The 114,392-nt window shown below is 53.5% G+C and carries 106 protein-coding genes and 1 pseudogene (1 of these 107 running past the window's edge); 59 read left to right on the forward strand and 48 right to left on the reverse strand.

The features are described 5' to 3' along the window. The 17 genes from AC1MDE_RS17120 to AC1MDE_RS17200 form a co-directional block, all read left to right on the forward strand. On the forward strand, positions 1 to 1,272 hold a 1,272-nt coding region (locus AC1MDE_RS17120; protein ID WP_480344886.1), incomplete at its 5' end, for a DUF2345 domain-containing protein. Between the two features lie 14 nt (positions 1,273 to 1,286). Further along, entirely contained in the window at positions 1,287 to 3,662 is a 2,376-nt protein-coding gene (locus tag AC1MDE_RS17125) for a hypothetical protein (protein WP_479415043.1), read from the forward strand. Then, positions 3,659 to 4,621: a formylglycine-generating enzyme family protein gene (locus tag AC1MDE_RS17130; RefSeq protein ID WP_479415044.1), complete on the forward strand. Its 963-nt coding sequence runs from the start codon at positions 3,659 to 3,661 to the stop codon at positions 4,619 to 4,621. The genes AC1MDE_RS17125 and AC1MDE_RS17130 overlap by 4 nt, the downstream gene beginning before the upstream one ends. A gap of 451 nt (positions 4,622 to 5,072) precedes the next feature. Continuing rightward, positions 5,073 to 5,906, forward strand: coding sequence for a formylglycine-generating enzyme family protein (locus AC1MDE_RS17135; protein ID WP_479415045.1), 834 nt, complete (start codon positions 5,073 to 5,075; stop codon positions 5,904 to 5,906). A 538-nt stretch (positions 5,907 to 6,444) separates the two neighbouring features. Further along, positions 6,445 to 6,822: a hypothetical protein gene (locus AC1MDE_RS17140; protein ID WP_479415046.1), complete on the forward strand. Its 378-nt coding sequence runs from the start codon at positions 6,445 to 6,447 to the stop codon at positions 6,820 to 6,822. A gap of 12 nt (positions 6,823 to 6,834) precedes the next feature. Continuing rightward, the gene (locus AC1MDE_RS17145; protein WP_479415047.1) at positions 6,835 to 7,095 is read left to right on the forward strand and encodes a PAAR domain-containing protein; all 261 of its coding nucleotides are present in this window, start codon (positions 6,835 to 6,837) and stop codon (positions 7,093 to 7,095) included. Then, positions 7,095 to 8,285, forward strand: coding sequence for a hypothetical protein (locus AC1MDE_RS17150; RefSeq protein ID WP_479415048.1), 1,191 nt, complete (start codon positions 7,095 to 7,097; stop codon positions 8,283 to 8,285). Before AC1MDE_RS17145 ends, AC1MDE_RS17150 begins: the two co-directional genes overlap by 1 nt. A gap of 512 nt (positions 8,286 to 8,797) precedes the next feature. Then, positions 8,798 to 11,686, forward strand: coding sequence for an ImcF-related family protein (locus tag AC1MDE_RS17155; RefSeq protein ID WP_480344887.1), 2,889 nt, complete (start codon positions 8,798 to 8,800; stop codon positions 11,684 to 11,686). After that, complete coding sequence (gene tssA, locus AC1MDE_RS17160) at positions 11,683 to 13,266, forward strand: type VI secretion system protein TssA (RefSeq protein WP_479415050.1); 1,584 nt, start codon at positions 11,683 to 11,685, stop codon at positions 13,264 to 13,266. The genes AC1MDE_RS17155 and tssA overlap by 4 nt, the downstream gene beginning before the upstream one ends. A gap of 19 nt (positions 13,267 to 13,285) precedes the next feature. Beyond that, entirely contained in the window at positions 13,286 to 15,049 is a 1,764-nt protein-coding gene (tssF, locus tag AC1MDE_RS17165) for a type VI secretion system baseplate subunit TssF (protein WP_058961980.1), read from the forward strand. Beyond that, entirely contained in the window at positions 15,004 to 16,101 is a 1,098-nt protein-coding gene (gene tssG / locus AC1MDE_RS17170) for a type VI secretion system baseplate subunit TssG (protein ID WP_058961981.1), read from the forward strand. The genes tssF and tssG overlap by 46 nt, the downstream gene beginning before the upstream one ends. Then, positions 16,076 to 16,615 (forward strand): type VI secretion system lipoprotein TssJ, encoded by a 540-nt coding sequence (tssJ, locus tag AC1MDE_RS17175; RefSeq protein ID WP_058961982.1) that lies wholly within the window; start codon positions 16,076 to 16,078, stop codon positions 16,613 to 16,615. Before tssG ends, tssJ begins: the two co-directional genes overlap by 26 nt. Further along, positions 16,615 to 17,055: a type VI secretion system baseplate subunit TssE gene (gene tssE, locus AC1MDE_RS17180; RefSeq protein WP_058961983.1), complete on the forward strand. Its 441-nt coding sequence runs from the start codon at positions 16,615 to 16,617 to the stop codon at positions 17,053 to 17,055. The genes tssJ and tssE overlap by 1 nt, the downstream gene beginning before the upstream one ends. 19 nt (positions 17,056 to 17,074) lie before the next feature. After that, positions 17,075 to 18,202: a VasL domain-containing protein gene (locus AC1MDE_RS17185; protein ID WP_479399901.1), complete on the forward strand. Its 1,128-nt coding sequence runs from the start codon at positions 17,075 to 17,077 to the stop codon at positions 18,200 to 18,202. A gap of 150 nt (positions 18,203 to 18,352) precedes the next feature. After that, positions 18,353 to 19,684, forward strand: coding sequence for a sensor histidine kinase (locus AC1MDE_RS17190; RefSeq protein WP_479403256.1), 1,332 nt, complete (start codon positions 18,353 to 18,355; stop codon positions 19,682 to 19,684). A gap of 4 nt (positions 19,685 to 19,688) precedes the next feature. After that, positions 19,689 to 20,300 carry a response regulator transcription factor gene (locus AC1MDE_RS17195; protein ID WP_045834320.1) on the forward strand — a complete coding sequence of 204 codons (612 nt, stop codon included), beginning with the start codon at positions 19,689 to 19,691 and terminating at the stop codon, positions 20,298 to 20,300. Between the two features lie 86 nt (positions 20,301 to 20,386). After that, positions 20,387 to 20,860, forward strand: coding sequence for a GlcG/HbpS family heme-binding protein (locus AC1MDE_RS17200; RefSeq protein WP_034830213.1), 474 nt, complete (start codon positions 20,387 to 20,389; stop codon positions 20,858 to 20,860). Positions 20,861 to 20,990: 130 nt separating this feature from the next. On the opposite strand, the gene AC1MDE_RS17205 is transcribed toward AC1MDE_RS17200, so the two are convergent. The 3 genes from AC1MDE_RS17205 to AC1MDE_RS17215 form a co-directional block, all read right to left on the reverse strand. Beyond that, complete coding sequence (locus AC1MDE_RS17205; RefSeq protein WP_160866986.1) at positions 20,991 to 21,773, reverse strand: molybdate ABC transporter permease subunit; 783 nt, start codon at positions 21,771 to 21,773, stop codon at positions 20,991 to 20,993. Further along, positions 21,773 to 22,696 (reverse strand): extracellular solute-binding protein, encoded by a 924-nt coding sequence (locus AC1MDE_RS17210; protein WP_479403254.1) that lies wholly within the window; start codon positions 22,694 to 22,696, stop codon positions 21,773 to 21,775. Before AC1MDE_RS17210 ends, AC1MDE_RS17205 begins: the two co-directional genes overlap by 1 nt. A 114-nt stretch (positions 22,697 to 22,810) precedes the next feature. After that, the gene (locus tag AC1MDE_RS17215; RefSeq protein WP_479415053.1) at positions 22,811 to 23,371 is read right to left on the reverse strand and encodes a thioredoxin; all 561 of its coding nucleotides are present in this window, start codon (positions 23,369 to 23,371) and stop codon (positions 22,811 to 22,813) included. A gap of 288 nt (positions 23,372 to 23,659) precedes the next feature. Here AC1MDE_RS17215 and AC1MDE_RS17220 point away from each other — a divergent pair, with 288 nt between their 5' ends. The 3 genes from AC1MDE_RS17220 (at position 23,660) to ahr (AC1MDE_RS17230) (ending at position 26,328) form a co-directional block, all read left to right on the forward strand. Further along, positions 23,660 to 23,929 (forward strand): hypothetical protein, encoded by a 270-nt coding sequence (locus AC1MDE_RS17220; RefSeq protein ID WP_045813827.1) that lies wholly within the window; start codon positions 23,660 to 23,662, stop codon positions 23,927 to 23,929. 109 nt (positions 23,930 to 24,038) lie between these two features. Continuing rightward, positions 24,039 to 25,055 carry an NADPH-dependent aldehyde reductase Ahr gene (ahr, locus tag AC1MDE_RS17225; RefSeq protein WP_034830227.1) on the forward strand — a complete coding sequence of 339 codons (1,017 nt, stop codon included), beginning with the start codon at positions 24,039 to 24,041 and terminating at the stop codon, positions 25,053 to 25,055. Between the two features lie 256 nt (positions 25,056 to 25,311). Next, the gene (ahr, locus tag AC1MDE_RS17230; protein ID WP_479403252.1) at positions 25,312 to 26,328 is read left to right on the forward strand and encodes an NADPH-dependent aldehyde reductase Ahr; all 1,017 of its coding nucleotides are present in this window, start codon (positions 25,312 to 25,314) and stop codon (positions 26,326 to 26,328) included. A gap of 43 nt (positions 26,329 to 26,371) precedes the next feature. Here ahr (AC1MDE_RS17230) and AC1MDE_RS17235 read toward each other — a convergent pair whose 3' ends face one another. Together AC1MDE_RS17235 and AC1MDE_RS17240 are read right to left on the reverse strand one after the other, a co-directional pair. Further along, the gene (locus tag AC1MDE_RS17235) at positions 26,372 to 28,129 is read right to left on the reverse strand and encodes a DUF2534 family protein (RefSeq protein WP_480344888.1); all 1,758 of its coding nucleotides are present in this window, start codon (positions 28,127 to 28,129) and stop codon (positions 26,372 to 26,374) included. A gap of 62 nt (positions 28,130 to 28,191) precedes the next feature. Next, a complete protein-coding gene (locus tag AC1MDE_RS17240; RefSeq protein ID WP_479403312.1) occupies positions 28,192 to 28,608 on the reverse strand; it encodes a DUF2946 domain-containing protein in 417 nt (138 codons plus the stop codon). 186 nt (positions 28,609 to 28,794) lie between these two features. On the opposite strand from AC1MDE_RS17240, the gene AC1MDE_RS17245 reads away from it, so the two are divergent. Then, a complete protein-coding gene (locus tag AC1MDE_RS17245; RefSeq protein WP_479403250.1) occupies positions 28,795 to 29,736 on the forward strand; it encodes a D-2-hydroxyacid dehydrogenase in 942 nt (313 codons plus the stop codon). Between the two features lie 4 nt (positions 29,737 to 29,740). Here AC1MDE_RS17245 and glsB read toward each other — a convergent pair whose 3' ends face one another. Continuing rightward, the gene (gene glsB, locus AC1MDE_RS17250) at positions 29,741 to 30,667 is read right to left on the reverse strand and encodes a glutaminase B (protein WP_058962017.1); all 927 of its coding nucleotides are present in this window, start codon (positions 30,665 to 30,667) and stop codon (positions 29,741 to 29,743) included. Between the two features lie 264 nt (positions 30,668 to 30,931). Between glsB and AC1MDE_RS17255 the strand changes: the two genes are divergently transcribed. Then, positions 30,932 to 31,279 carry a cupin domain-containing protein gene (locus AC1MDE_RS17255; RefSeq protein WP_058961994.1) on the forward strand — a complete coding sequence of 116 codons (348 nt, stop codon included), beginning with the start codon at positions 30,932 to 30,934 and terminating at the stop codon, positions 31,277 to 31,279. 100 nt (positions 31,280 to 31,379) lie between these two features. After that, positions 31,380 to 32,783, forward strand: a complete 1,404-nt coding sequence (gene clcA, locus AC1MDE_RS17260) for a H(+)/Cl(-) exchange transporter ClcA (RefSeq protein WP_480344889.1) — start codon at positions 31,380 to 31,382, stop codon at positions 32,781 to 32,783. Here the strand turns inward: clcA and AC1MDE_RS17265 are convergent. Continuing rightward, positions 32,780 to 33,976: an L-talarate/galactarate dehydratase gene (locus AC1MDE_RS17265; RefSeq protein WP_153012340.1), complete on the reverse strand. Its 1,197-nt coding sequence runs from the start codon at positions 33,974 to 33,976 to the stop codon at positions 32,780 to 32,782. The two genes, clcA and AC1MDE_RS17265, sit on opposite strands and share 4 nt — an antisense overlap. 199 nt (positions 33,977 to 34,175) lie before the next feature. Here AC1MDE_RS17265 and AC1MDE_RS17270 point away from each other — a divergent pair, with 199 nt between their 5' ends. Together AC1MDE_RS17270 and AC1MDE_RS17275 are read left to right on the forward strand one after the other, a co-directional pair. Then, positions 34,176 to 35,189, forward strand: coding sequence for a LacI family DNA-binding transcriptional regulator (locus tag AC1MDE_RS17270; protein WP_480344890.1), 1,014 nt, complete (start codon positions 34,176 to 34,178; stop codon positions 35,187 to 35,189). A gap of 93 nt (positions 35,190 to 35,282) precedes the next feature. Next, positions 35,283 to 35,747: a heme-degrading domain-containing protein gene (locus AC1MDE_RS17275; RefSeq protein WP_479401821.1), complete on the forward strand. Its 465-nt coding sequence runs from the start codon at positions 35,283 to 35,285 to the stop codon at positions 35,745 to 35,747. Between the two features lie 252 nt (positions 35,748 to 35,999). Here the strand turns inward: AC1MDE_RS17275 and AC1MDE_RS17280 are convergent, their stop codons facing one another. The 5 genes from AC1MDE_RS17280 to AC1MDE_RS17300 all read right to left on the reverse strand — a co-directional run bounded on the left by AC1MDE_RS17280 (position 36,000) and on the right by AC1MDE_RS17300 (position 41,961). After that, on the reverse strand, positions 36,000 to 37,313 hold the full coding sequence (locus AC1MDE_RS17280; protein WP_479400361.1) for a c-type cytochrome: 1,314 nt from the start codon (positions 37,311 to 37,313) through the stop codon (positions 36,000 to 36,002). Between the two features lie 2 nt (positions 37,314 to 37,315). Then, the gene (locus AC1MDE_RS17285; RefSeq protein WP_480344891.1) at positions 37,316 to 39,085 is read right to left on the reverse strand and encodes a GMC family oxidoreductase; all 1,770 of its coding nucleotides are present in this window, start codon (positions 39,083 to 39,085) and stop codon (positions 37,316 to 37,318) included. Positions 39,086 to 39,103: 18 nt separating this feature from the next. Continuing rightward, positions 39,104 to 39,742, reverse strand: coding sequence for a gluconate 2-dehydrogenase subunit 3 family protein (locus AC1MDE_RS17290; protein ID WP_479400358.1), 639 nt, complete (start codon positions 39,740 to 39,742; stop codon positions 39,104 to 39,106). A gap of 363 nt (positions 39,743 to 40,105) precedes the next feature. Beyond that, entirely contained in the window at positions 40,106 to 40,930 is an 825-nt protein-coding gene (locus tag AC1MDE_RS17295) for a sugar phosphate isomerase/epimerase family protein (RefSeq protein WP_058962001.1), read from the reverse strand. Between the two features lie 17 nt (positions 40,931 to 40,947). After that, the gene (locus AC1MDE_RS17300; RefSeq protein ID WP_058962002.1) at positions 40,948 to 41,961 is read right to left on the reverse strand and encodes a LacI family DNA-binding transcriptional regulator; all 1,014 of its coding nucleotides are present in this window, start codon (positions 41,959 to 41,961) and stop codon (positions 40,948 to 40,950) included. 454 nt (positions 41,962 to 42,415) lie between these two features. Between AC1MDE_RS17300 and AC1MDE_RS17305 the strand changes: the two genes are divergently transcribed. The 3 genes from AC1MDE_RS17305 to AC1MDE_RS17315 all read left to right on the forward strand — a co-directional run bounded on the left by AC1MDE_RS17305 (position 42,416) and on the right by AC1MDE_RS17315 (position 44,982). Next, positions 42,416 to 43,594, forward strand: coding sequence for a Gfo/Idh/MocA family protein (locus tag AC1MDE_RS17305; RefSeq protein ID WP_480344892.1), 1,179 nt, complete (start codon positions 42,416 to 42,418; stop codon positions 43,592 to 43,594). An 8-nt stretch (positions 43,595 to 43,602) separates the two neighbouring features. Further along, the gene (locus AC1MDE_RS17310; RefSeq protein WP_479400353.1) at positions 43,603 to 44,544 is read left to right on the forward strand and encodes a sugar phosphate isomerase/epimerase family protein; all 942 of its coding nucleotides are present in this window, start codon (positions 43,603 to 43,605) and stop codon (positions 44,542 to 44,544) included. Positions 44,545 to 44,631: 87 nt separating this feature from the next. Next, positions 44,632 to 44,982, forward strand: coding sequence for an ArsR/SmtB family transcription factor (locus AC1MDE_RS17315; RefSeq protein WP_479400352.1), 351 nt, complete (start codon positions 44,632 to 44,634; stop codon positions 44,980 to 44,982). Here AC1MDE_RS17315 and AC1MDE_RS17320 read toward each other — a convergent pair. After that, positions 44,979 to 45,824 carry an MBL fold metallo-hydrolase gene (locus AC1MDE_RS17320; RefSeq protein ID WP_479415057.1) on the reverse strand — a complete coding sequence of 282 codons (846 nt, stop codon included), beginning with the start codon at positions 45,822 to 45,824 and terminating at the stop codon, positions 44,979 to 44,981. The two genes, AC1MDE_RS17315 and AC1MDE_RS17320, sit on opposite strands and share 4 nt — an antisense overlap. A 129-nt stretch (positions 45,825 to 45,953) precedes the next feature. Here AC1MDE_RS17320 and AC1MDE_RS17325 point away from each other — a divergent pair, with 129 nt between their 5' ends. After that, complete coding sequence (locus tag AC1MDE_RS17325) at positions 45,954 to 46,835, forward strand: LysR family transcriptional regulator (RefSeq protein ID WP_479400350.1); 882 nt, start codon at positions 45,954 to 45,956, stop codon at positions 46,833 to 46,835. Here the strand turns inward: AC1MDE_RS17325 and AC1MDE_RS17330 are convergent. Next, on the reverse strand, positions 46,828 to 47,280 hold the full coding sequence (locus tag AC1MDE_RS17330) for a GNAT family N-acetyltransferase (RefSeq protein ID WP_479400349.1): 453 nt from the start codon (positions 47,278 to 47,280) through the stop codon (positions 46,828 to 46,830). The genes AC1MDE_RS17325 and AC1MDE_RS17330 overlap by 8 nt on opposite strands. A gap of 217 nt (positions 47,281 to 47,497) precedes the next feature. Between AC1MDE_RS17330 and sfnG the strand changes: the two genes are divergently transcribed. Further along, a complete protein-coding gene (gene sfnG / locus AC1MDE_RS17335; RefSeq protein ID WP_480344893.1) occupies positions 47,498 to 48,586 on the forward strand; it encodes a dimethylsulfone monooxygenase SfnG in 1,089 nt (362 codons plus the stop codon). A gap of 2 nt (positions 48,587 to 48,588) precedes the next feature. Here the strand turns inward: sfnG and AC1MDE_RS17340 are convergent, their stop codons facing one another. The 3 genes from AC1MDE_RS17340 to AC1MDE_RS17350 form a co-directional block, all read right to left on the reverse strand. Further along, positions 48,589 to 49,779: a CynX/NimT family MFS transporter gene (locus AC1MDE_RS17340; protein ID WP_479400347.1), complete on the reverse strand. Its 1,191-nt coding sequence runs from the start codon at positions 49,777 to 49,779 to the stop codon at positions 48,589 to 48,591. Between the two features lie 129 nt (positions 49,780 to 49,908). Further along, complete coding sequence (locus tag AC1MDE_RS17345; protein ID WP_268152618.1) at positions 49,909 to 50,217, reverse strand: CcdB family protein; 309 nt, start codon at positions 50,215 to 50,217, stop codon at positions 49,909 to 49,911. A gap of 2 nt (positions 50,218 to 50,219) precedes the next feature. Beyond that, positions 50,220 to 50,459: a type II toxin-antitoxin system CcdA family antitoxin gene (locus tag AC1MDE_RS17350; protein WP_058962011.1), complete on the reverse strand. Its 240-nt coding sequence runs from the start codon at positions 50,457 to 50,459 to the stop codon at positions 50,220 to 50,222. Positions 50,460 to 50,613: 154 nt separating this feature from the next. Between AC1MDE_RS17350 and AC1MDE_RS17355 the strand changes: the two genes are divergently transcribed. Then, entirely contained in the window at positions 50,614 to 51,144 is a 531-nt protein-coding gene (locus AC1MDE_RS17355) for a sterol desaturase family protein (protein ID WP_479400346.1), read from the forward strand. Here AC1MDE_RS17355 and crtB read toward each other — a convergent pair. Genes crtB through AC1MDE_RS17380 form a run of 5 tightly spaced genes read right to left on the reverse strand, consistent with a single transcriptional unit; the run spans position 51,083 to position 56,847 of the window. Further along, on the reverse strand, positions 51,083 to 52,012 hold the full coding sequence (crtB, locus tag AC1MDE_RS17360; RefSeq protein WP_479401830.1) for a 15-cis-phytoene synthase CrtB: 930 nt from the start codon (positions 52,010 to 52,012) through the stop codon (positions 51,083 to 51,085). The genes AC1MDE_RS17355 and crtB overlap by 62 nt on opposite strands. Then, a complete protein-coding gene (locus AC1MDE_RS17365; protein WP_479401832.1) occupies positions 52,009 to 53,490 on the reverse strand; it encodes a phytoene desaturase in 1,482 nt (493 codons plus the stop codon). The genes crtB and AC1MDE_RS17365 overlap by 4 nt, the downstream gene beginning before the upstream one ends. Beyond that, positions 53,490 to 54,656: a lycopene beta-cyclase CrtY gene (gene crtY, locus AC1MDE_RS17370; RefSeq protein WP_479400344.1), complete on the reverse strand. Its 1,167-nt coding sequence runs from the start codon at positions 54,654 to 54,656 to the stop codon at positions 53,490 to 53,492. Before crtY ends, AC1MDE_RS17365 begins: the two co-directional genes overlap by 1 nt. Further along, positions 54,656 to 55,927 (reverse strand): glycosyltransferase, encoded by a 1,272-nt coding sequence (locus AC1MDE_RS17375; RefSeq protein WP_479403243.1) that lies wholly within the window; start codon positions 55,925 to 55,927, stop codon positions 54,656 to 54,658. Before AC1MDE_RS17375 ends, crtY begins: the two co-directional genes overlap by 1 nt. 14 nt (positions 55,928 to 55,941) lie before the next feature. Continuing rightward, complete coding sequence (locus tag AC1MDE_RS17380; RefSeq protein WP_268152616.1) at positions 55,942 to 56,847, reverse strand: polyprenyl synthetase family protein; 906 nt, start codon at positions 56,845 to 56,847, stop codon at positions 55,942 to 55,944. 241 nt (positions 56,848 to 57,088) lie between these two features. Between AC1MDE_RS17380 and AC1MDE_RS17385 the strand changes: the two genes are divergently transcribed. The 3 genes from AC1MDE_RS17385 (at position 57,089) to AC1MDE_RS17395 (ending at position 60,474) form a co-directional block, all read left to right on the forward strand. Then, on the forward strand, positions 57,089 to 58,030 hold the full coding sequence (locus AC1MDE_RS17385) for a 2-hydroxyacid dehydrogenase (RefSeq protein ID WP_058961626.1): 942 nt from the start codon (positions 57,089 to 57,091) through the stop codon (positions 58,028 to 58,030). A gap of 117 nt (positions 58,031 to 58,147) precedes the next feature. Continuing rightward, entirely contained in the window at positions 58,148 to 59,329 is a 1,182-nt protein-coding gene (locus AC1MDE_RS17390) for an NAD(P)/FAD-dependent oxidoreductase (protein WP_058961627.1), read from the forward strand. Between the two features lie 119 nt (positions 59,330 to 59,448). Then, a complete protein-coding gene (locus tag AC1MDE_RS17395; RefSeq protein ID WP_058961628.1) occupies positions 59,449 to 60,474 on the forward strand; it encodes a Gfo/Idh/MocA family protein in 1,026 nt (341 codons plus the stop codon). 1 nt (position 60,475) lies between these two features. Here the strand turns inward: AC1MDE_RS17395 and AC1MDE_RS17400 are convergent, their stop codons facing one another. After that, complete coding sequence (locus tag AC1MDE_RS17400; protein ID WP_058961629.1) at positions 60,476 to 61,396, reverse strand: LysR family transcriptional regulator; 921 nt, start codon at positions 61,394 to 61,396, stop codon at positions 60,476 to 60,478. Between the two features lie 84 nt (positions 61,397 to 61,480). Here AC1MDE_RS17400 and AC1MDE_RS17405 point away from each other — a divergent pair, with 84 nt between their 5' ends. Together AC1MDE_RS17405 and AC1MDE_RS17410 are read left to right on the forward strand one after the other, a co-directional pair. Beyond that, positions 61,481 to 61,972 (forward strand): GNAT family N-acetyltransferase, encoded by a 492-nt coding sequence (locus AC1MDE_RS17405; RefSeq protein WP_058961630.1) that lies wholly within the window; start codon positions 61,481 to 61,483, stop codon positions 61,970 to 61,972. A 101-nt stretch (positions 61,973 to 62,073) separates the two neighbouring features. Continuing rightward, entirely contained in the window at positions 62,074 to 62,292 is a 219-nt protein-coding gene (locus AC1MDE_RS17410) for a hypothetical protein (protein ID WP_480344894.1), read from the forward strand. Between the two features lie 37 nt (positions 62,293 to 62,329). Here the strand turns inward: AC1MDE_RS17410 and mazF are convergent, their stop codons facing one another. The 6 genes from mazF to AC1MDE_RS17440 form a co-directional block, all read right to left on the reverse strand. Then, positions 62,330 to 62,662: an endoribonuclease MazF gene (gene mazF, locus AC1MDE_RS17415; protein ID WP_058961632.1), complete on the reverse strand. Its 333-nt coding sequence runs from the start codon at positions 62,660 to 62,662 to the stop codon at positions 62,330 to 62,332. Further along, positions 62,662 to 62,907: an AbrB/MazE/SpoVT family DNA-binding domain-containing protein gene (locus AC1MDE_RS17420; RefSeq protein WP_058961633.1), complete on the reverse strand. Its 246-nt coding sequence runs from the start codon at positions 62,905 to 62,907 to the stop codon at positions 62,662 to 62,664. The genes mazF and AC1MDE_RS17420 overlap by 1 nt, the downstream gene beginning before the upstream one ends. 113 nt (positions 62,908 to 63,020) lie before the next feature. Beyond that, complete coding sequence (locus AC1MDE_RS17425; protein WP_058961634.1) at positions 63,021 to 64,109, reverse strand: mechanosensitive ion channel family protein; 1,089 nt, start codon at positions 64,107 to 64,109, stop codon at positions 63,021 to 63,023. A gap of 277 nt (positions 64,110 to 64,386) precedes the next feature. Then, positions 64,387 to 65,895 (reverse strand): glycine betaine/L-proline transporter ProP, encoded by a 1,509-nt coding sequence (gene proP / locus AC1MDE_RS17430; protein ID WP_479401837.1) that lies wholly within the window; start codon positions 65,893 to 65,895, stop codon positions 64,387 to 64,389. Positions 65,896 to 66,355: 460 nt separating this feature from the next. After that, complete coding sequence (locus tag AC1MDE_RS17435; protein WP_058961636.1) at positions 66,356 to 67,000, reverse strand: Qnr family pentapeptide repeat protein; 645 nt, start codon at positions 66,998 to 67,000, stop codon at positions 66,356 to 66,358. 174 nt (positions 67,001 to 67,174) lie between these two features. Continuing rightward, positions 67,175 to 67,657 (reverse strand): glutathione peroxidase, encoded by a 483-nt coding sequence (locus AC1MDE_RS17440; RefSeq protein ID WP_058961637.1) that lies wholly within the window; start codon positions 67,655 to 67,657, stop codon positions 67,175 to 67,177. 209 nt (positions 67,658 to 67,866) lie between these two features. Between AC1MDE_RS17440 and AC1MDE_RS17445 the strand changes: the two genes are divergently transcribed. Then, a complete protein-coding gene (locus AC1MDE_RS17445; protein ID WP_058961638.1) occupies positions 67,867 to 68,319 on the forward strand; it encodes a GNAT family N-acetyltransferase in 453 nt (150 codons plus the stop codon). A 68-nt stretch (positions 68,320 to 68,387) separates the two neighbouring features. Here AC1MDE_RS17445 and AC1MDE_RS17450 read toward each other — a convergent pair whose 3' ends face one another. Beyond that, on the reverse strand, positions 68,388 to 68,846 hold the full coding sequence (locus AC1MDE_RS17450) for an NUDIX hydrolase (protein ID WP_166932523.1): 459 nt from the start codon (positions 68,844 to 68,846) through the stop codon (positions 68,388 to 68,390). Between the two features lie 178 nt (positions 68,847 to 69,024). On the opposite strand from AC1MDE_RS17450, the gene ptsJ reads away from it, so the two are divergent. Then, positions 69,025 to 70,353, forward strand: coding sequence for a MocR-like B6 salvage transcription factor PtsJ (gene ptsJ, locus AC1MDE_RS17455; protein WP_479401839.1), 1,329 nt, complete (start codon positions 69,025 to 69,027; stop codon positions 70,351 to 70,353). Positions 70,354 to 70,387: 34 nt separating this feature from the next. Then, entirely contained in the window at positions 70,388 to 71,107 is a 720-nt protein-coding gene (locus AC1MDE_RS17460; RefSeq protein WP_058961640.1) for a type 1 glutamine amidotransferase, read from the forward strand. Positions 71,108 to 71,273: 166 nt separating this feature from the next. Here the strand turns inward: AC1MDE_RS17460 and pckA are convergent, their stop codons facing one another. Next, the gene (gene pckA / locus AC1MDE_RS17465) at positions 71,274 to 72,893 is read right to left on the reverse strand and encodes a phosphoenolpyruvate carboxykinase (ATP) (protein ID WP_058961641.1); all 1,620 of its coding nucleotides are present in this window, start codon (positions 72,891 to 72,893) and stop codon (positions 71,274 to 71,276) included. Between the two features lie 156 nt (positions 72,894 to 73,049). On the opposite strand from pckA, the gene AC1MDE_RS17470 reads away from it, so the two are divergent. Further along, positions 73,050 to 73,940 (forward strand): LysR family transcriptional regulator, encoded by an 891-nt coding sequence (locus tag AC1MDE_RS17470; protein ID WP_058961642.1) that lies wholly within the window; start codon positions 73,050 to 73,052, stop codon positions 73,938 to 73,940. A gap of 52 nt (positions 73,941 to 73,992) precedes the next feature. On the opposite strand, the pseudogene AC1MDE_RS17475 reads toward AC1MDE_RS17470, so the two are convergent. Both AC1MDE_RS17475 and AC1MDE_RS17480 read right to left on the reverse strand, forming a co-directional pair. Then, a pseudogene (locus AC1MDE_RS17475) lies at positions 73,993 to 74,538 on the reverse strand (NADPH-dependent FMN reductase). A 339-nt stretch (positions 74,539 to 74,877) separates the two neighbouring features. Beyond that, a complete protein-coding gene (locus tag AC1MDE_RS17480) occupies positions 74,878 to 75,885 on the reverse strand; it encodes a zinc-dependent alcohol dehydrogenase family protein (RefSeq protein ID WP_479400332.1) in 1,008 nt (335 codons plus the stop codon). Between the two features lie 95 nt (positions 75,886 to 75,980). Here AC1MDE_RS17480 and AC1MDE_RS17485 point away from each other — a divergent pair, with 95 nt between their 5' ends. Next, positions 75,981 to 76,883, forward strand: coding sequence for a LysR family transcriptional regulator (locus AC1MDE_RS17485; protein ID WP_479400331.1), 903 nt, complete (start codon positions 75,981 to 75,983; stop codon positions 76,881 to 76,883). A gap of 108 nt (positions 76,884 to 76,991) precedes the next feature. Here the strand turns inward: AC1MDE_RS17485 and AC1MDE_RS17490 are convergent, their stop codons facing one another. Beyond that, the gene (locus tag AC1MDE_RS17490) at positions 76,992 to 77,846 is read right to left on the reverse strand and encodes a helix-turn-helix transcriptional regulator (protein ID WP_480344895.1); all 855 of its coding nucleotides are present in this window, start codon (positions 77,844 to 77,846) and stop codon (positions 76,992 to 76,994) included. 116 nt (positions 77,847 to 77,962) lie between these two features. On the opposite strand from AC1MDE_RS17490, the gene AC1MDE_RS17495 reads away from it, so the two are divergent. Both AC1MDE_RS17495 and bamA read left to right on the forward strand, forming a co-directional pair. Then, positions 77,963 to 79,372: an MFS transporter gene (locus tag AC1MDE_RS17495; RefSeq protein WP_479401844.1), complete on the forward strand. Its 1,410-nt coding sequence runs from the start codon at positions 77,963 to 77,965 to the stop codon at positions 79,370 to 79,372. Between the two features lie 205 nt (positions 79,373 to 79,577). Beyond that, a complete protein-coding gene (gene bamA, locus AC1MDE_RS17500) occupies positions 79,578 to 82,016 on the forward strand; it encodes an outer membrane protein assembly factor BamA (RefSeq protein ID WP_480344896.1) in 2,439 nt (812 codons plus the stop codon). Positions 82,017 to 82,205: 189 nt separating this feature from the next. Here the strand turns inward: bamA and AC1MDE_RS17505 are convergent, their stop codons facing one another. Genes AC1MDE_RS17505 through AC1MDE_RS17525 form a run of 5 tightly spaced genes read right to left on the reverse strand, consistent with a single transcriptional unit; the run spans position 82,206 to position 87,236 of the window. Next, a complete protein-coding gene (locus tag AC1MDE_RS17505) occupies positions 82,206 to 83,288 on the reverse strand; it encodes an ABC transporter ATP-binding protein (protein WP_097118769.1) in 1,083 nt (360 codons plus the stop codon). A 3-nt stretch (positions 83,289 to 83,291) separates the two neighbouring features. After that, positions 83,292 to 84,239 (reverse strand): carbohydrate kinase family protein, encoded by a 948-nt coding sequence (locus AC1MDE_RS17510; protein ID WP_479403311.1) that lies wholly within the window; start codon positions 84,237 to 84,239, stop codon positions 83,292 to 83,294. A 2-nt stretch (positions 84,240 to 84,241) separates the two neighbouring features. Continuing rightward, positions 84,242 to 85,081, reverse strand: coding sequence for a carbohydrate ABC transporter permease (locus AC1MDE_RS17515; protein ID WP_034828950.1), 840 nt, complete (start codon positions 85,079 to 85,081; stop codon positions 84,242 to 84,244). After that, entirely contained in the window at positions 85,071 to 85,979 is a 909-nt protein-coding gene (locus AC1MDE_RS17520) for a carbohydrate ABC transporter permease (protein WP_479403240.1), read from the reverse strand. Before AC1MDE_RS17520 ends, AC1MDE_RS17515 begins: the two co-directional genes overlap by 11 nt. Before the next feature lie 9 nt (positions 85,980 to 85,988). Further along, complete coding sequence (locus AC1MDE_RS17525) at positions 85,989 to 87,236, reverse strand: extracellular solute-binding protein (RefSeq protein WP_480344897.1); 1,248 nt, start codon at positions 87,234 to 87,236, stop codon at positions 85,989 to 85,991. A gap of 261 nt (positions 87,237 to 87,497) precedes the next feature. Here AC1MDE_RS17525 and AC1MDE_RS17530 point away from each other — a divergent pair, with 261 nt between their 5' ends. Next, positions 87,498 to 88,667: an ROK family transcriptional regulator gene (locus AC1MDE_RS17530; protein WP_058961651.1), complete on the forward strand. Its 1,170-nt coding sequence runs from the start codon at positions 87,498 to 87,500 to the stop codon at positions 88,665 to 88,667. A 127-nt stretch (positions 88,668 to 88,794) separates the two neighbouring features. On the opposite strand, the gene AC1MDE_RS17535 is transcribed toward AC1MDE_RS17530, so the two are convergent. Beyond that, entirely contained in the window at positions 88,795 to 89,496 is a 702-nt protein-coding gene (locus AC1MDE_RS17535; protein ID WP_479403239.1) for a GNAT family N-acetyltransferase, read from the reverse strand. Between the two features lie 393 nt (positions 89,497 to 89,889). Further along, the gene (locus AC1MDE_RS17540) at positions 89,890 to 90,138 is read right to left on the reverse strand and encodes a hypothetical protein (RefSeq protein ID WP_479403238.1); all 249 of its coding nucleotides are present in this window, start codon (positions 90,136 to 90,138) and stop codon (positions 89,890 to 89,892) included. 365 nt (positions 90,139 to 90,503) lie between these two features. Between AC1MDE_RS17540 and AC1MDE_RS17545 the strand changes: the two genes are divergently transcribed. Beyond that, positions 90,504 to 90,962, forward strand: a complete 459-nt coding sequence (locus tag AC1MDE_RS17545; protein WP_479400323.1) for an acyltransferase — start codon at positions 90,504 to 90,506, stop codon at positions 90,960 to 90,962. Here AC1MDE_RS17545 and AC1MDE_RS17550 read toward each other — a convergent pair. From AC1MDE_RS17550 to AC1MDE_RS17560, 3 genes are read right to left on the reverse strand one after another with little or no spacing between them, the layout of a single operon-like run. Next, positions 90,959 to 92,749: an ABC transporter ATP-binding protein gene (locus AC1MDE_RS17550; RefSeq protein ID WP_480344898.1), complete on the reverse strand. Its 1,791-nt coding sequence runs from the start codon at positions 92,747 to 92,749 to the stop codon at positions 90,959 to 90,961. The genes AC1MDE_RS17545 and AC1MDE_RS17550 overlap by 4 nt on opposite strands. Further along, positions 92,746 to 94,188 carry a M81 family metallopeptidase gene (locus AC1MDE_RS17555; RefSeq protein ID WP_480344899.1) on the reverse strand — a complete coding sequence of 481 codons (1,443 nt, stop codon included), beginning with the start codon at positions 94,186 to 94,188 and terminating at the stop codon, positions 92,746 to 92,748. The genes AC1MDE_RS17550 and AC1MDE_RS17555 overlap by 4 nt, the downstream gene beginning before the upstream one ends. A gap of 10 nt (positions 94,189 to 94,198) precedes the next feature. Further along, a complete protein-coding gene (locus AC1MDE_RS17560) occupies positions 94,199 to 95,332 on the reverse strand; it encodes an ROK family protein (protein ID WP_479400318.1) in 1,134 nt (377 codons plus the stop codon). Positions 95,333 to 95,533: 201 nt separating this feature from the next. Between AC1MDE_RS17560 and AC1MDE_RS17565 the strand changes: the two genes are divergently transcribed. From AC1MDE_RS17565 to AC1MDE_RS17585, 5 genes are all read left to right on the forward strand, one after another. Then, entirely contained in the window at positions 95,534 to 97,069 is a 1,536-nt protein-coding gene (locus tag AC1MDE_RS17565; RefSeq protein WP_058961658.1) for an ABC transporter substrate-binding protein, read from the forward strand. A 3-nt stretch (positions 97,070 to 97,072) separates the two neighbouring features. Continuing rightward, positions 97,073 to 97,993, forward strand: coding sequence for an ABC transporter permease (locus AC1MDE_RS17570; protein WP_479400316.1), 921 nt, complete (start codon positions 97,073 to 97,075; stop codon positions 97,991 to 97,993). After that, positions 97,993 to 98,859 (forward strand): ABC transporter permease, encoded by an 867-nt coding sequence (locus AC1MDE_RS17575; RefSeq protein ID WP_058961660.1) that lies wholly within the window; start codon positions 97,993 to 97,995, stop codon positions 98,857 to 98,859. The genes AC1MDE_RS17570 and AC1MDE_RS17575 overlap by 1 nt, the downstream gene beginning before the upstream one ends. Beyond that, positions 98,856 to 99,791: an ROK family protein gene (locus AC1MDE_RS17580; RefSeq protein WP_479400314.1), complete on the forward strand. Its 936-nt coding sequence runs from the start codon at positions 98,856 to 98,858 to the stop codon at positions 99,789 to 99,791. The genes AC1MDE_RS17575 and AC1MDE_RS17580 overlap by 4 nt, the downstream gene beginning before the upstream one ends. Positions 99,792 to 100,019: 228 nt before the next feature. Further along, entirely contained in the window at positions 100,020 to 101,252 is a 1,233-nt protein-coding gene (locus AC1MDE_RS17585) for an MFS transporter (RefSeq protein ID WP_480344900.1), read from the forward strand. Positions 101,253 to 101,290: 38 nt separating this feature from the next. Here the strand turns inward: AC1MDE_RS17585 and AC1MDE_RS17590 are convergent, their stop codons facing one another. After that, positions 101,291 to 102,169 (reverse strand): LysR family transcriptional regulator, encoded by an 879-nt coding sequence (locus AC1MDE_RS17590; RefSeq protein ID WP_166932559.1) that lies wholly within the window; start codon positions 102,167 to 102,169, stop codon positions 101,291 to 101,293. Positions 102,170 to 102,292: 123 nt separating this feature from the next. Between AC1MDE_RS17590 and AC1MDE_RS17595 the strand changes: the two genes are divergently transcribed. After that, complete coding sequence (locus AC1MDE_RS17595) at positions 102,293 to 103,018, forward strand: pirin family protein (RefSeq protein ID WP_480344901.1); 726 nt, start codon at positions 102,293 to 102,295, stop codon at positions 103,016 to 103,018. 200 nt (positions 103,019 to 103,218) lie between these two features. Here the strand turns inward: AC1MDE_RS17595 and iolG are convergent, their stop codons facing one another. Further along, positions 103,219 to 104,217, reverse strand: a complete 999-nt coding sequence (gene iolG / locus AC1MDE_RS17600; protein WP_479415070.1) for an inositol 2-dehydrogenase — start codon at positions 104,215 to 104,217, stop codon at positions 103,219 to 103,221. 238 nt (positions 104,218 to 104,455) lie between these two features. Between iolG and AC1MDE_RS17605 the strand changes: the two genes are divergently transcribed. The 3 genes from AC1MDE_RS17605 to AC1MDE_RS17615 all read left to right on the forward strand — a co-directional run bounded on the left by AC1MDE_RS17605 (position 104,456) and on the right by AC1MDE_RS17615 (position 106,272). Then, positions 104,456 to 105,478 carry a LacI family DNA-binding transcriptional regulator gene (locus AC1MDE_RS17605; RefSeq protein WP_058961666.1) on the forward strand — a complete coding sequence of 341 codons (1,023 nt, stop codon included), beginning with the start codon at positions 104,456 to 104,458 and terminating at the stop codon, positions 105,476 to 105,478. A 117-nt stretch (positions 105,479 to 105,595) separates the two neighbouring features. Next, a complete protein-coding gene (locus AC1MDE_RS17610; protein WP_058961667.1) occupies positions 105,596 to 105,850 on the forward strand; it encodes a type II toxin-antitoxin system Phd/YefM family antitoxin in 255 nt (84 codons plus the stop codon). Further along, complete coding sequence (locus AC1MDE_RS17615) at positions 105,847 to 106,272, forward strand: PIN domain-containing protein (protein WP_479400308.1); 426 nt, start codon at positions 105,847 to 105,849, stop codon at positions 106,270 to 106,272. Before AC1MDE_RS17610 ends, AC1MDE_RS17615 begins: the two co-directional genes overlap by 4 nt. Before the next feature lie 301 nt (positions 106,273 to 106,573). Here the strand turns inward: AC1MDE_RS17615 and AC1MDE_RS17620 are convergent, their stop codons facing one another. Further along, positions 106,574 to 107,251, reverse strand: a complete 678-nt coding sequence (locus AC1MDE_RS17620) for a hypothetical protein (protein ID WP_479401866.1) — start codon at positions 107,249 to 107,251, stop codon at positions 106,574 to 106,576. Between the two features lie 270 nt (positions 107,252 to 107,521). Here AC1MDE_RS17620 and AC1MDE_RS17625 point away from each other — a divergent pair, with 270 nt between their 5' ends. The 5 genes from AC1MDE_RS17625 (at position 107,522) to AC1MDE_RS17645 (ending at position 113,691) form a co-directional block, all read left to right on the forward strand. Beyond that, positions 107,522 to 108,088: a sugar dehydrogenase complex small subunit gene (locus tag AC1MDE_RS17625; protein WP_058961670.1), complete on the forward strand. Its 567-nt coding sequence runs from the start codon at positions 107,522 to 107,524 to the stop codon at positions 108,086 to 108,088. Between the two features lie 29 nt (positions 108,089 to 108,117). Further along, positions 108,118 to 109,773: a GMC family oxidoreductase gene (locus AC1MDE_RS17630; RefSeq protein ID WP_480344902.1), complete on the forward strand. Its 1,656-nt coding sequence runs from the start codon at positions 108,118 to 108,120 to the stop codon at positions 109,771 to 109,773. After that, positions 109,770 to 111,167, forward strand: coding sequence for a c-type cytochrome (locus AC1MDE_RS17635; RefSeq protein WP_480344903.1), 1,398 nt, complete (start codon positions 109,770 to 109,772; stop codon positions 111,165 to 111,167). Before AC1MDE_RS17630 ends, AC1MDE_RS17635 begins: the two co-directional genes overlap by 4 nt. A 326-nt stretch (positions 111,168 to 111,493) precedes the next feature. Continuing rightward, a complete protein-coding gene (locus AC1MDE_RS17640) occupies positions 111,494 to 112,804 on the forward strand; it encodes an MFS transporter (protein WP_058961673.1) in 1,311 nt (436 codons plus the stop codon). 326 nt (positions 112,805 to 113,130) lie between these two features. Further along, positions 113,131 to 113,691 (forward strand): hypothetical protein, encoded by a 561-nt coding sequence (locus AC1MDE_RS17645; RefSeq protein ID WP_160867063.1) that lies wholly within the window; start codon positions 113,131 to 113,133, stop codon positions 113,689 to 113,691. Positions 113,692 to 113,926: 235 nt separating this feature from the next. On the opposite strand, the gene AC1MDE_RS17650 is transcribed toward AC1MDE_RS17645, so the two are convergent. Next, positions 113,927 to 114,392, reverse strand: the 3' portion of a protein-coding gene (locus AC1MDE_RS17650) for a GntR family transcriptional regulator (RefSeq protein ID WP_058961675.1). 209 nt of this gene lie beyond the right edge of the window; only the last 466 of its 675 coding nucleotides appear in the window; its start codon lies off the right edge, out of view; its stop codon occupies positions 113,927 to 113,929.

Here is a 114,392-nt window from a genome sequence, read left to right on the forward strand (position 1 = left end):
GTGGTGTTTGATGCGGACGAGGATGGCAAGGATCGCGGCCTGGAAAGCATGCCCGTTCGCCTCGCGAAACCTTACGGTGGAGATATGTACGGCTTCCACTTCCCGCTGATACAGGGGACGGAGGTGGCAATAGCGTTTCGTGAGGGAGACCCGGACCAGCCGTATATCGCTCATGCGCTGCATGATTCTCGTCATGTGGATCACGTCACCGAGAAAAACAGCACCCGCAATGTTATCCGTACGGCAGGGCTGAATAAACTGCGCATGGAGGACAAGCGTGGAGAGGAGCATATCAAGCTCAGCACGGAGTATGGTGGCAAGACGCAGCTGAATCTGGGGCATAACGTGAGTGCAACCCGGGAGTTACGCGGTGAAGGGGCTGAACTCCGGACCGACAAGCATATTGCGATTCGGGGCGGAGCAGGGGTGTTAATTTCCGCAGATAAACAGCCAAAATCCCAGGGCAGTATGCTGGATATGAATACAGCAATTGCAGAACTGCAGAGCGCGCTTCAGATGGTCACTGCGCTTGCACAGAGTGCTCAAACATCCGGTGCGCTTGAGTCTGATGCTCAGTCCCAACAAAAATTAGCGGAAGCGCTTAATCAGTTAAAAGATGCCGGAATTCTGCTTTCTGCACCCGCAGGCATAGCCGCAGCAACGGCGAGCAATATTCAACTCTCTTCAGGCCAAAGCCTGACGGCAACAGCAGGCAAAAATGTCGATATGAGTATTGTGAAACGTTTCACTGTTGCGGCGGGTGAAGCCATCAGCCTTTTTGCGCACCGGATGGGGCTAAAAGTATATGCAGCAAAAGGCGATGTCGACATTCAGGCACAAACCGATGCCATGCGCCTTCAGGCAAACAAAAATTTGGCGGTTAACAGTATCAGCGGGGAAATAATCCTTAATGCCAGCCAGGGAATTACCCTGACCAGCAAAGGTGGCGCCTATATAAAAATTAAAGACGGATCCGTAGAAATAGGTGCTCCTACGAGGATATCTCTTAAAAGTGGAGATATTGCGTGGGGTGGTAATGCCTCACTGGAGATTGCACTTTCAGCCGTTCCCGTCAGCGACCCGCAGTTTACGAACACAATGAATGGTCGTTTCTGTGTACTGGATCAGGCCACACAAAAGCCTAAAGCCTATATACCTTACCGAATTGAAAGCGCAGACGGACAAATCCTGCGTGGCGTGACGGACGAGCAGGGATATACGCAAGCGCACTACGGCCTGAACGAGGCCGCGATATCACTGCATTACGAATAAAGGGACTTTAATCAATGAGCGCGAAACACCCTCCCGCGGCAGAAAATGCACTGAGCAAAAAAGACGGTAACACTGTTAATGCGCATTACACCTCCTGCCAGTGCTATTTCCGACCGGAAACCACGGAAGTCATTTTCCTGGATGAATCTGATTCAGGTGAGTTTGATGATTTAACCAGCAAGCTAAGTGAGTTGATGGACAGGCTTGAAAAGGCACGGGTCCGTCATTCAGCGGCGATTGAGGCTTATTATAAAAAGCGTAATGACATAGCCAGTCAGGAAGCGCTACCGGCCTATTTCGATGCGGTCGTGTCGACGGAAATAGAGACTGAAAAAGCGACAGAGGCGCTGCATAAGGAGGTGGGGGAGTTTGATGAGCAAGCGGGTTATGCCGGTCTCGTTGAACTTATTCCTCTTGAGCCTCTGAAGAAGGGCATCTACGGGCGATTCTACTGTTACATGAAGAAAACGGACTACGAGGCTTTCTCGGGCAGGATGACGGTCATCAGCCTGAACAACCTGGGTGCAGAGGATTTTTACCAGCGTGATAAGGACGGGAACATCATTGCTATCAGCACGAAAGCGATACGGGAACGTTTTCAGAAGGTCAGAGAGTCGCTCACGCAAATGTCCTCAGGAAACACCGCCTTCGGTGCGGACGGAACGTATGAGGCCAGCCTGACTGAGTGGGCAGAGGCCTGGAACGGGCAGGATGACTATGCTGCACAGGGGCGCGTAATAGATGTCTCCGCAGGCGCACAGTTTCTCCGTTTTTCCTCTAACGCGGGTGCGCAGCTTGACTGGAACCGGAATGAAAATGCGGGAAGCATCAGCGGCGAGGCTGAGGCAATGCTGACGCTTGCAGAGGCGTACGTCAAAGCCACCTTTTATCAGCCGGATCGTGGCGGGTGGCAGTTGAAATTTATCATCAACGATGAAAATAAAGAGGCGAACCTGGGCGTGCTGCGCTCAAGGATTGATACGGGACTGACGGGATTTGCAGGCGCCTCAGCGAGGATAGAAGGGAATCTGCAATTTGTGGTGAGTGACGGACAGCAGAAGCTGATGGGTGTCCGCGCGCCATACTCCCGCTTTGCACAGCGTCAGAAAGGGGTCATGGTTGATACGGAAAAGGAGACATCTGCCGCAACGTCGGTCAAGGCAGAGTTGTTCGCGGGTGTATCCGCCGGCGGGACCTTTGGCGGCGCGCTGCAGTGGCTGAAGCCGTTTGAGTCTCTGGTAGACCACCTGCCGGATATGTTGCGCACGTTTGGCATGGAGGCGTCGATACCGGACACGAAGGTGCTGGACAAAGTGCTGAGTATCAGCCCTAAATCCGCGGCGTCTGCCCAAAGGGTGGGCAAGTTCACCGATTTTGCTTCCTTTACCAGCGGGCTTGAGGTTCTGGGAGGCGGCGGTTTCTTTGGCGACTTTCAGTTCAAGTTTGAGGACGGTAGATTCAAATACCGGATTGTGGCCGGGGTATGCCTGGGCCTTGGGGCTAAAGGCTCAGCGCAGGGAGAGATTGCGCCAAAACAGTTTACCGAGTTTGCAGTTTGGGCCGTTTACCAGCTATACGGAATGGATTACCGGCATTTGAAGGTGTTTGCTCAGGATGCTTTTAAGGCGTTGACCTACATTATTTTAATGGGGGGGGAGAAAGTTTATTCAGAATATTTTTTAAAGGCTAGCGCTGATTTAAGAGATATCGTTGATGATTTGAAGGGGTTTGTTCAGGATATTTCAAATAATTCCAAATACGCAGTTGAAGCTTCAACAAAGCGTAATTACTTCGCGGACTACATCAATAAAACCCCCACACAGATTTTTCATTTTACTCCAGAAGGCAAGGGTATCGCGCTTCACCTGCTGACCCAGGATGGATTTTATGACCGTATCGACCCTGAAAATCACAAATTAGTTTCTCTGGTAAATAACACAGAAAATGGGCTTTTCTCTGTGCCTGATACGGGGCATGAACGAAAAAAAGCAGTACTGTCGATTTTAAGCAGCATCCAGACCCGTCGCGAGTGGGGCGAGGTGTTGATAAGGATGACGGATGACGGGGAGAAAATTCGGGGTGCTTCATCTTCAGCATTGGCACAGGCTCGCCTGATTAAACGGCAGGAGGCGTTAATACGTACGTTTCTGCAGACTGGGATCAACCAGGACCAGCGGCTGAATGACCTGATTCAGAAGCTGGAGTTGCAGGACTTCCGTGAAGTGTATCGCCGTTTAAAGGAGAAACCGGCTTTCGGCTACCCGTTTGCGCCTAACTGCACGAAGCAGTACGCCCTGTACTGCGAAGATAATCCCTGGTACGCCTCGCTCTGTCATGTGACGCCACAGAGTGCCATCACACAACATAACCTTGAGCCGGCCCGAAAATGAAAAAGAACTTAGCTGTTTTCCTCCTGATACTCCTTTCAGGGTGTGATGATAAAAAAGTGGTCACGCCGCCCCTGACGGCAGAACATAAGAAAGAGCTGGACGTATTCCTCAGTCGCGTCAGAGCTGACATGGTCTACATGCCGGCAGGGACGTTTCTGATGGGGGACTTTTGTTCGGAAATGCGTAATGGCGGGGCGTTTTGCACAAGCGATAAGAATAATAAGCCGGCTCACAAAGTTGAGCTATCAGCCTTTTCAATTTCAAAGAAAAAAATCACGCATGAAGATTATAGCTTTTATCTAAAAATAAGCGGACGTCCTCTTCAGCAATTTGAAAAACCATGGAGAAATAAAGCTCTTTCTGAAATGACGGCTATGAAAGAAGGTCCAGCTATTATTAATTGGCGTGAGGCTGATAATTACTGCACTTGGCTGAAGAAGCAAACTGGTTTTAATTATTCACTTCCGACTGAGGCTCAGTGGGAGTATGCTGCAAGAAATAAAGGGGGTTATGTCAGTATTGCCACTGATGACGGTTCTTTGCGTCATAACCGAAAAACAGATGTTGGTGATAACTTTGCTACGGATCATGACAGACAGACAATTTCAGAGCAATTGGGTATCGACTCCCTGTATGTTTTCTTTCCTGTTGATAAATATCCTCCTTCACCGGCAGGCTTGTATGGTATGGCAGATAATGGAAAGGAGTGGGTTATAGATTGGTATGATCCTGATTGGTACAAAGTATCGACAACAAAGGATCCTCAAGGCCCTGATTCAGGGGTGATCAAAGATAATACCACTGGGCAGTATTGGAAAGTTTTAAAGGGAGCTGACCATCCATCGCCCGGATGGCCTTCAGGTCTTACCTTCAGCCGCAGCTACAAAATTCCCGAACCGGATTTTCCTGCGGGCGTTACTGCTCGTTGTGTGGTGAACCAATCTGCTCCTCTGGAATAAATACACTAATTTATAATTATGGGGTATGCCCCAACCTTCATCAAAAAAAATCAGCAGATATTAACTGCGGCTGTGAAAAAATTGACCAATCTTAAATTTTTGCAAGCATAAATAACTTTTTAAGTCAGTGGTGGTTAAATTTTTCACATAGTCTTCTTAATTCTGGGCTGGACTGGTTAATTAGACGGGGTGAAGAAATGATACGCATTTTTCTGACGTCGGCTAATAATCATGACAAGCAGTTGAATGACCTGATTCAGAAGCTGGAACTTCAGGACTTCTGTGAAGTGCATCGCCGTTAAAAGGAAAAATCGGCTCTCGGCTACCCGTTTGCTCCTAACTGCACGAAGCAGTACGCCCTGTACTGCGAAGATAATCCCTGGTACGCCTCGCTCTGTCATGTGACACCACAGATTGCCATTACAAAACATAACTTTGAGCCGGCCCGAAAATGAAAAGGAATTTAGCTGTTTTCCTCCTGATGCTCCTATCGGGGTGTGATGAAAAAAAGGTGGTCACGCCGCCCCTTACGACAGAACAGAAGAACGAGCTGGACGTATTCCTCGGCCGCGTCAGAGCAGACATGGTCTACATGCCGGCAGGGACGTTTCTGATGGGGGACTTTTGTTCGGAAATGCATAATGGCGGGGCGTATTGCACAGGTGACAAGAGCAACAAGCCGGCTCATATGGTAGAGCTGTCTGCTTATTCGGTTTCAAAATATAAAATCAGTCATGAAGAGTACGCATTGTATCTGAGGTTATCTGGCAGCCCCCCGCAAAATTATAATGATGAAGTGAGTGATAAGATGCTTTCAAGGATGACGATATTAGATAACAGTCCTGCAATAATTGACTGGCGCGAGGCGAATACGTACTGCCGGTGGTTAAAGAAGGTCACGGGTTTAAATTTTTCGCTCCCGACAGAAGCACAGTGGGAATATTCAGCCAGAAATAAAGGGCAGTATGTCATTATTGCCACTGATGACGGTACGCTGCGTTATAACCGGAAAACGGAACGTGGTGAGAACTTTGCGACGGATGAAGATCGTGAGATAGCCGCCCAGCCGTACAGAATCGACTCACCGCTTATCCGCCTGCCAGTAGATAAGTACCCACCTTCACCGGCGGGGCTTTATGGGATGGCAGAGAACGGCAGAGAGTGGGTCATGGACTGGTATGATCCGGACTGGTACAAAAAATCTCCGGTCAAAGACCCTAATGGACCGGAGTACGGCGTGATTAAAGATGAAGAGACAGGGCAATACTGGAAGGTGCTGCGCTGAGCTATCCGGCCTGCACCAGGCCGTCCGTCCGGCCTCACGTTCAGCCGCAGTTATGACATCCCGGAACCGGGATATCCCGCCGGCCATACGGCCCGTTGCGTAGTGAATGAGCTGGAACCGCTGAATTAGCCTCTGTGATTTAAAAATTAATAAACCGAAATTATGCCGGACTGAACCTGTTACGTCCCGGTATGCCCCCTGTACAGCGAAGATAATCCCTGGTACGCATCGCTCTGTCATGTGATACCGCAGAGTGCAATTACAAAACATAACTTTGAGCCGGACTGCTTTAATTTCTTAGGATAATGGATTCCCTTTCATTATCAATTGGTGCTGTTGACCCACTGGTATGACGTTCTTATAACGGAAGGTGGAAATAATGAGTGATGCTGAAATGCATGATTCGCTTTTAATGTTAAAAAAAGAGTTGTTGGCTCTAAATTAAGAGATTGATGCTCCATTTAATGTGGTTTCTTAAGGGGATGAACTAATCGCCTCGTGGAAAATAGTCGATGCCAAAACAATTGAGCTTTTTGGTATGGAGGGATTGAAAGAGCAGTTTGAACTGAAATTGATTGTTGATGTGGATAACAAAACAGTGCGTTACACAGCAAAATCGACAGGCATTAACTGGGACGCGCAATTAAAACGTTTTATTAAGAAAAAAGAAGTGTGTCTGGGAAGTCGTAAGGAATTCTGTCAGGGAGCTTCATGGGGGATTAAAGAGGACGGTTCATTCGGTCAGCAATATGCTTACAAATTCAGAACGCGAGACAATATAAACCCAATTTTTAAGATTGTGCAGAATTCAGGATGGCACCTGAAACTCAGTGCAACAGATAAGGTGGGATATCACATTTTCACCATTCTGATTGCGGTAATGGTGATCTGTGGTTTGGTGGTTTACCTGTTTTAAGGAGAGAAATGAGTGAAAGGAGTGATTCGTATCGGGGATACCCTGTCCAGCGGTGGCACCGTCCTTCAGGGCAGTTCCGGGGTAAGATTTCAGGGTAAGGACGTTTCCTGTGCTGGGGATAAGGTGGTGTGCTCGGCCCATGGCGGGACGACCATTGCAGAAGGCGATGAAGTGGCAAAAATTAACGGTAAACCTGTTGCACTTCAGGGGCACCGCTGTGGTTGTGGCTGCACGTTAATCTCCTCATTACCCATTGCCGGAAGGCGTCAGTAATGCCCATTGAACTGGAAAAAATCCCGCCAAAGCGGCAACTGCCGGAGGCGCCTTCATCATTGCGATGGATCCTGGTCATTGCACTCCTCACGTTAAGTGGTGTGATGCTCTCTCTCTGGCTGTGGCCCAGGGATATGCCTACAAACTCTGTCTGGTTCTGGTTTTGCACGCTGGCAATACCTCTCTCTTCTGGATTTGCGTGTTACGGTTTCCGGCTAAAGGCTTATGAAAATGAGAGGGATAAGGCCTGCTACTGGAACCAGCTTCATCAGCAACAGCATGACAGGTATGTGGAGCAGGGACAGCGAGCTGCTGGTGTGTTGGGCCAGTCTTTTATTACGCCCTACGGTTGCAACAAACTCAGCTCCGTATTGCTCACTCATGGCAGCATGCTGTGCTCGCAATACAGTCCAGCACTACAGCGTGCGGTTACGACTGCACGTCTGTCAGACTGGATGCCGGATATCCCGTTACAGACCTTTGAAAAAAGGCTGGCTGGTTATCTCAATGACGTTCTTCACATGCTGAAAGCAGAGTTGTCGGCTCTCTCTGATAACAAGATTTCTGTACGTATTCAACACGATGGTGTGCTGACTAATTCGCAGGTGGGGCGGATCTGGCAGAGCATAATTTCACCCACTCATACTTTTTCCCTACTTGAGATTAGCACAGAGGACGCTGGGCTCATGTGGCTGGATCCCTTGCTTGATCAGGATGAAGCAACCGTCATGCTGTCGGTTGAAATCAATCTTTTTCACTCGCTGCGGGATCGCCAGTCTGAGTCAGTATCGGCACTCATACTGGCAACACCAGAATGGTTGTCCCAGCACAACGTTAAATCCGAGGTTCTGATCCATCGCCCGGTTGTGGCAACAGAGCTGATGAGTTCACTGGAGGATGTGCTGCGCTGGGGGAAACTTTCCCATGATGAACCACACACACACTGGCGGTCAGGTGTGAGCCAAATGTCTCTACAGCGTGTAATTCAGCAGGCTGAACGTCTGGGATATGTTCCGGGAAATAAAGAGAGTTACGACATTGACGATCTGTTTGGCGGGCCGGGGGCGGCGACAGGAAATATCGCTTTAATCTGCGCCAGTGGACATGCTGCGTTGTCAGGAAACCCGCAGTGGGTAATGGTTGAAGATAATAATGCCCATCAATTAATTGTGCGTAAATCAGAAAGCTGAAGGAACGCTGTATGATTAAAAATAAACGGATAAGTACCTGGGTTATCATCACCGTTATATTCATAGTAAGTGCCGGCCTCATCTGGTCAGATAATCCATTTTTACACCTCAGCGGTCGTGAACAAAAACTTTATGCATCATTAATCACTGCTGTGATGTGTCTGCTTTTATTACTGATGGACGAACTGCTCATCGAGGCGTGGCTCTGGCTGGTATCACGGACTTTCCTGCAGCGATTATTAACGCTCACAGGGACCAAAACACAACAGACAGAGCATGCGCCTGATAACGACTTTTATCGGGACACGTTAAAACAGTGCAGACTTCATCTGCGTGTAAATTCTGGCCTACGCTGGCGGCATAATGTTCGCGTCATACTCATCACCGGGAGCGTTGCGGATGTAGAGTCTCTGATCCCCGGACTCCCGACTCAGCTCTGGCAGGAGGACGGCGGTACACTTTTATTCTGGGGGGGAGACCCGTCGGAAAACCTTAACAACAGCTGGTTTAAAATGCTGAGTGGCTTTAGCCGCCGTCCGGCTGATGCAATGGTGTACGTTACGTCTGCTGCGGACCGATGTGCGGCAAGTCGTCGCGACGCCTCAGCATCTTTACCGCCAGCAATGAACATTGATGTTATCGTTCGGGGGATCGCAGCCCGTTATGATACCCTGGGGTGGCATCTTCCACTGTTTATCTGGTCGCTCCATCGGCGCACCGGTGAGCAAAAGGATCGTATCACTCAGCCCCTGGGCTGCCAGTTGCCTGAAACCAGTAATGTTGATGCTCTGCTGGCAGAACTCACAGGCCTACTCACCTCACAGGGTATTCAGCAGGTGGCTGGTAATCCGCAGCATCACTTTCTTCTCGGCCTAGCTGACCAGCTCAGCCGAAGTCCCGAGTCTGTTACTGCGATGATTTCTGCCTTTCGGCCCCCACGCCGCCCACTCCTGCTGGCAGGCCTTGTTTTCAGTGCCCCTTCTGGAAAAGTCGAGGGTGGCATACCGCACCGCTGGATACAGGACAATCGCTGGGATGCGTTGCCCGCGTCTTCAAATGAACTCCCTGCTCATCTTCGCCCGTCTCGCTATGGCATGCAGTGGAGTCGCATATTCGCTGCAACCGCCTGTGCGTTAGTCATTCTGTGGGGGGCGGGGATGCTGGCCTCTTTCGCCGCCAATCGCAGCATTATCGGTGATGCCGTACAGGTGACTGAAAACGCTTCTGACAGCAGTCAGTCTTTAAAACAACGGCTTGCTGCGATGGGCGTGCTTCAGGATACGATCGGACAATTACAGTATCGCCAGGAGCATGGTACGCCCTGGTACAGTCGTCTTGGACTGAGTCAGAACGAAGAACTGCTGTCTGCCCTGTGGCCTCGTTACCGTAAGGCGGCCCTGCCTCTGCTTCGCGATGCCGCAGCCTTGCAGCTTACTGACGCACTGAAAGCCTATGCCGCACTCCCACCCGACAGCCCATTGCGGGAAACGCAGTCAAAGCAGGCCTACACGCAGCTCAGGTTGTATCTGATGCTGACGCGCCCTGAACGTATGGACCCCAGTTGGTTCAGCCAGGCACTGATGCAAAACTGGACGCAGCGGCAGAGTCTGGACCAGGCATACTGGCAGGGCGCCGGGAGTCCGCTGCTGGCTTTCTATGCAGAGAATTTCAATGCTCACCCTGAATGGGCGCTGAAAGCAGACCCGGAGCTGGTCAGGCAGGTGCGCACCCTGCTGGTACGTCAGATGGGAGTAACCAACAGCGAAACCCGCCAGTACCAGCGGGTGCTGGCGCAGGTGGCGCACCAGTATGCCGATATGCGCTTGGCAGACATGACCGGCGATACGGATGCGGGGCGCCTGTTTACCACCGATGAAGTGGTGCCCGGCATGTTCACCCGTCAGGCGTGGGAAGACGGCGTTAAACCCGCGATTGAAAAGGTGGCGCGGGAGCGGCGTGAGGAGATGGACTGGGTACTCAGTGATGCGCCGCCGCCCGCCGGTGATGCTTCCTCACCCGAAGCGCTGGAGGCGCGGCTCACCAGCCGATACTTTGCCGACTACAGCGCCGCCTGGCTGAATTTCCTCAACAGCCTGCGCCTGCAACCTACTCCGACATTGTCAGACGCTATTGACCAGCTCACACTGATGGCAGATGTGCGCCAGTCACCGCTGGTGGCGCTGATGAACACCCTCAGCGTGCAGGGGCGGACCGGGCAGAGTGGGGATGCCATTGCTGACTCGCTGGTGAAGTCTGCGCAGAACCTGCTCAGTCGGGAAAATCGCCCTGTCATTGACCAGAACAGCGGCCCGAGCGGCCCACTCGATGCGACTTTCGGCCCGCTGCTGGCGCTGACTGACAGTCAGGGCAGCAGCAGTATGAGCCTGCGCACCTTCCTGACGCGCATGACTCAGGTGCGTCTGCGCCTGCAGCAGGTCACCAACGCGGCAGACCCGCAGGCCATGACGCAGACGCTGGCGCAGACGGTGTTTCAGGGGAAAACCGTGGACCTGACTGACACGCGTGATTACGGCAGCCTGGTCGCCGCCGGGCTGGGGCAGGAGTGGATCGGTTTCGGGGAGACGGTGTTTGTGCGCCCGATGGAGCAGGCCTGGCAGCAGGTGCTGATGCCGGCTGCGGGCAGCCTGAACGCCCAGTGGCAGCAGTCGGTGGTGAACGAGTGGAACAGCGCATTTGGCGGCCGTTATCCGTTTAAAAATGTCAGCAGTGAGGTGTCACTGCCGCTGCTGGCGAAATACCTGAACGCGGACAACGGACGCATCACCCGCTTCCTGCAGTCGCGTCTGAGCGGCGTGCTGCACCGCGAAGGCACCCGCTGGGTACCGGACAGTATCAACGCCCAGGGGCTGACGTTTAACCCGGCCTTTCTGCAGGCGCTTAATCAGCTCAGCCGGATTTCCGACGTGGTGTTCACCAATGGAGAGGCCGGGCTGCATTTTGAACTGCGCCCCGGTACGGCAGCAGACGTGATGCAGACTGACCTGATTATTGACAGTCAGAAGCTCACCTACATGAATCAGCAACCGGTGTGGAAACGCTTCACCTGGCCGGCCGACACAGAAGCGCCGGGCGCATCACTGAGCTGGATAAGCACGAAGGCCGGCACCCGCCAGTATGGTGATATGCCGGGCAGCTGGGGCCTGATTCGCCTGCTGGATAAGGCTCAGGTCAGCGCCAATCCGGGCATCCGCAGCAGCTGGCGGCTCACCTGGCAGGCTCCCGACGGCCGCCCGCTGAACTACATTCTGCGAACAGAAGCGGGGGAAGGGCCGCTGGCGCTGCTGAAGCTGCGCAACTTCACGCTCCCGGCGGAAATATTCATTATCAGTGACGCCTCGGACGTGCCGGATGAAACTTTTGTCAGCGAGGAAGACTCATGACCCTGCAATCCCTGATTAATGCCTGCGGTGCGAATGCTGACCATCTTCACGTGCTGGCTACTGAGTCTGTTTCTCTGTGGGAGCCGTGGCTGAAACCCCTGGCGGGCACCCAAGCAGCAGGCGAAGACCCGACCTACAACGATGCATTCCAGCAGATGCAGCAGGAGATGAACCGTTTGTCTGGCGCGGATACGGCGCTTATCTGTGCGCTGGCGGAGCAGGTACTGACGACGGAAGCCAAAGATATCCGCGTGGCAGTCTGGTACTGCTGGGCGCGCCTGCAACAGAACGGTGAAGACGGGTTTGCAGACGGTCTGGCCCTGCTTGCCGGCCTGCTGCAGCGCTTCGGTGATGCTCTGCATCCGCAACGGGCGCGCAGTCGTGAGGCGGCGCTGGGCTTTCCCGCCAGCGCGCGCATGCTGGATACGCTGACACTATATCCTGAAGTGACGACCGCAACGGCGCAGCGTACCGTGGCGGCGTTGCTGACGATTGATGACGTATGCAGAGCGCAGGGCGGGGCCGGCCTTGGTGGCCTTTACAGCGCGCTGGAGGCAAGGTTGCTGAGGGCAGGCGGCCCGGATGCGGTGGTGCCCCAGACGGCGGCAGACGGTCCCGCATCCCAGTCGTCTTCAGCTTCCGCCGCCCCCGCTCTGGCGGCTATCAGTTCCGGGCGTGATCTGCTGGACCAGGCACGAACGCTGGCCGCTTATCTTCGCGATCAGCCAGGCGGATGGCTGGCCGCGCATAGGCTGATGAAAACCATCCGTCATGACACGCTCAGCCAACTGCCACCGTTGTCCGGCGACGGCAAAAGCCGTATCGAGCCACCCAAGCTGGACCAGCGCGCACAGCTTAAACGCCTGTGGCTGCAGCAGAGCTGGGCCGAACTGGCCGAGCAGGCCGACAGCCTATTCAGCCGGGGCGGCAATCACTTCTGGCTTGACCTGCAGTGGTATCAGCACCAGGCGCAGCTGCGCTCGGGCAATGCGGCGCTGGCGGCGATTGTTCAGGACGACCTTAAGGGCCTGCTGTCGCGCCTCAACGGGCTGGAAACGCTGGCTTTCAGTGATGGAATGCCGTTTGCGGATGAGGTCACCATGGGCTGGATCCAGCAGCATGTGCTGATGCCTGCTGGAGTGTTTGGAACAGAGACTGGCTCTGTGACTGCTGGCGCTGAAGATGATGTGCTGCAGCTTGAGAGCGAGGCCACTGACCTGGCAGACAGGGAAGGCATTGAGGCTGCGCTGGCCTGGCTGCAGCAGCGGCCCGGCATCACGTCACCTCGCCAGCAGTGGTTATTACGTTTGCTGATGGCCAGACTTGCCGAGCATTTTGGCCGTCAGGAAATGGCGCTTCATCTGCTATGTGCGCTCGATACGCAAGCAGAGAGTATGACGCTGGGCGAGTGGGAGCCATCTCTGTTGTTTGAGGTGCAGTCCCGCAGGCTGAAGCTGTTGCGCAGCCGTGCAGGCCGAAGCGAAGCGGATAAAACCAGGACGCACACAGAGATGGAAAGACTACTTTCATCGCTTATCCGGATTGATGCCGCTCGTGCTGCCATACTGACCACTTCGTAAAGGAAGACGAAACCCGTTTATGAAAGACTTAACCCTGCGTTATTACGATAACGAAATGCGCTATCTGCGCGACGCCGCCAGAGAATTTGCCGAAACTCATCCTGACCGCGCCGCCATGCTCAACCTGGACCGCGCAGGCACGCCAGATCCTTTTGTGGAGCGCCTGCTTGAAGGATTTGCTTTTTCCGTCGGTCGACTGCGTCAGAAGATTGATGATGACCTGCCGGAGCTGACCGAAGGTCTGGTCAGCATGCTCTGGCCGCATTACCTGCGCACTATCCCGTCACTGAGCATAGTGTCGCTCTCGCCTGACCTGCCAAAAATGAAAATGGCGGGGACTGCTCCCGCCGGGCTGGAGGTGTATTCCCGCCCGGTAGGCCCCAAAAATACTGTCTGCCACTACCGCACCACAAAGCCGGTTACGCTTAATCCGCTGTCAATCTCAGGCGTGGTCATGGGCACCGAGCCGGACGGACGTTCCGTGTTGCGTCTGCGCATAGCCAGCAGCGGGCAGGCGGACTGGAGCCAGTGTGACCTGCGCCATCTTAGCTTGTGGCTGGGAGAAGACGTGCCCGTGGCGACCGCGCTGCATCAGAGGCTGACCCGCCGTCAGGCCGCGATATACGTCCGCCTGGCCGGGCAGCAGGAGCGGATCGCCCTCAACGCCTGGTTCAGCCCGGGTGGATTTGGTGAGGACGACAGACTATGGCCAAAAGGTGACAGCGCCTTCAGCGGCTATCAGTTGCTGCTGGAGTACTTCACCTTCCCGGAGAAGTTTCGCTTTGTGACCCTGAACGGACTGGAAGCTATCCCTCTTCCACCCGGGCTCACGGGGTTTGATATTGAGGTGGTATTCAGTGAGGCGTGGCAGAGTGATTTGCCGGTGACCGATGCTTCGCTGAAACTGCACTGCGTACCGGTGATTAACCTGTTCACGCTGGAAGCAGACCCGCTGACGGTTAACGGACTGGAGAGCGAGTACCTGCTGCGCGCGAAGCGCCTGCAGGACGGACATACCGAAATTTACTCGGTGGATGCGGTCAGCGGTTCAGGGCTGACCGGTGCAGCTGAATACGTTCCGTTCACCAGTTTCCGGCACCGGGGCGGCATGATGCGACGCCTCGCACCTGAGCGCTATTTTCATACGCGCGTTCGAAAAGGCGTGACCGGGATGCACGACACCTGGCTGATACTCGGCGGTCAGCAGTGGGAGGAGGGGGAAGAGCTTTCCCGCGATACGCTCTCGCTGCGTATCACCGGCACCAACGGGCAGCTTCCGCGTCGTGCGCTGCAGAGCACCCTGTTGGACCGCTGCGAACAGGTGCTGCAGACCCCTGTCACGGTGCGCAATCTGACTCGTCCGACACTTCCTGCTTATCCACCCGCTGAGGACCGCTTTCACTGGCGGGTGCTGAGCCACCTCGGTTCCGGCTTCATCAATATGATGACTAGCGCAGAGGTGCTGCGCGGCACGCTGTCGCTGTACAACTGGCAGGATGACGAACTCTGCAACCGCAAACTGGATGCGATCCTTGACGTACAGCATCACCGTCTGCAGCGGTTTGAGTCTGGTTACCTGCTGCGCGGTCTCGACATTGAGGTGACGCTCGACAGCAGCGGTTTTACCGGTGACGGCGATATACACCTGTTCGGCGAGATGCTCAACCGCTTCCTGTCGCTTTATGCAGATATGAACCAGTTCATTCAGCTCTCCCTGATTATCCGGCCTGAAGGAAAATGTATCCGGTGGAAAGAGAATCACAGTCAGCGCCTGCCCGGCTAATCGCGCGGCTGGGTGACCGGCTGCCTTACATGAATTTTTACCGCTTCTGTCAGCTACTGGAAAGGAGCGATCCCGATGCACCCGTGCCGGGCAGCAGCTGGCAGGTGCGGCACGAGCCGGTGCGCTTCCGGCCTCATCCCGGCATGGGCTTTCCGGCAGGGGAAATGCGTGGCGCGGAGGAACCCGCTTATCCGCATCTGCCGCCCACGGTACGCATTAATTTCATGGGGCTCTATGGCACGGCGTCTCCGCTGCCGACGCACTACATTGATGACGTGACGCGGCAACGCGAAGGGCACGAGGCCACCCAGGATTTTCTGGATATCTTCAGCCACCGCCTGACCACCCAGTTTTACCGCATCTGGCGCAAATACACCTACCCGGCGACTTTCGCACCAGGCGGCACCGATGACACCTCTCAGTATCTGCTGGGGCTGGCGGGTCTGGGGATAAGCGGCTGTGCGCAGAATATCGCGACGCCGGTCTCGCGATTCCTGGCGTTGCTGCCGGTGATGCTGCTGCCCGGTCGAACCGCCGAAGGGGTCTCCTCGCTAGTGAAGCTGCTGGCACCGGACACGCGCGCGCAGGTCGTGCCCTGGGATTCACGTCGTATTCCCCAATCCTCAATACTGAATATGAGCACGCGCCACCCTGTCAGTCTGACGCATCGACCGGTGGTGGGGACGCATGCCACAGACGTCAACGGTCAGGTATTGCTGAGGCTGATCACCGAAAACCCTGCGGAAGTCCGGGGCTGGCTCCCTGGCGGGCAACTGCACGGCGACTTGATGGCGCTGTTGCATGTTTATCTGGGGGCAAAGCTGGATGCACGACTGGAGCTGTGCGTTGACCGCGCAATGATGCCTGATGCACAGCTAAGCTGCCGGAAGGAGGGGGCGCAACAACTGGGACGCACGGCGGTGCTTCCTCTGACACAACCCTCGGGCTCCCGCGAGTCTAACCAGATATCCATACAGCTCGGTCGCTATCAGCGCGTCCGGGTGCAACCTTCAAGGATCGAAACCGATGAACAGGGCGACTATCGCTGGTAAAACGCTTATCCCTCTTATGCTGGCACTGAGCGTCAGCAGCTGCGGTCTGACGCAGAAAGTATCAGAGGGCACCGTCTCCGTAACAAAATCCATTTTTTACAAACAAATACGCACACTGCATCTCGATTTTCGCGCTCGTGAAGGGGCAAACCGCAACGCACAGGGTGCTGCGCTCTCAACCGTGGTGCGCATCTGGCAACTGAAGGACAGTAGCGCTTTTGACGCCTCAGACTACCCCTCGCTATTCACTGCTGACAGTCAGGTTCTGAAGGCGGACCTGCTGGCACAAATGGACATACGCATCCGCCCGGGTGAGTCAGTCAGTATTGATATGCCGATGGACGATAAAGCGGAGGTCGTGGCGGTGGCCGGCCTCTTCCTCTCGCCGGACACTCAGGATGATCAGTGGCGACTGCTGCTGACCCGCGATGATCTCGACCCGGATAAGGCGCGCGTGATTGAACTGGGTGACGGTACACTGACTTTGGTCGCGGAAAAGGCTAAAAGACCCTGATGATGCCTTCACTTTATGAGATCCTTTACGGCAATTTTAGTGGCGGGCTGGCGCTCGATGCCGTGAGCGAACGGGACCAGGTCATTCTTTCGGTGCTGGATAACCTGCAGCGCATCCTCAACACCCGTGCAGGCTCAATTGCACACATCCCCGATTATGGACTGCCGGATATGACGAGCATCCTGCAAGGGATGCCGGGCACTGCGCACCAGCTGCTTCACACCTTTTCAAGCGTGTTGCTGAAGTACGAACCGCGCCTTAAGCGTATTGAGGTGGCATTGCTGGAACAAACGGTGCCAGGCGAATTGCGCTACGCCATTGAAGCCGAACTCACCGGTATTGGCCTGGTGCGCTACGGCACGGAATTCAAACCAGAGGGCAGAGTGTTGCTGCGTCACTTAAAGCAACAGCAGTTAATGGGCAGTGGTTTGACGGGATAAACAAGGAAGGTTGTTGAATATGAATCAGGTGATTAAAACCGGTGCAGATCCGCGCACCTTACCAGGCTATTCCCAGTTGCGGGAAGAGATGAGTAAGCTGACGCATCCCGCCCGGCCCGATGTTGATTGGGGCAAAGTGGAGAGACTCACGCTGGGGTTGTTTGAACAAAATGGACTGGAGTTGCAGAGTGCGGCCTGGTTCACTTTGGCGCGTGCCAACAACGCGGGTTTGAGGGGGCTCAATGAAGGCTTGAATCTGATTGACGCGCTGGTGGTACATCAGTGGTCGATTTTCTGGCCGCTGGCGATTGATGCGCGCGCCGATATCCTCAGCGTGATGTTTCGACGTCTGCAAAGTCTCTACCGTGGCTGGCAGGTGGTGGGCAGCGAGATGGCGGCGCAGTTATTAGAAACGGAGCGCTTGCTGATATCCCTGCGTGAAGCGTTGTTACGTTTTGGTATCAGGGAATTCGCGCAGGCTAATACGTTATTGCATCAGGTCAAACACTCCATAACGCAGCTTCAAGAAAGACTGCCCTCTCCGGTGCAGCTTATTCCGGCAGCACTCAACAGTGAACACCACAGCGATCAGGCTCGCGTTTATGTGGTCTATCCTGATGCGGATGAGCAGCAAGACGCGCCCACAACGGCATCATCATTAAAATCATTTGTGAGTGGGGCCTGCTGTGCCTTACTGGCTGGCGTTTTAGTCTTTGTCTGTGGCAGTTGGTATCGATACGAACAGCATCAGCACTTGATGGCCTCTCAAGCCCTGCTCGAACAACAGCGCAGAGAGAAACAAGCGATATCGTTGGAAAAATTACAGAGCTGGCATCGTGGTATGGCGCAGTTGGAAAATATGGCTGAACAACTCAATGGACTAGATAAAACTAAAGGGAAATATCTCACGGTGAGTGAGCTTAAAACGGGGATTTTTTCCGCGATGCAGGCCTTTAACCAGCAGATTCCGGTTGAAGAGCAACTTCGACGTTATGCTGAAGGTAACGGTGATCAGTTGAGTGAACAAACACAGACGGGATTACTGTTAAAACAGCTGATGTTTCGTTATCAACTCATACAACAGGATCACGCAGAGTCGCTCACCGATCGGGAAAAAGCCAATCTAAATCAAAGTCGTACCAGGTAGACTTCTGAAATCAGCGCTAAACCATTAAAACAGATTGAATCCAATGGGTGGGCAGGTTACAACGTTGCAAAACCATGAATGGATGCTGGTGCAGTATCGACAACCCTCCTGACCCGGAGGGCTTTTTTATCGCTTTAACAACGGAAAACTATGCCTCACACTTACCGCCCATGGATGAAAAGGTATTGGCTGGTCTGGCTACTTCTCACGCTGGTGACTTTGTTCGCATTACTTGCCGAACAAATCCTGGATCAACGGCGCACGCGTGAAGCGGAATTCCATCAGCATTTCAGTCGTATTGCGGCCTATTTAACGCAGAATGAAACTCTGTTGCCATTATTGACGGGTGATGAAAACCTTACTGAATTGCAGAAGAAATTTCCGCAAATCGTGCAGCTTGAGCACACACAGAACAGGCCGCTAACCGGCCCGCGGTTTGAAGATGCCAGCGAAGGACGGTACTGGCTGTATAACCCCTATCGACAATTCCGCATGCTGGTGGATTTGCATTTTGCCGTGCAAGCCCCAGAGGTCGGGTTGGCACTTGCATTTCATATTCATGCTCAGCCCGCAATATCAACTTCGGCCTATTCTGAAACGGCGCGTTGGCAATGGCAGCGTCCGTTTATCAACCTCTACCAACCTTTTCTGATTAAAGGCAGCGCGAATCCTGATTGGCGTGCGCTGCATGTCGCTCCGCCCCTGCTGGCGTTGATGTTGTGGCTCATCATCGGTTTTCTCGGTTGGGAATTATTGCGTCACTGGCGACAAAACGTCGAAATGCGTCTGCGGGCTGACTATTTCCAGCGCACGCGGCGTGAATCTTTGGGTGAATTCACGGCGGGTATCATCCATGAAATTAACCAGCCGCTCACCGCGATTAACACGTGGTTACACACCAGCCAGCTGCTGCTTAAGCAAGGCAAACACGATAGCCTGCCGCAGACACTCGGTGCCGTCAGTTTACAAACTGAACGATTGGCCGGATTGCTGCAACGTTTTCGCGACATTGTCAGCGAACGCCCGGTGGCGATGACTGCGATCGGTGTTGAATCAACATGGCGGCGAGTCACGGTGCTATTACAACAAGAACTGGATGCGGGCGCTGTGGTGCTTCATCAGCAGTTTCAGCATGACCACGCGCGTGTTATCGGCGACGAACAATGGCTCGAACAGGTCTTTCACAATCTGCTACAAAATGCGATCCACATGCAGCAAGGGCAGGCGGATGCGTGGGTGGCTATCAATTCAGAACGCCTGGCGCACGAGATTAAAATCATCATCAGTGATAACGGACCAGGCTTTTCTGTCGAAGGATTAGCGCAGGCCTGTATGCCGTTTTACAGCTCGCGACCAGAAAGCATGGGGCTTGGCATGACGCTGGTTGAGAGCTTGATGTTACGCATGAATGGCCAGCTGCGGCTGGCAAACCGCGCCGAAGGCGGCGCGGAAATCACCCTAATTTTCCCACTGGCGGAGTAACGGAATGAGCGCAAAAGTTTGGTTAGTGGATGATGATTTGTCGGTGCGTGAATCATTGGGTTTTCTCTTAAGAACGCTGGAATATGACGTTGCCGACTTTGCTGATTTGGCCTCATTTGAGGCGGCTACGTCAGCGCAGGAACCGCTGCGCGGCTGTTTGCTGCTGGACGTCCGCATGCCGGGCATCAGTGGCCTTAGCTGGTTGGCAGAGAAGGGCGAAAGGCATCCGCTGCTGCCGGTGATCATCATGACCGGTCATGGCACGATTGAAGCCTGTCGCCGTGCGTTCCGTCAGGGGGCTTTCGAGTTTTACACCAAACCGTTAGAGATTGAACCGTTGCTGGAAAGCGTGCACCAGGCAATGCATGAAAGTGAACAGCGCGCGCAGCGCTGGCAGGCGCAACAGATTTTGCAGTCGCGTTTTGCATTGTTGTCGGTGCGTGAAAACGAAGTGATGCAACTGATGATTGCCGGGCAGACCAGCAAAGAGATAGCGCGTGATTTATCGCTGTCACCACGAACGGTTGAAGCCCATCGCGCCGCAGTTCTGACTAAACTGGAAATGGACAATCTTGCGCAACTGATTCACGCCTGGCAGCAACTTAACCAGGTATAACTACCTGGCAGAACGCGTGATCACCCGAATATTTATTAACCTGCTCTCATTTTACAGTGTCACCTAACATAACTCAGGAGTGACACATGACTATTCGCCTTTCTTTGATTGCTGCTGCGGCGGCATTTGTTTCTTTTGGCAGCCAGGCCGCCGTGACTGAATCCAATCTGTCATTGGCTGAGGCGCAAAAACTGGCCAGCGCAGCTATTCAGTCCTGCGCAGCAAAAAATTACAATGTCACCGTGACAGTGGTGGATCGCGCAGGTTTAGTGACTGCGGTACAGCGTATGGACAATGCCGGTCCGCACACCGTAGAAGCAAGCCGTATGAAGGCCTATACCGCGTTGAGTACCAGGAATCTGAGTGGCAAAGTGATGGAAACGGCACAGAACAATCCAGGCGCGCAGAATATGCGTGACGTACCAGGCTTTCTGCTGTTAGCCGGTGGCGTGCCGGTAAAAAGTGGTAATCAGGTGATTGGTGCGATTGGTGTCGGTGGTGCGCCGGGCGGTAATCTTGATGAGGCTTGCGCGCTGGATGCATTGAAAGCGATTGATTAAGTCATGATGGGCGCAATATATTGCGCCCATCAAGCACATTGTCTGTCGTGTCACTTCAATTAGCCTGTCCAATATAGCCAGGGCACGTCCTGCAGGACACCCGCTACGGAATATCGGTTTCCCTGCCGCGCTATGACTCTACTGATGAACTGCCATAATGTACGCGTCTTGACGCCACAAAACACAGCAGCGGCACCGGTAAGGTAAACAACAGTAGCAACCACAGCAGTACGTACACCGCATCGACGCCGTCATTTTGCAGATTGTTATATAGCTGAACCGGCATGCCCTGAGGGAAATAGGCGAAAATCATGACAATGCCGAACTCACCCATGGCGCGCACCCACGCCAAAGCTGTTGCAGAGGCCAAACCCGGCGCGGCCAGCGGAACCGACAAACGCCAAAATCCTTGCCACGGTGAGGCACCTAAGGTACGACCGGCATCCAGAATATCCTGCGGAACGCCCGCAAAAGCGGAACGTGCAGTGGTAATGAAGTAGGGCAGTGCGCCGTACCATTGCGCCAGAATAAACGCGGCAGGATTGTTAACCAGCGTCCAGCCAAATTTCCCCAGTAATTCCCCCGGAACACTATAAGGTCCGTAAGCGCTCACCAGTAAAATCCCCATTGCCAGCGGAGGCGTCAGTAATGGAATCATCACCAACAGTTCCACAATGGCGCGCGCACGCCCCTTTGCCTGCGACAACCACCACGCCACCGGCAATCCGCTGATAAAGATCAACAGCAGCGCAATCGCGCCCAATCCCAAAGAGGTGGAGATGGCACTCCCATCGCCCCAGGCAAGGTGCATGTGCTGCCATTGAGTGACACCAATCAGGGTGACGAATGGCACGGCCAGCAACATCAGTGCTGGCAGTGACAACCAAAGCGCGGTGGCGTGACCGGTCTTCATTACTGATAAACAGCTCCGCCTTTCGGCGCGGCGTAGCCATTCTGTTTAAACAGCGCCTGACCTGGCTTACTCAGCATGAAATCGACAAAGGCTTTACCCGCCGCCGCACCGTGCGGAGCGTTTTTCAGCACGGCTGCGTAGTAAACCAGCGGTTGAGTGTGCAGCACTTTATCTTTGCCAGCGCTGTCTTTGACGCTGAAGCAGACAGTGTCATACCACTGTTTTGCCATGTCTGGGTTGCTCAGGTTGATCTCATCCGGCAGCGCCACATAAGGCAGATGCGCGGATATCACTTCACTCTCATAACCTGCCGCGGCATCGACCTGACCACTCTCCAGACGAGCCAGCAGGCCACCTTCAAGATGGGTCTGAGCAGGGTTTTGGTAGCCACCGAGAATTTTATCGGCGATGCCAGGCTGCTTGTAATACTTCTCAGCCAGCAGCAGGGTAAAGATAATGTTCTGGCCTTTTGGATCGTTAATCGGATCGGTGCGACCGAATTTAATTCCCGGCGTGGCCAGCACTTTCAGCCAACTGGCATCTGCGCCTTTAGCCTGTGCGAACTGCTGGGCAAATTTGCCTTTCGGGCTGTACGCCACCACCATGCTGGTGCTGGCAACCGGTACGGCATCATCAATCAATCCTGCATCTTTCAAAATCTGCATCGGGCCCGGCGTGATGGAAACGAACACGTCAGCGGTGATTTTCTTACTCGCGAGCAGTCGAGCCATGCCGTATGCGCCCTGGCCTTGCCCTTCATATTTCCCGTCGTTCTGTTTGGCAAAGGCTGGACCTAAAGACTGGTCCATCACTTTTCCCATCGAACCAGCATAAGTTACGCGAATATCGGTACTGGCTTGTGCTTGCAGGCTGACGCCCGCGGCGGCGGTTAACATCAATGCTGTGAGATATCTGACTTGCATTCCCTTTCTCGCTATATAATTAGGTAGATAACGATTATCGGAAATTGTGCAATCAGTGCAAGCTGAAATCTGTTGCGAAATATGGGGATAGCCCGCCGGAGCGGGCTGACGACATCAGGCGAGAATGCGCTGAGCCCAGGATGCAATATCATCACCGCTACCCATATCCAACTGCACCAGCCCGTTGGTGATAAAGGTGGGTGAGACGTGAATACCGTTCTGGCGCGAATACTTGCAGTGCCACTTGATTTCATTTTGCAGCTCGGCGCGCAGGAACGGCGCATGGGCATCGATACCGCTGTATTGTTGCAAACGAGCAAGAATTTGGTGCGGTGTGGCGTCCATGTTCGGCCCATGACTGTGATCGGTGAACTCAAACTCTTCACGATGATCGGCGACCGCCTGCAGCACGCGTTTTGCAGCGGCTTTGCCCTCTGGCAAAGTGGAAGCGGCAAGGATGTAACGAACGATCAGCCCGGAATACATATGCCACGGCTGGGATTGCAGCCGAATCTTTAGCGTCATCTTATCTTCCCCCACCAATGCCAGCAGCGCATCCAGTTTATTAAAGGCACGGACTGAGAACGGACAGGTGGGTTCAAGAAACACTTCAAACACTTTGGGGCCGTGGCCCCAGATCAATGGATCGGCGTGTAACACGGTGGTTTGACTCATATTCATTCCCTGTTGCGAGGTTAAACGTTGCCTTACTTTGGCAAAGCGCGGCGACGACAGCCAGCTTAGGTTTATGCTTTTTTGTTACAAGGACATTTGCGGTCGTCAGCACGATGCAAAATAAAAATCATTTTATAGATCCGCTAACTACAAGAATGTCCGCTGTTCCGGCATTTGCTCAGAAAATAAACGGCTATAGTTATGCCAGCTTTGTTCTCTTTTTGTGCGGTCAGCGCCGCACGTTTTATTCATTTGCCTGGAGCCAATAGATAAGCAACGAGGTTCAATGTGTTTGCCGAAATATCCTGGAAAATCATCCATCAGGTGATCAATCAGACCATTGCGGAGATGGTGGATGAGCAGCAAACGTTGGATGTGGTCAGCCTGCGCAGACGGCTACGTGAGATGGCCGAAAGCGAAACAGATGAAGAGATGGTGCTGTGCTATTGGCAAGCGAGCAAGGTGCTGATGCGTTTACCGCCGACAATCACCGCCAGCCAACTGATTGAAGCAGCGAGGCATGCTTTTCGCAGCCCACTGAATCACGATCCGCTTTAACCCTAAATGCTTTTCTGACGAATCGCGGATAATCGTTTGATTTATCGTCATAATCCTGGCGTACGCTCTGCTAAACTAGAGCGTCAAAACGCTGAAACAGAGGACAGTAATGAAAATCAAAAGTTATGCCGCGATGAACGCAGGCGAAGCGCTGGTGCCTTTTGAGTATGAGGCCGGTCCGCTGGCAGCTGAAGAGGTACAGGTTGAGGTCGATTACTGTGGCGTTTGCCACTCTGACCTGTCGATGATTGATAACGAGTGGGGCATCTCAGCCTTCCCGGTGATCGCGGGCCATGAAGTGATTGGCCGCATCAGTGCGTTAGGTGAAGCCGCACAGAATAAAGGGCTGAAAGTTGGTCAGCGCGTGGGAATCGGCTGGACAGCGAAAAGTTGCCAGCACTGTAATGCCTGCATCAACGGCGAGCAGGTTAACTGCGAAAACGGTTCAGTGCCCACCATCATGAACAAAGGCGGCTTCGCCAGCCATCTGCGTGCTGACTGGCAATGGGTAATCCCGCTGCCAGAGTCAATGGATATTACCACTGCCGGCCCACTGCTGTGCGGCGGTATCACCGTGTTCAAACCGCTGCTGATGCACAACATCAATGCCACCAGTCGTGTGGGCGTGATCGGCATCGGTGGCCTTGGCCACATGGCTATCAAACTGTTGCGTGCGATGGGTGCGGAAGTGACTGCGTTCAGCTCCAACGCCAGTAAAACGGAATCTATCCTGGCGATGGGTGCGGATCGCGTGGTGAACAGCCGTGATCCGCAAGCATTGAACGCGCTGGCAGGCCAGTTTGATCTGATCATCAGCACCGTTGCGGTTGATTTGGACTGGCAACCGTACTTCCAGGCGCTGGCACCGCACGGTAAATTCCACACCGTGGGTGCCGTGATGAAGCCCTTTGAAGTTCCGGCTTTCAGCCTGATCATGGGTGACCGTGCCGTGACAGGATCATCCACCGGTTCTCCGGGCCAGTTGCGTTCGTTAATGAAACTGGCATCGCGTGCTGACGTTGCGCCAACGGTAGAAGCGTTCCCGATGTCGAAAATCAACGACGCGCTGGATCATGTCCGCGCCGGTAAAGCGAATTACCGCGTAGTGCTGAAAGCGGATTTCTAACATGGTGATAGGGTCGGCAGCCATGCCCTTGCAACTTCAATGTCAGATGAGGGTCCGACTTTACGTTGCAGTGCAGCCATGCCGACATTGAGTCTTGCGGTGCGCATCGTGCGCACCGATTCATCGCCCCTCCATTCTTAAGCTGCATCGTCCTTCCAAACAGCATTCCCCTTACTAATAACCTGATTATTCAGCATTATATTGCTCATCACTTTGCTACTCTGATGCTCTATCGAGCAAAACTCCGAGGACAGCGATGAAGATTTCCAGCTATGCCGCTCTGCAAGCGGGTGAGGCGTTAGTGCCTTATGAATATGATGCCGGCCCGCTGGCAGCGGAAGACGTACAGGTTGAAGTCGATTACTGCGGCGTGTGCCATTCCGACTTGTCGATGATCGATAACGAGTGGGGCGGTTCACGTTATCCGTTGATTGCCGGACATGAAGTGATTGGTCGCGTGGCGGCGCTGGGAGAGGCGGCGCAAAACAAAGGGCTCAGCATCGGGCAACGCGTCGGTATCGGCTGGACGGCAAAAAGCTGCCATCACTGTGATGCCTGCATCGCAGGCGATCAGGTGAACTGCGAAAATGGCAAAGTCTCCACCATCAATAACCACGGCGGTTTTGCCAGCCATCTGCGCGCCAACTGGCAATGGGTGATCCCGTTGCCTGAGACGCTGGATCTGGCATCTGCAGGTCCGTTGCTGTGTGGTGGCATCACCGTGTTCAAACCGCTGCTGATGCACAACATCAATGCCACCAGTCGTGTGGGCGTGATTGGAATTGGTGGACTAGGGCACATGGCGATTAAGCTGCTGCGTGCGATGGGCGCGGAAGTCACTGCTTTCAGTTCCCACGCCAGCAAAACCGATTCGATTCTGGCGATGGGTGCCAATCGGGTGGTAAACAGCCGCGATGCGGAAGCCCTGAATGCATTAACTGGTCAGTTTGATCTGATCATCAGCACCGTTGCCGTGGATTTAGACTGGAAGCCCTACTACCAGGCACTGGCGCGACAAGGCAAGTTCCACACGGTGGGCGCGGTGATGAAGCCGTTTGAGGTTCCGGCGTTCAGTTTGATTGTTGGCGATCGTGCGCTAACCGGATCTTCAACCGGTTCTCCCGCTCAGTTACGTACCTTGCTCAAGTTAGCCGCCCGCGTGGATATCGCTCCACAGGTGGAGGAATTTCCGATGTCGCAGGTCAATGCCGCGTTAGAACATGTGAGAGCGGGAAAAGCCCATTATCGCGTGGTACTCAAAGCGGATTTTTAAGTCTCGCTGACGAGATGAGGTGCGCATCCTTGCGCACCAACCCTTATTTACCTTGTGGATCGCTTTCGCCCAGGAAGAAATACCACAACGGAATCGACATCAGTGCGGTGAACACTGCGCTGTATAAGGCAATCATCAACCCCTGCGTGATGTACATCGTTAATGACCAGTGGCTAAACGGGATACCGTATTGATCGATCACTCCGCCAATAATCGCATTGCTCATCACCGAAACGACAATCACCGCCAGAATGCAAACGCCGCGCAGGAAGTTACGCATCTCCTTGCGCTTCACCGTAAAGCGAGCGCGAATAATGCCAAGCGGAGACTGCTGCGACGCCAGAATCTCCGCTTCGGTCATCGGAACACGTTGCTGTTTACGCCAGCGCAAAACGTCAATCAGCAGAAATGCCAGCAAACTCACCCCCATCACCGGCAGCGCATAACCCAGCGCCAACGCCACCATCAGGCAGGTGCCTTTAATGTAGTGCGGTATAGCAAGCCAGGTCTCCGTCAACGTTTTCGCCGGGCTGGCTTCCGCCTGTTGCGGACGGCGAGCCCACCACATGCGATAACCCAGCACGATCATCGTGCATAAACCGAGTCCAAAGAACGCCAGCAACAGTTGGTTAGGCAAGCCAAACAGCACGCCCATATGCGCATCCACGCCCCAGCGCGTCAGTTTTGCCACCAGTGGGAACTGGGCGAAATAGACGTGATCAACAATCGTGAAGTCTTGCGGATTCACGGAAACCGCATCAACCCGTGTCGGCCAGCTTCGATCGATTTCGGTTACTGCCCATGCTTTGTCCGCGCTTTTCGGCTGACGTAACTCCAGCTTACTGGCGCTCAATCCATCCTGACGGGCGGCGCTGAGTACGCGATCCCAGTCACTGTCCGGCTGGTTGTTGGGCATCGGCTTCGCGGGCTGCGCAACCGGTTTTGCCATTGATGACATCGACATACTGGACATGTCCATATTCGGCATATCCATATCAGGCATGCCTGGCATGCTGTGATGGTCAGCATGAGGATCGGCGGGCGCCGTATCGCCACTAAGTGAGGTGTTGACCTGTGGTGTCAGCCAGTTCAACTCCGTACGCCAGCGGTCAATATTATTACCCGCCCACTGCGACCAGGTTAAACCGGTGGCGGAGAAGAATACCAATCCCAGCACCAGCGTCAGACCCAGCGTGATATGCCAGTGACGGCTAAAGGCGAATCCCTGGTGCGCGGCTTTCAGCTTACGTTTCGGGCGCGTGCCCAGCCACAGCACCACGCCGCCCAGTGCGGCCACCCACAACCAGGACGCCGCGAGCTCGCTGTAGTTGCGGCCAAAATCACCCAACAGCAGACTGCTGTGCAGCAGATCAAGCGTGGTACGCAACGGCAGTACACCGCTGGTGCCGTACACCGTCATATCGCCTTTAACTTTCAGGCTATAAGGATCGATAAACACCGCGCGAGACTGCGAAGCACCCAGTGAGGCATCGCTGAACTGTACGCGAGTGGTATCCGTTGCGCCTGGCGCAGGCCGCACAGCGTAAATGTGCTGTTTCTCACCTGCGTAGGCGCGTGCCGCGCTGATTTGCGCAGACAGTGGCTGAGCAGGGCCATTGGGTTGTGCCGTTAACGCATCGGAGTAGATGACGTTTTCCAGTTGTGGCGTCAGCACATAGAGCGTGCCGCTGAGTGCCGCGACAAAAATAAAGGGCGCGACAAACAGGCCAATATAAAAATGTAAGCGACGAAGTAGATTAAGCACCGCACCACGCGGTGCTGCAGAGTGAGCAGCAGACAAAGCCGTCTTCCTTCCGGTTAGAGAATGCCGTGACGCAAAAAGGAGCGTCGTTAATGATGTTATCAGCAGGAGAGAACAGCAGGCGGCGCGCGCGGACGGTGTGTCGGGCTAAAGCGTCGGATCACCGGAGCTTGCAGAGGCGGCAGCGGTGGGGCGCGAGAAATCACCATCATCAGCCAGATGAACGGGATGAACACCCACATCATCAACGGCACATGCACCAGCAAGTCACAGTAGCCGCAGGCGAATTCACCGTCTTCCATCATGTGATGGTCCATGCCCGGCATCGCCATATCCATCATCATTTCGTGATGATGTATCGACATTTCAGACGTCATGCCGTGGGATGGCATATCCATCATGCGGCTTTGCCGTTCCATCAACGACTTCGATACGATCGGCGCGACAAACAGCAGCAGCACCGCCAGGATGGCGATACAGGCAGTCAGGCGCTGGCGAAGTTGATGTGAAAAGGTCATGGCGGCGACGAAATGATTCAACAAATGAGGCCGAAGTGTAACGCCATTGCCGCAGAAGGGTTACAGAAACTCAGGCTAATTTAGAAAAAATTCGCACCTTTTGAAAAAAGTCACTTTACGCGCCGTATTTGTTAACCTAAATGCAACCTGATGAGAACAGTGCGGAAACATGTAAACGGAGAAGCGATGAAAATAGTGATGCTGGATGGTGATACGCTGCCTACACCGCCGACACGCCCGGAGTGGTGTACGGAATGGGATTTTCGTGGAACAACGGCACAGCACGACATTATTTCTGCCTTAAAGGGCGCGCAGATTGCCATCACCAACAAAGTGCCGCTGCGCGCGGAAACACTGAAACAGTTGCCGGATCTGCGCTACATCTGTGTCGCGGCAACGGGTTACGACTGTATCGATTTGGATGCATGTCGTGAACGCGGCATTATGGTCAGTAATGTGCCCGGCTACTCCACGCGAAGCGTCTCCGAAGGCGTGATTGCCGCCTTATTCGCCCTGCGCCGCCATCTGGTGGATTACGCCAACAGCACGCGCGCGGCCTGGCCTGCATCGTCGCATTTTTGTGTGCATCGCCAGCCGATTCAGGACATTTACGGTGCGACCTTAGGGATTGTCGGCAAAGGCGACATCGGCAGCGCGGTGGGTGCGATGGCAGAAGCGCTCAGCATGACGGTACTCTACGCGGACCGCAAAGGCAGTTCAGCGCCGCGCGCTGGTTATGTTCCGTTTGAAGAGGTGCTGGCGCGTAGTGATGTGTTGAGCTTGCATTGCCCGCTGACGCCGCAAACTCAGCAGTTAATCGATTTGCAGGCGCTGGCGCAGATGAAGCCGTCAGCCTGGCTAATCAACACTGCACGCGGTGGACTGATCAATGAAACGGAACTGGCCCACGCGCTGCGTCAGGGTGTGATTGCCGGTGCAGCGCTGGATGTGCTCAGCAGTGAACCACCGGCAGCCGATCATCCGCTGTTGCAACCGGAAATTCCTAACCTGCTGCTGACACCACACATCGCCTGGGCCAGCCAGCAGGGAGTGAACAATCTGTTGCGGGGTATTGAAGCTAATCTCGAGGGATTTGCTCAGGGCAATCCAACGCATGTGGTGAGCTAAGCGCTTAAAAAATCGAGCGGCCCAGTCGCTCGGTGAGTTTCTCCAGCAGCGCGGTGCCCGCCAGAGAGTTACCGGAGTGATCCAGCGCCGGCGACCATACCGCGATACACATCTCACCGGGGATGACCGCGACAATGCCGCCACCTACGCCCGACTTCGCGGGCATTCCCACACGCCAGGCGAACTCGCCAGCACCGTCATACATGCCGCTGGTCATCATCAGCGCATTGACCTGGCGTGCCTGACGCGGTGAGATCACGGCCCACTCATCATGCTGACTGCGTCCCTGGTTAGCGAGATAGAGAAAGGTGCGCGCCAGCTCTTCACAGCTCATGGAGAGTGAGCAGTAGTGGAAATAGGTTTCCATCACTTTGCTGACATCATTGTGGAAATTGCCAAATGATTTCATCAGCCAGGCAATCGCGGCATTGCGAGCCGAATGCTCGTATTCAGAGCGCGCAACCACACGGTCATAGTTGATGTCGCTTTGCTGAGCCAGGCGGCGCACAATCTCCAGCATGCGCTGGCGCGGGGCAGTTAAACGACTCTCCAGCAAGTCACACATCACCAGCGCACCAGCGTTAATGAAGGGATTGCGGGGTTTGCCCTGTTCCAGCTCCAACTGCACCAGCGAGTTAAACGCCTGACCGGAGGGTTCCTTACCCACACGCTGCCAGATCTCGGCATCGTCATACAGCGTCAACGCGACCGTGAGTGATAGCACTTTGGAGATCGACTGAATGGAAAAACGCGTGGAAGCATCGCCAGCCTGAAAGCGCTGACCATCGGGTGTGACAATGGCGATGCCGAGCTGATCGGCATCGACACCGGCCAATGCGGGAATGTAGTCCGCCACCTTGCCCTGTCGCGTTAAAGGACGGACTTCAGCGACAATTTCTTCCAGCAATCCATTCGTGAGTTCTGACACCAGATGGCTCCAATTTTCTTGTTTTTCCGTTTCAAATACGTTTGCGGATTGTTTCATAGCGCGTATCTGCAGTCATGAAGCCGCTATCAGCTGCGCAATCAAGAGAATGGCAATCGAAGTGCGGTAGTAGAGACCGCATGATCTTCACGGCCAGGATCATGGTGATTTGCCCCTAATTCGTCAACGGGCGACGTAAAATTCTGTGAGCCTTCCGGGTGAAGCCTGCGTTACAGTGCATAAATCCAGCAAAAACATCGGGCTCACATTATGTTGACCAATCTGTTGCGTGATTTTCCGTCAGCGGCTCAAACCGGCAGCGCTGAAACCTTCGAAGCACTGCTATCACAACCCAATCTCCTGATTGAACGTATCGTTTCAACCGGGCAAGCCAGTCCGCCCGATTTTTGGTACAGCCAGACGCAAGGTGAATGGGTGATGATTTTACAGGGCTCGGCTGGATTGCAGTTGGAAGGCGAAAGCGAAGCGCGCACACTGTTACCCGGCGATTTCATCGATATTCCTGCAGGCTGCCGCCATCGCGTTTGCTGGACGGATAGCCAGGGCCCTACGGTATGGCTGGCGGTGCATTACGGAGAGCTGCCCAGCCAACCGTAAAATTCTGTTGCCAATGATTGCGTTACGCGATCGCCTGAGTTAGCTATGCTGACGGTTTTTCGTCGCGGGAGATGCGGCGCTGATGTAATTGAGGATCTGCATGTCTGTTTCGCAAAATGCCACTCAGCCTGAGAATACGATGCGCGCCGGGCGCTTTATGCTGCTGCAAAAGCTGCTGCGCCGCGATAAAACACCCGTGGCTTTATTGCTGCTCGCCGCACTGGTCGGTGTGCTTACCGGTTTGGTCGGCGTGGCCTTTGACCGCGCGGTGAATTTCATCCTGCATTCGCGCCTGAACTGGCTGGAAAACGCTGCCACTCATCCCCTTTTTAAGGTCCTGTGTGCTTTTCTGGTTTCCGCTGTATTGGGGGCCATTGGTTATTATCTGGTGCGGCGATTCGCGCCGGAAGCGGGTGGTTCAGGCATTCCCGAAATCGAAGGGGCGCTGGAAGAGCTGCGTCCGGTGCGCTGGTGGCGCGTGCTGCCGGTGAAGTTTCTTGGCGGTATGGGAGCGCTGGGCTCAGGCATGGTGTTGGGGCGCGAAGGCCCAACCGTGCAGATCGGCGGCAATATTGGCGGTATGTGTCTGGATCTGTTCCGCGTTAAGTCGTCTGAATCCCGGCATACCTTGATCGCCACCGGGGCAGCGGCGGGGTTATCGGCGGCTTTCAATGCGCCGCTGGCAGGCATCCTGTTTATTATCGAAGAGATGCGTCCGCAGTTTCGCTACAGCCTGATTTCAATCAAAGCGGTGTTTGTCGGCGTGATCGTTTCCAGCATCGTATTTCGTTTGTGTAATGGGAATGAAGCCATCATCAACATCGGCCAGTTGCGCGATGCGCCTACCAACACGCTTTGGCTCTATTTGTTGCTCGGCATCCTGTTTGGCGGCTGCGGTGTGGCGTTTAACCGCCTGATATTTCTCGCGCAGGATCAGTTTCAACGATTACATCAAGGCCGCACTGCCGCCTGGGTAATGTGGGGCAGCCTGCTGGCGGGATTGTGTGGTGTGCTTGGCCTGTTTCTGCCTGCTGCGGTGAGCGGCGGAATTACACTGATTCCCGATTTCTCTGCGGGAAGTTACAGCGCGCTGGCCTTGTTCGGCCTGTTCGCCCTGCGGACGTTAGTGACAATTTGCTGCTTCTCTTCAGGCGCGCCGGGCGGGATCTTTGCGCCGATGCTCACCCTGGGCACCTTGCTGGGTACCTGTTTCGGTCAACTGTGTATTCACTGGTTCCCCGGTTATCAACTGGAGGCCGCGACCTTTGCCGTGGCTGGCATGGGCGCACTGTTTGCCGCTTCGGTGCGCGCGCCTTTAACCGGCATCGTGCTGGTGTTGGAAATGACCAACAACTACCAGTTGATTCTGCCGATGATCATCACCTGCCTGGGTGCAACCCTTGCTGCACAGTTCTTTGGCGGCAAACCGCTGTACTCTTCGATTCTGGCGCGCACGCTGGCTAAGGCTCAGCTCAGCGGTCACGCCAGTGCAAAGACACACTAAGGACGTTTACCCACGCTGTGTGTCAGCGTGGTCCAGCGGCGCGCCTGTTCGCTAAGACTGAAGCCGAGGCCGTGACGATCGGAGATCAACATGCGGCCGTCACGCAGTTCTAACTGCTCATTGAACAACGGGTTGAGCCATTCAAAATGCTCCAGCCAGGGTTCGATGGGATAGGCGGCGGCGAGATGAATGTGAATCTCCATCGCGAAATGTGGTGCCAGTTTACGTCCGTGGCGCGCCGCTAAATCCATTATCTGCAGGAATGGCGTAATACCGCCGACGCGCGGCGCATCCGGCTGCACAAAGTCGCTGGCGTTGCCAAGAATGAGCTGCTCATGTTCACGGAAACTGGTGAGCATCTCACCGGTGGCAATCGGCGTGTCCAGCGCGGCAGTCAGTGCGGCGTGACCTTCTACGTCGTAGGCATCCAGCGGTTCTTCAATCCACACCAGATTGAACTGCTCCATCTTACGTCCCATGCGAATCGCTGTTTCGCGATCCCACTGCTGGTTCGCGTCCACCATGAGCGGGAAATCATCGCCCAGCGTCTGACGCACCGCGGTGAGGCGACGCAAGTCTTCAGCAGTGTTAGGTTGGCCGACTTTGAGTTTGATGCCGCCAATGCCATTTTCACGCGAGATCGCCACATTCTTGATCACCTGATCAAGCGGCGTATGCAGGAATCCGCCCGAAGTGTTGTAGCACTGCACGGAATCACGATGCGCGCCGAGCAGCTTCGCCAGGGGTAATTGGGCGCGCCGCGCTTTCATATCCCACAGCGCAATATCAAACGGTGAAATCGCCTGCACCGCCATGCCGCTGCGGCCCACCGACGCGCCTGCCCACAGCAGTTTGGTGTAAATCTTGTCGATGTCATTGGGATCTTCACCAATCAGCGCATCGGCAATTTCACAAGCATGGGCGTAAATGCCCTGGCCGCCCGCGCGTTTGGAATAGCTAAAACCAATGCCCTGGAAACCGTCACGCGTTTCGATCTCCGCCACGATGATCGCCACTTCTGTCAGCGGTTTCTGGCGTCCGGTCAGCACTTTGGCATCGCTCACCGGCGTCGCCAACGGCAAAAACGCCAACGATAAATTCACCCAAGCGATGCGATCACCGCTCTCAGCAGCGTTCCCGGCTCCGGTTGTTTTGGCATAGCTTACGGCACTGGAATTCACACTCGACATGATGTTCCCCTTTAAATGATTGCGCTAACATTTTGAATCGGAGAAGACTATGCGCCAATAACGTTGAGCTTTAATGCAGAGAAGATCACAGAATGGACAATTCGGGGATTTAAATGATAGCCCTAACATTCTCAGCGTTTTGCGCTGGCTTTGATAGGGCGGCCTGCTATGCTAGCGCTATCTGCTTCTACCCTGAGCCGCCATGAAACTACGCAACCCCGAGCGCAATGCTGCCCCTACGCTGGAAGATGTCGCCCGCGTCGCGGGAATATCGCCGATGACGGTGAGTCGTGCGCTCAATTCCCCGCATCTGGTTCGAGCGGCGACTGTCGCCAAAGTCAAAGCGGCAATCAGCGCCACCGGCTACATTCCCAACGCGCAAGCGGGCAGTCTGGCGAGCAATCGTAGTCGACTGATTGCCGTTGTGGTGCCGCAAATCAATAACAACATGTTCGTGGACACCATTCAGAGCCTGAATGACAGCCTGAGTGCGCAGGGCTATCACATGCTGTTGTGTGTCACTGGTTATGAAGCGGAAACAGAAGCGGAAACCGTAGCCACGCTGTTGTCTCGCCGCCCGGATGGCATCGTGCTCACCGGAATTCATCACAGCGTGCAGCTGAAAAAAGTGTTGTTACAAGCCAATGTCCCGGTAGTCGAAATCTGGGATATGACGCCCACCCCTATCGATATGCTGGTGGGTTTTTCTCATGAGAAAATCGGCGCGCGCGTTGCCGCTTACCTTGCCGAGCGCGGTTATCAAAAGCCGGGTCTGATATGGACAGATGACCGCCGCGCATTGCAGCGTAAACAGGGCTTGCTGGATGCGTTAACGTCATTGGATATAGAACCACTGGCTGATGTGCCCGTTCAACTCCCGGCGCTAATGGCACGCGGTCGCGAAGCCAGTTCACAATTGCTGGAGCAACATCCAGATGTCGATGTGCTGGTGTGCAGTTCAGACACGCTGGCGCAGGGCGCATTGATGGCGGCGCAGGCGCGTGGTTTAAGCATTCCGCAGCAGCTGGCGGTGATTGGTTTTGGCGACCTGGATTTCGCAGCGGCAAATTATCCGGCGATTTCGACGGTCCGCATTGACCGACACCGCATGGGTGAACTTGCTGCAGAGCAATTGTTAAAGCGCCTGCAACATCAGACGGTGGAAAATCTGATTATTGATATGGGGTTTACCATGGTGTCGCGTGATTCAGGTTGACCCCAACTGAACTGCGATCTTCATCACATGCGAAAAATATATTCCATGTTATAAAAAGTGGAAAATAAATTTCATTTTGAGAGGATCCTATCAATGTCAGTACTGCCTTCATTAGAAACCCTGCTACAGCAGGAAGCTGAGCACCGTTTACCGCAGTTTGATTTCGATTTGGCCTGGCAAATTGGTCAAGGCATTCAACAGCGTGGCCGCGAAATGAATGCGCCAATTGGTATCGAAGTTTATGCTTTTGGGCAGGTGCTGTTTCTGGCGGCGTTACCCGGTTCCGCGCCTGAAAATCTGGAGTGGATGCGCCGTAAACGCAACACGGTGCTGTTGACCGGCCACTCTTCGATGTACGTAGGGTTCGCTAATGAGCAGAAGGGCGAACGTATGGCGCAGCAGCGCAACATTCGTCAGGAAGATTACACCGATCACGGTGGCTCCTTCCCGCTGCTCAGCCCGCAGGGCGCGATCATTGGTGCAGTCAGCATCAGTGGCTTACCTTCTGAAGACGATCATGCTTTAGCGCTGTGGGGAATCAACCAACTGCTGCGCTAATTCCGGCGCAATGAGACGTCATCGAGCACAAAACTGGAAAGCCGGTTTAGCGAAAATGTTAATGGTTGTTGGATGAGGGGAGTGATACAGAGCGGCCTGTTTTTTAAATTCCGGTGAATGCTTACGACTGCTCATTGTTGAACCCCCTACTCGTTGGCATGGTGTCCAATTTTCGGAATTCACTTCAGAGATTGCGCCGCTATTCTTTGCACAGAAAGGAATAGCGGCGCGTTGATGACTGACGAGAAGCCGTTATTTCGCTGCCGGTACTTTCAGCTTATCTCCCGCATCCGTGGCTTTGCGCAGCGTGGCAACATCGCTGGCTTTCACCTCGGCAGCCTCGTTGCCCCATGAATTGCGCACGTAGTTGAGCACATCTGCCATCTCTTGATCGTTCAATTTCCATGAGAAGGCAGGCATGCCGGCAGACGTTGGGCGTCCTTCGGTGTGCGGCGCTCGCGCCCCATCCAACAGCGCATGGATCATATTGGTGGGATCATTCTGCATCGCGGTGTTACCCGCAAAAGCCGGCACCATACCCGTGATACCTTCTCCCGACAAGCCATGGCAGGCTGAGCAGTCCACCTCATAGCGCAGTGCCGCCTGATCGTGTTTCGTCTTATCCATCACAAATGCAGTTGGCTTAGCCTTTGCAGAAGCGGGCAGGCTGCGCAAATAGGTGGCAATGGCTTTCAGGTCCTGATCATTGAAATATTGCGTTGAGTGCTCAACCGCTTCTGCCATCGGACCGGCCGCAACACTCTCCCCGTTGGAGCCGGTTTTCAGGTATTCCGCGATCTGCTCATCGCTCCATTTTCCGATGCCAGCATGAGGATTCGGCGAGATATCAGGTGCATACCATGTCCCTAAGTTGCCACCTTGCAGATACTGGCTGCTGATCTCTCCTCCTAACGCATTACGTGCGGTGTGGCACACACTACAGTGCGCGGGGCCGTCAACGATGTACTTACCACGGTTCCAGGCATCATTCTGCGCACTCTGAGGCTTGAACGCACTGTTATCGAAGAACAACAGGTTCCAACCCGCCATCGCCAGACGAATGTTATACGGGAAGTTCATGCCTGCGTTTTCGTCGATGGCATTTTTCACTGGCTTCTGCACAGAGAAATAGGCCCAGAGATCGTGCATGTCGGCATCGCTCATCTGCGTATAAGCGGTGTAAGGCATCGCAGGATAAAGGAAGCCGTGTTCGCCGCGTCCCTGACGGACCGCATTAAAGAAATCGTGCTCTGTCATGTTGCCGATGCCGGTTTCACGATCGGGTGAAATGTTGGAGGTTTGCAGTGCACCAAATGGGGTGTCGATCTTGTAGCCGCCGGAAAAGTCCGCCTTGTGGCACGCCGCGCAATCCGCCAGGCGCATCACATATTCGCCACGTTTAATGGCATCTGCATCACTGCTGTGGAAATCGGCTAACCTGACCTTATCATTAGCCACATTTGAACGTGAGCTGTCCATCACCACCCACATTCTGCCGGTCACGCCAATGACGGCGACCACGGCCAACGCCGCGAGGGTATAGGTAATTTTCTTTGCCTTCGCCATGATTATGCTCCCACCAGCGGTGCCGGATTATTGATGTACTTCTGGTGGATAGCTTGCGCCGCACGCACCGCCAACGCACCCACGGTGACTGTTGGGTTGTAGCCGCCATTGTTGGGGAAGGCCGAGGCACCGACCACAAACAAATTATGCGCATCCCAGCTTTGCAAGTAAGTGTTGAGCGCGGAAGTACTCGGATCGGCACCCATGACTGCGCCGCCAATGGTGTGCGAGCTGTGCTGCATGTAAGGGTTCCAGCTTTTCTCGGCTTGGTTATCGACCACAATGTGCTGACCGCCGACTTCTTTCATGATGTTGATCGCGCGATCGGTAACAAATTTCGCCATACGCTGATCATTTTGGTTCCAGTCGAATGTCAGGCGGAGGAGGGGTTGGCCGTGGCGGTCTTTATAGTTGGGATCGAGATCGAGGTAAGCTTCACGCATTGGCATCGACGTGCCCTGACAGAAGATGGTGCCCGCCGTTTGGTAATCACGCGCATAACCGGCCTTCCATTCGCTTCCCCAGCGTTTGGTGCCGGGACGCAGGCCGTTCATGTTTTGAATCGGACGGCCATTGGTGGAGAAGCCCATAATCCCCGCGCCACCAATAAAATCGAGGTCGCTATGATCGAAGTTGTCACCGTTAAAATCATCGATCTGCACGGCTAAAGCACCGCCGCCGATAAACGGGTTCATGTATTCGTTATCAAAGAAACCGGTCACGCTTGAACACGTCTGATAGTTGTAGTTGCGACCAATGGTGCCACGGCCGGTGAGCGGATCGTATTTCTCACCGACGCCGGAGAGCAGCATCAGGCGCACGTTATCCATCTGGTAAGCGGTGAAGCAGACGACATCGGCAGGCTGGAAACCTTCCACGCCATCCTGAGTGACAAATTTCACGCCTTTCACGGTTTTGCCATCTTCATGCTTCACGGCATGCAGGACTTCTGTATCCGTCAGCAAGGTGAAGTTTGGACGGCGCATCAACACCGGTAAAATACAGGCCTGTGGCGACGATTTGGAGAGGTTACCGCAGCCGTGGAAATCGCAGAAACCGCAATAGGTGCATGGCCCCATGCTAACGCCTAATGGGTTAACATAAGCTTGAGACAGGTTGCCAGCGGGTACCGTGAAGGGGTGATAACCCATGTTCTCGGTGGTCTTGCGATATTTGCTCATCCAATGGGTATCTTTGAGCGGTGGCGTTGGGTAATCCCGTTTGCGTGCGCCCTCAAAGACGTTGCCGCCCGTGCGTTTTTCACCGTTCAGATTTCCGGCGTAGCCCGAGGTGCCAGCGATGCGCTCGAAGCGATCGTAGAAAGGTTCCATTTCGTCATAGGTCACGCCCCAGTCCTGCAACTGTAAGCCAGCCATCTTTTTCGCGCCGTAACGCTCACGCGTCTGTGTCGCGACTTCAAAATCCCACGGTGTGAAGCGCCAGGACATGCCTGCCCAGTGCGTGCCTGCTCCGCCCACGTTCCAGCCAAACTGATACGCGGACCAGTTGCGCACCGGTGCGGCAAGTTGGTCGCTGCGGTTGCGGAACGTGGTGGTTTCGACACTCATCGGCTGTAAAATTTTGCGGCGCGTGTGGAAACGCAGTTCATCGGCATCAATCGCCACTGGGAAATCGGTAGAAGTGTCTCGCCACGCGCCACGTTCGATACCGACCACATTTAGCCCGGCGCGGGTTAACTCTTCCGCCATCACCGAACCGGCCCAACCCATACCAACGATCACCACGTCAGCCTTATTTCTCTCTAATGACATTGACTCAGCTCCGGGGTATTAATCGTTTGGGATCAGACTGACAGGAATAAGCGCCAGGTTTTCATTGCGGCGTTCGATATAAAGGCGGTAGTCATAGCGGGCACCAGGAAAACCAATCATCTTCCAGCCCACCATGTTTTTATTACCGCCGTAAATCGGATCGGCTAAATAACCTTCCCGGGCGTTCTGTAGCATTAATTCAAAGAAGGCCTGGCTATTCACCTGTGCCCCCAAATCGATTTTCCCGTCTTCCATTTTTGTGAGGAAATCATCAACCTGCTCAGCATTTAACGCATGGAAGGAGGATTGATATTTTTTTTGTGCCCAGTTTTCCAGCGCTTTTAAACCTGTTAAATAACGTTCCTTTGGTGCGGAGAGAAATTGAGGGCTGCCCATAATTTTTTCTTCGTTTTCAGGATGCAGTGGAGCTTGCAAATAAAGCGCGGCTCCTGAACCGTAATCTCCCGCTAACTGATTATCGAGGAACTCAATGCAGCCCGCTTCAGTAGCTGAAGGCCCTAGCTTATCGGCCGGGATTAAACGATCAAAAATGGCTTGTAGATTCTGGCGATCCAGTGGGTTGGTGAGCACCTGGTAACCGTCTTGCCACGCTGGCTGTGGCAAATGGTCGGCACTGAGCTGGGTTTCCAGCGGCACATTGTGCAGCTCTTTGGCGCGGAGTTGCGGTGCCACGGCAAGTGAGGCGACAATACCGCTCAGCGAAAAGAGCGCTTCTCTTCGGTTCATACTTCTTTCCCTTAATCATTCCATCGTCTGATGGACACGGCAGATTAATATTGACAGAGCACGACGTTCCGGACATTCAGACATAGACCGGCCACACGTTAATTAGCGCGCAGCCGTCCACGACGAATCCATGTTCGTTATTATGATTTCTCAGAAAGTATTGAAAGACGTTATGCGCGTGTTGTTAATCAACACGCGATTCCGTAGGCTGGATTTTTACCGCCATTGCCAAATGTCTTCACGGAAAACCCGTTATTCGGGCCTCCTTTATTTTTAATAAATATATTTTTTCATGTCGTCGATGCTGTGACGGGCAATATCCCAGAGATCATCTTCCCAGTTGCGCGGGCTCAATAATTCCGGTGACCATACGCCGTTGTATCCCGTGGCTTTCACTGCCGCCACCCAGGCTGGAATATCAACATCTCCCTCACCGGGCGCGTAATTGCGCTGGACCCATTCGTCCCAGGCTTCGCCCGGATAGGCGGCGCGACCATCACAGAAATGCACACCGTAGATCAAATCCTTGTCCATGCGCGCCACTTCATCCGGTGTGGTGCCACCGCCGGCGTGCAGGTGCCAGAAATCGACCACCACGCCAAGGTTATCTTTGCCACTCTGTTTAATCAGATCCAGCGCGTGTTGCAGTGAATTGAAGGCAGTGAAGGCCACCACTTCTATCTGGAATTTAATGCCATGTGGCTTGCCGATATCGGCGATGGCGCAGAGGTTTTCCAGCAAGATGGCGTCACGTGCGGCGTCTGGCAGATGATCTAATTCGGTTAACGCCATAATTTGCACCACCGGGCAGCGCAGTTCCACGGCCGCCTGCACCACTTTCTCCGCTTCACGCAGCAGGGCGGCACGTTCTTCTGGCTGGAAACGACCCATCCGCTTCAAAGCATTAATGCAGGTGATCTCAATCTGATACTTCGCCAGCAGATCACGATATTTTGCGTAACTACCGCCGTTATCCAGATAGCGATACAGATGTTCAGGCAGAATCTCCAGTCCGCTGTAGCCTGTTTCGTGGGCGATGCGTAACTGAGTGACGGCATTGCTGTACCAGACAGAAACACCATGCAGTGACAACTTCATCTCTCCTCCTTGTTACCTCAGGGTTTCAGGTGAGAGCGTCGTAAGCGCAATTCTCCCTGAGACCAAACACCACCTGGAGTGGCCTTTCCGTCAATCAAGCGGTTGAGGGCTTCATTGACAATTAAATCCAATCGCTGGCTAAACGTGGTCAGTTGCCAGCTGGACAAACTGGCTTCATCGATATCATCAAAACCCACCACCGCCATAAAACGGTTGCCTGCATGCTCTTTAAGCGCCGTCAATGCGCCGAGTGCCAAAATGTCGTTCTCACAAAACAGGGCGTCAACCCGCTGCTGAGGGGCGTGCGCGTTGAGATAATCACTCAGCACTTCATAACTCCGCTCACGAGAGTACTCGCCTGCAGTGAGCAGTAATTCCAGCGTCAATCCAGCCTCCTGAAGTGCCAGCTGCAGGCCTTCCAGGCGTTGGGTATGATGGCTGCTGGTTTCCGGTCCCATCATATATCCGATACGGGTGTAGCCCTGTGCCAGCAACAGTTCGCCCAGCTGTTTACCCGCGCGTAAACCGTCAACGTTCACCACATCGATATCGGGCTCGTCATTGTTTCGACACACCTGCACCAGCGGAATCTGATGCATCTCGCGCGCCACGCTAATCAGTTCGTCGGTTAACACGGTGCCGAGAAACAGCAGCCCATCCACTTGCAACTGATCGGCGAGCGTCAGCACGGCGCTGTAATTTTTTCCGCTACCAATATTCAGCAACAACGCCATATAGCCGCGCTGTTGCAACTGACGCGTGACCATGTCGAGCATCAGCATCGAGTGAGGATTCTTCATCTCATCGATCACCACGCCGATAATGTGCGTTTTCTTCTGCGACAGGCTGCGCGCCAGCAGGTTAGGGCGATAGCCCAGCTCCACCGCGATTTTCAATATCTGTTCACGCGCCTTGTCAGAGATGGATGCACCGGGCGTGAAAGCGCGGGATACGGTCCATTTTGAGACGCCGGCAAGTCGTGCGACATCACTTGCTGTGGCTTTGTGGGGCTTCTTTGTTGGTTTATTCATAGCACCTGCGTAGGGATAAAAAGGCGGAGTCCCCTGCATTGAACGTGAAAGCCAACTGAAAATAAACACCTAAGCGCAGGCAAATGGGGCAAATGACATCGAATAACCCTGTTTTTATGATGTTACGATTATGTTTGATCTTTGCACCCGATTGCAATGAGTTTTGCATTCGGGTGCAAATTTAACGGTTTTTGTGATCTTCTTCGCTGAATTGCATGTTGCCAGATTGACTAAAAAGTCGGCATCGCTGACATTCAGCGCTTGTAAGCACAAGAATAATCCTTTTTATGCCCGATTCTGATGCGATTTGCACTCGGTAGCATCTCGTGAAGTACGGCAGTACGTGCAGTGCAATGGATTCCAGTGCGTGAATAAATAACAAGAATCAGCAGTAACAGATAAGAACATCTACCCTCAATCTAATTTGCACCCGGGTGCAAAAACAGGAGTGACTATGTTAAATGGTGAAAAACGCATTCCACGCCCGCTCCGCTGGGCAATGATCGGTGGCGGCCGCCTGAGTCAGGTGGGTTATAAACATCGGTCCGGTGCCTTGCGTGACAATACCGCCTACCAGATGGTAGCCAGCGCCTTTGATATTGATGCTACACGTGGGCGCGAATTTGGCGTCAATCTTGGACTTACGCCGGAACGTTGTTATGACAACTACCAGCAATTGCTTGAGGAAGAGGCAAAGCGTGACGATGGGGTGGAAGTGGTATCAATCGCCACCCCCAATGGCACCCATTATGAGATCACGAAAGCGGCGCTGAATGCCGGTATTCATGTGATTTGTGAAAAACCGCTGTTCTTCACCAGCGCGGAAGCGCAGGAGATTAAAGCGCTGGCAGAGGCGAAAAAGCTCATCGTCGGCGTGACATACGGCTTCTCCGGCCATCCATTGTTGATGCAGATGCGAGCCATGATCGCCAACGGCGAGATCGGCGAAGTGCGTATGGTGGAGCTGCAATATACCCACGGCTTCAGCGCCAATGACAGTGCCGATAAATTTAGCGAAGCACAGAAATGGCGTGTCGATCCAAAAATCGCCGGTCCCTCGTTTGTACTGGGCGATATCTCCACTCACACCTTCTACATCTCGCAGCTGGTGCTGCCGCAGCTGAAAGTCAAATCGCTGCTGTGCGATCGCCAAAGCTTTATTCCCTCACGCGCACCGCTGGAAGATAACGCGATGGTGCTGATGCATTACGACAACGGGGCGGTAGGGCGCATGTGGGCTTCATCGATCAACGCCGGTTCAATGGACAGCCAAAGTATCCGCATTATCGGTTCACGCGCCAGTCTGGAGTGGAGTGATTACAACCCGGGCGAATTGAAATACGAAGTGCAGGGCCAGCCAAATCAACTGATGCATCACGGTATGCCGTATTTGCATGAAAGTGCGCTGGCGGATGAGCGTCTGGGTGCATTGCATACTGAAGGCCTGGCCGAGTCCTGGGCCAACATCTACCTCAAATTCGCCATCGCTATCAGTGCCACCCAGCGTGGCGATCAGCACACGCTTGATAACCTGATCTATCCCGACATTAATGCCGGGCTGGAAGGCGTGCGCTGGATTGAAAACTGTGTTCGTTCCGCCGACAACGGCGCGACCTGGGTCAACTACCAATAAGGACTGCCATGAAACTCTCTTTTTGTACCGACAGCCTGGGGCATCTGCCGTTTGAGCAAATGCTGGACAAACTGCTGGAACTGGGTGTTTACGGCGTTGAAATGACGACGGGTGGCTGGTCCTCTGCGCCACATTTGCCGACAGAAGCGTTACTGGGCAGTGCCACACAGCGCCAGAACCTGTTGAAAGCACTGGAAAGCCGCGGGATGTCAATTGCCGCTCTGAATGTATCGGGTAATCCGCTGGATCCCGGTGAACTTGGTCAAAAGCATCAACGCGATACCGAAAATGCCCTGGCGTTAGCGGGTGAGTTGGGGGTGAAGAAAATAGTCATGATGAGTGGGTTACCGCCTGCCAGCCCGCATGACACCATTCCCAACTGGATCACCTATACCGTGAGCTGGCCGCCAACATTGAAAAACTGCCTCGACTATCAATGGAATGAAGTGGCGATCCCTTACTGGCAAGGGCTGGTGGTGCGTGCGAAGCTAACTGGGGTAGAGAAGTTTGCGCTGGAGAACTTCAGCTCCATGCTGGTGTGGAATCCAGAGACCCTGTTCCGGCTGCGCAATGCGGTGGGCGACATGGTAGGGCTGAACCTTGATCCCAGCCATTTACTGTGGATGGGCGCCGATCCGATTGCCGCAGCTCGGGCGCTGGGGCCGGCGATTCATCACTGCCATGGTAAAGATGTGCGGATGGAACGGGGTCTGGTCAATATCAACGGTCTGCTGGAAACCAAACCGGTGGAGGATGTAGCAAACCGCGCCTGGAACTACGTTGCTGTGGGCTGCGGCCAGGATTTGCAGTGGTGGAAGGAGTTCTTCTCGGTGGTCCGTATGATGGGCTACAACGACTGGGTCTCACTGGAAATGGAAGATCTCACCATGTCGGTAGAAGCGGGCGTCACCTCATCGATTGCCGCGTTGAAACAGACCATCAGTCAGTAGGCGTTGAGCGCGGCGTGCTGCCGCGCTGTACATCCCGCATCCGCTGCCCGATACTTCGTGTTTATACGAACTATCATGAGGCAGCCTATGCTGGAAAATCACCCGCAGCGCGATGAAATCCGTCTGGAAAATGTATTGGCCGCGCTCGGCAATCCCCTCCGTATGAGTGTGGTCGCTATCCTGGCGGAGGGGGGTGAGCACACGTGTGGATCGCTTCTGAAGGGCGTGTCCAAATCCACTCTAACGCATCACTGGCGCGTGCTGCGCGACAGTGGCGTCATCTGGCAGAAACCTTCAGGCCGTGAAAACCTCTTGTCACTGCGTCGTGACGACCTGGACGCACGCTTCCCCGGGCTGCTGGACGCATTTCTTACGGCGATCACGCAGGATGGTCTGACGCGTGGCACCGTCAACGACTTTCACAGCTCAGCGTCTTAATCCGTTTTTGGCCGCAACAGATAGCCGGAGCGCACATCACCCTCAATATAGCCAAATGCGGATGCGCCAAAGTGCATGCCTGCTACCCGCGTTTTGTCCCTTGATACCTGTTCGATAATCGCTTTGCGCGTGGTTTCAGCCAGTGCCGGATCGTTATCAAAGGAAATGGAAACGTCTGGTCGAGCTAACTGGATATGCGGGTAATGCACAATATCGCCCCAGATCAGTAGACGTTCATTGTCGGAATCAATCAGATATCCGGTATGCCCCGGCGTATGGCCTGGCAGACTGATAGCCTGGATATCCGCAGTGATATTATTCTGCTCAATCAGGTGCAGGCTGGGCCGATAGGCCTCGAGCGTACGACGCACCAGCAAGGCATTTCTCTGAGTGCGTTCGTTGGCTGTTTCAAGCTTGTCATCATCCCGCCAAAATGCCGCTTCAGCCGTAGAGAGATAAAGTTGCGCATTAACAAAGGCGGGTTGACCGTTGGCTGTTAGTAATCCGCCAATATGATCGGGATGGCAATGCGTGAGCAACAGAGTATCAATGGCGTCGGGGTTAACACCCAGCGCTAACAGATTAGGCTGCAATTCCCCGCCAATATGATTGACGGCGCCCATGCCGCTATCAATCAAGATCGTGCGTCCTTCACCGCGAATCAGATAACAGTAAATATGAATATCACCCGGCACATCGATACCCGATTGCGCTTGAATTGACTCTGCGCTGGGGATATCAATGCCGGAGAGCAGCGTAAGGCTGGCTTTCATAGTGCCATCACTGATAGCCGTGACCAGATAGTTACCCACGCGTTGTGAGGAGAAATGTTTGACCATCATTACCGCCTTTGTTCTTCACCGAAAGAGAAAACGCTGTTTAATCATTAAGCTGCAACAGCAATGAAATATTGCAGGGAACCGGCGGGTGTGACTATCATCCTTTTCGACTGAGTTGAGACCGAAAAAGCTGTGGACATTAAATTATTGCGATCTTTTGCGACTGTGGCGCTGCTGGAACATGTCGGTCAGGCGGCGGAAAAGCTGCATATCTCGGCATCCCCGCTGAGCAGGCAAATTCAACAACTTGAGAGTGAACTCGGCGTCACGCTGTTTCATCGTGAGAAAAAGCGTCTGCGATTGACGGAAGCAGGGCGAAAATTTCTGGATGAGGTCACGCCTTTTCTGCAACATCATGCGCGTCTCACCGATTATGGCCGCAGCCTGACGCAGACGGCCAGGGGGCGTCTGGATATTGGTTATGTTGAGGCGGCGATACATTCGCGCATACTGCCAGATGCCATTGCCCGGATTGATCAGCAAAGCGGCACCGCTATCCATCTGCACGCGATGCGATCCCAGCAACAACGCGAATTACTTGAGGAAAGGGCGCTGGATGTAGCGCTACTGCATACCCCTCCCGAAAAGGGCGACTGGTTTTTGCAGAAAAAAGTGCTGACGGAACCGATTCTGTTAGCCATGCCAAAAGCACAAACCATCGCTACACCCACACCGGCAGATTTACAAAAACAGCGCTGGATCGCCGATCATGCGCACCTCAATCCAGCTGCGCGCGCCCGCTTACTGGCTGCATGTGAGCAAGCGGGTTTCCAGCCGGATATTACCTTTGAGGTGAACGGGCCGCTGGCTGCCCTGGCCTGCGTGGAAGCGGGCCTGGGGTTTACCTTCATTCAACAAAGCCTGGCGAGTCGGGTCGCAGATACCGTTTCACTGGTGATGTTGCCGTGGTTACCGCTGGAAATAACCTTATATGCTGTGTGGCGGAAGGACGATAACAGGCCGCAGATTCGGGAGTTTATTGACGCGCTACCGAGGAGGGATGCGCTCACTTAGTCGCGGCAATGAGCTGTAGCCGATGCGTGCTGATATCCTGATCCGCTAAGCACTGAAAACCCAACCGTTCATAGAAGGAATACGCTGCGTGCGGTGCACGGGTATTAATCAGAGCAAAATGGATGACCGCATCCTGAATGATCTGCTGCAGTAACAACGTTCCCAGCCCCATGCCGCGATAACATTGACCTAAATAGAGATGACGAACCCTGCCAGCCCGACAATTTGTCATGAATGGGTCCTGATTCAGCCCGCCAACACCAATCAGTTGATGGCATGAAAACAGCCCCAATAGCTTTTCGCCAGGGAGATCGAAACAATTGGTGCCGTTGCGCCAATTATCATCGAGCCTGCGAAGCATATTGAAACCCAGGTCGATGCTCTCCGCTTTGAGTGACGAAAATCCGGGGACATACGGGGTGATGGTTTCAACGCGCAGATTCAATTTCTTCTCCTCTCACTGTTGCAATGGCGACGGGCGTTTTACAACGGCTGTTGTATTTGCAACTTCTCACCCGTTAAGTAACGCTCCCATCTCAATAAAATCAAATGCTTAAATTCATGAAAATCTGGCACAGCTGCTGCATTGCCCTTTATATATCGAAAAGATTGAACTTTATAGAAATTCATATTTTTAAGCTATATATCGACAGGAGAAGCCGATGTCAGAACAGAAACCCCTGCAATTTGCCTACTGGGTGCCCAATGTGTCCGGCGGATTGGTGATCAGTCAGATTGAACAGCGCACCCGTTGGGACGCGGAGTATAATCGCGAACTGGCAAAAATCGCTGAAAAGGCAGGATTCGACTATGCCCTGACGCAGATTCGATTTACTGCCGGATACGGTGCAGATAACCAGCATGAATCGGTGACCTTCTCACAGGACTTGCTGAGCCATACCTCAACGCTCAAAGTGATTGCCGCGCTGCTGCCCGGCCCATGGAATCCCGTGCTGGCCGCCAAGCAGATCGCTACCATCAGCCATCTTTACGGTCCACGCATTGCCGTTAACATTGTCAGCGGCTGGTTCCGGGGCGAATTTAAAGCGATTGGCGAACCCTGGCTCGATCATGAAGAGCGTTACCTACGGTCTGAAGAATTTATCCGCTGCCTTAAAGGTATCTGGCGTGAAGACAGCTTCACCTTTGCCGGAGACTTCTATCGCTTCCGCGATTACGCATTAAAACCCAAACCTCTTTTACCTTTACCTGAAATCTTCCAGGGCGGCAGTTCCCGTGCAGCGCGTGATATGGCGGCACGCGTGTCGGATTGGTACTTCACCAACGGCAATACGCCGGAGGGCGTTCAGCAGCAAATTGAAGACATTCAGGCGAAAGCCATCACGCACGGACATCAGGTTAAAATTGGTTTAAACGGCTTCGTGATCGCCCGCGATACAGAGCAGGAAGCCCGGGACGTATTGCATAAAATCATCGCAAAAGCCAATCCGGATGCTGTTAAAGGCTTCCAGCATGAGGTGAAAAACGCGGGAAGTGCCTCACCCGAAGGTGAGGGCAACTGGGCAAAATCGTCGTTTGAAGATCTGGTGCAGTATAACGACGGCTTTAAGACCAATTTAATCGGCACCCCGCAACAGATCGCCGAGCGCATTATGGCGTTGAAGCGAGCAGGCGTCGATTTGTTGCTGCTGGCGTTTCTGCACTTCCATGAGGACGTTGAGTTCTTCGGCCGCGAAGTGATTCCGCGGGTGCGTGAACTCGAACGTCAGGAAAGTCGGGTCTCCGCCTGATATCAAATATGGCGGGCGCGGCCCGCCAGTAGCGCCATCGTCATCTGAACCACGGTGACTGCCAGTAACATGATCAGCGGCACCAGCCAGTTACCGCTGGCATCGTGCAGCATACCGAAACACAGCGGGCCAAGTGCCGCCAGTCCGTAACCGACGCACTGCGCCATGCCGGAGAGTTTTGATGCCTGGCGATGATCCTGGGTGCGCAGATTAAACAGTGAAAGGCTGATCACCAGCGATGCGCCCGCGCCCAATCCAGCCAGAATCAGCCACAAAAGTGACCATGAAGGCAGCAGCAGTAAGCCGCCCACCGCAACAAAAATCAGGAATGAAGCGACAAAGCCAATAGCGCGCTGATCTCTCAGGCGTTTGAGGGCGCTCATGCAGGCGAGATTGGAGACGATGGCCACAATTTGATAGACGAATAGCATGCCACCCGCTTCGATCTGACTGATACCGTTATCCTGCGCAAACGGGGTGAACCAGCCAATCAGGGTATAGAACAGCAGTGACTGGCTGGCCATAAACAGCGAAACTTGCCAGCCCAATGCTGAGCGCCAGGGCGATCGCGTCACGCTGTGAGTTGCTGCGGCGTGCACCTGCGGCCCCGACTTTTTCAGATAAGGTAGCCAGGCGAGCAGCGCGATAAACGCGGGCACCAGCCACACCGCGAGCGAAAGACGCCAACCTGCGGAGCTGATTTCAGCCAGCGGCACCGCAATCCCCGATGCAATACTGGCTGAAATCCCCATCACCATGGCATACAACCCGATATAGCGTGCCGTGTGCTCAGTAAAGTCACGTTTGATCAGCGGTGGCAACAGGACATTGGCGGCGGCAATCCCGGAACTCAGAATAAGGGTTCCTGCCCACATGGCATTTTCACTGCCGGTAATGCGCAGCAACGACCCCAGCGTGATCAGCAGCAGCGAGCCCCACAAACTGCGTTCCAGGCCAAAGCGATTACCAAACCAGGCGGCAGGCGGTGCCAGCGTGGCAAACATCAGCAGCGGTAAAAAGTTGATCACGCCTGCGGCACTGGCGCTCAGTCCAAAACTGGCGCGGATATTCTCCAGTATGGGGCCGGTGGCGGTGATCGGCGTGCGCAGGTTGGCAGCAGTAAGCAGCAACAGAAACAAGAAAAAACCCGCGCGTCGCAGGGCTGGATTTTGGGCAATAGTGGTATGGGACATATTTGCGCACCATAGAGTTGAGGCAGAACGATTCTGCATATGGTGCGTTGATTGACGTTAACGCTTACGCAGCAGTTCATTTCCGCTGAGGAGGGGAATACTAACGAGGGACGTTTGACATGTAAAGTTTCAAAATCCATCAAAGATAAAATCAATAGAATCTTTGATTTGCTGGCGATAAGGGCGCGCATCCATCACTTGTTTTCCTAACAGAGATGCGGGCACACTTGCCATTTCATGGGTCATGACGAGATAGCCCTCTCCCTCAATTTCGATAACGGGGTTAAGCCGTTTTACCTGATCAGCCTTAAGTCGATTCATAGGGTACAAAGGAATGACAATACGCGTTGTGAGCTGATCAATGATATCGCTTTGAACATCGACCAGATAAGGGTAAGCACTGTTTTTACTGGTGTTGTTATATATTATGTACTGCATATTTAGAACGTCCTGTGTTCATCCGACAATAAGCCATGCTCTTCAGTTATGCGGTTCAGTTCCTGTAAACCGGCACTATTTTCTTGTTTCCATTTTTCTGCAGCGGCTACCCGTATTTCTTGTCGCAAAGCCTCAGCAAGAATCGCAGATAAGTTTAAACCGGCCTCTCTGGCTTGTTGCAATAGCATGGGTTCGACGGTGACGCTGACGGTTTTCTTCTGGTTTACACTGGTATTAGGCATAAATCCCCCGTGTGGACTACACGTGTAGTAATGTCGATGAGTATGGATGAAAACTCAACTGCCATCAATCCAACAAAAATAAACGTTATTGACTTGCCTCTCGACCTATCCGCGTCCACTTTTAAAGCCTCTGTTCAACACAAATGGATGCACGATGCTTTGGTTATGGAATACGCTGATCTTGCTGGCGTCAGTGGTGGTGATGGAAGGGGTGGCGGCACTGTCGCATAAGTACATTATGCACGGATGGGGCTGGGGCTGGCATTTATCACACCATGAACCGCACGACGGCAAATTTGAACTCAACGATCTCTATGCCGTGGTGTTTATGTTCATGGCGATTGCGCTGATCTACATCGGCGTAAACGGCTACTGGCCGCTGCAATGGATTGGTGCGGGCGTAACCTTGTACGGCGTACTCTATTTCATGGTACATGACGGGCTGGTGCATCAACGCTGGCCGTTCCGCTATATCCCGCGCAAAGGCTATCTCAAGCGTCTGTATATGGCGCACCGCATGCATCATGCGGTGCGAGGACGGGAAGGATGTGTTTCTTTCGGCTTTCTCTATGCGCCGCCATTGCATAAATTGCAGGCGGCGCTGCGACAGCGGCATAAATCCGTTAACGCGGACGCTGCCACAACCCCTCAGGACGCGACTCCGGACGAGTCAAACGTGAAGTAAGCGCCAGGCCAGCACCTTTCACCAGCAGCGCCAGTTTTTCGCCGCTGCTGGTGCGTTGTCGCGCATCCCAGGCGTGCTCACCCGCATGTTGCACTTTCACCCCAATCTCACGATAGACGCCGCGTGCGGTGGCGATAGCCCACGCGGAACGCAGCGGCAACCCTGGTAAGCCGGAACGAGCAGAGTGATAATAGGGTTCTGCTTCGCTCACCAGTCGCGCGGCCAGTGGTGCCAGGGCAGCGCGATGTTGCGGATCGGCAAGATTCTGGCCGGTTAAGCCCGCTTGATCCAGCCAGCTTTGCGGCAGATAGCAGCGCCCGTTCTGCGCATCTTCAACGATGTCGCGGGCAATGTTGGTGAGCTGGAAGGCGAGCCCCAGATCGCAGGCGCGATCCAGCACCGCTTCGTCACGGACGCCCATCACACGGGCCATCATCAGGCCCACCACTCCCGCGACGTGATAGCAGTAGCGCAAAGTATCGTCGAACGTCACGTAGCGCGCCTCACGCGCATCCATCGCAAAGCCTTCCAGGTGATCAAACGCCAACTGTGGCGGCAACTGGTGAATTAACGCCACCTCCTGGAATGCTTTGAACGCGGGTTCATCCATGTGCGCACCGCTGTAAGCACGGCGGGTTTCAATTTGCAGATGCAGCATGCGCGCTTCGGCATCTTCCACCACATGTTGTGTGCCGCTTTCGCCCAGCGTTTGTCCATCAATCACGTCATCGCAGTGGCGACACCACGCGTACAGCATCAGCGTGCTGCGCCGCGTGGGCGCATCGAACAGTTTCGCGGCGGTGGCAAAACTCTTTGAGCCCACCGCCATGGTCTGAGTCACTTGCTCCAGCAGGGGTTGGCGATTCATCCAGCGAGATCCTCCTGCATCAGTTGCGCAGTGGCTTTCGCCGAGCCAATCACACCGGGTACGCCCGCGCCAGGGTGCGTACCCGCCCCGACCAGATAGAGATTGGCGATATCCGCATCGCGGTTGTGCGGGCGGAACCATGCGCTCTGCGTCAAAATCGGTTCCAGCGAAAACGCGGATCCCTGATGGGCGTGCAGCGTGTCGCGAAAATCAAACGGCGTAAACATGCGGTGCGTCACCAGTTGCTGACGTAGTCCCGGCATATAGTGCTCCTCCAGATAAGCAAAGATGCGATCGCGTAAACGCGGTCCTTCCTGTTGCCAGTCAATCGCCGCCGTGCCGAGATGCGGCACCGGTGCCAATACATAAAAACTGCCACAGCCTGCCGGAGCCAGTGATGGATCGCTGGAGCAGGGTGCATGCAGATAAAGCGAAAAATCGTCTGAAAGCTGGCTGCTGTTAAAAATCTCGTCGATCAGCTCACGATAGCGCGGGCCAAAGCACACGGTATGATGCGCCAGCTGTGAATGCGGGTGATTCAGACCGAAATAGAGTACAAACAGCGAATTGCTCATGCGTTTACGTTTCAGCGAGGCCGCACGTTTGCTGGCGGCAGGATGCCCACGCAGCAACCGATCATAGGTATGCACCACATCGGCATTCGATGCCACCGCATTAGCTGCATACCGGCGACCATCTTTCAACTGCACGCCACTTATGCGATTGCCCTGGGTTTCCAGCTGACTCACTTCGGCGTTGAGCAACAATTCGCCATCCAGGTCGGTAAATAGTTTTGCCATGCCTTGCACCAGCGCACCGGTGCCACCACGCGGAAACCATACGCCCCATTCGCGTTCCAGCGCATGAATCAAGGTATAGATCGAGGACGTTGCAAAAGGATTACCGCCAACCAGCAGCGAGTGAAAAGAGAATGCCTGACGCAGGTGATCGTCCTGTATAAATTTTGCCACCATACTGTAAACGCTGCGCCACGCTTGCAATCGGCCCAGTTGAGGGCCGGCGCGCAACATGTCACGAAAATGCAAAAAAGGGACAGTGCCTAGTTTCAGATAGCCCTCTTTAAACACCTCGCGTGAGTAGGCGAGGAACTGGCGATAACCTGCCACATCGGCCGGATTGAAGGCGGCAATTTGCTGTTCCAACAACGGTTGATTGTTGTCGTAGTTGAGCTGTTTACCGTCCTCCCAGCACAAGCGATAGAAGGGTGTAACCGGCATTAACTCGACATAATCGCTGAGTGATTTTCCGGCCAGCGTAAACAGCTCTTCAATCGCCGTAGGATCGGTGATCACCGTGGGCCCGGCATCAAAAGTAAAACCCTGTTCCTGCCAGGCATAGGCGCGTCCGCCGGGTTTATCGCGCTGCTCAAGTAGCGTGGTGGGAATACCGGCCGCCTGCAGCCGGATAGCCAGCGCCAGGCCGCCAAAACCGGCGCCAATCACATAGGTGCGTTTCATTATTTCTTCCCTGGTTTAGAAGAGGTCGTCATCAGTGCGCGCACCGCTTCGCCGATCGGCACGGGCGGTTTGCCACATAAAATGCGCGCTTTGTCGCTGAGGCGGAGTTGCCCGGCGTAAAAGCGGCTGATTAATCCGGCATCCAGCCGATAAAAGCGCTGCATCACACGCCAGCGTTGCTCCGGGCGTCCAGCCAAAAACAGCATCCGGTTGAGCAGCCGGAAAAAACGCTGTGTTCGCCATTGCTCGCGCGCAAACTGTTCGATGGCGCGACTGAGCGTTGCCGCATCACAGGGCAGTAACCGGGCGATTAACTCCGCCAGCGCCATGGCCGAGGGCAACGAGTAGCCGGTGGTGGCGTGAAACAAGCCTGCGCGCAATCCACTGCACGGCTGACCACGCTGTTGCTGCCAGAAAGCATCGATATCGCCACTCAGCGTAATCGGCAGCGAACCTTGCTCCTCACGCAGCAGAAGACTCAATGGCCAGTGGTGCGCTTTGGCGTAGTCGGCGATATTCTGCCGCGCGGTGTGCTCTGTCAGCGTGGGCTGGTTAATGTAGTGCGTATCTTCAATTAAAAGACGATCCGCACTCAGCGGTAAGGTGTAAACAAAACGGTAGCCTTGCTGCTGGTCCACTGTGGCATCCATCAAGATTGGCTGCGTTAAACCGTGAGGCCTCGCCAGATGCCACTCCTGACCGACAAAGGCTTGATAGCCCAGTTGCAGATGCGGCGTGTGTTGCAGGCCGCGACCATCAATCACCACCGCAGCATGCAGTACGCGATGGTCGGCCAGGGTGACCTGGGTGGGTCGCACCTCATTCACCGGGGTATTGATCCAGAGATCATCCGCCATGACCTCATAAAGCCGTTGGGCAAAATCTACAGAGGTGATTGAGCAATATTCCCCGCTGAGATTGCGGCGCAGTGTAGGGAAACGCACCTGATAGCCGGGCCAGCGGTGGGCAATCAACGGTTGCAGCCACTGAAGCTGATCGGGGCTGAGATCGTCCTGATGAAAGGACCAGGTATGATTACCTGCCGGATGCGCGTGACTTTCCAGCATCAGAACACGCAGCTGGGGATGACGCTGGCGTAACTGCAGCGCGATCAGCCCGTTAGCCAGGCCGGCCCCCACCAAAATCACGTCATAATGTTTGAGCATCAGGTCGCCTCCGCCAGCACAACGCGTTGCTGACCTAATGCCTGCTCCACAATGTCAGCGGCTCGCTCGCAACCACCGGCGCGCTGTAGCTGCGCCTGAATGGGCGAGATCCGCAGCCGATAGCCGTCATCCGTCAACAGTTGCTGCAGGTGCTGCTCCAGCTGATGCACGCGGCTAAAGCGAGACGCACGATGACCGACACCGTGCCATGCAATACGAGACGCCACGCCGGGTTGGTCAAAGGCCAGCGGCAGCGCCAGCATTGGGGTGCCCGATTCCAATGACTCTAACGTGCTGTTGAGTCCGGCATGGGTGATAAACAGCTGCGCATGTTGCAGCGCGGCTGGCTGATCGAGAAAATCCGTCACCCACGCCGCACCGGCGCGCTCAAGCTGCTGCACCTGATTGGCGTCCAAACCGCCACAATGGGCAATCACCAACGAGAGCTGCTGGTTGCGGCACGCTTGTGCCAGATGCAGGAACAAGCGAAAACGATGACCTTGCAAGGTGCCAAAAGAGGCATAAACCACCGGCTGTCGCAATTCTGGCCAGGGCGCGCTGGCACTGCGGGGAGGATGCGATGCCTGCAGCAGACCCACAGCGTGAAAATGGCTTGGCAGATGCTGGCGCGGAAAATCAAATGCCGAAACGAGTTGGCTAATCTGCGCCAGCGGTGACAAACATTGATGCAGGCTGTGGCGATCGGGTAAACCCCATCGTTGCGCATTGTGGCTGATCACCGCGCCATGGCGCTGCATCAGACGATCATAAATATCCTGGCTGGCCTGAAAACGTTGCAGTGATTTTTCATCCTGACCAAAGCGAAACGGCATCACCGCCAGCGGTATGCCAGGCTCGCGATTCACCGGCAGCGCGCAGGCCACTGAAACAAAGGGAAGGTGCAACGCTTCTGCCACTAAGCCACCCGCCGCTTCCATCTGATCGGCAATCACACCATCGACTTGCAGCGAGGTTAAACGCGCAGGCAGTTCACGACACAACATATCGGTGCTGGCGGCGATATCACTGATTACCCGCCATAACGAAAGGGGCGAGGCCAGATGCTGTAACACCCGTGCCAGCGAACCGGCGGGATGGCTGCGCTCACCTACGGTGCTGAATCCTATACATTCATCCGTTAGCAGGAGACGTGCATCATCCTGTTGCACAAAGGTGATGCGATGACCGCGCGCAATCAGCGTCTGTGACAACGCCTGCAGCGCGTGAAAGTGGCTATACAGTGGCGGCGCAATCACGGCAAAGTGCCCCATCGGCAGTCCCGCGATCAGTGAAACATCGCCAGCTGTTGATTAAACAGGGCGTGCATATATTGGCGGGTCGCTATGCCACGATGGCAGGCGCAGGCGAGGTGCGCATCGGCACTGCGCAGATGTTCACGCAAGCGGCGCTCAGCACCTTCGGCCCCCAACATCTGTACCAGCGTCGATTTACCCTGATCCTGATTAATGTCCTTGCCGGTGTGTTTACTGCCGTCGGCGAGATCATCGAGCAATTGGAAAGCCTGACCCAAATCCTGCGCGAAATAACTGAGTTTCTGGCGCATAGCGGGTGTTGCTTCCGCGGCAATCGCCGCCATTTGCAAAGTGGCTCGGAACAGCACGCTGGTTTTAAGTTCATTGGTTAATGCGACGGCTTCCGGGCTACGCGATTGCGCGCCCTGATGCAGATCCTGGAATTGACCCTGCACCAAACCTTGTAAACCTACGGCAGAAGAGAGTTCGGCAATCGCCTCTGATTTCTGCAGGGCGGCTAAACCTGGCGCAACGGCAATCACTTCAAAGGCGCGGCTCAGCAGGGCAATCGCCGCCAGAATCGCCACGCTTTCGCCAAATTCGCGATGCACCGTTGGGCGCCCGCGTCGCATCTGAGCATTGTCCATGCAAGGAATATCATCGAGGATCAGCGACGCGGCATGCACCATTTCAACCGCGCAGGCGAGATCAAGAATGCCCTGTTGCGATGCTTTGCTGCCCATATCTCGCGCAGCCAACAGCAGCAACAGTGGACGAATGCGTTTACCCGGTGCCAGTGCTCCGGCGCGCATGGCGGCACGAACCTGATCGCTCGGCTGACCCGCAGGCAGCAGTTGCTCAAGATGCGTCTGCAATAATTGCTGCAAAGAGTGAAGTTCGTGTTCCTGGCTTGCTGTGATGTCGACATGGGCGGTCATAGCGGCTTTCCATGGTAAGTTGAATTGTTATGGTTTTTTTATTAACCGTAGACTGCGTAAGGTGAGTTCGCCAGCGCGCTCAACGCATTACGGTAAAGACAGATCCGAAATAAAACCTGATTCTCCACCAGGATTCATTGCACTTTCCCCGTGATCGTATTAGCGAAAAAAGTAACAAGGGTGCCGTAACATAAATTCATCCGGTAGTCTGAAACGACACGCTTATCCATCCAGGAAAATAATGATGTCTTCGCAACCTCATATTCTGATTATTCAGCCACTGATGCCGCAGCTGGACGAAAAACTCTCGCAACATTTTCATTGTCATCGTTTATATAATGAGCAGGACCCTGCGCTATTTCTTCAGCGCCAGGGCAAAGAGATTCAAGGCATAGTGACGCGCGGTGACGTGGGTGTAGAAACGTCGATTCTGGAACAGGTGCCGGCCTGTAAAGCGATTGCGGTGTTTGGGGTGGGAACCGATCGTATCGACCTGAATTACACCGCTGCACATGATATTCAGGTGAGCATCACCAGCGATATTCTTACCGATGATGTCGCCGATTTAGCCATGACGTTGACCTTAGCTTTTTCACGCAACCTGGTGGCCAATCATCAGTTCGCCCGTTCTGGTGCGTGGGAAAATACCGGTACTTCGCTTTCCAGTAAAGCCAGCGGAAAACGCATGGGCATTGCGGGCTTGGGTGCGATTGGACTGGCCATCGCTCGCCGGGCTGAAGCATTCGGTATGGAGATCGCTTACACCGCGCGCAGCCAGAAAAATGTGCCTTACCAACGCTGCGAGAGCATTGAACAGCTGGCGGCGTTCAGTGATTTCCTGGTGCTGGCGCTGCCGGGTAGCCCGGAAAATATCCAGCTGGTGGACGCAAAAGTACTGGCGGCGTTGGGGAAATCGGGGGTGCTGATCAACATTGCACGCGGCACGGTGGTGAATGAAAACGATCTTATCCAGGCATTGCAGCAGGGTGTGATAAAAGGCGCCGCGCTGGATGTTTTCCCGCAAGAGCCGGTTATTCATCCTGCGCTGCGTGAATTAGATAATGTGTTATTAACGCCGCATATTGCCAGTGCCACCCATGAAACCCGTGAAGGCATGGCGAATAATGTGCTGGAGAATTTACTAGCCTATTTCTCAAACGGAAAAATGCTGACGGCGGTATAAATTTATTCTCTGGCATCAGAGGATTTTCTTATATCCTGCGCAGTAAGTGTTCTATAGCGATTGCAATCTCTGCCGATGAACGTTGTTATGATAGGGCTATTCATTCAGGAGCCATTCATGACAACCCAAAAGATTGCGGTAGTGGGCGGCGGCGTCATCGGTTTAGCGGTGGCGCGCGCATTAGCCTTGCAGGGCGTACAGGTTACGATTTTTGAACAGCAGCATATTGGTGCAGGTACCAGCAGCACCACCTTCGCCTGGGTCAACTCCAACGGTAAACAACCGCTCAGTTATCACCAGCTCAATGCCCTCGCTATGGAAGAACACACGCGTTTGCAACTCTCGCAAACCAATGGTCTGCGCTGGCTGGAAACTTGTGGCACCTGGGAGTGGGCGGCAGAAGGCGAGGCGCAGCAGAGGCTACTTCAGCGTGCTACCTCCCTGCAATCGCTGGGTTATCCCGCGCATGAGGTGACACCGGATGCGTTGCAGCGTGAAGTGCCGGATCTGCGTTCACAGGCGGTAAGTGGCAGCGTCTGGCATTTCCCAACGGAATCGGTATTGCATCCGGCGCTGTATCTGTCGCGACTCTGGTCTGAAGCGCGTGCCAATGGAGCGGTATTACATCAACAACATGCGATTGAACGTGTTAGCGAACGGGCTGATAGCGTCACGCTGCATCTGACAAATGGCGAGCAGTGGCAGGGCGATCACGTAGTGATTGCCACCGGCCGCTGGGCCAATCAACTGCTTAACACCCTCCATCTTGATCTGGCGCTACTCGACACCAGCAAACCCAACGCGGTGGCCTGTAGCTTCCTCGCGCGAACTGCGCCACAGCCGCTGTCACTATCATCCAATCTGATCTCACCACAGCTCAACGTGCGCCCGGATGGCGGTGGGCGGTTGTTATTACAAGCACTGGAACTGGACGATATTGCCGATCCTGCCTCGCCACCTTCGCTCCATGGGGATATTGCCCAACAGTTCCGCGATCGCTACCACGCGTTGTTTGCAGATGCAGGCGAATTGCAGATTGAGAACATTGTGATTGGTCAACGCGCCAGACCGGCGGATGGATTACCTGCCATTGGCTACGTCACGCCTCATCAGCGTGTGTATGTGGCAGTGACACACAGTGGAATCACATTGTCACCGTTGATTGGCAAGCTGGTGGCGCAGGAACTGGTGCAGGATCAGGCCAGTGAGTTACTGGCAGATTTCCGCCCTCAGCGTTTGTTAGGTAAAAACGCCAGTGACTTTGCGCCGATTAAGCGCAACTTCCCTGCGGCACAGTAAAGCCATTTTTCCTAAAAATGATATTTTTGTGCCATTTTTGCGTGAGCGAGCAGTTTTAGTTGTTGCGATTATGTTATTACTGATTGCCTTACCACTCTTCTCTATCACAAGGAGGCAGCATGAAAATCGGTATCGTGGGCTATGGAACGGGCGGCAAACACTTTCACGCGCCATTCATTAATGCGGCTGAGGGCGTGGAGTTAGCGGGCATCGTGGCGCGTGCGCCAGCCACTATTTCACGCGTGAGAGCGGATTTTCCCGACATTCCGATCTATGCCAGCCTGACCGACATGCTGGCGGCAGGTGTCGATGCCGTCACGATCACGACACCACCGCAAACGCGCCGCGAACTGGTGCTGGAAGCGATTGCTGCGGGTGTGGCGGTGATTGCCGACAAACCCTTTGCACCCGACGCGAAAACGGGGCGCGAGTTGGCCAATGCCGCGAAAGCGAAAGGCGTCGTACTGAGCGTGTATCACAACCGTCGTTTTGACCATGATGTGCGCACGCTGAAAAAACTGATTGAGCAAAATCGCGTGGGAAAAGTGTGGCGTTTGCATAATCGTATGGATTTTGACGATGCCAATACCCTCGAAGGCGGCGAAACCGGCGGTTTGCTGCGTGATTTAGGCAGTCATATTGTCGATCAGGCGCTGTTCCTGTTGGGGCCGGTAAAATCGGTTTATGCTCAATTGGATATCATCGACCTGCCGGAAGGGCCGACCGACGCCAGTTTTGTGCTGACGCTAACTCATCAAAACGGGACTAAATCCTATCTTTCCGCCACCAAACTGAATCGCTTTGTTTGCCGTGAGTTTCGTCTGTATGGCGATGCCGGTAGCTTTGTTTCACAAGGGACGGATGTGCAGGCGCAGGCCATTTTTGCGGGCCAGCGCCCGGCGGACGATCGGGATGCATGGGGCTATGAGCAGCCTGAGCGCTGGGGCACACTTAATACGCCGCAAGGCTCAGAACGGGTGCCTTCTGAACAAGGTGCCTATCACGCCTATTACGAAGCTTTTGCTCAAGCGGTACGCGATGGCAGTGAGCCTCCGGTGACGCCAGAGCAGGCGATTGAAGTCCTGGCGCTACTGGATGCTGCTTTTGTTAGCGCACGTGAAAATCGGGTCGTGGAACTAGCGTGATTTACACGACCTGCACAATTTGTTCGCGTAGCCATTGATGTCCGGCGCTGTTCGCCAGCGCCGGATTGTAGTAAACGCGCAGCGCATAATGCGGGGTAGGAAAGGGCGTCGGGAAAATTTTCAAATCCGCCGCGCCAAACAAGGATGTCACGGCACGTTGCGGTAACGCGATAGCCAGATCCGTGCTGGCGATGATCAATGGTGCAGTCATCAGACTCGGCAGTTCCACCACCACTTTGCGCTGAATTCCTTGCGCGTCGAGTATTCGGTCAATCACGCCGCGTTGCTCATTCCACGGATTAACTACCACATGCCCCACGCGCAGGTAATCCTCATAGGTGAGCGCATCGCGGATAAACGGATGCCCCTGGCGAACTGCAACCACGTAGTTATCCTCGAAACATTCGATAGTGTTGATGCCACGTCTTGGGGGGGTGACTTCATCCTCAAAACCGATGGCAAAATCCACCTTGCCCGCCATCAAATCCTCAAACGCATCGTAGCCGCGTGAATACACCACCTTGATCACTACATTGGGTGCCTGCTGTTGCAGATGGGCAATCAACGTGGGCAGAAGGGCGGTAGCGGTGTAATCCGTCACGGCAAAGCGGAAAACCTGATGGCTGGTGAGCGGGTCAAAATCGTTTCGGCGGTTAAGGCTCTCCACCAGCGCGGCCAGGGCATTGATAATGCCGGGCGCGAGCAGTTCCGCTTTCGCGCTGGGTAACATTGCATTTCCCTGACGGATAAAAAGCGGATCGTCCAGTGAGACACGCAGGCGTGCCAAAGCGTGACTTAATGCCGAGGGACTGAAGGCCAATTCATTTGCGGCGGCGGTGACACTGCGCTGGCGATAGAGCGCGGCAAACACCAGCAGTAAATTGAGGTCGAGTTGGCGCAGCATGAGATGCACGTTGTTCATGATTATCCTGAAGACAATGCAGTAGGTTCATGGTGATTTGTCGGTAAAATAGCGTGCATTGTGATGTTAATCCAGAGGGTAGTTGTGTCGAATTTAACGTTTAGAAATGCCACCTTAGCCGATGTTGATCGCTGCTATGCCATTGAAATTAATGCCTACGAAGGCGATGAGGCTGCCACGCGCGAAAAAATCGCAACCCGTATCGCACAGTATCCTCAAGGGTTTATGTGCCTTGAAAACGAGGGTCAAGTCATTGGCTTTATCAATGCAGGTTGCGCCTGGGATGTGGTGATGTCAGATGAGGAATTTAAGGAGTTAATCGGGCACGATCCTGCAGCACCTAACGTGGTAATTATGTCAGTGGTGCTCGATCCGGCCTATCAGGGCAAAGGATACAGCACACTGATGATGCAACAGTTCATCAAGCTTATGAAGCAGATGGATAAACATACCATCCATTTGATGTGCAAAACCCATCACGTTGATCTGTATAAGAAGTTCGGCTATCAGTACATCAAACCTTCGGCGTCCGATCACGGCGGCATGGCGTGGCACGAGATGCTGATGACGCTGTGATTATTTTTTAACCAAAAATAATTCATCACCTGATCGCGATCATAAAATTACGCTGAAAACTGCTCAACCATGTCAGTTAAATCACATGCAACGAGGAGGTTATGATGCGTACTGCACTGATGACCTTGCCGGAGGTGGCGCGCTATCTTGGCGTGCCCTCCGCCACTTTAGCCTGTGCGATTTGCAATCGTGGCACGCTAGAGAAAGTCCCGCTACCCGCCGCGGTTGACGATACCGCGCCGTTGTCCTGCCGCTGCTGGACGCCAGAAGATGTCCGCCAGTTCAGGCTGGCGATGATGCGGGCGCGGCGTGGGCACTGAAGAACAACTGGCGGCTTCAGGCTGCCAGTATTCGTGCTTATCCAATCAGCGCTTTCGCCTTGGCGCGAATCTCAGCCAGTTCATTCGATGTGACATGGCTTTTTTTCACCGCTTTTCGGGCGCGCCAGTCAATGCTGGTCACCTGATCAGCCAGCGCAACACTCTCCCGTGCGCCTGACAGGATGACTTCAAAGGGATAACCCTTGGCCTGAGTGGTGCAGGGTACGCAAAGCAGCATGCCCACTTTGTTGTTATAGGCAAAAGGACTGAGGACGACAGCAGGGCGATGTCCACCCTGCTCGTGCCCCAGTGTAGGGTCAAAATCCAGCCAGATCAGGTCTCCGGCATCGGGTACAAAACGTGAAACCATTAGAGCAATTCCTTGCCAACTGAAGGTCCAAAATCAATTTTTTCATGGACGTTATCTTCAGTGATGCCGTCCAGCAGAGCATCAAGGGAATACTCCTTTTCTCTCACCGGGACAAGTATCAATTTGCCATCTTCCACGCTGAGTTCCAGTTTGTCGTCAACACTGAGCGCAGCAGATTGCATTACGCTGGCAGGGATGCGGATTGAAGGACTATTGCCCCATTTTTTTAACGTCACCGTGGTCATAACCAACCTCCTGCGAAATGTCGATACACTGTATATCATCGTTAAGGTTGATACAACGTAGATACGCCATTACCGCTTGAGCTGCCACCTTTAAACGCAGGAAAGCGTATCATCTAAGACAACGTTTTCGTGCTATTAGATACTCCAGTCTCGGTCAACGTCGCCCGCACATGAGGAAGACTCTGCGGGTAATTCTGTTGAATAAATTCAATCATCTTCTCACGCACATAGCAGCGTAAATCCCAGGCGGTTGGGGAGTTTTGTGCGGTCATTAATAAACGAATCGTCATGGTTTTATCAGTGGTATCGGTCACCTGAAGCACCTGGGTTTGCTGATCCCAGAGTTTGGTTTCGCTGAGAACTTTTTCAAAATGCTGACGGAGTGGCTCTAATGGCATCGAATAATCGAGGTAAAGAAAAACCGAACCTAATATTTGGGCATTATTGCGTGTCCAGTTCTGGAAGGCGTTTTCGGTAAAATAGGTAATTGGCAGCACCAGACGGCGCAGGTCCCAGATACGCACCACAACATAGGTCAGGTTGATCTCCTCAATCCAACCCCATTCATTTTCAACCACAACCGCATCATCAATTTTGATCGGTTGCGTGAAGGCGATTTGAATGCCAGCGAACAGATTAACCAGTGACTTCTGCAGCGCAAAACCAATGATGATACCTGCCACCCCAGCGCCTGCGAGGATGGTGGTGCCGAATTTTCTTACGCCGGGAATGCTGATAAGAATCAGTGAAAGGCAGAATGATACAAGGAGGACAATCGCGACCTTTTTGACATAAATGATCTGGGTGCGAATCTTCCTGGCGCGCAGGTTGTTTGACAGATTAATATCATAGCGAATAAATAGCATGTCCTGCGCGACGTTGGTCAATCTTATTAAAATCGAGCACAATGACAATATTATGAAAACATTCAGCGTGGGGGTAATGAACGAAAGCGAATCGGGGTGAATATTTACATACTCGGCTCCAACGTTAATTAACATCAGAGGAATAAACAGGAACATCGATCCACGAAGATGCTTCTCAAGTGACTTGAACAATTTTCTGTCGCGATTCTGCCAGTAACGTATAAATCTAAGCAATAGGAAGCGAGCCAAAAAACCCGCGACAAGCGAAAGGGTGACAAGTAACACAGCAGGCACCCATGAAGGGGCGTCAGATAACTCATCAAATATCGATGGCATTATTTTCCCTCACTCTCAGCTGACAATTTGACGTTGTCAGATAAATTAAATATTCAGTAACCGTTGTCTGTCCGGTTCTCTGCTAATTATCTAATCGCTAATAATGAAATTGACTTAATACAGCTCATTGATTCTGATAAAAACAACTTCATCTTCATTAGCGAAGTTTAATTTAAAGTAATAAACCAACTCACTGAAAGTATAGACGATAATGAGTGTTCTGTGTCAGGCAGAGTGTTTGAGGGGAAAACCGCTGCCCTAAAGCAGCGGTTATTATTTATTGCGTTATTTCAGGATGCTGAGCAACTAAATTGCGGCGCTTATTCTTCAACGCCTCAATTTGTTCATCAATATCCTCGATGCGCTGCTCAATGCCATCATGATGCTCCTGCAGCAACTCTTTGGCTTCTTCAAGCGAGGAGGCAGCTGGGGTGTCACCATAGAGCGGTTTGTTAGCGGTTTCCCTCACGGTAAAACCGGTCACCACACCGATCGCACCCACTACCATCAGATACCATGCCGGCATATAAAGGTTGCCTGTCACTTCCACTAACCAGGCGGTAAGGGTAGGGGTAATACCCGCAACCAAAATGGAGATGTTATAGGTGCTGGCCAACGCGCTGTATCGCACTTCAGTCGGGAATAACGCGGGCAGGGTCGAGGCCATCACGCCAATCAGACAGTTGAGTATGACCGCCTGAATCAACAATCCAAAAAAGAGTGCGACCAGGCTGTGATGGGTAATCAGCATGAAGGAGGGAATGGATAACAGCACCATTGCTACGCTACCAATAATGATAAACGGACGACGTCCAAATTTATCACTGAGTAATCCCATCACTGGTTGCACAAACAGCATCGCCAGCATGATAACGACAATGATTAAAACGCCACGGTCTTCTGAATAGTGCAGATTGTGAGTCAGGTAACTCGGCACATAAGTCAGCAACATGTAGTAAGCCACGTTGGTGGTGATAACGATGCCGATGCAGGAGATCAGATTCCGCCAGTGCTTGCGTGCAATCTCTTTAAAAGGAACTGAAGGGCCTTCACTTAAACCTTGTTTCGAACCTTCTTCTAGTGAATCTACATGTTTCTGGAATGTCGGGGTCTCTTCGAGCGCATGACGCAGGTAAAGGCCGACTAAACCTAATGGCAACGCCATAAAGAAGGGAATGCGCCAGCCCCAGTCATTGAAGGTTTCCTGGCCCAGGATCGTGGTGAGCAGCACAACCACACCGGCGCCACAGACGAAGCCAACCAGCGAACCGAAATCAAGCCAGCTGCCTAAAAAACCACGTTTACGGTCGGGTGAGTACTCCGCAACAAAGATGGAAGCGCCGGTATATTCCCCTCCCACCGAGAATCCCTGAACCATTTTTGCAATCAGCAGCAAGACCGGTGCCCAGAAGCCGATGGTGGCATAGGAAGGAATAAGTCCGATACTGAAGGTGCTGAAGGTCATCAATATGATGGTGATGGCGAGAATCTTCTGACGGCCGTATTTATCACCCAATACACCAAAGAACATTCCCCCTAGCGGACGAATGATGAACGGAACCGAGAATGTGCCCAAAGCGGCGATGATCTGAATGCCAGGCGAGGCACCCGGGAAAAAAACTTTGCCTAAAACGGCTGCGACATAGCCGTATACCCCAAAATCGAACCACTCCATGGCATTACCCAGAGCGGCGGCGGTAATCGCCTTCTTGAGACGAGCATCATCAATGATTGTCACGTCCTTCAACCGCATCGGTTTAACCTTTTTACGTCTTAAACTAAGCATTACCATTCCCTTAAAAATCAATTATTTTTGATTGATATCTAGTTATAAACAAACAGTAAAACGTCATAGTGAACCCAGCAAAAGCTGATGATGCTGATACAGCATAGACATAAATTTACAATTTGCCGGGAGAAACCCCGCTTTAGCGGTGTTTTTTAGGCTGGGCGTTTGGGAGTTTTCGCGAAGATTTGAGACGTTAGGACCGGCGTTCTCAGTGGGCAATACGGACTCACTGATGCTTGTTAAGCTCACAGGCTCATTGGCATCGTCACTACGCCTTCATTCCGTGGCAGGAGTGAGGCAACACGATGGGCTAAACACTATTTGGTCGACCATGCCAGATAATCGACCTTGTGCTGTTGACTAGCGGTATTGCCATAATATGTTGTTTACTGGCAGTCCGTATTCATTCACTCAAGCACTGCGATAAATTTGAAATGAGTGGTTAACATGCAGCTTATTAATTAACAACCGAGATACCAAGATGCTGCAATATTAATGAGGCTTGATAGTTGTCCAGCTTCACGCCCTGCAAATCCACTTCGCGCACATCTATTTCACCTAGCTCCGAGTTAGTCAGATCGCAATAAGTGAAATTGGCAGAAGGCCAGTCAAATGAAGAAAACTCACCGCCTGAGAGGTCTGATCCACTGAATGTTGCGCCCAGAATATGAGTGCCAATCCAGCAGTTATCCCATAGCTCGCACTTCTCTAATACCACCTTGGATAAATTGGCGTAGCTGAGGTTTGTTTTGGTGATGTATGCACTGCAGAACCAGGTACGGGTTGTAATCATGTTCATGAAACTGGCACCGCGAAAATCGGCACCTTGTGCCATACAGCTACGAATCTCAATACCCAGCGCACTAACGTTTCTAAAGTCCGCCATGGAAAGATCGCAACTATTAAAGATGGCATCTTTCAGCGTGGCGCGGCTGAAATTACATCCTTTCTGGTTTTCACGATCGTAAAAAGTGCAACCAGTAAACTCAGTACCACTAAGGTCACAAGCAGAAAAGTCACAGTTCAAGAAGGTACTGTTTTCAATTTTCTCACCGGTAAACCGATTCTTGCCAATTTTCTCGCCAACTAAAGTTAGGGTCATGATGCTGAGCCTGTTTTTTTATACAGTACTGTGGATGTTAAAGTGATTTATAGCCGTGCGTCAAACGACAAAATCTGACTCACCGGCAGCAACACTGGAATTGTCCGCGCTGAAAGAAGTAAGGAAATATTTTTTAGATTAAACGCTTTCAGCGCGAATGACGCTCAGGAATAATTAGATTCTAAGTGCAGCTATAATCGCAGATTCCATTTTCTCTGGCGTAGTAAAGGGTGCAAACCGCTTAATGGGTTTGCCGTCGCGTCCGATGAGGAATTTAGTGAAGTTCCACTTGATCCTACCGCCCAGCACACCGGGTAATTCGTTTTTCAGATAACTAAACACCGGATGCGTAGCCTCTCCGTTGACCTCCACCTTCTCGAACATCGGGAAGCTTACACCGTAGTTAATGTGGCAGGTTTGCGAGATCGCGTCGGCATCACCGGGCTCCTGCTTACCGAACTGATTGCAGGGGAACCCCAGCACCATCAGCCCCTGGGCGGCATACTTCTTATAAAGCGCTTCAAGGCCTGCGTACTGTGGCGTGAAGCCGCAATGGCTGGCGGTGTTGACCACCAAAACCAGTTTGCCAGCGTAATCCGCCATTGAGATAAGTTGGCCGCTCAGGCTGGTGGCGGTAAGTTGATGAAAGGGGGTCATGTCTAAGTCCTCAAAGAACACCCGTTTAATTCTGCAGGATTTTTTTTATACCCAGATTAATTACAGCGCAGCGAAAACCAACGCTCTGTTAATTCACACGGATCGATATCAATAACATCGGATCTTGCAAAGCAATATACATCAGAACCCATGGTCATTCCGCTATGATAGGATTCCAGCACCACTGAAAAAGTTATTTGGAGTGAAGAGTGACGCTTCCATCAATCCATGAATGGCATCAAAATGATTATCTCATTAGTACAGACAGCGCAAAGTTGGATGTGGAGGCGATACACCAGTATCTGACGCGCTCAACATGGGCGAAAGGCATAGACGTGGAAACCGTCACCGCTTCAGTTCAAAACAGCCTGAACTTTGGCATTTATCATCATCAATCTCAGGTTGGATTTGCCCGGCTCATAACAGATCATGCGACCTTCGCCTATCTGTGTGATGTATATGTACTGGAAGAACATCAGGGAGAGGGCCTGGGAAGGTGGCTAATGACATGCATCCATGATCATCCTCTCTTTAACAAGCTGCGCAGAATCATGTTGTTCACCACTACAGCGTCATGGCTCTATGAGAAATTTGGCTACGAGCCGGTCAATCGTCCTGATTATGCGTGGACGATCACGCGCCCAGAAATTTACTTACCTTAGCGATAACGACGAGAATTGATGCGCCGAGAGGGCTTATCGAAGGCGGTTTTGATTGCCGCCTGCAACCGTCAGCGTGCAGCAGACTGATGGGCGATTTCCAGCAAAGCCGTTAAATTTTCCGGATAATAGCGTTCCCCACTGCATATCAGTTCTTTCAGTTCCCACCAGTGATAGTCTGACATCACTTCGCGCTCGTGCTTACTCCATCCCGCTGTTGAAATCTCCTGTTGAACAACATGCACCGTATAATAGTGCTCTTGTGCTAACACTACCTCGCCGCTGGGTAGTTGCATTTCAAACGCTCGGTAGCCGATGGCATCATCCAGCTGAGTACGTATAATGCCTGTCTCTTCAAAGAGTTCGCGAATCGCTGCCTGTTTCCAGCTTTCGTGATTTTCCAATGCACCGCCGGGTGTGGCCCAATAACGTTGTCCATCCAGAGCATCGGCTTTATGTGTGAAACAAAACAACAGAACACGCTGCTGTGGGTCAATGATGAGTAATCGTGCTGAAGGCCGGGTATTCATTTTTGGCTCTCTTTCCTCGTAACGTTAACTCTCTTAGAAGATATTGTCTGTGGTATCGCGATTCCGTTGTAATCCCTCAATTTTCAGCGTGTTGTACCGATGTTTTCATCGCGTATATACAGGCGCTCAGCAGTCAATTAATATTGACCTAGGCTAAAATATTGTTTGTACCAGATCAATGAAGATAAATGGCAAAACAGCGGGTGATATTTTCGACCAAATCCGCGCAATGATTCAGGCGGGTGAACTCGCGCCCGGCACGATGCTTCCTACACTACGTGATTTAGCGGGTGAGTTGGGCATTAATCGCAATACGGTTGCACTGGCTTATAAGCGGCTGACAGATGCAGGTTTTGTCCTCTCTAGAGGAAGAAACGGCACCGTGGTGCGTGAGCCCATTGCTGAGATTGATATTGAAGGTAGCGCCCCGGGCCTGGCGATACGCGATCTTGCCAGCGGCAACCCTGCGGCTTCGGCTCTTCCCTCGGTTAATCAGCTTGTTGCGCATATCCAAAGTACACCAGCTTTGTATGGCGAACCGGAAATACGGCCTGAACTTGAGGCGGCGGGTCTCGAATGGCTACAACCCGATCTCGATGTTCCCTTTGAATTAAATTTGACCAACGGTGCGGTTGATGCGGTTGAGAGGGTGCTTGCCAGTTACCTGATTGCAGGCGATCGCGTGGCGGTTGAAGACCCCTGCTTCCTGAGTAGCATCAGCACCTTGCGGCACAATCGTCTGCAGGCTGCGCCTGTAGCAATCGATACGGAAGGCATGCAGATTGAGGCGCTGTCACATCAGCTTTCTACTGGCGTGCAGGCGGTGATCATCACTCCGCGCGCCCACAATCCAACCGGCTTTGGACTCAGTGCGGGACGCGCCGAAGGCATACGCACTCTACTGGCGAGCTACCCGCAGGTTCTGGTGATTGTGGATGATCACTTCTCCCTACTCTCAACACAGGATTATCACCACATTGTTCCGGCAAATGCCCGTAACTGGGTGCTGATTCGCTCGATGTCCAAGTTTCTTGGGCCCGACTTACGGATGGCTGTTGTTGCAAGTGATGAAGAAACCTCACAGCGTCTGCGTCAGCGCCTGAATGCCGGGACTAACTGGGTCAGCCATATACTGCAAGATATGGCTGCAGGTTATCTGCGTTCACCAGGCTTTCAGCCCGCCATTTTGGCCGCACGCAGGCGCTATTCAGCCCAAAGAGAATTGCTGGTTAGCGCGTTAAAAAAACACGGCGTCACGGTTTCAAAACATCACGATGGCTTGAACGTTTGGGTTCCTTTAGCGCACAACAGTGCGGCAACGGTGATGCAAATGGCACAACGCGGCTGGCTGGTTCGCGGCGGAGAAGGGTTCATGCTGGACAGCACGAGTTCAGGGCTGCGGATCACCGTCTCTGAGATTGATGCACCGGAAACAGAGTTAATCGCTAAATCCCTGGCCGGGATTCTGTCACAGCAGCGTCAGATTCAGGCTACCAATAAGGGCTGAACAGGCCAGTACATTACTCATGGAGTTCTCTGCAATGCGCGTACATTTCATCGTACATGAAGATTTTGAAGCACCCGGCGCCTACGAAACATGGGCCAACAATCACGGTCATGATGTGACTTACTCGCGGGTTTATGCAGGCGACAGGCTGCCAGCAAACGCGGAAGGCATTGATTTTCTTATTGTGATGGGAGGGCCTCAGGATCCGTCCACCACACTAGAAGAATGCCCGCACTTTGATGCGAAAGGTGAACAGGCGCTGATTGCTTCGGCGGTTCAAACCGGTAAAGCCGTTATCGGTATCTGTCTCGGTTCACAACTGATTGGTGAAGCGCTAGGCGCATCTTTCGCGCACAGCCCTGAAAAAGAGATTGGTAAATTCCCGATCACGCTGACAGAAGAGGGTAGTAAGGACGAACTGTTCTCTCACTTTGCCAGCACGCTGGAAGTGGGGCACTGGCATAACGACATGCCGGGTCTGACGGCAGATGCAAAAATCATCGCTTACAGCGAAGGTTGCCCGCGCCAGATCGTGGCGTATTCAGACCGCGTATATGGTTTCCAGTGCCATATGGAACTAACGCTGGAGGTTGTGGAAATGCTGATCGCGCATTCAGAGAAAGATCTGAGTCGCGCCGCAGAATACCGCTTCGTTAATACGCCAGAAGAACTGCGTGCACACGATTACAGCGAGATGAATCAGGTGCTATTTGGTTTTTTAGATAAGTTGGAAACTCGCTATAACGCAGCATAAGCACTGAGTACGTCAGGCTAATTGTGCCTGGCATTCTTTCTGCTCTATTAATTAATAACGCTGCCCGGCGATTTTACGCGGGGCAGCGTTATTTCAGTCAGATATCAGCACTTCATTAGCGGCGAAGGAGTGCCACGGAATGGCACTCTGCTAAACGTCAGCGAAATTACAACTGCGGACCTGCCTGCGCAATACGCGCACCGGCCTCGTTGTTGCTGTACTGTTTGAAGTTATTGATAAACAGCTGTGCCAGTTTCTCGGCCGCTTCCTGCCATTCTGCCGGTGATGCCCAGCCGTTGCGCGGATCGAGAGTGTTTACATCGACACCAGCAATCTCCTGCGGAATGGCGAGACCAAAGATCGGAAGTGTTTCTTCACGCATTGCGCCAGTTTCCCCTTCGAGGATGGCGTTGACGATCTGGCGCGTATCTTTCAGCGACAAACGCTCACCCGCACCGTTCCAACCGGTATTCACCAGCCACACTTCAGCACCGCTCTGCGCAACTTTCTCCTGCAGCACATCAGCATACTGTGTTGGATGCAGCATCAGGAAAGCCGCACCATAGCAGGCAGAAAATGTCGGCGTTGGAGCAGTAATCCCGCGCTCGGTGCCCGCGAGTTTAGAAGTGAAGCCAGACAAGAAGTGATACTGCATCTGCTCTGGGGTCAGACGGGAAACGGGCGGGAGCACGCCGAATCCGTCCGCAGCAAGGAAGATAATGCGTGAAGGGTGACCCGCGCGAGACACCGGCTGCACGATATTCTCGATGTGCGACAGTGGATAAGAGACGCGTGTGTTCTCGGTTTTGCTACCATCGGCATAATCCACGCTGCCATCTTCACGAACGACCACGTTTTCCAGCAGCGCGTTACGGCGGATAGCACCATAAATTTCCGGTTCAGATTCCGCTTTCAGATTGATGGTCTTGGCATAGCAGCCGCCTTCAAAATTGAATACGCCGTCAGCATCCCAGCCGTGCTCATCATCACCAATGAGCTGTCGACGCGGATCGGTCGACAGTGTGGTTTTTCCGGTACCGGAGAGGCCAAAGAACAGCGCCACATCGTCTTTTTCACCCCGGTTTGCTGAGCAGTGCATGGACGCGATACCCTTCAGCGGCAGCAGGTAGTTCATCACTGAGAACATTCCTTTTTTCATTTCGCCGCCGTACCAGGTCCCGCCAATCAGCTGGATATTCTCTGTCAGGTTGAAGGCAACAAAGTTCTCCGAGTTTAACCCTTGCTCCTGCCACTGCGGATTGACGCAACCGGCGCCATTAATCACCGTGAAGTCCGGGTTAAAGCTTGCCAGCTCTTCGTCGGTCGGGGCGATAAACATATTTTTGACAAAGTGCGCCTGCCAGGCCACCTCAGTGACAAAACGCACGGCCAGACGGGTATCGGCACTCGCGCCACACCAGGCATCCACGATATACAGCGCTTTGGCAGACAGGTGATCGGCGACCAGCGTTTTCAGATGCGCCCACACGTCAGTCGACATCGGTTTGTTATCGTTGCGCCCCAGGCCAGCATCCGACCACCAAAGGGTATCTCGCGTCACATCGTCGCGAACGATGTACTTATCGCGTGGAGAGCGGCCCGTGAACTCGCCGGTATCAACCGTCACCGCACCAGACGTCGTCACAATTCCGCGCGCCGGGCCTTTAAGCTCGGCTGACGTTTCATGCTCGAATAGCAATTCGTAATTCGGGTTGTAGATGATCTCGCTGACATCGTTGATGCCAAGGCTTGAGAGATGTTGCATGACAGATTTAGTTGCGCTCATAAAATACCCTGACTCATTGGATGATTGGCGAGGCGGCTAGGGCCGACCCGAATAAGGGATGGATAGTAGCACTGGCTTTTTGATGCAGAAATTGCATATAAATCATTTGTCATGTAAAAAATGCATAGAATTGGGGGCTGCAATTGGAGCAAAGACGTGCTAAGTAACCTCGAAGTGAAGTGGTTCTATGATGTAATTGCATTAGAAGAATGCCGCAGCTTTACGCTTGCGGCAGAGAGGCGAAATATTTCGCAATCCTCGTTCAGCAGAAGGATTCAGGCACTCGAATCGAACCTGGGTTTCAGCGTATTTAATCGTGAAGTGAACCCGCCACAGTTGACGCCGCAGGGCAGGATATTTGTCGGCTATGCCAGGAACATGCTCGACGATATGGACTTCCAGATCAGCCGAATTAAGGGTGAAGATAAGCTAAAGCAAAGTATCCGTATCGATGCGGCGCCTTCGCTTTCCGTCCTGCTGCTGCCCGATATACTGGCGGATTACCGTGACAGCCCTGATAAAGTTTTCTTTGTTGAATCGATTAACGTCAACGATGCCGTATTTAACCTGAAAGAGGGGAAAAGTGATTTCATCCTGTCCTTTTATAATGAAGAGCTGATGAATTATCCGTTTATCAATCACAAAATTTTCGATTCCGCGCTGCACCTGGTTTCACCCTGTGACCAGAACGGTAAGCCGATTTTCTCCATCAATGGCGACACACTGCCGCTGGTCAAGTATGCCAATGACAGTTATATGGGGCGTCAGGTCAATCAGGTTATTGATCGCATACCCAATACCACCTTCATTCTGACCTTCGTTTCATCGATGAGCGAGTTGCTGAAGAGAATGATCCTGAAAGGCGATGCCGTTGGCTGGTTGCCGGACTACTCGATTCAGCGTGAATTGGAGGAGAGAAGGCTGGCGATTATGGATCACAGCCTTTCGCTGAAGATTTCGGCTTATGTTTATCGCTCAGGTGCACGCTTAAATCTCACGGCGGAACGCTTCTGGCGCTATGTGAAAGGGCGGAATATTGAGGGTTGATGATGGTATGGTCTTAGAACAGGATGTTAAAGGCAGATTTAAGTCATTTTATTTATTGTGCCATTACCATTTCGATATTTTCCCATAACTCATTTAATCTTAAGCAAATTCCAGCATTTTCAATCAATGAAAACTCGGTAGCATCGGAAAACACATAAGGTGCTTCAAGTGTTGCCCTCGGGCAACATGCTTCTGGCAGTAACGCGCCCATAACCTTCAATGTCTCTGTGAGTTGTGGATGTGCCAGATGAGCCCTGACAGACAGGTTAGGCATTGAGACAGGCTTATCAAGAAATTCGCCACTGCTAACAATCCAGTCAAGGGCGTTTTTTATGACTCCGGTGACACCGTGTGCATATTCCGGGCTGACCAATTACACCATGTCCGCCCTGGATAATGCATCTCTCCAGTGCTCAACTGCTGAATTCTGTGTATTTTCATCATCAACATTAAAAAGAGGGATTTTATCCAGAGAGTCATATATCTCAAACGTGACTCCCACTGGACTAAGCAGAGACATGGCCTGTAAAAAAACAGTGTTCAACGATGCAGCACGAAGACTGCCAGAAATACCTAATACATACTTTCCATTGTTCATTAAATTACTCCCTTAAATTTTTTCTAAATGAGCCAGAACATTGTATGAGTGGTTAATGCTTCTTTCGTTAAGTTCTTAACTTACTCTAAGAGAGTAGATATCTCTCGTCATCTGTTTCATCCCGCAACAATACCATCGATGTTTCAACCTCAGCTTTTAGGCATATTCTCCGAATCGAAAGAAGTGTGAAACAGCGCATGTCGAAGACTACAGAAACTTTGACCAGGACGGGTCATGTGATTGTGACGATTGAGGTGTAAAAGGGGAAGGTCGTCTAAAAGCCGAAGTCAGCATCGACAAGGAAATTGATCCTGTTATCACCCTTAAACGACCCAGCATTCAAACGCTTAAATCAATCACCACTTTCCCCACATGCCCAGCAGATTGCAGGTATCGATAAGCCTGCTGCGTGTCCGCAAAACCGAACACCCGGTCAACCTCCGGCACAATCCCTGCAGTCTCCATCGCTCTCACTGCCGAGCGCAGATCCGCCGTTGAGCCCGTATTATTCCCGACAATATTCAACATCTTCTGCATTATTGGCAGTACTGGCACAGTCAACTCCGCACCGCCTACAAACCCAATCACAAAGATCGTCCCGTTATAGGCCGCCGCATTGATCGATTTAGCAAAAGTCGCCGCACCCACGGATTCCAGCACCAGGTCCGCACCCTGACCGTGCGTCAGTTCCAGCACCTGTTTATCCCAGTCCGGTTCATCACGGTAATTAATGCCTTCATCGGCACCCAGTGCTTTCACCTTCGCCAGTTTTTCATCGGAAGAGGAGAGCATAATCACCCGCGCGCCCGCCGCTTTAGCATATTGCAACGCAAACAGACTTACGCCACCGGTCCCAAGCAACAGCACGGTGCTACCAGGCTGAACCTTACCGCGCACGATGGCGTTCCAGGCCGTCGTCGCAGCGATCGGCAGCGTGGCGGCCTGCTGCCAACTGAGATAATCAGGGATGCGCACTAAAGAAGCCGCCGGAACAACGGCAAACTCCGCTAGCCCGCCATTGCCAGTCACGCCACGCAAGGCATGATGATGTTCAGCGCGAATCAAACCTGCATGCCAGTTTTGCATCATACCCGGCACGACGCGCTCGCCGATTTGCCAGCCGCTTACCCCCGACCCTAATTCAACAATCTCACCCGCACTGTCAGCCCCCGGAATGATCGGCTGCGCGATGGCACCAAACTGACCGGTTGCCAGCGCCAAATCGAGATAGTTGAGGCTTACCGCATACTGGCGAATCAATACCTCGCCATGGCCCGGCTGTGGGCGCGGCAGTTCAGTGATATTCAGGGCATCAATGTTGGGCGCAGTTAATTGGATAGCTCGCATAAAATTCTCCTGTTTTCAAAGTACAGTCAGTGTGGCGCGAAAACAGGCGCTATAATCGATGTCAAAACCAAATGACTGTTGCACCGGGAGCAATAATGCAGGATGACGATTTCCGCCAACGCGAAGCATTTTTAGCGGTGGTGCGCGCAGGCAGTTTCAGTGCCGGCGCGCGTGCGCTTGGACGCGATGTTTCAGTGGTCTCGCGCCGCATCGCTGCGTTAGAAAAACGGCTGGGCATTCGCCTGATCGAGCGCACCACGCGTCGTATCCGTCCCACGGAAGAAGGACAGCGCTATCGGCAGAAGATCGAACTTGCCGATGAGCTATTGCGGGAAGCGGAAGAAGAAGCGCGGGCCCTGGCGGCGCGTCCAGCGGGCACTATTCGCTTAACCGTGCCAGCTTCTTTTGGTCGCAGTTGGGTGGTGCAGGCGTTGCCGGGTTTTTTGCAGGCATATCCTGATATTCGTATCGTACTGAATTGCAGCGACCGCTACGTCGATTTGCTGGGGGATAATTTTGATATGGCGATCCGCATCGGCGTGCTCACGGATAACCGCCTGATAGCGCGTAAGCTGGCGGATACCAGCCGAATGCTGTGCGTGGCGCCAGATTATCTGGAACGTCATCCTGCGCTAAACCAACCTCAGGATCTCCGCCAACATGATTGTCTGGGCTTTACCCCGATGCACAGCTGGCCGGAATGGCGACTGGAGAAAGACGGTCATCAAATCGCGGTGCCGGTGCAAACGCGTTTTGAAAGCGATGAAATGGATGCTCTGGTGCTGGCCGCGCAGGCAGGCATGGGCGTATTGCTGGCGGCCAACTGGCTGGTGCAAAAGGAGCTGGCCGAAGGATCGCTGGTGCCGGTGCTATCTGACTGGCAGGCGGTTGGGGAAGATGGCGTCTGGCTGATGAAACCTTCCAGCCAACTTCAGTCGGCGAAGATCAGTGCCCTGACCGAATGGCTGGTGGCCTGGTTTGCGGAAAAGCGCTGGTAAAGTCGAATCCAAGGCGTAGTGATGAGGTTAAGCGGCTGCAGCGGCCTGAAGCCCGCTCAAGCCGTTTGCATCACCAGACCTCGAGCATTGCGGCGCAGGTGGTCAATTTTACGACTTCATCAATCGCTGCAGTGACGCCACACTCTGCTCATCATCCGGTACATACACCAGCAGGCGGTCGCCGTTGCGTGAAGCAGACCACCAGTTATTCTGGCGCAGCGTCATTTCACCGACTTCCTCGCGGTAAAAACGCTTCAGCCGATTTTCCACCTTGCCCAGTTCGTAGCGTTGCCAGGTTTGGGCAAATTCATCCGAGCTATTCAGCAAACGAGCGAGAAAACTCTCCCAGTGTGGATCGCCAAGGTGTTCGCCCATCTGTCCACGAAACATCGCCACCATCTGCGGCATCACGTCTTCCCAGTCATTAATCGCTTTGCGCCAGCCGGGATGATTAAACGCCAGCCAGATGCAGTTGCGGTCCTCCACGGCGATCTCCGCAAGATCCACGCCCATCAATGCACACCAGGCGGCGTTATAGCCAAGAATATCGAAACGCGGTGTTTCGATAATCGCCGGTAACTGGATCGCGTCCAGCATCTGCTGATTATGTGCTGCGATTTTGCAGCAGGCAGCGGCCACCCGCACCGATGGCAACGAGTGTCCGGCAAGGGAAAACAGATGCTGCGTCTCGACATCGTTGCACTGCAATGCCGTGGCAATGGCCGTCAGGGTTTTCGGCGAGGCTTTGATATCGCGACCCTGTTCCAGCCACGTATACCAGGTCACGCCCACATCCGCTAACTGCGCCACTTCCTCACGTCTTAAACCTGGGGTGCGACGCTGACGCATATGCGGCAAGCCCAGACGGTTAGGATCGAGACTTTCACGGCGGGTGCGTAAAAAAGTGCCCAGCAGTTTTCGATTGTTGTATTCAGCCGTGACGGGGGCAGTAGCCGTGCTCATGAGCAGATCTCCAAACGAGACGGGTAGTATTTATACCATGATAAACAAGAACTGGTACCCGTTTAATAGTTAGGTGATGCTATGCCGTACTGCACTTAAAAACAAGGTTAAAACCGATGCAAACATCGCAACTTCAACGCGCGGGACTGGTGGTCCTGCTGGCAGGGCAACTGCTGCCCATGATCGATTTTTCCATTGTCAATGTGGCGCTGGATGCCATGGCGCATACGTTGCGCGCCACATCGATTGAGCTGGCGCTGATTGTCGCCGTGTACGGCATTGCTTTCGCCATCTGCCTGGCGATGGGCGGACGCCTGGGGGATAACTACGGACGTCGTCGGATATTCCTGGCGGGAGTATGGATCTTCGGTATTGCATCTTTATTATGCGGCATCGCCAACAGCGTCGGTCTGTTGATGTTTGCCCGCGCACTGCAGGGTGTCGGCGCAGCTTTCATCGTGCCGCAAATCCTCGCCACCATGCATGTCACCATGAAGGGCAGGGAGCATGCGCGCGCCATCGGTCTTTACGGTGGCATTGGCGGACTGGCGTTTATCATTGGTCAGGTATTAGGTGGATTCCTGATTAAAGCGGATATCGGTGGATATGGCTGGCGCAGTGTGTTCCTGATCAATTTGCCGATTTGCCTGTTCGTGCTGATCACCGCGCAACGCTTTGTGCCTGAAACGCACAACAATCAGCGCGTGCCGGTCGATGTCAGCGGAACCTTGCTGTTAGCGGGCGCGATTGGCTGTTTAATGCTGGCGCTGGCGCTCGGTCCGCTGCTGCACTGGTCATGGCCGTGCATTCTGCTGCTGGTGCTGTTCCCGGTGTTATTGCACCGTCTGCGTCAAAGTTCGCTGCGTCTGGAAGCAGAAGGCGGTTCACCGTTGCTGCCACCCTCGCTGCTGCGTCTGCCAAGCGTTCGCTTTGGGTTGACCCTGGCGGTGCTGTTCTTCTCCTGCTGGAGCGGCTTTATGTTCGCGGTAGCGCTGACGCTGCAGTCAGGCATTGGCTTAACTGCATTTCAGTCGGGAAACGCGTTTATCGCACTGGGCGCTGCCTACTTTATCGGCGCGATGCGTTCAACACGCATGGTGGAACGCTTTGGTAAACGCACCACGTTACTGACCGGTTGCGGCATCCAGATGGTCGGCCTGATCGCCCTGATTGCCACCTTCCAGTTTGCCTGGCCTGATGTTGGCGTCTTTACCCTGATGCCCGCCACCATCCTGATTGGCTTTGGCCAGTCGTTTATCGTCAGCACTTTCTATCGCATTGGCATGAGCGGTGTACCGCATCATCAGGCGGGCGCGGGCAGTGCGGTGTTATCCACCGTACAGCAATCGGCACTCGGTTTGGGTCCGATGCTGCTCGGAGGCGTTTTCACTCAGATTAACGTGCATGGTAATCACCTGGCGGCCATCTCCGGCACCCTGGGCGTGGAGCTGTTAATGATGGTGACGCTGGTGATTTTGACCAGTCTGAACCGTCGCACTTTCCAGCCGGTGACGGCGGAAGGGTAATCCTTATGCTGTGATTTCTGCAGCGGCTTTTCAGCTTACTGTAAGGTAAGCGAAAATCCGTTGATTGCGCTGAATTTAACTTTGGCGCAGTGGTCTTTTTTCCGGAACATATCGCCGCAACTAACGGGCTGAACCGCGTGTTCAGCCCGTTTTTTTGTGGTGCGGCAGAAATGCGTTGAATGGAAAAACGGCAGGCTCATAGCAGATGAAAAAGATGTTAACCGGGTTACTTTTCATGGTAACCACCACAGCCTTTGGTGCAGACGATTTCACCCTCAGGGATATTCACTTTGACGGCTTGCAGCGTGTCGCACCGGGTGCGGCAATGCTGAGCATGCCGGTACGCGTGGGCGATCGCGTCTCGGATGACGATATTCGCAACACCATTCGTGCGCTATTTGCCACTGGCAACTTCGAAGATGTGCAAGTGCTGCGCGATGGTGACGCGCTGCTCATTCGTGTGAAAGAACGTCCGGCCATTGCCAGCATTTCCTTCTCCGGCAACAAGGCGATCAAAGAAGATCAGCTGAAGCAAAATCTCGATGCTACCGGTGTGCGAGTCGGTGAAGCGCTGGATCGCACCACGCTATCAGACATCGAAAAAGGACTGGAAGATTTCTACTACAGCGCGGGTAAATACACTGCCAGCGTCAAAGCTGTGGTCACGCCGTTGCCACGCAATCGTGTCGATCTGAAGTTCGTGTTTACCGAAGGTGTATCCGCGAAGATTCAGCAGATCAATATTGTCGGCAATCACGCCTTCTCGTCTGATGAACTCATCTCGCACTTCCAATTGCGTGATGATGTGCCGTGGTGGAATTTTATTGCCGATCAGAAATATCAGAAACAAAAACTGTCCGGCGATTTAGAAACACTGCGTAGCTATTATCTCGATCGCGGTTTTGCACGTTTTAATATTGATTCAACGCAAGTGAGTTTAACACCCGATAAGAAAAGTATTTATCTGACAGTCAATATTCATGAAGGCGATGTTTACCATATTTCCGATGTTATCCTGAACGGCGATATGGCGGGACATTCCGCCGAAATTGAGAAACTGGCCCATATACCGCCAGGGGCTTTATACAGCGGTGCCAAAATTACTGATAACGAAGGCGCGATCAAAGCGCTGCTCGGTCGCTACGGCTATGCTTTCCCGCAAGTTAGTTCTCAGCCTGAAATTAACGATGCAGACAAAACCGTTAAACTGCATGTGAATGTTGAAGCAGGGCATCGTTTCTACGTGCGTCAGGTGAAGTTCAGCGGCAATGACACCTCGAAGGATTCGGTGTTACGTCGCGAAATGCGCCAGATGGAAGGGTCGTGGTTAGCCAGCGATGCGGTTGATCAAGGTAAGGCCCGTCTCAATCGTACCGGCTATTTCGAAAGCGTCGATGTTGATACCCAGCGTGTGCCCGGCAGCCCTGATCAGGTCGATGTGGTGTATAAGGTGAAAGAGCGTAACACCGGCACTTTCAACGTGGGTCTTGGGTACGGCACCGACAGCGGCATCAGTTACCAGCTTGGCGTCAGCCAGGATAACTGGATGGGTACCGGTAATACCGTGAGTTTTAGCGGCACTAAAAACAGTTATCAAACCTATGTTGAGATTGCTGCCACCAATCCGTACTTCACCGTGGATGGCGTGAGTCTTGGCGGTAAACTGTTCTACAACGATTACAGCGCCGAAGATAATGACCTGTCTGAATACACGCTGAAGAGTTTTGGTGCCAGCAGTACGTTAAGCTTCCCGATCAGCGAAAACAGTAATCTGAGTTCTGGGCTGGATTACACCTACAACCGCGTCAGTAATATGGCACCGCAGGTCTCGATGTGGCGCTATCTGGGATCGCAGGGCATCCATCCGAAAGTCATCACCACTAATGAAGATGATGATGACGATTACGCCACCAGCGATGAGAAGTTTGTCGCTAATGACTTCTTCTGGAACATCGGCTGGAACTACAACTCATTAGATCGTGGTTTCTTGCCGACCTCGGGGGTTTCAGCGGGTTTCAACACCAAAGTGACGATCCCGGGATCGACCAACAGCTATTACAAAAGTACGCTGAGTGCCAACGCTTACTTACCGCTGAGTAATGACCATCGTTGGGTGCTGATGGGCCGCACTAAAGCCGGCTATGCGGATGGATTTGGTGGTAAAGAAGTGCCGTTCTATGACAACTTCTATGCCGGTGGATCCAGCTCAGTACGTGGTTTCTCATCCAATACCATCGGTCCGAAAGCGGCCTATTACAGCTGTGCTGGCAGTGAAAGCAGCTACGGTAATTGCGCAGTATCTAAATCAGATGACGCAGTGGGCGGCAACGCCATGGCAGTAGCGAGCGCGGAATTAATTGTTCCAACACCGTTTGTCAGCGATCGTTATGCGGATTCACTGCGTACTTCGTTCTTTGTCGATGCCGGTACCGTGTGGGATACCAAATGGGAAAATACCGCGGCAACGCGCGCGGCAGGCATTCCGGATTATGGTGATCCGAGTGAAATCCGTGTTTCCAGCGGTCTGGCATTACAATGGCAATCGCCGCTTGGTCCGCTGGTGTTCTCTTATACCTTGCCGATCAAAAAATATGAAGGCGATAAGTCTGAGCAGTTCCAGTTTAATATCGGGAAAACCTGGTAGTGGTTATTTCTCTGTTAAAGAAAGAAGTAAGATTTACGTTATCTTTAAACAGAGAGAACAGAATAAAATAGCCGTTTGCGTAAAATAGTCAGGGTACGGTGCTTATGGAATGAGTGCCTGCCATCATCGTTGTTATGCATTTTCTATCAATATATTTCGCCACCCATTTGGGTGGCTTTTTTATATTATTTAACCTTCGCTCAGGCGTAATCCGCTTTCTGCATCAAACAGATGAATCTTCTCGGCGTTAAATCCAATACGAATCTGATCGCCACTCACCGCGCTATGACGCCCGGCGATTTGCATATGCATGGCGTGACCGTGCCATTCAAGGTGCAACAACGTTGATTCACCGGTGATTTCGACCACTTTTACTTTAGCTTGTGCGCGAGTTTCGGCTTCCAGTAAATCATGAGGACGCACGCCCAGCGTCACCTTAGCCCCTTCGCGATCGCGTGCCGCCGCATGCCAGCGCAGAGGTAGCGGTTGCCATAGATCCTGGCACTGCACACCCGGAATGCCATCGCGGGTAATCAATTGCGCCGGTAACAGGTTCATCGGCGGTGATCCGATAAAACGCGCCACAAACGTGTCCGCTGGTCGGTCATAAATCGCCAGCGGGGCACCCTGCTGCACAATGCGACCTTCTTTCATTACCACAATCTGATCGGCCAGGGTCATGGCTTCTACCTGATCGTGCGTGACATACACCATGGTGGTTTTGAAGCGTTGATGCAGGGATTTGATCTCCGCACGCAACTCCATCCTCAGCTGTGCATCGAGGTTGGACAACGGCTCATCAAACAAGAACACCTGCGGATTGCGCACCATCGCGCGGCCCATCGCCACACGCTGGCGCTGCCCACCGGATAACGCACGCGGATAGCGCCCGAGCAGTTTATCAATGCCGAGAATCCCGGCGATGCGTTCGATTTTGCTCTGCTGCTCTTCGCGCTTCACTTTCTTCACCTGCATATGAAACGCGAGGTTCTCTGCCACCGTCAGATGCGGATAAAGCGCATAGCTTTGAAACACCATAGCGATATCACGATCGGCGGGATCGCGATCGTTGATTGCTACTTTATCCATCATGATTGCGCCATCCGACAGGCTCTCCAGCCCCGCCAGCAGACGCAATAAGGTGGATTTACCACAGCCGGACGGACCGACCAGTACGGTAAAACTGCCGTCGGGAATGGTAAGGTCGAGCGGATGCAGAACCGATTGTTTGCCGTAGCGCTTGGCCACTTTTACGAGTTCAACACTGGCCATGATTTAGCGCTCCTGTGCGGAAAGTTGCAGTTGATGCCAGTCGGGATAGCGACGTGGCTGGGTACTGATTGCCAGTGACGCCACCGCGATGCCCCATTGCAGCGCGGTGGTGATATTCTGCTGATGCAGCAGCGCAGCGAGAAAACCGGCATTAAAGCTGTCGCCTGCGCCAATGGTGTCCACCACGGTGACGGGCTTCGCGGGCTGAGTGATGTGCTGATGTGATTGCCAGCAACCCGCCCCCTGCGCTCCGCATTTCGCCACGCAACCGCCACGTCCGCTGAGTCGTTGTGCGAGTTGGGTGGCGGCCACGTTGAGATCCTCCGCGTCCATCAGACCCAGCGTTTCGACTTCATTGAGCAGCAGCCAGTCACACAGCGGCAACCATGGCGCCATCTGCTGGCGAACCTCTTCGGTCCAACCCTGCGGCGGCCAACCGGTATCCACGGCGGTGGTAAATCCGCGTTGCTGCAACTCACTCAGTAACAGCGGGTATTCGTTGTAAAGATGCAGGCACAGGAAGGTGCCACACAGCAGCACGATATCGCCTTCATTGGCACGCAGCGGCAGTTGATTCAGCACATCTTCGGCGGTGAGCCGCACGATATGGCCAAGATTACTGAGGAAGGATCGCTCGTGATCGGAGTGCGTCACACCCACGGTGAGTGAGGTTTCACAGTGATAGCGCGTCCAGTAGGCGACGCTATGTGGAAAGTAACTGCCCAGCCAGGCGCTTAAGCCGTCATCGCCCTGATTTGCCACTGCACGATGGCGCACCTGCATTGCTTCCAGTGCTAACGCACAGTTGCCCGCCGATCCGCCGGGACGCAATTCGCTGTGATTCATCATCACTTCGGTGCCACGCTGCGGCCAGTGGTCGAGGGTGCCCATAATCAAATCGACGTTAATATTGCCGACCACATACAGCGTGGCGGTAGTGTCCATGTTCATCTTCATCCTTTGCTCCCGCCACTGGCCAGGCCGCTCACCAGCGTTTTCTGCAGCCAGATAGCAATAAACAGCGGTGGCACGGATGCCAGAATGCCGACCGCTGCGATCAAACCATCATCGGTGGCGCGCCCGGCGGTAAAGCCCGCAATCGTCACTGGCAAGGTTTGTGCCGCGATGTTGCTGGTGAACAATAGCGCATAGAAAAACTCATCCCACGCCAGCAACCAGCCAAACAGCGCCGCTGCACCCAGCACTGGTTTTGCCAGTGGCAGGGTAATGCGCAGCAGCACCTGCCAGACGCGCAAGCCATCCAGCCGCGCCGCTTGCTCAATATCCTGTGGTAAAGCATCGAACTGGTTCTTCAGCATCCACGTCAGGAACGGCAGGATCAGCGAGCAGTAAACGATGATCAAACCGGGGCGCGTGTTCAACAGATCAAACTGTTGCAGCAGGAAGTAGAGCGGCAGCACAAACGCCACCGGCGGCACCATATAGATGGCGAGTGAGGCAAACAGCCAGCCATCGCGACCACGATAGCGCGAGAAGCTGAACGCCGCCGGAATCGCCAGCAGCAGGCAGATAATGGTCGCCCCAGTAGCCACCAACAGGCTGTTTCCTAGCGCATGCAGGAACAGCGTGCCGGGCTGGCCGGGTTCCAGTGAAATCAAACGGCTGTAGCGGCTGAAATCCCACTGGCGCGGTAACCATTCCAGCGGAACACGCGTGAGATCGCTGGTGGCGCTGACGCTCATCAGAAACAGCCAGCCCATCGGCGCAAGTACGGAAATTGCCACCAATAACGCGGCGGCATATTTGGCCGTGCTGCGTAATTTAGCCTTCATACGCGCTCCCTTTACGGCGCTGACGCCACAATAACAACATGTAAAGTGTGATCAGCACGGCGCACAGCAGGGTCATCAGCATGGCGTAAGCCGCGCCGCTGCCCGCTCGCAGGTAGCTGAACGACTCCTGATAGACGTAGAAACTTAACGTTTTGGTGCTATCAACCGGGCCACCGCGTGTCATCACATAGATGATGTCGAAAATCTTGAAGGCATCGATGGTACGCAACACCAGCGCCACGCTCAGCGGGCCAACAATCGCCGGGAAGGTTATCGCACGGAAGCGTCGCCAGGCAGATGCGCCATCCAGACGCGCCGCTTCAAACAGATCGTCAGGAATGGATTGCAGCGCAGCCAATACCAACAGCGTCACCAGCGGATAGTTCTTCCAGACGTCGGCGAACATCACCGCATTGAGCGCCGAATCAGGCGAACCCAACCAACTGCGATAGCCATCGATAATACCGAGTTGTGTGAGCAAGGCGTTAATGCTGCCGTAATCCGGGTTGAAATTGAGGCGCCACATCATGGCGTTGACGATGGTTGGCAGTGCCCACGGCAGAATCACCAGCACGCGCAGAATATTGCGACCAGCAAATTTCTGATTCAGCAGCAGCGCCACCAGCACGCCAATCGCCCCTTCAAACGCTACCGAGACCACGGTGAAGTAGAGTGTGCGCCACAGTGAAGATTGAAAATCGGGATCGGTGATGGCGAACAGATAGTTCTCCACGCCAACCCAGGCTGGCGCTTCACCGCTGCCAATTAAGGCGGCATCGGTGAAACTCAGCCAGATGGTGCGTAGCAGCGGCCAGGCGGTGAGCAACAACATCACCAGCAACATGGGTGCTAACAGCACCCATGCCTGCCGTTGTTCGCGTTGACGCAAACTCAGCATGCTGACCCCTTAACGTAAACGCGCAGCACTTTTATCAACCGTCTGCATGGCCGCGTCTGGCGTGGCGCTGCCCACCAGCACTTGCTGCAGTTGCTGCTGCAAGGTGTTAGAGAGACGGGAATAGTCGGCGGTCTCCGGACGCGACAGCATCACATTCAGTGACTTGTCAGCCGCCGCGATCAGGCTCTCCTGGTTCTTCAGTACTGCTGGATCCTGATAAGAGCTTTTCCAGATCGGCAGGCTCAGGGTGGCGTACTTGTTCTGTACCGGTTGCGAGGTCATATAGCTGATGTATTGCCACGCCTGGTCACCGTGGGTGCTGCCTTTGGCGATGCCGAGCCCCATCGAACCGTTCACCGCACCAAATTTACCCGGCGCATCGCCTGGTGCCGGAACGATACCCACCTGACCGGCCACTTTGCTCTGCCTCGGATCGTTAGCCATGTTGTACATATAGGTCCAGTTCAGCGCGAACGCGGCGTCGCCGTTGGAGAAGGCTTTGCGCACATCCTCTTCCAGATATTCGCGTGAGGCTGGGTTACTCAGCCCTTCATCCAGCGAACTCTTCATCAGCTTGACCGCCTGCAATGAGGCCGGGCTAGAAAAATCGAGCTTGCCGTTGTTATAGAATTTGCCGCCAAAGCCAGATACTAACGTGGTGTAATCACACACCAGCGCTTCCGCCTGCGACCAGCTCCACACCAGTGGATATTTTACGATGTTCTTTTGTTTGATGATGCGTGAGTCATCAATCAACTGTTGCCAGGTTTGCGGCGGGGTGGTGATCCCGGCTTTCTCCAGCATCGCTTTGTTGTAATAGAGGTATTTAGTATCCAGGATCCATGGCATGCCAAGGGTTTTGCCGTTATAGACCACGGTGTTCATTGCGCCGGGGAAGATCTTCTCTTTTTCGTCTGCGGCGATACGGCTGCTGACGTCCTGCAGCAGATCAAATTTGGTGAATTCCGCAGGCCAGATGGCATCGAACAGCACCACGTCATAACCGTTACCGCCTGCGCCACGCGCCGCGACAATTTTGTCGTGCAGCGCTTCGTACGGCACAAACTCCAGATTCACCTGCACATCCGGATGCGCTTTCTGGAACTCCTGCGTCATGGCGCGAATATCATTTTCGCTGTAAGCCGCCTGAGTCATAAACAGCGCATTGAGGGTGGTTGCGGCTGCCGCGCTACCGGCGCTGGCTAACATGACCGCGATGGCACAGCCTTTCAATGTGGTCGAAAACCGGATTTTCATAACATTTTCCGCCTTGATGCAAGAAGAGGGTGTTTAATTAAATCAATTTGATTGATTTAATAACGCGCACAGGTTGTCAGGTTGCTGCAGCTGACATCAATGAGCTAAAGCAAGTGACGTGCCAGGGCATAAATCTCGTTTGCCGCTGCTCACTACTCTGCACAGATTTTTGCGGCTGTCAGGTAAACAGGTTGTAAATTGTGTCGCCGATCATAGATATTGATGCGCTGGCAGTCGCGGGCGTGAGAAGAGGGAAGCAGGATGAAAACATCAGGAACCAATCTGGAGCATGCGCGCGCGCATAATCGCCGTGTGATCATCGAAGCGATCCGCCTGCACGGTGAATTGACGCGGGCTGAGCTGGCGCGACTCACCGCCTTAACCCCGCAAACTGTCTCTAATATCGTGGCTGAACTGGAAGGTGCAGAACTGCTTACCAGCCGCCAACCGCGCAAGCAGGGGCGTGGGCAACCGGCGATTCCGGTGATTCTCAATCCAGCCAGTGCGTTCTCTATCGGCATTCATCTCGACCACCAAACCTTACTAATCGTGCTAGTGGATCTCACCGGTGAGATTCACTTCCGTCGCCTTATCCTGGTGCAAAAACCGGAACCTGATGCCACTTTAGCGCGCATTGCAGAGGTTCTGGCAGAGATCAAAACGCAACTCGGTCACCGCTGGCAGAAAGTGCTGGGGATCGGCGTAGTGATGCCGGGTCCGTTTGGCGTTGAGGGGATTTCCTCGGTGGGTCCCACTACCTTGCACGGCTGGGAGTCGGTCGATATCGAAGCAAGGCTGGCCGAAATGAGCGGCGTGCCGATCACGCTGGAGAACGATGCCACGGTCGCGGCAATTGGGGAGCGGTTCCACGGTGTAGCGCGGCATCTTAACTCGTTTATCTATCTCTACATCGGCACCGGATTGGGCGCTGGCATCATCATGGATGGCCATGTTTACAGCGGTCATGCGCACAACGCCGGAGAAATCGGGCATGTGGTGGTGGAGCCGGGCGGACGTGAATGCTATTGCGGCAATCACGGTTGCCTCGAACGTTATGTATCACTGCAGGCGGCCTATGAATTCTGTGGGCTGGACCCGATGACCGCGTTGCCGGACGACCTGCTGGAAGTCGATCCCGCCGTATTTGATCGCTGGATTGATACCGTGCTGACGCCATTGCGTCAGGGCATCAATATGCTGGAATGCATTTTCGATGCGGAGAGCGTGATCATCGGCGGCATGATGCCCGCCGCACTGCTGGATAAAATCATTCAGCGCCTACCGCCGCTCTATCAGTCGGTGCGCGGGCGTTATCTCACCGGCTCACGTCTGAAAACCGGCATGACCGGCAGTGATACCGCGGCGCTAGGTGCCGCGGCGTTACCGATTTTTGACGAGTTTAATCCGCAGTTTCAGGTGTTGATGAAATAAGGACAACAATGCGCAGGCAAGACCCATTCCTGCCCTTAAATGACGTTGAAACAACGGAAATCCTGACTTGCCATCTGCCAGAGTACTGTGCCTGACGCCTGCGCTGCGGCAGGTGACTTGATAGGATTTAACCTGCGAAAAATACGCTCAACTTTTGCTGCTCCCGGCCGTGATCATCCATATTATCCGCCGTCAGCCAGGCCGATATCGCATGCTTCACCTGCGGCCATTCACCATCAATTATCGACAGCCAGTCGGTATCGCGATTGCGCTGCTTGCGCGTCATCGCCTGGCGAAAACGCCCTTCATAGGTGAAGCCAAGGCGTTCCGCTGCCCGACGTGAAGCAAGGTTAGTGGAATCACAGCGCCAGGCGACCCGGCGGTAGCTTAGCTCAAATGCCTGTTTCAGTAACAAGTAGATCGCTTCACTGCCCAGCACGTTGCGTTGCATCAGCGGTGACCAGGTAACATGACCGATCTCTATCGCACCGTTCTGGCCATCAATATTGGCGAAACATACCGCACCGACCGCTTGTCGAGTGCGATGATCGATCACCGCATAACTCACTAACCCGCCATCCTGGCATTTTCCACTGACCCAACTTTCCATCTCTGCCAGCGAGGCAGGCTTCGTCGCACCCAGCCAGGTCCAGTCACGATCATCAGGCGCCAGTGCGAAGGCGGCAAACAAAGCATGGCTATGCGTAATATTTAGGGGTTCAAGTGTACAGAAGCGACCGTAAAGCGGAATAGCATGAGGCGAGGCCAGCGGCTGCCAATCTGGCAGAGCAAAACCCACTGGCTGACCATATTGATTTAGTGACGTCATCGTCTTTCCCTGGCTGAGTTGCAAATTATGTGCAAAGGCACTGTGTTGCCACTATACACTCAGTTTATAACAAGAAAATTATCGGGCGATTTAAAATCCTTTTTACGCATTACCGTAATGACATTTTGTACCACCCATTACTTACCGACTTGTCTGTCATGGGTGATTGCACACGGGAAATGTAAATGTGTTTCATTGCACTTTAAAACAAACCGCGTACCTTCATCATAATCAATTATCGTAGAAAGGTGTGTTTGAATGAATGTCTGAAATACGTTATCCAACTCATGTAATGAAATAGGTGGTTTATTACGAGGATCGTTTAATCGTTCAAATGCGGCATGGAAATCAAAATGAATTCTGGCGCAGTCTTCAGCGAGGATGTCATTAATATCAGCTTCCAAATCCAGGAGTTGTTGTTCCGGTATGGTCATACTGCTGCGCAGCAACCTCGCTCAGTTTGCGATTGAGCTCTTCATTTGAGAGTGCATGAACGGTCGCAACATGGGCGCTGTAGCTTAGCGTTCCCATCCGGACATCAAACTCTTCATTATCAAATGAATCGACAAAGACAGCGTTGCCGCTCTCAGCATCAAAGAATGAGGCGTAATTCTGCTCTATTTGCATGTCAAATTTGAACATACAGACTCCCAATCAAAAAATTCTCTTCGATTATAGATGACAGAAATTATACCTTTTATGCAGTTTTAGCGACAAGCCGATAAACAATTCGCGATGATTTTATCATCCGCTGAGCAATGTGCAATATTTAAATGGTCGAAGTGTTAGGATAATTTCTATATAAATCATATTGTTAATGGATCCGGTAACGAGAATTAATACTGTTTTAAGGCCATATATGTCTCGATTTTTAATTTTCAACTTGTTAGCTTTACAGTTTCCAAAACCGAGCATGTTTGTTGTTAGGACGTGTAAGTAGATTCAGTCACATATATTAAAAATATATCTCGGACGAGAATCTTCGGCACAAAACAAATGGAGCTAAAATGCAGCCAAACCTACGCGAAGTCGCAGTCAAAAACGTTGAAATCGGTAGTAACGTTACGATTTACCAGCCTGCGAACGTTTATGGCTGCACCCTGCAAGACGATGTCTTCATCGGTCCATTTGTCGAAATCCAGGCACATACGGTGATTGGAAGAGGCACCAAAGTGCAGTCGCACACCTTTATCTGTGAATACGTTAGCGTGGGCGAAAACTGCTTTATTGGTCACGGTGTGATGTTCGCCAACGATATGTTCCGGGATGGCCAACCCAATGCCGATCGAGAAAGCTGGGCGCGCATCACGCTCGGTAACAACGTCTCAATCGGCAGTGGCGCGAGTATTTTGGCGGTCAGCATCTGCGATGGCGCGGTCATCGGCGCGGGCAGTGTGGTGACGAAAGACATCACGCAGAAGGGCGTTTACGCCGGAAACCCGGCGCGTTTACTGCGGCTGCTTTAACTCTCCATCACCCAATGCCCGGCACTAACCTCGCGATAACGTCGCGTGTCCGGCACAAACCCCAATGCGCGCACCGGGCTTTTCAGCTCGCTAACGTCCATATGGCGCTTGAGATGACGTCGAGCTGGATCAGGCACCGGCACCGATGACAATAACTTGCGCGTATAGTCATGTTGCGGATTCTCAAAGATAGCCGCGCGTGGACCGATTTCAACAATCTCGCCCAACAGCATCACCGCCACGCGATGGCTGATGCGCTCTACCACCGCCATATCGTGCGATATAAACAAATACGACAAGCCAAGGCTGCTCTGCAGATCCAACAGCAGATTAATAATCTGCGCTTTGACAGTCACATCCAGCGCAGAGACGGATTCATCGGCAATAATCATTTTGGGGTCGAGCATCAAAGCACGGGCAATACAGATGCGCTGGCGCTGACCGCCGGAAAACTCATGTGGATAACGTTTCATCATCGCCGAAGACAAACCCACACGTTCCATTAACTCCGCCGCCTTTTCCCGAGCAGCCTGTTTACTGCCGAGCTGATGTTGCAGATAAGGCTCGGTCAGGGCTTCAAGAATCGACATGCGCGGATTAAGGCTGGCGAACGGATCCTGAAATATCATCTGCATCGCCCGACGTAACTGGCGCAGTTCGCTGGAGGAGAGATTTAGCACGTCATAACCGTCGAAAGCGATCTCGCCGGCATCGGCTTTCACCAACCGGGTGAGGGAGCGACCAGTGGTGGATTTTCCACAGCCGGATTCACCGACCAGCGACAAGGTTTCGCCGGGCATCAAATCGAATGAGATATTTTCCACCGCATGTACCGCGCCGGTTTTGCGGCTTAACAAACCTTCGTGGATGCTGAACCGGGTGCTGAGGTTTTTCACCGACAGCAGCGGCTGTTGCGAAGCGGGGCGCTCAGGTAGCAGTGCCACCGCATCACCTTTCAGCGCAAACTTCTGCGGCCCCGAAATGCCACGCATCGCGCCGAGCTGCGGCACGGTAGCGATCAGCGTGCGGGTATAATCCGCGGCTGGCGCCGAGAAAATGTCCGCCGTGGTGCCAGTTTCCATCACATCACCCTGATACATCACTAACGTGCGATCCGAAACTTCCGCCACCACGCCCATATCGTGGGTGATAAACAGTACCGCGGTGCCTTCCTCTTCCTGCAATGTCTTAATCAGGTCGAGAATTTGCCCCTGGATGGTGACATCCAGTGCGGTCGTCGGCTCATCGGCAATCAGCAGTTTTGGCCGCAACGCCAGCGCCATGGCAATCATCACACGCTGACGCATGCCGCCGGAAAAGTGATGCGGATAATCATCGAAGCGTTTAGCGGCATTAGGAATGCGCACTTTCTCCAGCAGCTTCACCGTCTCTTCCCGCGCCGCCCGCTTACTGATGTTGCGATGGTTGATCAGGACTTCAGCGATCTGGTGACCAATGGTGAAAGAGGGGTTGAGGCTGGTCATCGGCTCCTGAAAAATCATCGCCACGGCGTTGCCACGAATATCGCGCATCGCTTTTTCGCTCAGATTCAGCAGGTCCACGCCGTTCAGCAGCACTTTGCCGGTCACGCGCGCGTGGCGCATATTCAGCAAGCGCATAATCGCCATCGACGTCACGCTTTTGCCCGAACCCGACTCCCCGACAATCGCCAGCGTCTCACTGGCGTTGATGGTCATCGATACGTTCTTCACTACCTCACGCCACTGCTCGTCATGGCGAAACGCAACGGTGAGGTTTTCTACCTGCAAGACCGGCTCGCGACTCATTTGGCCGCCACAAATCGCGCCGAACGGGTGCTGACCGGCAGAAATTCAAAGTCAGTGTCGAAAGGATAGGCAGGCTGCAGTTTACGTTTGCGCGCCAGACGTTCGACGTACTGATCCACCACGCCTTCAGACAGCGCCATCAGGTTAGGGTTGGCAAGCGGTGCCAGTTCCGGTGACAGATAGCCCGATTTCACCACCACAATTTTTGCCTGCGCAGGATGAAGCCCCAGCAATTCAAAATCAGCGATATTGTGATAAGGGCGACGACGATCGGCGACCACCACCGTAATGCCGCCGGTTTTCAGCAGCGCCTGTTTAGCCAGCGAACGCGCATCATCACTCACCCGCAGGACTTCAAATTCTGCGGTAACTTTCCCCCCTGCGGGATCGAGCGTGGCACCGATCGTCAGAGTGAGTTTCGCCCCAACGCCTGCCGCAAAAGCAGCATCAGTGGCCGGTTTATCGGTGATTCCGGCGACGATCACATCCTGCGCGCCCTGGCGAATCAACTCTGCCAGCAGATTGGCACGATCGCCCACGCCACCACCGGTCGGGTTATCGCCCGAGTCGGCCAAAATCACCGGTGCAGTTTCACTGGCGATGGCCATTTTCACGCACTCTTCGGTGCTGCCTGTGACGCAGCCGAAGACAAACTCGTCGCGCGCCTGCCAGTATGCCAGCGCCAGTTTTGCTGCCTGTTCGGAAAGCACATCGGCGTCGGTACCGGTCATGATCGCCGCCGCAGTGGCGCGCGGTTCATCGGCCCAGACATAGCCGACCATCAGCGACGCATCCCAAATGTGGTCGATTTCATTGATACCCGGCAAACGCGCATACAAACTTTTTGCCGGTTCATCTTCGGTACTGGTGCGCTCACCGGGCAGCACCACCGGAATCGGTGCCCAAATCACACCGGGTTTCACGCCGGTTTGCAGGCTTTTCACCAGCATCGACACGGATCGACGCATGGTTTCTTCCACATCGATGTGCGGCGCCGTGCGATAGGTGGAGAACATATCAATGGCATCGATGATGCGCTGCGTCACGTTGCCATGCAGATCGTAACTGACGGTGATCGGACAATCCGGGCCGACCAGTTCGCGCGTGGCAGTAATCCAGTCACCTTCGGCATCTTCCATCCCTTCCACATACACCGCGCCGTGCATGGCGAGGTAGACGCCGTCCACCGGCAACTGTGCTTGCAGACGGGTGAGAAAATCCTGCCTGAAGTCATCATAAGTGACCCGCGCCACTGGACCACCAGCGATGGCGCGCGCATGGAAGGTCGGCAGAAATTCGGCATCGTAATCCTGCAGAAAAGCAAAGTAGGGGTTGGTCAGAAGATCGTTACCGCGCACGATGCGGAAGTCGTCGGCATAGTTCAGCACCGGGTTATATGTACTGCACTCCGTATGAATGCCACCAAAAGCAATGCGCATACAGCCTCCGCTAGTCAGGTAATTGAATGATGAATCGATATGCCGCCACGCTTGCCGCGGCGCGCGCCCAGCTCTGTTCGCTGATCACGATGCTGGAAATCGGGGTTTTGCCCATGATCGACGGCAACACGTGGCTATCAATGGATTGCATCACCACGGTTTTCAGTAAGCCGTCAAAAGCATCGGGTTGATGTGCGATGACGATCAATTCGGGATCGTTCATCTGAATAATGTTGGCGATCGAGAGGCCCAGCGCGTGACCAGCCTGATGCAGAATGGCGATGGCGGCACTGTTGCCTTTCACCGCCAGCGCTTCCAGTTCGGCGATGGTTTGGCTCTCGAGTGCTTTATCGCGCATGCTCTCGCGAATCGCGGTCAGCGAGGCGAGAGTATCCAGGCAGCCGCGTTTGCCGCAGCGGCAAGGGCGTCCGCCGGGTTCGATGGTGCAGTGGGCGATTTCACCGGCCCCGCCGTGTGCGCCGCGATGCAGTTGACCCTGGAAGAAGTGTGCGGAACCGATGCCGTCACCATGGGAAATCAGGGTGAAGTTGCGGGCTTTTTTCGCCACGCCGAAGATCTTCTCGCTGACGGCCAGCGCTTTGGCATCGTTCTCCAGCGAGACATCAAGGCCGGTTTGCTGTTTGAGCATGTCGGCCAGCGGGACATTCTTCCAGCCCAGCAGCGCTGATTGTACGCAAATTGCCTGATTTTCATCGACAAATCCGGAGAGCGTAACGCCCAGGCCAATTAATTGATCGGCTGAAATGCCTTTCTGCGCAATCAAATCGGGAATCGCTGCCGCTAGCGTCGCACTCAGCTGTTGGGGATCAGGATCGAGTGGCATGTGCGTGCTCGCCAGCACCAGTCCATGCATATCAATCAGCACTAAAACGACGTACTCGCCGAGCAGCGAAGCGCCGAGAAAATAGGCGCTGTCAGCACGCATTTTTAATAATACCGATGGCCGACCCTGACCGCTGGATTCCGCCAGGCTCTCTTCCAGCAGTCCGGCATTCAGCATCTCTTTGACCAGTGGGCTAATCGCGGCTTTGCTCAACTTCATATTTTCCGCAATAGCAGTGCGGCTCATGCCGTGCGAGGCAATAAGCAGACGCAAAATTTGCTGCTGGTGGGCATTGAGCATGTTGGTTCTCACTGCATTAGCGATATGACCTGACAATAATGAGGCTGGAAAACAAATTCAACGATATTTAGTTAATTTTCTGAACGCAGATCTAACTATAAGTAAAATATATGAACTTACGTATTGGCTTTTGTTCAGAGAATGTGCCTTATATAGCGTTGTTAATTCACCTAACATTTCAATGATTCATTGAGGGCCTTCATGCAAAGCACATTCAAGCATTTAAAGGTACTGACGCTGGCCGGTTGTATCATGGCGTCACTGGCAAGCTCGGCGGCAATGGCCAGCCAGCTGGTGATTATGCAAAACGAACCGCCACGCAGCATGGATCCGGGCAACCAGACCGCTACCTTTACCGGCACGGTGCTCGATCCCATGTATGAAGGCCTGACGCGTCTGGGTGATGACGGCAAGATTATCCCTGCGCTGGCGCTCTCCTGGAGTGCGGATAGCAGCGGATTACACTGGACATTCAAGCTTCGCCCCAATGTGAAATTCCACGACGGCTCGCCGTTTAATGCCGATGCGGTAGTGGAAAACTTCCAGCGCCATTTGGATACCAAACGCGGTCTGGCGGGCAGCGGTAAAGTTCGCACCTTTATTCAGGATGTGAAGAAAACCGATGATTTAACGGTTGAGTTTGAGCTGAAAAAAATCAATCCGGCCTTTTTAACCGTGCTGGCATCGGGACCAGGATTAATGGTCAGCCCTACCGCAGATAAAGCGGGCAGCATCAGTAATAAGGCGGACGGCACCGGGCCGTATAAGCTGGAACAATATAAATCTGGCGAATATGTGCTGGAGAAAAAGAACAGTGATTATTGGGGTAAATCAAACGGCCCTGATGAAATTAAATGGACGTGGAGCAGTGAGCCTTCCGTGATGAATATGGCGCTGCAATCCGGCCAGGTCGATATTATTAATCCGGTACCGCCGCAATTCGCCGGAATGTTGAAAAACAATGCTAACGTGAATTTGAAACAGTCGCCTGGCGCGGCCGTGTTCTGGGTGGATCTTAATACGCAAAGTAAAGCGTTGAGCGACGTGCGCGTGCGTCAGGCGCTGAACTTTGCTACCGATCAGCAGGCGCTGGTGAAAGCCATCATGTTTGGTTATGCACAGCCGGCTAACTCTTCACTGGCTCCGGTTGATGCTAACTACGACAAGAGCCTGAAGGATTACCCTTACGACGTGCAGAAAGCCAAAGAACTGCTGAAAGCGGCAGGTTACCCGGATGGCTTCAGCATGTCGATTGCGGTTCAGGCACCGGATGCGCGCACCGCGCAGGTGTTGCAGGGGCTATGGGCGAAAATCGGCGTGAAGTTGAATGTGCGCCAGATGGAAAGCGGCGTCTGGACCAAAGCCGCCTTCGCCGATGCCAAAGAGAAAGCCCAGCAGGGCACTGATGCGGTATTGGCGTCGTGGTCATCCGGTTTGTACGGTTCTGACTTGCAACTGCGCCCGCTGTATCACAGCGCCAGCTTTGCACCGGGTGGCGCGAATCTCGGCTTCTTCAGCGATAAGCAAACTGATGACCTGATCGATACCGCCGCTTCCACGCTTGACGATGCGAAACGCAAAGATCTCTATTTCCAGGCACAGAAACAGATCAGCGGGCTGGCCCCGCAGGTGCTGCTGTTCTATCAGGATGACCTCTACGCCTCACGTAAAAACATCAGCGGCGTTACCATGCAGCCTGGCGGACAGATTGTGGTTCGTGACGCAGTGAAGAACTGATTGATGAAAGCGTACGTTGCGAAAAAGGTGCTCTCGCTGCCGCTGATTATTTTGGGCGTGTCGATCATCGTATTTATCGCCATCCGCGCGTTGCCGGGCGATCCGGCACGCCTGATGGCGGGCCCGGAAGCGCCGCAGGAAGCGGTGGATAACATGCGCATCCGGCTGGGTTTGGATCAGCCGCTGCCGCTGCAGTACATCAAATTTGCTACTGAAGCACTGCACGGCAATCTGGGGGAATCGTTGCAGTCACAGCGCCCGGTGATCACCGAAATCAGCGAGCGTTTGCCTTACACCTTATCGCTGGCGGCACTGGCCTATCTGTTGGCGATTGCCATCGGCGTGCCTGCGGGCATGACCGGGGCGATTTATCGCCAGCGTATTCCCGATCAAATCGTGATGGTGCTGACCATTGCGGGCGCATCGATAGCCAACTTCTGGCTCGCGCTGCTGGCGATGAACTACTTTGCGGTGGAACTCGGCTGGCTGCCGCTGTTGGGCGCGGACACATGGAAAAACTACGTGATGCCGACCGTCACGCTGGCGATTCTGCCGATGGCGATGATTGCCCGTATGACGCGATCCAGCATGCTGGATGTGCTGAGTCAGGACTATATTCGTACCGCCAAAGCCAAAGGCTTATCGTCGGCGAATATTCACTGGAAACATGCGCTGCGCAACGCCTTGATCCCGATTGTCACCATCGTCGCACTTAACTTCGGCAGCCTGATTGGTGGCGCAGTGGTCACGGAATCGGTGTTTAACTGGCCCGGGATTGGTCGCCTGCTGGTGGATTCGGTCAAATACCGCGACTACCCGGTGATTCAGGGCGTGACGCTGGTGGCGGTTACCGGCGTGGTGCTGATGAACCTGGTGGGTGAAATATTGATTGGCCTGCTCAATCCCAAAATAAGGTTCGACTGATGAACAGCCTCGATACCTCTTTGCTGCCGACACGATCGCGCCGTCGCCAGTTCCTGCGCATGCTACAGAACAATCCGTCGATAGCGATTGGCGGCGGATTGGTACTGCTGGTGGTGCTGGCCGCGGTGTTAGCGCCGCTGTTAACCCATTGGGATCCGATCGAACAGGATCTGCTGAACACCTTGCAGGCTCCCTCTGCTGCGCACTGGTTTGGCACGGACGACTATGGCCGCGACATCTTCGCTCGCGTGATTTATGGCGCGCGCATCACGCTGTTCGAGGTTTGTCTGAGCGTCGCGATTTCGATGGTGATTGGCATTCCCCTTGGCATCATCTCCGGTCTGGCAGGACGCAAAATCGATGCGCTGATTATGTGGGTGATGGATATTATTTTCGCCTTTCCTGGCATCGTACTGGCGATTTTGATCGTCAGCGTGCTGGGCGAGGGACTGGCCAATATGCTGATTGCCATATCGCTATTCTCGATTCCGGTCTATGCGCGCCTCAGTCGTAACCTGACGCTCGGCCTTAAGAACATGGAGTACATCGAAGCCGCACATATGTTGGGCGTGCGCTATCCGCGCATCATCACCCATTACATACTGCGCAATTCAATCGGACCGCTGATTGTGCAATCGACGCTGACGGCGGGCGCAGTGGTGCTGTCGGCGGCCAGCTTGTCGTTTCTGGGGTTAGGCGTGCAACCGCCGATGCCGGAGTGGGGCACCATGATGAGTGATGGGCGCAACTTCCTTGGGCTGAATATTTATGTGTCGCTGTTCCCCGGACTGGCGATTTTGATTACTGTGCTTGGCTTTAATGTGCTGGGCGACGGCCTGCGTGATGTGATGGATAAACGTTTATGAGTACAACACCGGCAGTGATCTGCCTCGATCTGGGCGGTTCGTTCGTTAAGCTGGGTGTGATGGATGCGCAGCAGCAGCTCACTATCCTCGATCAGCAAAAAATCCCGGCAGACAGCTGGCAGAATTTTACCGCGCTGGTGAGCCGTATGATTCAACAACATCAGCTGCACTTCAGCATGGATTCACCGTTGGCAATCTCCACTGCGGGCATCGTGGCACCCGATAGCGGTGAGATGTTTGCCAGTAATATCCCAGCCTTTCATCAACGCAATCTCAGCCAGGCGCTGGGCGAGTTACTGCAACGTAAAGTGATCGTGCATAACGATGCCGACTGCTTCACTTTCGCGGAAGCGCAGGCAGGCGTGGGTAAAGGGCATAAAGTGGTGTTTGGCGCCATTCTCGGTTCCGGCGTCGGCGGCGGTTTGGTGGCAGATGGGCGCATCATCACCGGACAGAATGGCCTGACGGGTGAATGGGGCCATGGTCCGATTACGCTGACCGAAGTGGACATAGAAGGCGAGACAATACGCTTGCCGCGCCAGCCTTGTCCCTGCGGTCAAAAAGGCTGTCTCGATAGTTACGGCGGCGCGCGTGGGCTGGAGAATCTCCATCGCACTTTGCATGACGTTAATGCGAGCAGCCTCGACATTATCACCGGCTGGCAACAGCAGGAAGTGCAGGCTAATCGCACGGTTCAGGTGTGGTTACAACTGGTAAGTCAGCCGCTGGCTTACACCATCAATATCACCGGTGCATCGCTGGTGGCGGTAGGCGGAGGATTGGCTTCGGTGGCAGCGTTGATGGAAGCGTTAAATGAGGAAGTGCAGCGTTATGTGTTGCGCAGCACTCAGCATCCTTTGGTGGTGCCCGGCGCGTTTGCCCATAACGGCGGAATGATCGGCGCGGCGCTGCTGGCGCGTCAGGTTGCTTAACGAAAATGCACACACTGCAGCGGTGCCAGTCAACATACCCTTGCTTTGCGCCGTGTTGGGCGCAAGGCGGCTAATCAACGATTAATTAGCCGCCACATAATTCTCTGCCATCGAATTTTCATTTAAATCAGTTATCATGTTCCGCTAAATCCTTTCAGTCTCAACGATGGTGGCCTTCAATGCCGCCACGATTGTGATTGGATTCTTCACCTGCGTTACTGGAAAACCATGTCATCTGCACAACCTCAACTTAATCAGCTGCCGGAGCAGGCATCGCTGCCACGCGCCAGTGTGCTCAAAGCGCTGTTTGCGCTCGGCACCGGTGGCTTTGCGATTGGTACCGGCGAATTCGTCATCATGGGCCTGCTGCCCGATGCCGCCACCGGCCTCAATGTTTCTATCCCTACGGCGGGCCACCTGATCAGTATCTACGCGCTGGGCGTGGTGATCGGCGCACCGCTGTTGGCTGTGCTCGGTGCTCGCGCTTCACGTCGTAACTTCCTGATGACGCTGATGGGCCTGTTTGCCGCGGGTAACCTGTTTAGCTCGATTGCTCCGGGTTACTACTCAATGCTGCTGGCGCGTTTCCTCGCCGGTTTCCCGCACGGCACGTTCTTTGGTGTCGCCGCATTGGTCGCTGCTGGATTGGTAGAGCGCAGAAAACGTGCTCAGGCCGTTTCGATGGTGCTATTTGGCCTGACGATCGCCAACCTGCTTGGCGTACCTGCGGTTACCGCGATTGGACAGGTGTTTGGCTGGCGTGAAGCGTTCGCCATTGTGGGCGTATTAGCGCTGTTGACCATGGTGCTGGTGGGCATGTGGGTGCCGAACGTGGCGGGTGACAAAACCGCCAGTCCGTTGCGTGAACTCTCGGCGTTGACGCGCAAACAGGTGTTGCTGACGCTGGCGATTGGTGCGATCGGCAGCGGTGGCTTGTTCTCGGTGTTCAGCTACGTGAAACCTACGCTGACCGAACTGGCACAAATGCCGGTGAGCTGGATTCCGGCGGTGCTGGCGCTGTTTGGACTCGGCATGATTATCGGCAACGTGGTGGGTGGTCGTCTGGCGGATCGTGGGCTGGAGAAAACCATTCGCATGGTGCTGATTTGGTCGGTGCTGGTGTTGAGTGCCTTTGTGTTTACCGCGCATTATGCGTTTGCCGGTTCACTCAATGTGATGCTGGTCGGCACCATGGTGGCGCTGGCGAGCGTGCTGCAGATCCGTTTGATGGATGTGGCGGGCGATGCGCAGACCATGGCGGCGGCGTTGAATCACTCGGCATTTAACCTGGCGAATGCGCTCGGCGCATGGCTGGGTGGCGTGACCATCTCTGCGGGCCTTGGCTGGCAGTCAACCGGTTGGGTCGGTGCGATTCTGGCGGTGTTGGGCTTGTTGATTCATGGTATCGCGGTGCGCGATGCACGGAGAAAGTCGATTACGTTTGCGCATGAAAGCGCCTAGTTGATTCTTATCGGGCGGCCATCAGGTCGCCCGTTTCATTATCCTGCCAACTTTTCCTGCAAAAACGCCATAAACACCCGATTCACTTCGCTGCGCTGACGATGCTGTGGATAGAGCGCGTTCAGGTTGAGTGAGGAAGGCTGCCACTCATCCAGCACGGTCATCAAATCACCGCTGGCTAAGGCCGGTGCCACGATAAACTCCGGCAGCAGAATCAGCCCCAATCCAGCCACCGCCGCATCACGCAGCATCTCGCCATTATTGCTCACCATCGGGCCTTGCACCGCCATCACCTTGCGTTGTTCACCGTTAAACAGTTCCCAGCCGGTCTGGCTTTCTCGCCCGTAACGCAAACAAGCGTGATTGAGCAGATCCTCTGGTTCACGTGGTGCGCCCGCGCCCTGAATGTATGACGGGCTGCCACAGATCACGCGGCGAAACACGCCCAGACGTTTGGCGATCAAGCTTGAGTCGGGCAGGGTGCCAATGCGGATCGCCATATCAAAGCCTTCACCGACCATATCGACGTAGCGGTCCGCCAACTCCACCTGGAACTGCAATCCGGGGTGCTGACTGAGGAACTCGGCGATATACGGTGACAAGTGGCTGATGCCAAACGACATCGGAACACTAAGACGAAAGCTGCCCTGCAACACCTGTTGCCGGCCAGATACCGCCTGCTGGGCTTCCTGCACATCATCGAGAATACGTTGCGCATGTTGGGCAAAGAGCTGGCCGTTATCCGTAACCGACAGTTTGCGCGTGTTGCGATTCAGCAGGCGTGCGCCGAGTGACTCCTCAAGTGCAGCAATACGGCGGCTGACGTATTGCTTCGACAGCATCAACTGTTCGGCGGCGGCGGTGAAGTTACCGGCTTTAATTACGGCGACATAAATACGAAGATCTTCTATCTGCATATTGTCCACTTTTCGGTGACAGTCATTGTCAGGTTGGCGGATTGTTGGGCAAATTAGTTTACGTATACTTATCCTCATTCGGAAGGGCAAACGTCTCTCCACCGCACATTTGAGGAGCAAACCATGATTGAACAACGTCTGTCAGAACAACGCGGAGTGGGTGACCACGGTTGGCTGAACTCACACCACACCTTCTCTTTCGCCAGTTACTGGGATCCAAAACAGACCGGTTTTTCCGATCTGCTGGTGATCAACGATGACCGTGTCGCGCCGGGGCGTGGTTTTGGGGCGCATCCACACAACAATATGGAGATCATCTCCTATGTGCTGGACGGCGCGCTGGAGCATAAAGATTCAATGGGCACCGGTTCGGTGATCGTCCCCGGTGATGTGCAGTTGATGAGCGCGGGCAGCGGCGTAACGCACAGCGAATTCAATCACTCGAAGAGCGACAACGTGCACTTCCTGCAAATCTGGATTGTACCGGGCGAACGCAACACCCAGCCGGGCTATCAGCAGATCTCCGTGCCAGAGAGCGAGAAACGCGGGCAACTGCGTTTGATTATCTCGCCTGAAGGGGAAGAGGGCAGCCTGAGCGTACGTCAGGATATCCGCATCTATGCCGGTTTCTTTGATGGTGCTGAGCAGCAGACCTTCGCACTGGATGCCGATCGTTACGCCTATATTCATGTGGCGCGCGGCAGCATCGAAGTGAACGGTGTGAAATTCAAAGAAGGTGACGGTGCGCGAGTGCGTAATGAGAGCGCATTGCACTTCGCCCATGGCGATAACGCAGAGGTGCTGCTATTCGACCTGCGTCCACTGGAAGTGAATCATCCACAGCGTTAAAACAAGCCAGGGCGTCTTAACGGACGCCCTTAAGCATATGCGTTTTAGTTCTTAACGCTGCCATCAATGAGCAACATACTGCTGCATGTGGCTCGTTCTGGCCAGTTTGCTTTAGCTTAAGTGAGCTTTCAATCAAGCTTCCATCTTGATGGGGAGTTGTCGAAGGGACGGACCAGGGTTCGCCCCTTATCAGCACCGCCTTACAACAGCGACTGCGGTGCGACCGGTTTGCCGGTTTTCAATGACTCCAGCGCTGCATCCGCCAGTAATAACGCCTGCAACCCATCATTCCCGCCGGGGTACTGGCCTTCGCCTTTTGCCAGCGCCTCAATGAGGGTCGCCAGTTCATTGCGGTAAGCATCGGCATAACGCTGCAGGAAGAAGTGCTGCGGCTTCTGCGCCACCACCCCGTTTGCCACGGATTTCACCAGCTGAGACTCCAGCTGATTCGTTACCTGCAACATTCCTTCGCTGCCGTGTACTTCAATACGCTGATCGTAGCCGTAACTAGCACGACGGCTGTTGGTGATCACCGCCATCTTGCCGCTGGCGCAAGTGAGGGTGACAACGGCGGTATCGACATCGCCCAGCGCTTTAATCTCGGGATCAACCAGCGCCGCTGCACTGGCATATACCGATACCGGCTCTTCATTTAATAACCAGCGCGCCATGTCGAAATCATGAATTGTCATATCACGGAACAGGCCGCCAGAGACTTTAACGTACTCGGCAGGTGGTGCACCCGGATCGCGTGAGCTGATGGTCACCAGTTCGGTTTCACCAATCTCACCATCACGCAGACACGCCCGCAAATGCGCCATGCTCGGGTCAAAACGTCGGTTAAAGCCAACCATCAATGGCACGCCTGCTGCACGCACAGTGGCTAAACAGCTCTGCACGCGCTGCAAACTTAAATCCACCGGCTTCTCACAGAAGATGGCTTTTTTGGCGCGCGCGGCGGCTTCAATCAAATCTGCATGGGTGTTAGTGGCGCTGCAAATCGCCACCAGATCAACCGAACTGTCCGCCAGAATGGTGTCGAGATCTGCCACTTTGGCACCGTATTTCTCTGCCAGCACATTAGCAGCAGGTGCGTAGACATCCATCACATACGCCAGACGACATTGCGGATGCGCAGCGATATTTCCGGCGTGAATCTGTCCAATACGGCCAGCACCTAAGAGAGCAACATTGAGCATTTTTTAATTCCTATGAGGGCGACAGGTGATGGCGCTATTAAGCGTATTGGTGAAGTTTTAAGTCAAAGCAAAGCCTGAAACGGGTGCTGAAAGGATGAGGCCGATCACATGAAAATTTGAGGTTAATGACTTCAAATATAAGATTGTTCTCTGGATTCATGGAGTTATAACAATTTGATTATCAGTGCCTTATCAAGCTACTGTTTCATCCATGAGGTGAAGGACATCAGGAAATATCATGACGCTGCAAAACTGGAAATCGCCATCCATTAAAGCCATCGCGCAGGAAGCGGGCGTCAGTCCCGCCACCGTAGACCGCGTGATCAATGGACGGCAAGGCGTGCGCGAGGTGACGCGCAAGAAAGTTGAAAATGCCATGGTGCGGTTGGGGCTGAGTGACACAGAAGACCCTCGCGGAGCGGCAAAACGTATCGCGATTGTGTGTGAATCTGGCACCAGCTTCGTGGCTCAGCTTGAGTTTCATGCACGTGCGGTAATGCGCGAGCGTCCGCAACTTCACATCACACTGGATACGTTGCCGAGTGCGCAATTCCACGCTGACCGCTTTAGCAAGCTGATTGAACGCCGCGCTACTGAAGCCAGCGGCATTATTCTGGTGTGCCGCGATGACGTGAAGATCAACCGTGCGGTTAAAGCCGCCATTGATGATGGTGTGCAGGTGATTTGCCTCACCAGCGATCTGCCCAATTCGCGGCGTACTGCTTATGTGGGTATCGATCAGACCGCTTCAGGCGCGACTGCCGGTTGGTTTATGGGCCGCATGCTGCCGCCGCAGCAACCAGGCAATATTCTGCTGATTTGCAGTTCGACCTATCGCACCCAGGAGGAGCGCGAGATCGGCTTTCGTCGCGTGCTGCGAGAGGCTTTCCCGTGGCTGACGATTCGTGACCGCGTCAACATTAACGACGAAGCCGAAACCGCCTGGCACAGCGTGAAAAAGTGGCTGGAAGAGGGCAAACCGCTAGCCGGGATTTACAACACGGCGGGCGGTAACGAAGGCGTAGCCAAAGCGCTGGAGGCATTTGGTGTGCAAGATCAGGTGATCTTCGCCGGACATGAGTTGAGTGAATCGAGTCGCTTACTGCTGGAGAAAGGCACGATGGATATGGTGCTGGGACATGATATGCGGCGCGAGATCGAGCAATGCCTGGCGATATTTGAGCAGCCGTTGAGTGAGCGCCTGCCGGAGGATGTGAAAACGCCGCTGCTGATTTATCACCGCTATTCTTATTTTTCTTGAACTTCAATCAGCTAGATTTCCAGTACCCTTGAAACATGCTTATTTTCAGCATGGTGTTGAAATATTGTGCAGCTGGCGTATCATGTAGTTATGTTTCTACATTCTCAGGAGGCTGTTATGGGCATCTCAACAATTTCGAGCCGTTCGTTCAATCAGCAGGTATCAGCTGCGAAAAAACTGGCGGAGGAAGGCCCTGTATACATCACTGATCGCGGAGAACCAGCCCACGTATTGATGACGTTTGAGGAATATAAAAAGCTAACGGGTACACGACGCAATATCCAGGATGCACTTGCTATGCCCGGTGTCGCTGATATCGATTTTGATCCTCAACGAGTGGACATAGGCTTCAGGGATGTGGATTTTTCATGAGATATTTGCTTGATACCAATGTCATTTCGGAAATGCGTAAGGCAAGGACGCCCAAAATTGATCCACAAGTATCCAACTGGACGGATACGGTAGATGCGGGTGATATGTTCATATCAGCGACTACGATTATGGAGATCGAAAAAGGCATCCTTCAGGTGTTGCGAAAGGATGTGCGTCAGGGAGAAATGCTACGCGAATGGTTTGCATCAGTGGTATTACGTGAGTTTTCAGGCCGTGTACTGCCTTTTGATGCCAAAACTGCCATTTATTGTGCGAGACTCCATGTACCCGACCAACGTTCCGCGAATGATGCAATGATCGCGGCCACTGCCTTTCGTCATGATATGACTGTAGTTACGCGAAATACCAGGGACTTTGAAGGACTAGGCGTTATGTTGCTCAATCCATGGGAGTGGCAATAACATCATCAGAACACATTTAAGAACCGGAATAAAATAATAAGACTAATAAGACTAATAAGACTAATAAGACTAATAAGACTAATAAGACTAATAAGACTAATAAGACTAATAAGCGATATGTGGCTATTTTAATTACAGGGTTATTTAATTGAACGAAATCCGGCGCTGTTATTGACCGGTATCTATCAGCCTCGTATTTCTTATATCCAGGTCAATAACTGTATTATCGAACTAAATGTCATTTACCAACGTCAATGAATTATTAATGCAGAGGGGCTGAGCCTTCATTTGCTCTGGTAGTTTATCCATGTCCAACCCCTTCGATTTCGTCCCTTGCGGCTTCAATCACCCGCTCTGAGTGTTTTGCCAACATATCCTGTGGGCGTTGACCACCAAGAAAGCTGTTCACTGACAAGAACCAGAACGCGATTCCCCAACCATCTATATGATCTGCGAATATCTTCAACACCTCAGAGAGCGCTTTCAATGGTCGGAATTGCGTATTGCGATCCAGACCGTAATCCGGGAAGTAATCAATGCCATTGTGGTGAATCGCAAATATCTGGCCGCTTTTTTTCCATTTATTTGGTTGAGCGCTGGGATTGGTGGTACTCAAACCGGCTAACTGCGAGACATCAGCGGCTGTTAACCAGTTTCCGCTTTCCAACACGGCTTTACGTGCTTGCAAGAGCATTGCCGCTTCTTTCATCAGGTGTGGTGAGGCGGGGGCCTTGGGCAGCATCGATCCAACCAATATCTCGAGTGACTGCTTCTCCTGCCGTTCCTTAAAAATTTCAAACATGGTTGAAGCTACAGTAGAAATATTTTCTGTCAGCGTACTGAGCACGCGCAGGTTGCTGATGTTATCGAAGGACACCACTAATACCTGATTAGATTGAGATTTTCCTAACCGTGCTTTGACTTCTTTAGGGGTGCCAATCAATGTGGAAACCCCTGCATGTTGTTCGATGAGACTCATGGAGGAACTCCTGATTTGGTTATGTTGATTATTGAATATTATCATAACCTAAATAGCGCTCAACTGTCTGTGTGATTAATTTTTACCCACATTAAATCCCTCCTCGCAACTATCCCAAACCCAACAATTTATGACCTAAATTATCATTTAGAGCTAAATCCACACCCTTTAATGGGATTTCGTTCGAATCCTGATAACAGTTTTGCAACGAAATCGTTAGGATAGCGCCGTTTGGCTTTCTCCTCTTTTGTCTCAGCATCAGGTAACCCCATGAAACGACATTTTGCACCCGAAACCGTTTCTGTAGTTAAAAATGGAACCGGTTCCACCCGCAGGGAATTCCTGCTTGCCACACTCGGATTAACCGTGACCGGCGCGGTCGCAGCCCTTCCGGGGCGGGCGTTTGCGGCTAGCGTGATTCATGCCAGCGACGCGGTGAAACAGTTCGTTCGCATCTCGCAGGCGATCACCGAACACAAGCAACTGGATGTGGCTCTTGCCGCGCGCTTTTATGAAGTTTTGGCGCAGCGTGACACGCAATTTGTGCCGCGTGTTGCGCAGCTCGATGCGCTGATAACTTCAGAAATCACCGCCCAGGATTTCCTGGCTAAAGCCAGCAGCGCAGGACTGCACGATTTCCTCTATCAAATCGTCACGGCCTGGTACACCGGCACGGTAGGGGATGACTATCACGGCACGCTGGTGGCTTACAAACAGGCGCTGATGTACCAGACGGTCAGCGACGGTTTGGTGGTGCCGACTTACTGCGGCAATGGACCCATCTGGTGGACCGCACCGGTGCCGGATGAGCACGACGGTCATATCGAACAGTTGTAATTTCCTCAAAACTAAAACGACGAAAAATCATGAAAAAACCAACTTTTACTGCGCAAGGTGATGCCTCCGCGGACATTGTGATTGTGGGCTCAGGTGTGGTCGGTGGATTGATGGCGAACGAACTCGTCAGTCAGGGCTGCTCGGTGCTGGTACTGGAAGCAGGTTTACGCATTGACCGCGCGCAAGCGGTAGAAAACTGGCGCAACATGCCGTTTGCGAATCGCGCTGGGTCAGATTTCCAGGGACTGTATCCGCAGTCCAAATTCGCGCCCGCGCCGCTTTACTTCCCGCCGAACAACTATGTCAATGTAACCGGCCCTAACGCGTCCAGTTTTCAGCAGGGCTATTTGCGCACTGTAGGCGGCACCACCTGGCACTGGGCGGCATCGTGCTGGCGTCATCACCCGAGCGATTTTGTGATGCAGTCAAAATACGGTGTGGGGCGTGACTGGCCAATTAGCTATGACGAACTGGAGCCGTGGTATTGCCGCGCGGAAAATGAAATTGGTGTGGCGGGGCCAAACGATCCGCATATGCAGTCGCCGGTTGAACGCAGCCAGCCGTACCCGATGGATATGGTGCCGTTTGCCCACGGTGATAACTATTTCGCCAGCGTGGTGAATCCGCACGGTTACAACCTGGTGCCGATTCCACAAGGGCGCAGTACGCGTCCGTGGGAAGGGCGTCCAACCTGCTGCGGCAACAATAATTGCCAACCGATCTGCCCGATCGGCGCGATGTACAACGGCATCCACCACATTGAACGCGCCGAGCGGAATGGCGCAGTGGTGCTGGCCGAAGCGGTAGTTTACAAAATCGATACTGATGGCAATAACCGCATTACCGCCGTGCACTGGAAAGATGCGTCTGGCGCCTCGCACAAAGCTTCGGGTAAAGCGTTTGCCTTGGCCTGTAACGGTATCGAAACGCCGCGCCTGCTGCTGCTGGCCGCTAACGGTGGTAACCCGAACGGTATTGCCAACGGTTCTGATATGGTCGGCCGCAATATGATGGATCACTCCGGCTTCCACTGTTCGTTCCTCACCGAAGAACCGGTGTGGCTGGGACGTGGACCGGCGCAGAGCAGTTGCATGGTCGGCTATCGTGATGGCGAGTTCCGTCGTGATTACTCGGCCAACAAAATGATTTTGAACAACATCTCACGCGTAGTGGCCGCCACCCAGCAGGCGCTGAAAAAGGGACTGGTCGGCAAAGCGCTGGATGAGGAGATTCGCTATCGCTCAGTGCACAGCGTCGATATCTCGATCAGTCTTGAACCGCTACCGGATCCGGAAAACCGCTTAACCCTAAGTAAAACCCGTAAAGATCCGCACGGTCTGGCGTGCCCCGATATCTATTACGACGTCGGCGATTACGTGCGCAAGGGCGCGGAAGTGTCGCACGAACAGCTGGAGAAAATCGGCAAGTTGTTCAACGGCAAAGAGTTCGCCATCAGCAAAGGTCTTAATGCCAACAACCACATCATGGGCGGCGTGATCATGGGCAAAAGCGGCAAAGATGCAGTCGTGGATGGCAACTGCCGTGCGTTTGATCATGAGAACCTGTGGTTGCCGGGCGGCGGTGCGATCCCTTCAGCCAGCGTGGTTAACAGTACGCTGACCATGGCGGCACTGGGCCTGAAAGCGGCACATGACATCAGCCTGCGTATGAAGGAGTTCGCATGAAAACGCTGTTTGCAGGTAGCTTATTCGCGCTGATGGCGTTTGGCGCACAAGCGGAAACACTGGACGTGAATTTGCTGCGTCAGGGTGAACAGGTTGCCACCGCGTCTGATTGCCAGGCGTGCCATACTGCGCCGGGCAGCAAAACCGCTTACAGTGGTGGATACGGTATTGCATCACCGATGGGCACCATTTACGCCACCAATATCACGCCGGACAGCAGCGGCATCGGCAACTATAGCGAAGCGCAGTTCTCTGAGGCAGTACGTCATGGTGTACGTGCGGACGGGGCGCAGCTTTATCCCGCGATGCCATATACCTCTTACAGCATGATGACCGATGAAGATCTGCACGCGCTTTACTACTACATGATGCATGGCGTCAAAGCGCAGGCGCAGCACAACCCGCAGACCGATTTGCCATTCCCATTCAACCTGCGTTTTAGCATGCGTTTCTGGAACATGATGTTCGCCAACGACAAGATGTGGCAGAACGACGGCAGCAAAAGCGCGGAGTGGAATCGCGGTAACTATCTGGTCAACGGCCTGGCACACTGCAATACTTGCCACACACCGCGCGGATTTATGATGCAGGAGCAGCAGGATCGTCCACTGGCTGGCGGACCGTTGGGCAGCTGGTATGCGCCAAATATAACGTCGGATGAGGTGAGCGGTATTGGCGGCTGGAGCGATGACGAGCTGGTGCAGTATCTGAAAACCGGACGCGCACCGGGCAAAAACCAGGCGGCGGGCGGTATGGCGGAAGCGGTTGAGCACAGCCTGCAGTATCTGCCGGACAGCGATCTGCACGCTATCGCCACCTATCTGAAAGGCACTGCGCCGATTCGTGATGAAGGTGACACCGTACCCGCATTCAGTTACGGCGCGCCTTATGATGTGGAAAACAGCATACGTGGGCGCAATCCTAATAACGCCAACCACTCACTGGATAACGGTGCCGTGTTATTCAGCGGCAACTGCGCCAGCTGTCATCAGCCGGATGGCGCAGGCAGTGCCAATCAGGCTTATCCATCATTGTTCCACAACACGGCAACCGGGTTGCGTAATCCGAACAACCTGATCTCTGCCATTTTGTTTGGTGTGCAACGTGACACCGCCGATCATCAGGTGCTGATGCCGGGCTTCAGTTCGCCGACCTATGTCGACAAACTGAATGACCAGCAGGTCGCCGATATCAGTAACTTCGTGTTAGCGCATTACGGCAATGCCGAGGTTACCGTGACGGCGGGTGATGTGGCGTGGGTGAGAAAGGGCGGTCATCCACCGCTGCTGGCGCGTCTGCAACCGATGATGTTGCCGGGTATGATTGGTGGGATCATGGTGTTGCTGGTGGTGATTGTCGCGTGGCGCTTGATGCGTCGCAGGCGTGTAGATTGATTCCAGGTGCGCAAGAATGCGCACACTACAAACTGCATTAACCTCCGCAAGGTCGCCTCTTATGGCGACCTTGTTGCGTGTCATGTTACGGCATCAGGTTACACCAGCTATTTCAGCCACCAATCCTAATCAATCATCCCGCCAAAAATCGTATGGCTGCGCTTGATGGCTCTAAAACCGGAGAATTTTGCCCGTGCGATCACGCCGTAAGTAACACAGTTTCTTAACATTCATCCCAGTGATTAGGATCGCAATAATTATTACCAAACTCTCTTTAATAAGAAGCCATAGAGCTTACGCATGGTTGCGCAAAGAGAGAGGGCGTTATGCACGAGAAAATCCCCGGAACACGTTGGTATCGCGTTATTGCCCCGATTTTAATTACCTGCATCATCTCGTTTATGGACCGTGTGAACATCAGTTTCGCGCTGCCGGGCGGCATGGATCAGGACCTGGCGATCACCAGCCAGATGGCCGGTATGGTCAGCGGCATCTTCTTTATTGGTTACCTGTTCTTACAGGTACCAGGCGGACGGATCGCGGTGAATGGTAGCGGTAAACGCTTTATCGCCTGGTCACTTATCGCGTGGATGATAGTCTCTATCGCCACTGGCTTCGTCACCAACCACTACCAACTGCTGGCGCTGCGCTTTGTGCTGGGTATCTCCGAAGGCGGTATGCTGCCAGTGGTACTCACCATGGTCAGCAACTGGTTCCCGGAAAAGGAACTCGGGCGCGCCAACGCCTTCGTGATGATGTTCGCGCCGCTGGGTGGCATGTTTACTGCGCCGATTTCTGGCTACATCATCAACGTACTCGACTGGCGCTGGCTGTTTATTATTGAAGGCTTGCTCTCTGCAGCGGTGTTGCTGGTGTGGTGGCTGGTGATCGCCGATCGTCCGGAAGAGGCGCGCTGGCTCCCTGCCCGCGAGAAAGCGTATCTGTTACGGGAACTGGCCCGCGAGCGCGCCGCGCATCGCAGTGCTGCGCCAGTGAACAAAGCGCCATTAAAAGCGGTTTTCCGTAATTCTGGCTTGATGAAACTGGTGGCACTGAACTTCTTCTATCAGACCGGCGATTACGGCTACACGCTGTGGCTGCCGAGCATTCTGAAAAATCTCACCGGCACAAATATGGCGGGGGTGGGGTTGTTAGCGGCGATTCCGTTTGTTGCCACTATTCTGGGGATATATGCGATTTCGTGGCTCAGCGACCGTACAGGAAAACGCCGTTTGTGGGTGATGGTTTCCCTGTTCTGCTTCGCCGCTGCGCTGCTGGCATCGGTGGTGCTGCACAGTAATATCGTCGCGTCTTATATCGCGCTGGTGGTGTGCGGTTTCTTCCTGAAAGCGGCGACCAGCCCATTTTGGTCAATTCCCGGACGTATTGCCTCGCCAGAGGTGGCGGGAGGTGCGCGTGGCGTAATCAACGGGCTGGGTAATCTGGGCGGATTCTGCGGGCCGTATCTGGTCGGCATAATGACGATGCTATATGGGCAGAGTGTGGCGGTGTGCTGGCTGGCGGGATCGCTGGTGGTGGCCGGCATTATTACGGCACTGCTGCCGCGTAATTGCGATATCAATCCGTCAGCTCCACGTAAAATCGGGGCGGATGAGCGGCTGATGAGCGTGAAGTAAATGGGTGCGCTGCCGTTAGCAGCGCAACGCTTGCCACGCAGACACCATTTTAGAGTGGCACGTAAAGTTCATTAGTAACGGCGTGCCAAATTCTTCATATTCAAATTTATCGAAGATTTTTTCCTTTCCAAACCCCAATTATTTGAATAAATCACCCTTACGCGGCATGTCTTATTGCTGGTGCGTAAGCATTCCGCTAAGAACACGCAAGCAAAATGAAATAACCCTGCGCGGCAAGATATGAAAGGTGTATGATTTTTTTGAGACTTAAGTCCAATGTAAATCAGAAAAAACCTAATTCATTGCAACATTGCGTGAGTATTCGTATGCCACTTACTAACGCCAGGGTACTTAATCTGGGAACGACTTCGCTCGTGCTGTATTCAGATTGCCAATATACCGTAGCCGGCATTTCAGCCATGATGCGTGAGAGATTTCCACAGCAACCAACCGGCAGTACAATCATTATCGTCAATGCCTGCTCGATGTCTCTGGAGGCAAGAATGAATGATGTTTTCGTATTAAGAAAAAGATACGGCGAACGCGCATTTATTTTTGTGCTGACGCAGGATAACGACAATTACGAGATCTATTCTCGTATTCATTTTGTTTCGCTGAGATCTTCAGCCAATGCACTACTGTGTTACATCATGAGTGCGGTGATACTGCATGAAAGTAGAGCCGTCAGGTTATCGCTACAAAGTATGCAAATCATCTACATGAAATCATTGGGTGTTGAGATTGCGGATATTGCATCGCTGATGAACAGAAGTTATTCAACGATAAAAAACAACTTTTCATACTGCAAAAGGCGTTTGCATATCAGGAGTTCATTTTCTGAGCGAGCACTGATCTATATTGCGAAAGGTATTGTCTGTAAACAATAATAAGGCGGGTCATGTCACAGCTGGTTTTGGTTTTTGTATTATGTTTAGTGCTGGCATTTTCAATTTATGCCATCGTTCATGGTAAAAAGAAAAAGCGCTTTTACAGCAGGAAAATTTCAAGTCGCCGCTAAATTCGGCAGCAAAATTGAATCGCCCAGTCACCACGAGTCGGTTGCTGGGTGCCTTGTTAGCAAAGGCGCTTAACACCTCGCCATGTGGAAAATTTCCGGAGAAGTCAGGTCGAGAGCAGGGCTCGCTTAAACGAGAAAATATGAGCCCGTGCGGCATCGGCCGCTCGTTGCGTGTCACCGGATTCCAGCGCGTCAATAATCTCATTATGCTCCGCAATGACTTCATCCATATGGACAACATTGGACAACGTTGTCGCCCAAAAGCGCTGTGCCTGCGCATGAATCACACTCAGAATATCTGACAGCCGACTGTTTCCGGCGATATCGGCCAGCACCTGATGAAATTCGCGATCCAGCAACATCATTTCTTCGCGACTACGTGATTCGCTCGCTCTGGCGATTTGCTGGTTCAGTTCGCGCAGCTGTTGAATGTGTGAATCAATGACTTTCTGACTGGCTAGTTCAACACACAGGGTTTCATTGACCAATCTCACCTCAATTAACTCCAGTGCATCATCTATCGACAAAGGTGCCACCATCACGCCTTTGCGCGGGATGATCTGCAACAGC

This window comes from Pantoea folii, assembly GCF_056678875.1.

What these genes read in the sequence shown, in the direction of transcription:
- sfnG (WP_480344893.1), top strand. Translation starts at nt 47,498, where the DNA reads ATGTCAGAACAGAAACCCCTGCAATTTGCCTACTGGGTGCCCAATGTG.
- tssG (WP_058961981.1), top strand. Translation starts at nt 15,004, where the DNA reads ATGTATCCGGTGGAAAGAGAATCACAGTCAGCGCCTGCCCGGCTAATC.
- AC1MDE_RS17365 (WP_479401832.1), bottom strand. Translation starts at nt 53,490, where the DNA reads ATGAAACGCACCTATGTGATTGGCGCCGGTTTTGGCGGCCTGGCGCTG.
- iolG (WP_479415070.1), bottom strand. Translation starts at nt 104,217, where the DNA reads ATGCTCAATGTTGCTCTCTTAGGTGCTGGCCGTATTGGACAGATTCAC.
- AC1MDE_RS17440 (WP_058961637.1), bottom strand. Translation starts at nt 67,657, where the DNA reads ATGACCCCCTTTCATCAACTTACCGCCACCAGCCTGAGCGGCCAACTT.
- AC1MDE_RS17400 (WP_058961629.1), bottom strand. Translation starts at nt 61,396, where the DNA reads ATGAACAACGTGCATCTCATGCTGCGCCAACTCGACCTCAATTTACTG.
- AC1MDE_RS17245 (WP_479403250.1), top strand. Translation starts at nt 28,795, where the DNA reads ATGAAAATAGTGATGCTGGATGGTGATACGCTGCCTACACCGCCGACA.
- AC1MDE_RS17210 (WP_479403254.1), bottom strand. Translation starts at nt 22,696, where the DNA reads ATGCAAGTCAGATATCTCACAGCATTGATGTTAACCGCCGCCGCGGGC.
- AC1MDE_RS17590 (WP_166932559.1), bottom strand. Translation starts at nt 102,169, where the DNA reads ATGCAGATAGAAGATCTTCGTATTTATGTCGCCGTAATTAAAGCCGGT.
- AC1MDE_RS17525 (WP_480344897.1), bottom strand. Translation starts at nt 87,236, where the DNA reads ATGAAAATCCGGTTTTCGACCACATTGAAAGGCTGTGCCATCGCGGTC.
- AC1MDE_RS17305 (WP_480344892.1), top strand. Translation starts at nt 42,416, where the DNA reads ATGTTAAATGGTGAAAAACGCATTCCACGCCCGCTCCGCTGGGCAATG.
- AC1MDE_RS17615 (WP_479400308.1), top strand. Translation starts at nt 105,847, where the DNA reads ATGAGATATTTGCTTGATACCAATGTCATTTCGGAAATGCGTAAGGCA.
- AC1MDE_RS17520 (WP_479403240.1), bottom strand. Translation starts at nt 85,979, where the DNA reads ATGCTGAGTTTGCGTCAACGCGAACAACGGCAGGCATGGGTGCTGTTA.
- AC1MDE_RS17200 (WP_034830213.1), top strand. Translation starts at nt 20,387, where the DNA reads ATGACTATTCGCCTTTCTTTGATTGCTGCTGCGGCGGCATTTGTTTCT.
- AC1MDE_RS17510 (WP_479403311.1), bottom strand. Translation starts at nt 84,239, where the DNA reads ATGAACATGGACACTACCGCCACGCTGTATGTGGTCGGCAATATTAAC.
- AC1MDE_RS17390 (WP_058961627.1), top strand. Translation starts at nt 58,148, where the DNA reads ATGACAACCCAAAAGATTGCGGTAGTGGGCGGCGGCGTCATCGGTTTA.
- AC1MDE_RS17535 (WP_479403239.1), bottom strand. Translation starts at nt 89,496, where the DNA reads ATGACGTCACTAAATCAATATGGTCAGCCAGTGGGTTTTGCTCTGCCA.
- AC1MDE_RS17555 (WP_480344899.1), bottom strand. Translation starts at nt 94,188, where the DNA reads ATGCGCATTGCTTTTGGTGGCATTCATACGGAGTGCAGTACATATAAC.
- AC1MDE_RS17205 (WP_160866986.1), bottom strand. Translation starts at nt 21,773, where the DNA reads ATGAAGACCGGTCACGCCACCGCGCTTTGGTTGTCACTGCCAGCACTG.
- AC1MDE_RS17275 (WP_479401821.1), top strand. Translation starts at nt 35,283, where the DNA reads ATGTCAGTACTGCCTTCATTAGAAACCCTGCTACAGCAGGAAGCTGAG.
- AC1MDE_RS17515 (WP_034828950.1), bottom strand. Translation starts at nt 85,081, where the DNA reads ATGAAGGCTAAATTACGCAGCACGGCCAAATATGCCGCCGCGTTATTG.
- AC1MDE_RS17285 (WP_480344891.1), bottom strand. Translation starts at nt 39,085, where the DNA reads ATGTCATTAGAGAGAAATAAGGCTGACGTGGTGATCGTTGGTATGGGT.
- tssJ (WP_058961982.1), top strand. Translation starts at nt 16,076, where the DNA reads ATGAACAGGGCGACTATCGCTGGTAAAACGCTTATCCCTCTTATGCTG.
- ptsJ (WP_479401839.1), top strand. Translation starts at nt 69,025, where the DNA reads ATGAAGATAAATGGCAAAACAGCGGGTGATATTTTCGACCAAATCCGC.
- AC1MDE_RS17155 (WP_480344887.1), top strand. Translation starts at nt 8,798, where the DNA reads ATGCTGAGTGGCTTTAGCCGCCGTCCGGCTGATGCAATGGTGTACGTT.
- AC1MDE_RS17595 (WP_480344901.1), top strand. Translation starts at nt 102,293, where the DNA reads ATGATTGAACAACGTCTGTCAGAACAACGCGGAGTGGGTGACCACGGT.
- AC1MDE_RS17630 (WP_480344902.1), top strand. Translation starts at nt 108,118, where the DNA reads ATGAAAAAACCAACTTTTACTGCGCAAGGTGATGCCTCCGCGGACATT.
- AC1MDE_RS17300 (WP_058962002.1), bottom strand. Translation starts at nt 41,961, where the DNA reads ATGAATAAACCAACAAAGAAGCCCCACAAAGCCACAGCAAGTGATGTC.
- crtY (WP_479400344.1), bottom strand. Translation starts at nt 54,656, where the DNA reads ATGCTCAAACATTATGACGTGATTTTGGTGGGGGCCGGCCTGGCTAAC.
- AC1MDE_RS17315 (WP_479400352.1), top strand. Translation starts at nt 44,632, where the DNA reads ATGCTGGAAAATCACCCGCAGCGCGATGAAATCCGTCTGGAAAATGTA.
- AC1MDE_RS17255 (WP_058961994.1), top strand. Translation starts at nt 30,932, where the DNA reads ATGTTGACCAATCTGTTGCGTGATTTTCCGTCAGCGGCTCAAACCGGC.
- AC1MDE_RS17345 (WP_268152618.1), bottom strand. Translation starts at nt 50,217, where the DNA reads ATGCAGTACATAATATATAACAACACCAGTAAAAACAGTGCTTACCCT.
- AC1MDE_RS17410 (WP_480344894.1), top strand. Translation starts at nt 62,074, where the DNA reads ATGATGCGTACTGCACTGATGACCTTGCCGGAGGTGGCGCGCTATCTT.
- AC1MDE_RS17350 (WP_058962011.1), bottom strand. Translation starts at nt 50,459, where the DNA reads ATGCCTAATACCAGTGTAAACCAGAAGAAAACCGTCAGCGTCACCGTC.
- AC1MDE_RS17320 (WP_479415057.1), bottom strand. Translation starts at nt 45,824, where the DNA reads ATGATGGTCAAACATTTCTCCTCACAACGCGTGGGTAACTATCTGGTC.
- AC1MDE_RS17575 (WP_058961660.1), top strand. Translation starts at nt 97,993, where the DNA reads ATGAACAGCCTCGATACCTCTTTGCTGCCGACACGATCGCGCCGTCGC.
- AC1MDE_RS17565 (WP_058961658.1), top strand. Translation starts at nt 95,534, where the DNA reads ATGCAAAGCACATTCAAGCATTTAAAGGTACTGACGCTGGCCGGTTGT.
- AC1MDE_RS17495 (WP_479401844.1), top strand. Translation starts at nt 77,963, where the DNA reads ATGCAAACATCGCAACTTCAACGCGCGGGACTGGTGGTCCTGCTGGCA.
- clcA (WP_480344889.1), top strand. Translation starts at nt 31,380, where the DNA reads ATGTCTGTTTCGCAAAATGCCACTCAGCCTGAGAATACGATGCGCGCC.
- AC1MDE_RS17420 (WP_058961633.1), bottom strand. Translation starts at nt 62,907, where the DNA reads ATGACCACGGTGACGTTAAAAAAATGGGGCAATAGTCCTTCAATCCGC.
- AC1MDE_RS17425 (WP_058961634.1), bottom strand. Translation starts at nt 64,109, where the DNA reads ATGCCATCGATATTTGATGAGTTATCTGACGCCCCTTCATGGGTGCCT.
- AC1MDE_RS17550 (WP_480344898.1), bottom strand. Translation starts at nt 92,749, where the DNA reads ATGAGTCGCGAGCCGGTCTTGCAGGTAGAAAACCTCACCGTTGCGTTT.
- AC1MDE_RS17190 (WP_479403256.1), top strand. Translation starts at nt 18,353, where the DNA reads ATGCCTCACACTTACCGCCCATGGATGAAAAGGTATTGGCTGGTCTGG.
- AC1MDE_RS17610 (WP_058961667.1), top strand. Translation starts at nt 105,596, where the DNA reads ATGGGCATCTCAACAATTTCGAGCCGTTCGTTCAATCAGCAGGTATCA.
- AC1MDE_RS17355 (WP_479400346.1), top strand. Translation starts at nt 50,614, where the DNA reads ATGCTTTGGTTATGGAATACGCTGATCTTGCTGGCGTCAGTGGTGGTG.
- AC1MDE_RS17530 (WP_058961651.1), top strand. Translation starts at nt 87,498, where the DNA reads ATGAAAACATCAGGAACCAATCTGGAGCATGCGCGCGCGCATAATCGC.
- AC1MDE_RS17620 (WP_479401866.1), bottom strand. Translation starts at nt 107,251, where the DNA reads ATGAGTCTCATCGAACAACATGCAGGGGTTTCCACATTGATTGGCACC.
- ahr (WP_034830227.1), top strand. Translation starts at nt 24,039, where the DNA reads ATGAAAATCAAAAGTTATGCCGCGATGAACGCAGGCGAAGCGCTGGTG.
- AC1MDE_RS17460 (WP_058961640.1), top strand. Translation starts at nt 70,388, where the DNA reads ATGCGCGTACATTTCATCGTACATGAAGATTTTGAAGCACCCGGCGCC.
- AC1MDE_RS17635 (WP_480344903.1), top strand. Translation starts at nt 109,770, where the DNA reads ATGAAAACGCTGTTTGCAGGTAGCTTATTCGCGCTGATGGCGTTTGGC.
- AC1MDE_RS17480 (WP_479400332.1), bottom strand. Translation starts at nt 75,885, where the DNA reads ATGCGAGCTATCCAATTAACTGCGCCCAACATTGATGCCCTGAATATC.
- tssF (WP_058961980.1), top strand. Translation starts at nt 13,286, where the DNA reads ATGAAAGACTTAACCCTGCGTTATTACGATAACGAAATGCGCTATCTG.
- AC1MDE_RS17580 (WP_479400314.1), top strand. Translation starts at nt 98,856, where the DNA reads ATGAGTACAACACCGGCAGTGATCTGCCTCGATCTGGGCGGTTCGTTC.
- AC1MDE_RS17545 (WP_479400323.1), top strand. Translation starts at nt 90,504, where the DNA reads ATGCAGCCAAACCTACGCGAAGTCGCAGTCAAAAACGTTGAAATCGGT.
- AC1MDE_RS17450 (WP_166932523.1), bottom strand. Translation starts at nt 68,846, where the DNA reads ATGAATACCCGGCCTTCAGCACGATTACTCATCATTGACCCACAGCAG.
- AC1MDE_RS17140 (WP_479415046.1), top strand. Translation starts at nt 6,445, where the DNA reads ATGGAGGGATTGAAAGAGCAGTTTGAACTGAAATTGATTGTTGATGTG.
- tssE (WP_058961983.1), top strand. Translation starts at nt 16,615, where the DNA reads ATGATGCCTTCACTTTATGAGATCCTTTACGGCAATTTTAGTGGCGGG.
- mazF (WP_058961632.1), bottom strand. Translation starts at nt 62,662, where the DNA reads ATGGTTTCACGTTTTGTACCCGATGCCGGAGACCTGATCTGGCTGGAT.
- AC1MDE_RS17340 (WP_479400347.1), bottom strand. Translation starts at nt 49,779, where the DNA reads ATGTCCCATACCACTATTGCCCAAAATCCAGCCCTGCGACGCGCGGGT.
- AC1MDE_RS17280 (WP_479400361.1), bottom strand. Translation starts at nt 37,313, where the DNA reads ATGGCGAAGGCAAAGAAAATTACCTATACCCTCGCGGCGTTGGCCGTG.
- AC1MDE_RS17645 (WP_160867063.1), top strand. Translation starts at nt 113,131, where the DNA reads ATGCCACTTACTAACGCCAGGGTACTTAATCTGGGAACGACTTCGCTC.
- AC1MDE_RS17605 (WP_058961666.1), top strand. Translation starts at nt 104,456, where the DNA reads ATGACGCTGCAAAACTGGAAATCGCCATCCATTAAAGCCATCGCGCAG.
- tssA (WP_479415050.1), top strand. Translation starts at nt 11,683, where the DNA reads ATGACCCTGCAATCCCTGATTAATGCCTGCGGTGCGAATGCTGACCAT.
- proP (WP_479401837.1), bottom strand. Translation starts at nt 65,895, where the DNA reads ATGCTTAGTTTAAGACGTAAAAAGGTTAAACCGATGCGGTTGAAGGAC.
- AC1MDE_RS17625 (WP_058961670.1), top strand. Translation starts at nt 107,522, where the DNA reads ATGAAACGACATTTTGCACCCGAAACCGTTTCTGTAGTTAAAAATGGA.
- AC1MDE_RS17150 (WP_479415048.1), top strand. Translation starts at nt 7,095, where the DNA reads ATGCCCATTGAACTGGAAAAAATCCCGCCAAAGCGGCAACTGCCGGAG.
- AC1MDE_RS17540 (WP_479403238.1), bottom strand. Translation starts at nt 90,138, where the DNA reads ATGTTCAAATTTGACATGCAAATAGAGCAGAATTACGCCTCATTCTTT.
- AC1MDE_RS17195 (WP_045834320.1), top strand. Translation starts at nt 19,689, where the DNA reads ATGAGCGCAAAAGTTTGGTTAGTGGATGATGATTTGTCGGTGCGTGAA.
- AC1MDE_RS17385 (WP_058961626.1), top strand. Translation starts at nt 57,089, where the DNA reads ATGATGTCTTCGCAACCTCATATTCTGATTATTCAGCCACTGATGCCG.
- AC1MDE_RS17185 (WP_479399901.1), top strand. Translation starts at nt 17,075, where the DNA reads ATGAATCAGGTGATTAAAACCGGTGCAGATCCGCGCACCTTACCAGGC.
- AC1MDE_RS17380 (WP_268152616.1), bottom strand. Translation starts at nt 56,847, where the DNA reads ATGACCGCCCATGTCGACATCACAGCAAGCCAGGAACACGAACTTCAC.
- AC1MDE_RS17310 (WP_479400353.1), top strand. Translation starts at nt 43,603, where the DNA reads ATGAAACTCTCTTTTTGTACCGACAGCCTGGGGCATCTGCCGTTTGAG.
- AC1MDE_RS17295 (WP_058962001.1), bottom strand. Translation starts at nt 40,930, where the DNA reads ATGAAGTTGTCACTGCATGGTGTTTCTGTCTGGTACAGCAATGCCGTC.
- AC1MDE_RS17375 (WP_479403243.1), bottom strand. Translation starts at nt 55,927, where the DNA reads ATGGGGCACTTTGCCGTGATTGCGCCGCCACTGTATAGCCACTTTCAC.
- AC1MDE_RS17485 (WP_479400331.1), top strand. Translation starts at nt 75,981, where the DNA reads ATGCAGGATGACGATTTCCGCCAACGCGAAGCATTTTTAGCGGTGGTG.
- AC1MDE_RS17130 (WP_479415044.1), top strand. Translation starts at nt 3,659, where the DNA reads ATGAAAAAGAACTTAGCTGTTTTCCTCCTGATACTCCTTTCAGGGTGT.
- bamA (WP_480344896.1), top strand. Translation starts at nt 79,578, where the DNA reads ATGAAAAAGATGTTAACCGGGTTACTTTTCATGGTAACCACCACAGCC.
- pckA (WP_058961641.1), bottom strand. Translation starts at nt 72,893, where the DNA reads ATGAGCGCAACTAAATCTGTCATGCAACATCTCTCAAGCCTTGGCATC.
- AC1MDE_RS17135 (WP_479415045.1), top strand. Translation starts at nt 5,073, where the DNA reads ATGAAAAGGAATTTAGCTGTTTTCCTCCTGATGCTCCTATCGGGGTGT.
- AC1MDE_RS17490 (WP_480344895.1), bottom strand. Translation starts at nt 77,846, where the DNA reads ATGAGCACGGCTACTGCCCCCGTCACGGCTGAATACAACAATCGAAAA.
- ahr (WP_479403252.1), top strand. Translation starts at nt 25,312, where the DNA reads ATGAAGATTTCCAGCTATGCCGCTCTGCAAGCGGGTGAGGCGTTAGTG.
- AC1MDE_RS17125 (WP_479415043.1), top strand. Translation starts at nt 1,287, where the DNA reads ATGAGCGCGAAACACCCTCCCGCGGCAGAAAATGCACTGAGCAAAAAA.
- AC1MDE_RS17585 (WP_480344900.1), top strand. Translation starts at nt 100,020, where the DNA reads ATGTCATCTGCACAACCTCAACTTAATCAGCTGCCGGAGCAGGCATCG.
- AC1MDE_RS17435 (WP_058961636.1), bottom strand. Translation starts at nt 67,000, where the DNA reads ATGACCCTAACTTTAGTTGGCGAGAAAATTGGCAAGAATCGGTTTACC.
- crtB (WP_479401830.1), bottom strand. Translation starts at nt 52,012, where the DNA reads ATGAATCGCCAACCCCTGCTGGAGCAAGTGACTCAGACCATGGCGGTG.
- AC1MDE_RS17570 (WP_479400316.1), top strand. Translation starts at nt 97,073, where the DNA reads ATGAAAGCGTACGTTGCGAAAAAGGTGCTCTCGCTGCCGCTGATTATT.
- AC1MDE_RS17215 (WP_479415053.1), bottom strand. Translation starts at nt 23,371, where the DNA reads ATGAGTCAAACCACCGTGTTACACGCCGATCCATTGATCTGGGGCCAC.
- AC1MDE_RS17240 (WP_479403312.1), bottom strand. Translation starts at nt 28,608, where the DNA reads ATGACCTTTTCACATCAACTTCGCCAGCGCCTGACTGCCTGTATCGCC.
- AC1MDE_RS17640 (WP_058961673.1), top strand. Translation starts at nt 111,494, where the DNA reads ATGCACGAGAAAATCCCCGGAACACGTTGGTATCGCGTTATTGCCCCG.
- AC1MDE_RS17505 (WP_097118769.1), bottom strand. Translation starts at nt 83,288, where the DNA reads ATGGCCAGTGTTGAACTCGTAAAAGTGGCCAAGCGCTACGGCAAACAA.
- AC1MDE_RS17395 (WP_058961628.1), top strand. Translation starts at nt 59,449, where the DNA reads ATGAAAATCGGTATCGTGGGCTATGGAACGGGCGGCAAACACTTTCAC.
- AC1MDE_RS17560 (WP_479400318.1), bottom strand. Translation starts at nt 95,332, where the DNA reads ATGCTCAATGCCCACCAGCAGCAAATTTTGCGTCTGCTTATTGCCTCG.
- AC1MDE_RS17270 (WP_480344890.1), top strand. Translation starts at nt 34,176, where the DNA reads ATGAAACTACGCAACCCCGAGCGCAATGCTGCCCCTACGCTGGAAGAT.